Origin of the sequence: Saccharomonospora sp. NPDC046836, assembly GCF_040645195.1 — a bacterium.
Classification (GTDB): domain Bacteria; phylum Actinomycetota; class Actinomycetes; order Mycobacteriales; family Pseudonocardiaceae; genus Prauserella_A.
This window is the reverse complement of record NZ_JBEYXW010000024.1, coordinates 1-95,422: the sequence shown is the minus strand read 5'-3', so window position 1 is coordinate 95,422 and position 95,422 is coordinate 1. Positions and strand designations below refer to the sequence as shown.

Annotated in this window: 83 protein-coding genes, 2 tRNA genes, 2 pseudogenes and 1 riboswitch; of the genes and pseudogenes, 43 read left to right on the top strand and 44 right to left on the bottom strand. The window is 68.6% G+C overall.

From position 1 onward, the window contains the following. Positions 1-94: 94 nt before the first annotated feature. The 4 genes from ABZ863_RS24675 to ABZ863_RS24660 all read right to left on the bottom strand — a co-directional run bounded on the left by ABZ863_RS24675 (position 95) and on the right by ABZ863_RS24660 (position 3,274). On the bottom strand, positions 95-445 hold the full coding sequence (locus ABZ863_RS24675) for a DoxX family protein (protein WP_358539821.1): 351 nt from the start codon (positions 443-445) through the stop codon (positions 95-97). Positions 446-522: 77 nt separating this feature from the next. Further along, positions 523-1,245, bottom strand: a complete 723-nt coding sequence (locus ABZ863_RS24670) for a hypothetical protein (RefSeq protein ID WP_358539819.1) — start codon at positions 1,243-1,245, stop codon at positions 523-525. A 7-nt stretch (positions 1,246-1,252) separates the two neighbouring features. Next, positions 1,253-2,575 carry a polysaccharide deacetylase family protein gene (locus ABZ863_RS24665; RefSeq protein ID WP_358539816.1) on the bottom strand — a complete coding sequence of 441 codons (1,323 nt, stop codon included), beginning with the start codon at positions 2,573-2,575 and terminating at the stop codon, positions 1,253-1,255. Positions 2,576-2,602: 27 nt separating this feature from the next. After that, positions 2,603-3,274 carry a response regulator transcription factor gene (locus ABZ863_RS24660; protein ID WP_358539813.1) on the bottom strand — a complete coding sequence of 224 codons (672 nt, stop codon included), beginning with the start codon at positions 3,272-3,274 and terminating at the stop codon, positions 2,603-2,605. A gap of 303 nt (positions 3,275-3,577) precedes the next feature. Between ABZ863_RS24660 and ABZ863_RS24655 the strand changes: the two genes are divergently transcribed. From ABZ863_RS24655 to ABZ863_RS24625, 7 genes are all read left to right on the top strand, one after another. After that, positions 3,578-4,069, top strand: a complete 492-nt coding sequence (locus tag ABZ863_RS24655) for a response regulator (protein ID WP_358539810.1) — start codon at positions 3,578-3,580, stop codon at positions 4,067-4,069. 19 nt (positions 4,070-4,088) lie between these two features. Then, on the top strand, positions 4,089-5,456 hold the full coding sequence (locus ABZ863_RS24650; RefSeq protein ID WP_358539808.1) for a nucleotide sugar dehydrogenase: 1,368 nt from the start codon (positions 4,089-4,091) through the stop codon (positions 5,454-5,456). 38 nt (positions 5,457-5,494) lie between these two features. After that, a complete protein-coding gene (locus tag ABZ863_RS24645) occupies positions 5,495-6,466 on the top strand; it encodes an NAD-dependent epimerase/dehydratase family protein (protein WP_358539805.1) in 972 nt (323 codons plus the stop codon). Between the two features lies 1 nt (position 6,467). After that, entirely contained in the window at positions 6,468-7,550 is a 1,083-nt protein-coding gene (locus ABZ863_RS24640; protein WP_358539803.1) for a glycosyl hydrolase family 18 protein, read from the top strand. Next, entirely contained in the window at positions 7,547-8,860 is a 1,314-nt protein-coding gene (locus tag ABZ863_RS24635; RefSeq protein ID WP_358539800.1) for a glycosyltransferase family 2 protein, read from the top strand. The genes ABZ863_RS24640 and ABZ863_RS24635 overlap by 4 nt, the downstream gene beginning before the upstream one ends. Positions 8,861-8,922: 62 nt before the next feature. Beyond that, the gene (locus tag ABZ863_RS24630) at positions 8,923-9,741 is read left to right on the top strand and encodes an NAD(P)H-binding protein (RefSeq protein WP_358539797.1); all 819 of its coding nucleotides are present in this window, start codon (positions 8,923-8,925) and stop codon (positions 9,739-9,741) included. A gap of 56 nt (positions 9,742-9,797) precedes the next feature. Next, on the top strand, positions 9,798-10,781 hold the full coding sequence (locus ABZ863_RS24625; RefSeq protein WP_358539794.1) for a M14 family zinc carboxypeptidase: 984 nt from the start codon (positions 9,798-9,800) through the stop codon (positions 10,779-10,781). A gap of 28 nt (positions 10,782-10,809) precedes the next feature. On the opposite strand, the gene ABZ863_RS24620 is transcribed toward ABZ863_RS24625, so the two are convergent. Genes ABZ863_RS24620 through ABZ863_RS24610 form a run of 3 tightly spaced genes read right to left on the bottom strand, consistent with a single transcriptional unit; the run spans position 10,810 to position 15,554 of the window. Beyond that, positions 10,810-12,651, bottom strand: a complete 1,842-nt coding sequence (locus tag ABZ863_RS24620; RefSeq protein WP_358539791.1) for a serine/threonine-protein kinase — start codon at positions 12,649-12,651, stop codon at positions 10,810-10,812. Further along, positions 12,648-14,513, bottom strand: coding sequence for a serine/threonine-protein kinase (locus ABZ863_RS24615; protein WP_358539788.1), 1,866 nt, complete (start codon positions 14,511-14,513; stop codon positions 12,648-12,650). Before ABZ863_RS24615 ends, ABZ863_RS24620 begins: the two co-directional genes overlap by 4 nt. Before the next feature lie 12 nt (positions 14,514-14,525). After that, positions 14,526-15,554 (bottom strand): tryptophan--tRNA ligase, encoded by a 1,029-nt coding sequence (locus ABZ863_RS24610; protein WP_358539785.1) that lies wholly within the window; start codon positions 15,552-15,554, stop codon positions 14,526-14,528. A 49-nt stretch (positions 15,555-15,603) separates the two neighbouring features. Between ABZ863_RS24610 and ABZ863_RS24605 the strand changes: the two genes are divergently transcribed. Next, on the top strand, positions 15,604-17,037 hold the full coding sequence (locus ABZ863_RS24605) for an aminotransferase class V-fold PLP-dependent enzyme (protein ID WP_358539836.1): 1,434 nt from the start codon (positions 15,604-15,606) through the stop codon (positions 17,035-17,037). On the opposite strand, the gene ABZ863_RS24600 is transcribed toward ABZ863_RS24605, so the two are convergent. The 3 genes from ABZ863_RS24600 to ABZ863_RS24590 all read right to left on the bottom strand — a co-directional run bounded on the left by ABZ863_RS24600 (position 17,025) and on the right by ABZ863_RS24590 (position 20,336). Beyond that, a complete protein-coding gene (locus ABZ863_RS24600) occupies positions 17,025-17,588 on the bottom strand; it encodes a TetR/AcrR family transcriptional regulator (RefSeq protein WP_358539782.1) in 564 nt (187 codons plus the stop codon). The genes ABZ863_RS24605 and ABZ863_RS24600 overlap by 13 nt on opposite strands. Next, complete coding sequence (locus tag ABZ863_RS24595; protein WP_358539779.1) at positions 17,561-18,373, bottom strand: SGNH/GDSL hydrolase family protein; 813 nt, start codon at positions 18,371-18,373, stop codon at positions 17,561-17,563. Before ABZ863_RS24595 ends, ABZ863_RS24600 begins: the two co-directional genes overlap by 28 nt. A gap of 85 nt (positions 18,374-18,458) precedes the next feature. Then, positions 18,459-20,336, bottom strand: coding sequence for a propionyl-CoA synthetase (locus ABZ863_RS24590; RefSeq protein WP_358539776.1), 1,878 nt, complete (start codon positions 20,334-20,336; stop codon positions 18,459-18,461). Positions 20,337-20,495: 159 nt separating this feature from the next. On the opposite strand from ABZ863_RS24590, the gene ABZ863_RS24585 reads away from it, so the two are divergent. Both ABZ863_RS24585 and ABZ863_RS24580 read left to right on the top strand, forming a co-directional pair. Continuing rightward, positions 20,496-22,214 (top strand): serine/threonine-protein kinase, encoded by a 1,719-nt coding sequence (locus ABZ863_RS24585; protein ID WP_358539773.1) that lies wholly within the window; start codon positions 20,496-20,498, stop codon positions 22,212-22,214. A gap of 268 nt (positions 22,215-22,482) precedes the next feature. Then, the gene (locus tag ABZ863_RS24580; protein WP_358539770.1) at positions 22,483-23,748 is read left to right on the top strand and encodes an IS110 family transposase; all 1,266 of its coding nucleotides are present in this window, start codon (positions 22,483-22,485) and stop codon (positions 23,746-23,748) included. A 229-nt stretch (positions 23,749-23,977) separates the two neighbouring features. Here ABZ863_RS24580 and ABZ863_RS24575 read toward each other — a convergent pair whose 3' ends face one another. Next, positions 23,978-25,549 carry a phospholipid carrier-dependent glycosyltransferase gene (locus ABZ863_RS24575; RefSeq protein ID WP_358539768.1) on the bottom strand — a complete coding sequence of 524 codons (1,572 nt, stop codon included), beginning with the start codon at positions 25,547-25,549 and terminating at the stop codon, positions 23,978-23,980. A gap of 63 nt (positions 25,550-25,612) precedes the next feature. Between ABZ863_RS24575 and rsmI the strand changes: the two genes are divergently transcribed. Further along, positions 25,613-26,446 (top strand): 16S rRNA (cytidine(1402)-2'-O)-methyltransferase, encoded by an 834-nt coding sequence (gene rsmI / locus ABZ863_RS24570; RefSeq protein WP_358539765.1) that lies wholly within the window; start codon positions 25,613-25,615, stop codon positions 26,444-26,446. Here the strand turns inward: rsmI and ABZ863_RS24565 are convergent. Continuing rightward, positions 26,443-27,732, bottom strand: coding sequence for an aminodeoxychorismate synthase component I (locus tag ABZ863_RS24565; protein WP_358539762.1), 1,290 nt, complete (start codon positions 27,730-27,732; stop codon positions 26,443-26,445). The two genes, rsmI and ABZ863_RS24565, sit on opposite strands and share 4 nt — an antisense overlap. Before the next feature lie 33 nt (positions 27,733-27,765). On the opposite strand from ABZ863_RS24565, the gene ABZ863_RS24560 reads away from it, so the two are divergent. Then, complete coding sequence (locus ABZ863_RS24560; RefSeq protein ID WP_358539759.1) at positions 27,766-28,773, top strand: DUF4185 domain-containing protein; 1,008 nt, start codon at positions 27,766-27,768, stop codon at positions 28,771-28,773. Here ABZ863_RS24560 and ABZ863_RS24555 read toward each other — a convergent pair. The 5 genes and pseudogenes from ABZ863_RS24555 to ABZ863_RS24535 form a co-directional block, all read right to left on the bottom strand. Further along, complete coding sequence (locus ABZ863_RS24555) at positions 28,748-29,329, bottom strand: GH25 family lysozyme (RefSeq protein WP_358539756.1); 582 nt, start codon at positions 29,327-29,329, stop codon at positions 28,748-28,750. The two genes, ABZ863_RS24560 and ABZ863_RS24555, sit on opposite strands and share 26 nt — an antisense overlap. A 100-nt stretch (positions 29,330-29,429) precedes the next feature. Then, positions 29,430-29,846, bottom strand: a pseudogene (locus tag ABZ863_RS24550) (ABC transporter permease); the annotation flags it as partial. Between the two features lie 242 nt (positions 29,847-30,088). Then, positions 30,089-30,244, bottom strand: coding sequence for a hypothetical protein (locus ABZ863_RS24545; RefSeq protein WP_358539753.1), 156 nt, complete (start codon positions 30,242-30,244; stop codon positions 30,089-30,091). Further along, the gene (locus ABZ863_RS24540; protein WP_358539751.1) at positions 30,241-31,443 is read right to left on the bottom strand and encodes a hypothetical protein; all 1,203 of its coding nucleotides are present in this window, start codon (positions 31,441-31,443) and stop codon (positions 30,241-30,243) included. Before ABZ863_RS24540 ends, ABZ863_RS24545 begins: the two co-directional genes overlap by 4 nt. Before the next feature lie 215 nt (positions 31,444-31,658). Beyond that, a pseudogene (locus tag ABZ863_RS24535) lies at positions 31,659-31,796 on the bottom strand (PadR family transcriptional regulator); the annotation flags it as partial. 60 nt (positions 31,797-31,856) lie between these two features. On the opposite strand from ABZ863_RS24535, the gene metG reads away from it, so the two are divergent. The 8 genes from metG (at position 31,857) to ABZ863_RS24495 (ending at position 43,284) form a co-directional block, all read left to right on the top strand. Continuing rightward, the gene (metG, locus tag ABZ863_RS24530; protein ID WP_358539748.1) at positions 31,857-33,650 is read left to right on the top strand and encodes a methionine--tRNA ligase; all 1,794 of its coding nucleotides are present in this window, start codon (positions 31,857-31,859) and stop codon (positions 33,648-33,650) included. Then, on the top strand, positions 33,640-34,467 hold the full coding sequence (locus ABZ863_RS24525; protein WP_358539745.1) for a TatD family hydrolase: 828 nt from the start codon (positions 33,640-33,642) through the stop codon (positions 34,465-34,467). Before metG ends, ABZ863_RS24525 begins: the two co-directional genes overlap by 11 nt. Before the next feature lie 323 nt (positions 34,468-34,790). Beyond that, complete coding sequence (locus ABZ863_RS24520; protein ID WP_358539834.1) at positions 34,791-36,179, top strand: transglycosylase family protein; 1,389 nt, start codon at positions 34,791-34,793, stop codon at positions 36,177-36,179. A 209-nt stretch (positions 36,180-36,388) separates the two neighbouring features. Beyond that, positions 36,389-37,237 carry a 16S rRNA (adenine(1518)-N(6)/adenine(1519)-N(6))-dimethyltransferase RsmA gene (gene rsmA, locus ABZ863_RS24515; protein ID WP_358539742.1) on the top strand — a complete coding sequence of 283 codons (849 nt, stop codon included), beginning with the start codon at positions 36,389-36,391 and terminating at the stop codon, positions 37,235-37,237. A gap of 52 nt (positions 37,238-37,289) precedes the next feature. Next, positions 37,290-37,379: riboswitch (SAM riboswitch) on the top strand. A gap of 187 nt (positions 37,380-37,566) precedes the next feature. Beyond that, a complete protein-coding gene (locus ABZ863_RS24510; protein WP_358539739.1) occupies positions 37,567-38,577 on the top strand; it encodes an ATP-binding cassette domain-containing protein in 1,011 nt (336 codons plus the stop codon). 218 nt (positions 38,578-38,795) lie between these two features. Next, complete coding sequence (locus ABZ863_RS24505; protein WP_358539736.1) at positions 38,796-39,764, top strand: 4-(cytidine 5'-diphospho)-2-C-methyl-D-erythritol kinase; 969 nt, start codon at positions 38,796-38,798, stop codon at positions 39,762-39,764. Positions 39,765-39,791: 27 nt separating this feature from the next. Then, positions 39,792-41,570, top strand: coding sequence for an ABC-F family ATP-binding cassette domain-containing protein (locus tag ABZ863_RS24500; RefSeq protein ID WP_358539733.1), 1,779 nt, complete (start codon positions 39,792-39,794; stop codon positions 41,568-41,570). 28 nt (positions 41,571-41,598) lie between these two features. Further along, positions 41,599-43,284 carry a fatty acyl-AMP ligase gene (locus tag ABZ863_RS24495; protein WP_358539730.1) on the top strand — a complete coding sequence of 562 codons (1,686 nt, stop codon included), beginning with the start codon at positions 41,599-41,601 and terminating at the stop codon, positions 43,282-43,284. Between the two features lie 19 nt (positions 43,285-43,303). Here ABZ863_RS24495 and ABZ863_RS24490 read toward each other — a convergent pair whose 3' ends face one another. The 5 genes from ABZ863_RS24490 to ABZ863_RS24470 form a co-directional block, all read right to left on the bottom strand. Next, positions 43,304-43,654, bottom strand: a complete 351-nt coding sequence (locus tag ABZ863_RS24490; RefSeq protein WP_358539727.1) for a DivIVA domain-containing protein — start codon at positions 43,652-43,654, stop codon at positions 43,304-43,306. Next, positions 43,655-43,981 (bottom strand): DivIVA domain-containing protein, encoded by a 327-nt coding sequence (locus ABZ863_RS24485; RefSeq protein WP_358539724.1) that lies wholly within the window; start codon positions 43,979-43,981, stop codon positions 43,655-43,657. A 155-nt stretch (positions 43,982-44,136) separates the two neighbouring features. After that, positions 44,137-44,730, bottom strand: a complete 594-nt coding sequence (pth, locus tag ABZ863_RS24480) for an aminoacyl-tRNA hydrolase (RefSeq protein ID WP_358539722.1) — start codon at positions 44,728-44,730, stop codon at positions 44,137-44,139. A 9-nt stretch (positions 44,731-44,739) separates the two neighbouring features. Further along, positions 44,740-45,378, bottom strand: coding sequence for a 50S ribosomal protein L25/general stress protein Ctc (locus ABZ863_RS24475; protein WP_358539719.1), 639 nt, complete (start codon positions 45,376-45,378; stop codon positions 44,740-44,742). A 315-nt stretch (positions 45,379-45,693) separates the two neighbouring features. Then, positions 45,694-46,149, bottom strand: coding sequence for a DoxX family protein (locus ABZ863_RS24470; RefSeq protein WP_358539717.1), 456 nt, complete (start codon positions 46,147-46,149; stop codon positions 45,694-45,696). A gap of 151 nt (positions 46,150-46,300) precedes the next feature. Between ABZ863_RS24470 and ABZ863_RS24465 the strand changes: the two genes are divergently transcribed. After that, positions 46,301-47,179, top strand: a complete 879-nt coding sequence (locus ABZ863_RS24465) for a sigma-70 family RNA polymerase sigma factor (protein WP_358539714.1) — start codon at positions 46,301-46,303, stop codon at positions 47,177-47,179. Between the two features lie 257 nt (positions 47,180-47,436). On the opposite strand, the gene ABZ863_RS24460 is transcribed toward ABZ863_RS24465, so the two are convergent. The 4 genes from ABZ863_RS24460 to ABZ863_RS24445 form a co-directional block, all read right to left on the bottom strand. Further along, positions 47,437-48,417 (bottom strand): ribose-phosphate diphosphokinase, encoded by a 981-nt coding sequence (locus ABZ863_RS24460; RefSeq protein ID WP_358539712.1) that lies wholly within the window; start codon positions 48,415-48,417, stop codon positions 47,437-47,439. Continuing rightward, the gene (gene glmU / locus ABZ863_RS24455; RefSeq protein ID WP_358539833.1) at positions 48,414-49,886 is read right to left on the bottom strand and encodes a bifunctional UDP-N-acetylglucosamine diphosphorylase/glucosamine-1-phosphate N-acetyltransferase GlmU; all 1,473 of its coding nucleotides are present in this window, start codon (positions 49,884-49,886) and stop codon (positions 48,414-48,416) included. Before glmU ends, ABZ863_RS24460 begins: the two co-directional genes overlap by 4 nt. A gap of 42 nt (positions 49,887-49,928) precedes the next feature. Beyond that, positions 49,929-51,626: a GGDEF domain-containing protein gene (locus ABZ863_RS24450; protein WP_358539832.1), complete on the bottom strand. Its 1,698-nt coding sequence runs from the start codon at positions 51,624-51,626 to the stop codon at positions 49,929-49,931. Positions 51,627-51,714: 88 nt separating this feature from the next. After that, a tRNA-Gln gene (locus ABZ863_RS24445) sits at positions 51,715-51,786 on the bottom strand. Between the two features lie 162 nt (positions 51,787-51,948). Between ABZ863_RS24445 and ABZ863_RS24440 the strand changes: the two genes are divergently transcribed. Continuing rightward, on the top strand, positions 51,949-52,905 hold the full coding sequence (locus tag ABZ863_RS24440) for an acyl-CoA desaturase (protein ID WP_358539709.1): 957 nt from the start codon (positions 51,949-51,951) through the stop codon (positions 52,903-52,905). Between the two features lie 107 nt (positions 52,906-53,012). Continuing rightward, on the top strand, positions 53,013-53,612 hold the full coding sequence (locus ABZ863_RS24435; protein WP_358539707.1) for a TetR/AcrR family transcriptional regulator: 600 nt from the start codon (positions 53,013-53,015) through the stop codon (positions 53,610-53,612). Positions 53,613-53,625: 13 nt separating this feature from the next. On the opposite strand, the gene ABZ863_RS24430 is transcribed toward ABZ863_RS24435, so the two are convergent. Beyond that, complete coding sequence (locus ABZ863_RS24430) at positions 53,626-54,825, bottom strand: PQQ-dependent sugar dehydrogenase (RefSeq protein ID WP_358539705.1); 1,200 nt, start codon at positions 54,823-54,825, stop codon at positions 53,626-53,628. Positions 54,826-54,963: 138 nt separating this feature from the next. Here ABZ863_RS24430 and mfd point away from each other — a divergent pair, with 138 nt between their 5' ends. Then, positions 54,964-58,518, top strand: a complete 3,555-nt coding sequence (mfd, locus tag ABZ863_RS24425) for a transcription-repair coupling factor (protein ID WP_358539830.1) — start codon at positions 54,964-54,966, stop codon at positions 58,516-58,518. 1 nt (position 58,519) lies between these two features. On the opposite strand, the gene ABZ863_RS24420 is transcribed toward mfd, so the two are convergent. Beyond that, on the bottom strand, positions 58,520-58,759 hold the full coding sequence (locus tag ABZ863_RS24420) for a hypothetical protein (protein WP_358539702.1): 240 nt from the start codon (positions 58,757-58,759) through the stop codon (positions 58,520-58,522). A 145-nt stretch (positions 58,760-58,904) separates the two neighbouring features. Between ABZ863_RS24420 and ABZ863_RS24415 the strand changes: the two genes are divergently transcribed. From ABZ863_RS24415 to ABZ863_RS24405, 3 genes are all read left to right on the top strand, one after another. Continuing rightward, positions 58,905-59,861, top strand: coding sequence for a SurA N-terminal domain-containing protein (locus ABZ863_RS24415; RefSeq protein ID WP_358539699.1), 957 nt, complete (start codon positions 58,905-58,907; stop codon positions 59,859-59,861). Beyond that, on the top strand, positions 59,858-60,823 hold the full coding sequence (locus ABZ863_RS24410; protein ID WP_358539697.1) for a MazG family protein: 966 nt from the start codon (positions 59,858-59,860) through the stop codon (positions 60,821-60,823). Before ABZ863_RS24415 ends, ABZ863_RS24410 begins: the two co-directional genes overlap by 4 nt. Positions 60,824-60,886: 63 nt before the next feature. Continuing rightward, on the top strand, positions 60,887-61,627 hold the full coding sequence (locus ABZ863_RS24405) for a murein transglycosylase (protein ID WP_358539828.1): 741 nt from the start codon (positions 60,887-60,889) through the stop codon (positions 61,625-61,627). A 19-nt stretch (positions 61,628-61,646) separates the two neighbouring features. Here ABZ863_RS24405 and ABZ863_RS24400 read toward each other — a convergent pair whose 3' ends face one another. After that, the gene (locus ABZ863_RS24400; RefSeq protein WP_358539695.1) at positions 61,647-62,051 is read right to left on the bottom strand and encodes a tetratricopeptide repeat protein; all 405 of its coding nucleotides are present in this window, start codon (positions 62,049-62,051) and stop codon (positions 61,647-61,649) included. Between the two features lie 1,166 nt (positions 62,052-63,217). Here ABZ863_RS24400 and ABZ863_RS24395 point away from each other — a divergent pair. From ABZ863_RS24395 to ABZ863_RS24370, 6 genes are all read left to right on the top strand, one after another. Beyond that, positions 63,218-63,676, top strand: coding sequence for a VOC family protein (locus ABZ863_RS24395; RefSeq protein ID WP_358539825.1), 459 nt, complete (start codon positions 63,218-63,220; stop codon positions 63,674-63,676). Positions 63,677-63,781: 105 nt separating this feature from the next. Beyond that, positions 63,782-65,068 carry a phosphopyruvate hydratase gene (gene eno, locus ABZ863_RS24390; protein ID WP_358539692.1) on the top strand — a complete coding sequence of 429 codons (1,287 nt, stop codon included), beginning with the start codon at positions 63,782-63,784 and terminating at the stop codon, positions 65,066-65,068. Between the two features lie 7 nt (positions 65,069-65,075). Further along, a complete protein-coding gene (locus tag ABZ863_RS24385) occupies positions 65,076-65,603 on the top strand; it encodes a septum formation initiator family protein (protein ID WP_358539690.1) in 528 nt (175 codons plus the stop codon). Beyond that, the gene (locus ABZ863_RS24380) at positions 65,596-66,099 is read left to right on the top strand and encodes a DUF501 domain-containing protein (protein ID WP_358539688.1); all 504 of its coding nucleotides are present in this window, start codon (positions 65,596-65,598) and stop codon (positions 66,097-66,099) included. Before ABZ863_RS24385 ends, ABZ863_RS24380 begins: the two co-directional genes overlap by 8 nt. A 129-nt stretch (positions 66,100-66,228) precedes the next feature. After that, on the top strand, positions 66,229-67,458 hold the full coding sequence (locus ABZ863_RS24375; protein ID WP_358539686.1) for a lytic murein transglycosylase: 1,230 nt from the start codon (positions 66,229-66,231) through the stop codon (positions 67,456-67,458). A gap of 10 nt (positions 67,459-67,468) precedes the next feature. Next, positions 67,469-68,422, top strand: coding sequence for a Ppx/GppA phosphatase family protein (locus ABZ863_RS24370; RefSeq protein ID WP_358539683.1), 954 nt, complete (start codon positions 67,469-67,471; stop codon positions 68,420-68,422). A 9-nt stretch (positions 68,423-68,431) separates the two neighbouring features. Here the strand turns inward: ABZ863_RS24370 and ABZ863_RS24365 are convergent, their stop codons facing one another. Together ABZ863_RS24365 and ABZ863_RS24360 are read right to left on the bottom strand one after the other, a co-directional pair. Next, the gene (locus ABZ863_RS24365; RefSeq protein WP_358539680.1) at positions 68,432-70,078 is read right to left on the bottom strand and encodes a LuxR C-terminal-related transcriptional regulator; all 1,647 of its coding nucleotides are present in this window, start codon (positions 70,076-70,078) and stop codon (positions 68,432-68,434) included. Positions 70,079-70,241: 163 nt separating this feature from the next. Continuing rightward, complete coding sequence (locus ABZ863_RS24360; protein ID WP_358539678.1) at positions 70,242-70,478, bottom strand: hypothetical protein; 237 nt, start codon at positions 70,476-70,478, stop codon at positions 70,242-70,244. Between the two features lie 717 nt (positions 70,479-71,195). Between ABZ863_RS24360 and ABZ863_RS24355 the strand changes: the two genes are divergently transcribed. Next, positions 71,196-71,684 carry an NUDIX hydrolase gene (locus ABZ863_RS24355; RefSeq protein WP_358539675.1) on the top strand — a complete coding sequence of 163 codons (489 nt, stop codon included), beginning with the start codon at positions 71,196-71,198 and terminating at the stop codon, positions 71,682-71,684. Between the two features lie 34 nt (positions 71,685-71,718). Further along, positions 71,719-72,057: a helix-turn-helix transcriptional regulator gene (locus ABZ863_RS24350; protein ID WP_358539672.1), complete on the top strand. Its 339-nt coding sequence runs from the start codon at positions 71,719-71,721 to the stop codon at positions 72,055-72,057. On the opposite strand, the gene ABZ863_RS24345 is transcribed toward ABZ863_RS24350, so the two are convergent. Continuing rightward, a complete protein-coding gene (locus ABZ863_RS24345; protein WP_358539670.1) occupies positions 72,032-73,528 on the bottom strand; it encodes a peptidase S10 in 1,497 nt (498 codons plus the stop codon). The genes ABZ863_RS24350 and ABZ863_RS24345 overlap by 26 nt on opposite strands. Positions 73,529-73,559: 31 nt before the next feature. On the opposite strand from ABZ863_RS24345, the gene ABZ863_RS24340 reads away from it, so the two are divergent. The 3 genes from ABZ863_RS24340 (at position 73,560) to ABZ863_RS24330 (ending at position 75,799) form a co-directional block, all read left to right on the top strand. Beyond that, positions 73,560-74,267, top strand: coding sequence for a uracil-DNA glycosylase (locus tag ABZ863_RS24340; RefSeq protein WP_358539667.1), 708 nt, complete (start codon positions 73,560-73,562; stop codon positions 74,265-74,267). Between the two features lie 109 nt (positions 74,268-74,376). Then, positions 74,377-75,699, top strand: coding sequence for an NAD(P)/FAD-dependent oxidoreductase (locus ABZ863_RS24335; protein ID WP_358539665.1), 1,323 nt, complete (start codon positions 74,377-74,379; stop codon positions 75,697-75,699). A gap of 26 nt (positions 75,700-75,725) precedes the next feature. Next, positions 75,726-75,799: transfer RNA gene (locus ABZ863_RS24330), tRNA-Leu, on the top strand. Between the two features lie 387 nt (positions 75,800-76,186). On the opposite strand, the gene ABZ863_RS24325 is transcribed toward ABZ863_RS24330, so the two are convergent. Beyond that, entirely contained in the window at positions 76,187-76,717 is a 531-nt protein-coding gene (locus ABZ863_RS24325; RefSeq protein WP_358539663.1) for a DUF6119 family protein, read from the bottom strand. Between the two features lie 16 nt (positions 76,718-76,733). Further along, positions 76,734-77,771, bottom strand: a complete 1,038-nt coding sequence (locus ABZ863_RS24320) for a DUF6119 family protein (RefSeq protein ID WP_358539823.1) — start codon at positions 77,769-77,771, stop codon at positions 76,734-76,736. On the opposite strand from ABZ863_RS24320, the gene ABZ863_RS24315 reads away from it, so the two are divergent. After that, positions 77,763-77,969 carry a hypothetical protein gene (locus ABZ863_RS24315; RefSeq protein WP_358539838.1) on the top strand — a complete coding sequence of 69 codons (207 nt, stop codon included), beginning with the start codon at positions 77,763-77,765 and terminating at the stop codon, positions 77,967-77,969. The two genes, ABZ863_RS24320 and ABZ863_RS24315, sit on opposite strands and share 9 nt — an antisense overlap. Before the next feature lie 361 nt (positions 77,970-78,330). Here ABZ863_RS24315 and ABZ863_RS24310 read toward each other — a convergent pair whose 3' ends face one another. From ABZ863_RS24310 to ABZ863_RS24300, 3 genes are all read right to left on the bottom strand, one after another. Further along, positions 78,331-78,750 (bottom strand): PIN domain-containing protein, encoded by a 420-nt coding sequence (locus ABZ863_RS24310; protein ID WP_358539660.1) that lies wholly within the window; start codon positions 78,748-78,750, stop codon positions 78,331-78,333. 6 nt (positions 78,751-78,756) lie between these two features. Continuing rightward, positions 78,757-78,963 (bottom strand): hypothetical protein, encoded by a 207-nt coding sequence (locus ABZ863_RS24305; protein ID WP_358539657.1) that lies wholly within the window; start codon positions 78,961-78,963, stop codon positions 78,757-78,759. A 458-nt stretch (positions 78,964-79,421) separates the two neighbouring features. Further along, a complete protein-coding gene (locus ABZ863_RS24300; protein WP_358539654.1) occupies positions 79,422-79,985 on the bottom strand; it encodes a dihydrofolate reductase family protein in 564 nt (187 codons plus the stop codon). 311 nt (positions 79,986-80,296) lie between these two features. On the opposite strand from ABZ863_RS24300, the gene ABZ863_RS24295 reads away from it, so the two are divergent. After that, the gene (locus tag ABZ863_RS24295; protein ID WP_358539651.1) at positions 80,297-81,838 is read left to right on the top strand and encodes a serine/threonine-protein kinase; all 1,542 of its coding nucleotides are present in this window, start codon (positions 80,297-80,299) and stop codon (positions 81,836-81,838) included. A gap of 401 nt (positions 81,839-82,239) precedes the next feature. Here ABZ863_RS24295 and ABZ863_RS24290 read toward each other — a convergent pair whose 3' ends face one another. From ABZ863_RS24290 to ABZ863_RS24280, 3 genes are all read right to left on the bottom strand, one after another. Continuing rightward, the gene (locus tag ABZ863_RS24290; protein ID WP_358539648.1) at positions 82,240-84,552 is read right to left on the bottom strand and encodes a LuxR C-terminal-related transcriptional regulator; all 2,313 of its coding nucleotides are present in this window, start codon (positions 84,550-84,552) and stop codon (positions 82,240-82,242) included. 198 nt (positions 84,553-84,750) lie between these two features. Next, entirely contained in the window at positions 84,751-85,704 is a 954-nt protein-coding gene (locus tag ABZ863_RS24285; protein ID WP_358539646.1) for a LysR family transcriptional regulator, read from the bottom strand. A 40-nt stretch (positions 85,705-85,744) separates the two neighbouring features. Then, positions 85,745-86,128: an STAS domain-containing protein gene (locus ABZ863_RS24280; RefSeq protein WP_358539643.1), complete on the bottom strand. Its 384-nt coding sequence runs from the start codon at positions 86,126-86,128 to the stop codon at positions 85,745-85,747. A gap of 237 nt (positions 86,129-86,365) precedes the next feature. Here ABZ863_RS24280 and ABZ863_RS24275 point away from each other — a divergent pair, with 237 nt between their 5' ends. Both ABZ863_RS24275 and ABZ863_RS24270 read left to right on the top strand, forming a co-directional pair. Next, on the top strand, positions 86,366-87,736 hold the full coding sequence (locus ABZ863_RS24275) for a PP2C family protein-serine/threonine phosphatase (protein ID WP_358539640.1): 1,371 nt from the start codon (positions 86,366-86,368) through the stop codon (positions 87,734-87,736). Between the two features lie 70 nt (positions 87,737-87,806). After that, on the top strand, positions 87,807-88,808 hold the full coding sequence (locus tag ABZ863_RS24270; RefSeq protein ID WP_358539637.1) for an ABC transporter substrate-binding protein: 1,002 nt from the start codon (positions 87,807-87,809) through the stop codon (positions 88,806-88,808). Positions 88,809-88,840: 32 nt separating this feature from the next. Here the strand turns inward: ABZ863_RS24270 and ABZ863_RS24265 are convergent, their stop codons facing one another. The 4 genes from ABZ863_RS24265 to ABZ863_RS24250 form a co-directional block, all read right to left on the bottom strand. Next, a complete protein-coding gene (locus tag ABZ863_RS24265; RefSeq protein WP_358539636.1) occupies positions 88,841-89,863 on the bottom strand; it encodes a cell division protein DivIVA in 1,023 nt (340 codons plus the stop codon). Positions 89,864-89,991: 128 nt separating this feature from the next. Then, positions 89,992-91,986 carry an SDR family oxidoreductase gene (locus ABZ863_RS24260; RefSeq protein WP_358539634.1) on the bottom strand — a complete coding sequence of 665 codons (1,995 nt, stop codon included), beginning with the start codon at positions 91,984-91,986 and terminating at the stop codon, positions 89,992-89,994. Positions 91,987-92,070: 84 nt separating this feature from the next. Further along, positions 92,071-92,823: a class F sortase gene (locus ABZ863_RS24255; protein ID WP_358539631.1), complete on the bottom strand. Its 753-nt coding sequence runs from the start codon at positions 92,821-92,823 to the stop codon at positions 92,071-92,073. After that, positions 92,823-94,229, bottom strand: coding sequence for a hypothetical protein (locus ABZ863_RS24250; RefSeq protein WP_358539628.1), 1,407 nt, complete (start codon positions 94,227-94,229; stop codon positions 92,823-92,825). The genes ABZ863_RS24255 and ABZ863_RS24250 overlap by 1 nt, the downstream gene beginning before the upstream one ends. 267 nt (positions 94,230-94,496) lie before the next feature. On the opposite strand from ABZ863_RS24250, the gene ABZ863_RS24245 reads away from it, so the two are divergent. Continuing rightward, positions 94,497-95,315, top strand: coding sequence for a Bax inhibitor-1/YccA family protein (locus ABZ863_RS24245; RefSeq protein WP_358539626.1), 819 nt, complete (start codon positions 94,497-94,499; stop codon positions 95,313-95,315). Positions 95,316-95,422 lie beyond the last annotated feature (107 nt).

Sequence of the window (95,422 nt, the reverse complement as noted above, 5' to 3'; positions counted from 1 at the left end):
GGAGCCATGACGGAGTCATGGTGACCGACGACAACGCGGCGAGGCGCCATCTGGGCACCGCGCAGCCGGTACGCGATGGTTCTCAGACGCGCTCTCAGGTCGCCAGCACGAACACCAGCGTGCCGGTGCAGAGCGCGAGCATGCCGGTGCAGCCGAGGAACAGGTTGCGGCCCAGGTCGCGTGCGCGCACGTGGGACAACCCGGCGAGCACGAAGTAGCTGACCAGTGCGGCGCAGGTCAGGACGGCCAACGGCCGATACCAGATACCGATGAACAGCCCGGCGGCGGCCGCGAACTTGATCGGCGAGAGCAGTTTCCAGTACTGGCGCGGCAACGCGACGTCTTCGAGGCACTGGCGAATGAACGGGAGCGGCTTGAGGCACATCACGCCGTCGCCGAGCTGGATGAAGGCCAGCAGCGCGAGCGGCCACCAGGGTTCGATCATGAAACGGCTTCCTCTCCGAACGACGGTATTGCTCGCAGGAGGGACGAGGTAGCCACCTCAGTCGTGACAGCCGCGCCTCACGGTTGCGTCACCTGCCGGGTGGTGACGATGCGCGTCCACGGGCCCGGCGGGACCTCATCGTCGTCGACGAACTGCCAGTCGACGAGATCGCGTTGCCCGTTCAGCTCGGTGAAACCGAGGCAGCCGTTGAGGGCGGGGGAGACATCCATGCCCGCGTTGTTGTACCTGCGGTTGGCCGGGCGTGCGGTGCCGAAGACGTACTCGTGGTCGTAGTACTCCCCGGGCCCCGCGTCCTGGATCTGCCCGTAGCAGGTGCGGTTGCCCCGCGTGATGCGCACCCACCGGTTCTTCAGGTAGCTCACGCTGCGGTCACCGCTGTACGCGCGGTAGCGGGGCTCTCCTGCCCACGGCACGATCCGGTCCCGGTCGGCGAATCCACGCGGGTCGTTGACGTCGTCGTAGGGCAGGTCGAGGTAGAACGGGTTCTCGCGCGGGGTCATCGCGGTCGGGAAGTAGTCGTTGTCCGGCCGGCGCGGTTCGGTCTGACAGGTGCCGTCGACGATGATGCCGTCGCAGCCGCCGTAGTTCTCCAGCCAGGAACTGTCGTAGGCGGACAGGACCTGGCTCCCGTCCGGGGCATCCGGATCGAACACCTCGCCCACCCAGAACGTCGTCGCGACGATGTCGCGGTGAACGGGATAGCGACCCGGATCGGGGCTGTCACACGTCACGATCAATGCGAGGAGCAGCACCACGACCAGCCAGCGGTGGAGCCGCACCGTCCGCTCAGCTCCCGGAGGTGGACGGGGCGAAACTGTAGTCGTCAGTGGTCACGCTGCCGTTGCTGATCAGTGACAGTCCGAAGCTGATCCCGGTGGTGCCCGCCGGTGCCGGTGGTGTGGTCCAGGTGGCCTCCGTCCAGGTGTCGGCCGATGCGAACCAGGGGCTGGACGTCCAGTACGCCCAGGTGCCTGCGGCGTTGCGGTAGTAGAGGGCGAACTGGGTGGTGCCGTCGGACTTGTACCAGGTGCCGAGGTTGTACGCGACGCCAGGCGACGCGCTGGGAGCGCAGCTGCCGAGGTCCATTGTGGGCAGGAGCTTGGCGTCGCCGTCGACGTAGCCGGTGATGTCCACGCGCTGTGAGTACGAGCCGGTGCGGGCATCCGTGCTGCGGGTGAACGTGGCGGTGTTGGTGCCCCAGCCCCCGCGCGTCCAGCAGTCGGGCACGTCGGTCCCGCCGGTCGAGGACTCCAGCGAAGTGTTGCCCAGCACCGTGTCGCTCGGCACGGGTTCGCGCACGACGGGCTGCACGGCACCGCCGAAGGCCTCGTCGATGGTTCGCACCACTGTGCCCTGCCCCTCGCGCTCGCTGAGCCAGGCCAGGAAGGCGTCGAAGGTGGCCGGGCTGATCGTCAGCGAGTCACACCCGTCGCACACGTGGTGGAAGGTGAAGGGCACCACGCCACCGCCGTTCTGTTCTGCTGTCACGACCACGTCCTGCATTTCCTGCAGCGTCCAGGTGTCGTCGATCATGTCGACGGCCTTGAGCCAGTAGGGATTGTCCGGCGGAACCGACTCCGATGTCCAGCAACCCGCGCAGCCGTGGGCGGAGGCGATGTCGCCGAGCCCCCGTGCCGTGTTGTAGCCGCAGGCCCGCGCGGCGTCCTCCACGGCACTGTTCGCCGAGGCGTACGGGTAGGCCAGCGAGGTGACCTCGTAGCCCCAGTCTGTGAGCGTCGCGCGGTCGTTGCAGATCTGGCGTTTGGCCTCGGCGGCAGGCACCGTGGCGAGATCGGGGTGGTTGACGGTGTGCCCGCCGATCTCGTGCCCCTGCGCGGCAATGGTCTCGATGTCCGCCCTCGTGACGTAGTTCTGCGTGTCGACGACCCCACTGATCAGGTAGAACGTGCCTTTGAACCCGTACTTGGCCATGATCGGCAACGCGTTCATCTGGCTGGCGTTTCCGTCGTCGAAGGTGAGGCTGACGATCGTCGTCGGGGCGCTCTGGGCGGAGGCGACGCCGACCGCGCTCGGCGCGACGAACGCGAGTGTGGCCGCGGCGAGCACGACGATTCTTCGCCACCGGCGGTGCACGTGCTTCGTGATCATGAGCTGTGTCCTTCTTCTCGGGGGCGGTTAGCCACAGGACCGTTCGTCGGGCGCCAGGTACTCGGGTGATTCGACCAATGCGTACTTGACCGCCAGTGCGGCGGCTTCGAGGCGGGAATGGACACCGAGCTTGGACAGCACGGACTGGATGTGGGTGCGCACGGTCGTGACCGACACGCACAGCGTCAGTGCGATGGCCTCGGTCCGCTGCCCGTCGACGAGCAGGGTGAGGCACTGGCGCTCGCGTTCGGTGAGCCGCGCGGCACGCAGGTGCACGTGCCGGTCCCGCTCACGTGCCTGCGCCTGCGTCGGGTGGTGTGGCAGGTCGATGATCACCTCGCCGCCCAGCACCTTGTCGATGGCCGCGACCAGCGTGGTGTAGCCCCTGCTCGTGTGGATGTACCCGTCCACACCGGAGGCGAGAGCCGTGACCAGGTGCTGCCGGCCGGCATCCGAGGTCAGCATGATCACTTTGGTCCGCTCACTCGCGGCCCGCAACGCTCGCAGGCTCTCCTGCGGCGAATCGCCGCACAGCGACCGGTCGACAATGCACACGTCCGGTGCGTATGCACGCACCGAATCCCGGATTCGCGACAGATCGTTGCCGATACCGACGACCTGCACTCCACCCTGCTGCAACGCGACGCTCAGTGCCTCGACGAGCAGGACCTGCCCGTCGCCGAGGACGACCGTCGTCATAGGACCACGTCCTTGGCCCCGTGCGTTGGGAAATCCGCAACTACTAATAGTGCAACGGACGCATTCAACATTGACCTTGCGCTATACACGGAACTTTTCCCCCTCGAATGCGTCTGATGGAGCAGCAGTGTCGGGATCAAGAACACGCGTTGTCCGGTTTATCCGATAGCGCCGTGCGAGCGTTACATGCCTTCCGAAGGGCATGGCGCACTGGGGCATTACTTCATCTGCAGGAGCGAGATTCGTTCGTTCACACGAGGTCAGTCGCGGGGCTTTCATGTTGACTGTTTCGCTGTGGAGGCAATGAAGATCTTCTTGATCGACGACAATCAGGTCCTCGTCGACGCGCTGTGCCTCGCACTGTCCCGGCTGGCCAATATCACTGTTGTCGGAAGCGCGAAGCCAGGCGACAGCGGGATCGAGTACCTGTTGCGGGCTGGTGATCCGGACATCGTCACCGTCGATGTCGGAGCGGTGGCGGATGAGTTGATGCCTTTCGCCGCAACGGTTGTCGGCGCCGCACCGCGGGCGAAGCTGATGGCATTGACCGGTCGGCAGGATCGCGAGCTGGCCGTGCGTGCCGCGACCGCGGGTTTCGACGGATGGGTCAGCAAGACGAGCCTGATGGAGACCTTCACTACGGCCATGTTCGCTGTTCGTCACGATGGCGCTTGGTTTCCGCCCGCGCAGGTGACAGCCATTATCCAACAATTTCGCGCGAACGCGAAAACAAGCATCGATGGCTCGGCTCATGGTTTCGACAAGAACGGAATTCCATGCCGGGCGTATTCCTGACGGAGGAAGGCAGGGTGGCATGACCACGACTGGGGACGACATCTCCGCGGCCGAGCTGATCGCGGCCGTCGGCCATGGCCTGGCAACGCTCGAGCCGCGCGGCGACCGGCTGAGACCCGCAGCCGAGCCGGCGATCTCGTCGGTCGCGATCGTCGGCATGGGCTATGTCGGTTTGCCGACCGCGCTCGGCCTGCACGCGGCCGGGCTCGACGTGCTCGGCATCGACCACAATCCGGGCCGACTGGCCACGATCAGTGCGCGCGCGGCCGATCTGACCGAACAGGATCATCAGCTGCTCGGTCAAGCGCTGTGCGACGCGCGGTTCCGGCTCACGACCGAGGTCGCGGACGCTGCGAAAGCGGACACGGTGATCGTCTGTGTGCCGACGCCGCTGGATGCCCATCTCACCCCGGATCTGGCGCCGCTGCGTGCCGCCTGCGCGGCACTGGTCGAACACGTGCGGCCCGGCCAGACACTGATCCTCACCTCGACCAGTTTCGTCGGGACGACCGAGGAGCTGCTGGTACAACCGTTGCGGGAGCGGGGTTTCGAGCTGGGCTCCGATGTGTTCGTTGCCTTCAGCCCGGAACGGATCGACCCCGGCAACGCAGAGCACACCCAGGCCGCGACGCCGCGGGTCGTCGGTGGCGTCACCGACGCCTGTGCGGAGCGCGCCGAGCGCGTGCTGGGGCAGCTCACCCCGATGCTGCACCGGGTGAGTTCCGCGGAGGTGGCCGAGTTGACGAAGCTGTACGAGAACTCCTTCCGCGCCGTGAACATCGCGCTGGCCAACGAGTTCGCCGAGATCTGCGGCACCCTGCGCCTCGACCCGATGGAGGTCACCCGCGCGGCCGCGACCAAGCCGTACGGGTTCATGCCGTTCTACCCAGGGCCCGGCGTGGGCGGGCACTGCATCCCGTGCGATCCGCATTACCTGCTGTGGCAGCTGCGCCGGGAACGTGGTGCGGCGCCGTTGATCAGCGAGGCCATGGAGCTCATCGCGCACCGGCCGCAGCGAGTGGTCGAGCGGGCCATCGAGGTACTCGCCGGTGCGGGCCGCGGCATTCCGAACGCGCGGATCCTGGTGGTGGGTGTGGCCTACAAGCCGGGAGTGCAGGACCTGCGGGAGTCCTCCGCGCTGGAAATCATCGACGGTCTCCTCAAGCGGGGCGCGCAGGTCGACTACCACGACCCACTCGTCGGCACGGTCCGGTTGCCGGGTGATCGCGCGCTGACGTCGGTATCGCACCCGATTGGCGAGGACTTCGACCTCTGCATCGTCCACACCGTCCATCCAGGACACGACTACGACTGGGTGTCCGGCTGCGCGCTGGTGCTCGACGCCACCTACCGGTTCGACAGCGCGCCGGGCCGCGTCTTCGTGTGACCCGTTTCCCGTTTCCCTATTGAAAGGCGACACAACGCATGCGTTACTTGGTCACCGGCGGCGCCGGGTTCATCGGCTCGCATCTCACCGACCACCTACTCGCGCAGGGGCACGAGGTGGTCGCGCTGGACGACCTGTCCACCGGCACGCTGGACAACCTCGCCGGCGCCACAGGCGATTCCCGGTTCCAGCTGAGGACCGGGTCGGTGTGCGATGCTGCGGCCGTGCGCGCCGCGATGCGCGGCGTCGACGGTGTCTTCCATCTCGCTGCCGCGGTCGGCGTGTTCACGATCCTCGAACGGGCGCTGGACAGTCTGCGCACCAACCTGCACGGCACCGAGACGGTGCTGGAAGCCGCGCGGGAGGCCGGGACACCCGTGCTCGTGGCATCGACCAGCGAGGTATACGGCAAGAACACCGCCCTGGGCCTGACCGAGGGCGCCGACCGGATCATCGGCTCACCGTTGACGCTGCGGTGGTCCTATGCCGAAGCCAAGGCCCTCGACGAGACGCTGGCCTACCTCTACCACCGGGAACTCGGTGTGCCCACGGTCGTCGTGCGGCCGTTCAACACGGTCGGGCCACGCCAGACCGGGCGCTACGGCATGGTCCTGCCGCGCTTCGTCGACCAGGCCCTGTCCGGGCAGCCGCTCACCGTGTTCGGCACCGGGGAGCAGGTCCGCTGCTTCTGCCATGTCGCCGATGTGGTTCCTGCGCTGGTGTCGCTGCTGGGCGATGCGGGCTGCCACGGCCAGGTGTACAACCTCGGCAGCTCCGAGCAGACCACCATCGGCCAGCTGGCCAAGCGGGTGCTCGCGGCCACCGGATCGGCCAGCGAGATCGTCACGGTGCCCTACACCGATGCCTACCCGGATGGTTACGAGGACATGCAACGGCGGGTACCGGACTGCGGACTCGCCGAGCAGCGGGTGGGGTTCGCCGCGCGGCACGGGCTCGACGAGATCATCGAATCGGTCATCGCCGACCGGCGAGCGCGCGTCACCACGTGACATGACGGCTGTCCGTTCGCGCAGTGGCATCACGCTGGTGCTGGTCTGCGAGCTCCTCGCGATCGCCGTGCTGGCACAGCCGGCAGCCGCGCGCAGGCAGGCCGGCACGATCATCGCGCTGCCGTACTGGTACCTCAACGGCGGCACGGATGCCGTGCTGGCCCGGCCTGGCCTGGTCTCCACCACGTCACCCTGGTTGTACGGGCTGGACTCCGACGGCAACGTGGTCCGGCAGCGCGGGGCACGGGGCACCAATGTGGACACTCAGCTCGATCGGTTGCGGTCCACGGGGGTCCTGCTCGTGCCGACGCTCGCGAACGTGGTCGACGGCCGGTGGCGGCCCGATCTCGTCGCGAGGTTGCTGCACGATCCGGATGCCCGTCGAAGGCACGCGCGCGAGATCGCCGAGCTCGTCCGTGCGCGGGCCTACGCAGGGATCGACATCGACTACGAGGAGCTGCGCGGCGCCGACCGGGACGTGTTCACGGCATTTCTGCGGGAGCTCAAGGAATATCTGCGAGCGGACGGTAAGACGCTGTCGGTCGAGGTGTTCGCCAAGACCACGGATGCAGGCTACGACGAACGCAACCGCGCACAGGACTACGCGGCGATCGGGGCGGTCGCCGACCAGGTGCGGGTCATGGCCTACGACTTCCACTGGCCGGGCTCCGCCGCCGGTCCGATCGCCCCGCTGCCGTGGGTGCGTGACGTACTCGGCTACGTCACCACGCAGGTGCCGGCGGCCAAGGTCGTGCTCGGGATACCGGGCTACGGCTACGACTGGCGCCGTGGGCGCGGCCACCCGCTCAGTTGGGCGCAGGCCTTCGAGCGCTCGCAGGAGGCGGGGGTACGCGTCGAGTGGGACTCCTCGACCGAGTCGCCGCACTTCCGCTACCAGGACAAGGACGGCACCTGGCACGACGTGTGGTTCGAGAACGCCTACAGCGCAGCCACCAAGTTCGACCTTGCGCGTGAGTTCGGAGTCGGCGGGATATCGCTGTGGCTCTACGGACCGCAGGACGATCTGTTGTGGACAAAGCTGTCCACGCACTGGCTTGGACCGAAGACCGGGAGCGGAAGATGATACCGACCTGGCTCCTGATCCTGTTCATCTGCGGGATCAACTTCACCGTCTGGGGCACGATCGGCGTCCTGCGCCTGCTGGAGCGGCGGGTGGCGCCCATGGCAGCGGCGCAGGCACCGTCGTCAGGGGCGCCCGCCGGTGTGCGCACTGGCGAGGTGGCCGTGCTGATGGCCGCCCACAACGAGGAAGTCGTGATCAGCGAGTCACTCGCGGCGTTGGGGGAACTGGTCGATCCGGAGGCGGTGTACGTGGTCTCCGACGGATCGACCGACCGCACCGTGGAACTGGCAGACGCGGCCGGTGTGAACGTCACCGAGACACCGGCGAACGTCGGCAAGGCGGGCGCGCTGGAGTGGGGCATCCGCCACTTCGAGCTGGCCCAGCGGTACCAGGCCGTGTTGCTGCTGGACGCCGATACCCGGCTGGACCCCGGCTACCTGGCGGCGGCGCTGCCGCTGTTCGATGATCCGGAGGTGGTCGCGGTGGCCGGGTGCGCGGTCACGGACTGGCGCTCGTCGTCCTCGGGTTTCCTCGCCAGGGTGCTCACCGCCCATCGCGGGCGCGTCTACGCGCTGATGCAGCGGCTGGTCAAGTTCGGGCAGGCGTGGCGGCGGACCAATGCGGTGCAGATCGTGCCGGGGTTCGCCAGCCTGTACCGGGCCAGCGTCCTGCCGAAGCTCGAGATCAACCCGCCGGGCCTGGTCATCGAGGACTTCAACATGACCTTCGAGGTGTACCGGCGGCGGCTGGGCAAGGTCGGCTTCACGCTCGCGGCGCGGGCGGTGACCCAGGACCCGGACCGGTTCCGCGACTACGTCCGGCAGGTCAAGCGGTGGACGCTCGGCTTCTGGCAGAGCGTGCGACGGCACCGGCCGCGCGCGGATCTGTTCAGCATCGCGCTCGGTGCGTTCATCGTCGAACTGATCATCGCCGGCCTGGTGCTGGTGCTGCTGCCGGTGGTGCTGGTGCTGCTGGTCCTCGCCGAGGTGACGGCCGCCGTGTTCACCTGGCCGGTCATCGGCGACGCGACACAGGTCGTGGAGCGCTACGTTTCGCTGAACTCGCTGCTGCTGGGTGTGCTGCTCCCGGATGTCGTGCTCACCGCGCTCGTCGCGGCAGTGGAACGGCGTCCGGGATACCTGCTGTGGGCGCCGCTGTACCTGCCGCTGCGCGTCATCGACGCCGCGATCGCCCTCTACACGCTGCCGCTGGCGCTGTTCCGGAAATCGGACGGCCGCTGGACGAGTCCCACCCGCCGTGAATACATCGAGACTCCGGAATCGGCCCACTCAGGACGGTTACTGGCCTGAATTGCCGCGATCCTCAAAGGGAACGGTTGTACCGATCTTCAGCTGAGGAGAGCACAAAAACCATGCGCGTTCTCGTAACCGGCGCCACCGGCACTGTCGGCCGCCCGCTCGTCAACCAGCTCGCGTCAGCGGGGGTCAGCGTTCGCGCGCTCACCAGGAACCCGGTGAAGGCCTCGTTACCTGATGGCGTCGAGGTCGTCGGCGGCGACCTCACCGACCTGTCGTCGCTGCGGGGGGCGCTCGACGGAGTCGATGCCGTGCACCTGATCACCTTCGACGGCGAGGCAGGCGAGGTGCTGCCGACCGGCAGGGAGATCGTCGAGTTGTGCGTGCACGCGGGAGTCACCAGGGCGAGCGTCCTCGCCGGCTGGGATCGCAGCGCACTGGAGGATGCGCTGGATTCGAGCACGCTGAGCTGGACGCGGATCGCTCCGAAGGAGTTCATGGCCAACGCACTGGAATGGGCGCCCCTGGTCCGGGAGGAAGGCATTGTCCGCACCATGGCGAGCTGGCCGAGTGCCGTCGTTCACGAGGCCGACATCGCCGCGGTCGCGGCGGTGGCACTGACCCAGGACGGGCACGGCGGCAGGACCTACCTGCTCACCGGTCCCGAGGCGCTCACCGCCGCGCAACGGACCAAGCTGATCGGCGAGGCCATCGGCAGGCACGTCGAGTTCGTCGAGCTGACCGAGGAGCAGGAACGGGAACGCCTGCGTTCCTACGGCTACAGCGAGGACTACGTCGAGTTCGGTATCCAGCTCGCGGCGCACCCGCCGGAGGGCGCGGCAGTGGTGCTGCCGACCATCGAGCAGGTGACCGGCCACGCGGCGCGCACCTTCGCGCAATGGGCAACGGACCATGCGCCTGCCTTCCGGTCGTAGGTTCGCGACTAACGGATCTTGTGAGACGGCACGACGCGACGCCAGACTGCCTAGTCATGGCAAAACCAACGCGTTTCGCATTGTTGTCAGCCTTCGTCGCCATACTCACCGTGTTCGGGCTCGTCACACCTGCCACCGCCACGCGCGGCAAGGCGCTCGATCCCCGGCCGAGCAACGCTGAACTGACCCGCGAGCTCCTCGCGCTCGAGCGGATCAGCCGGGGCGCCGTCGAGGTGTCCGCGATCGGCAAGTCCAACCAGGGCAGGCCGGTGTGGAGCGCACGTGTCGGAAACGGACCGCTGCGCATTCTGTACATCACCCAACAGCACGGCAACGAGCCGCTCGGCACCCCGGCCGCGCTGGAGTTCCTGCGGCAGACCGGTGTCGGCAAGAGCAGCTACAACCGCTGGCTGCGCTCGCGGGTCACGGTGGACATCGTGGTACGGGCCAACCCCGATGGCCACGAGCAGAACTGGCGGTACAACTACGATCCCGAGGCGGACCCGGAGTTCGGCCAGGCAGGCCGGGGTTACGACATCAACCGCTACCACGATCCGGCGGTCGCACCCGAGGACAACCCCGCGACCGAGGCGGGGCTGATCCAGCGGCACTACGCGGCGTTCCAGCCGCACATCGTGGTCGACTACCACATGCAGGGCCGCTACGTCGATGACGAGGGCCGCGAGATCAGCGCATCGCTGATGTGGCCGACTCATGCGGATGTCGCGCCCGGCGATGTCGCGCTGGCCAAGCAGATCTCCGTGGTGGCGCAGGAGTCCATGACCGCGGATGGAGCCAACGTGTCGCAGTACCCCGGCGGTGACTACCAGGGCATCGCCCGCAACGGCTACGGCCTGCTCGGCAGCGGCAGCGTGCTCATCGAGCTGAGCAACATGGGTGCCGAGCACGAGCAGGCACAGATCCGCTCGGCGCTGCGGTCGATGGACGCGATCGCCCGCAGCGCGGCCGACGGCTCGCTGGGGACGATCGACCCGGCGAAGGCCGACGCCATCCCGCCGCGCGGTGCGCCGCTGCCGTAGGGCGAAGCGCGGTGAGGGTCACTGACCCTCACCGCGCCAGGTGCTCGACCACCGCGGTGGCGAAGTCCTGTGCCCTCCGGCAGACCTCGCCGCCTTCGGCTCCCGAGTAGAGGAGCCGGATGTTCTCCGTCCGGTCGCCGTCGACCTGGCGGTGCGTCCAGTTGACCGAGCAGGCATCGGCACCCATTTCCCTGACGTAGCCGTCCACGTCGCCGAGCCTCGCTGGTTCGTAGCCGTCGTCGGGCAAGGCTCCGAAACTCTGCTCCACGGTCAGCGTCAGAGTTCCGCCTGCCGTCCACTCGCACTGGTGCAGACGGAGCAACGTGACATCGGTGACCGGACCGAGTATGGCCCGCGCGGTTGCATCGTCCACAAAGGAACAAGGATCTGCCGATATCGCGCTGTTGCCGGGAACCTCACGCTCGCCCGCCCCCGCGCGCAGACGCTCGACAGCGCTGTTCAGTCCACTCTGTACTCGGTCGCATGCCTGTGCTGACGCCCGGTGATCCTCCACAGTGACCGCCAGCTGGGACTCGCCGGGCAGCTGCACGCTCGCCTCACAGCCACCGGTCACGTTCGACGTCAGCACGGGCTGCCCGGCGACCTCGGTTCCGGATCGCCGCACGCTTCCCGTCGTGACGGGCTCGCCCAGGAGCATGGTGAGCTCCTCGCCGTCCGCCGTCTGGTAGGTGCACCGGTTCAGGTACAGCGGGGTGTCCTCCGCGGTCAGCACACCGAGGCCCGGCACCCGGGCTCCCGCGAGGACGGTGCACGGATCGGTGCGGCGCAACCGGTCCACGCTCAGCGCCTCCGCCACCGGCAGTTCCTGAACCCGCGGTGCGGGTGGTTGCGGGGGTGGCGGCTCATCCGTACCCAGGTTGACCGCGATGAACGCGGCCGTGGCGACGACGGCCACCGCGCTGACGCCTGCGGCGATCCTCGCCCACCGGCGCCGCCGTGGCGGTGACGGGGCAGGTGGCGGCACCGGCCAGGCCAGTGCGGTACGGACCTGGGCTTCCTGCGCGGTGATCAGCTGGTGGACGGTGGGTGGCCAGGGTTGTGGGGTGGGGGTGATCGGGCCGATGAGGTCGAGTAGTTGTTGTGGACTTGGCCGGGCGGCGGGGTTTTTGGCCAGGCAGGGTTCGGCGATCGCGCGGATCTCCGGTGGTACGGCACTGAGGTCGGGCTCGACATGCACGACGTTGTAGAGCGTCTGCGCCGCGGTCGTACCTGTGAACGGTCCCTGCCCGGTCGCGGCCATGAGGAGCACCGCGCCGAGCGAGAACACGTCGCTGGCCGGGGTGAGCAGCGCACTGGCGGCTTGTTCGGGCGACATGAACGCAGGCGACCCGATCACGGCTCCGGTGCCGGTGAGGTCGGAGCCCTCCGCCGCCCTGGCGATGCCGAAGTCGATCACCCGTGGACCGTCGGCGGCCAGCAGGACGTTGCTGGGTTTGAGGTCGCGGTGGATGAGCCCGGCGCGGTGGATGTCCCCCAACGCCACGGCCAGCCCGGCGGCGAGGAAGCGCAGTGCCGGCACCGGCAGGGGGCCCGTCGCGTCGACGGCTTCGCGCAGCGAAGGCCCCGCAACGTACACCGAGGCCAGCCAGGGCGACTCGGCGTGCGGATCGGCATCCATCACCGCGGCGGTGTAGGCGCCCGATACGCGGCGGGAGGCCGCGACCTCGTGCGCGAAGCGCTGCCGGAACGCCGGGTCGTGTGCGAAACCGGGGTGGATCTGCTTGACGGCCGCCAGCCGTCCGTCCGGCGCGGCGGCCAGCAGCACCCTGCCCATGCCACCCTCGCCGAGTGTGGCGAGCGGGCGGTAGCGCCCGGCCTGCGCCCAGTCGCCTGGCTGCAACGGTTTCACGGCTGTGGCAACCTCGGCAGGATCGTCGTGGCGAAGTCCTCCGCCCGCCGGCACACCTCGGCAACGGGCAGGCCCGTGCCGGTCGCGCGGTAGTGGACGCGGACCACCTCGGTGAACGTCTCCTCGGCAGGAAGGTGTGCCCAGCTCAGCACGCAGCCGGGGCTGCCGGCGTCGGGGTACTCCTGCCGGTAGGCCGTGCGGCCGCCGAGCTCGACGGGTACCTCGGCGATCCCGCCGCTGCCCGGAGCGACGGCGCGTTCGAGGCTGACGGTCAGCCTGCCGCTGACGTCCCACTCGCAGGCGTGCAGCCCGTCCGGGCGGACCTCGGTGACCATGTCGAAGGTCCCGGCGACCTCCGCCTCGTCCGCCAGCGCGCACGCGTCGGCGGTGGCCAGCGTGCCGCGCGGACCGTCGTGGTCGGCCGCCTGCCCGGCTCGCAGGGTACGAACCGCCTCGCCGAGTGTGGTGCGGGCGGTGCCGCAGGGGTCCGGATCGACGACGTTGCCTGCGCCGGGGTCGACGCGGAGGCTGACGCCCCCGTTCGGTTGGTCCGGGATGAGCACGGTCGCCTCGCACACGCCGGGCGCGCTGGACTCCTCGACGATGAGCGGCAGGTTCTCCAGCTCCCCGGACGCGGCCTCGGCGCCGACGTTGCCGCCGATCGTCAGTTCGAGCCACTGCCTGCTCGGCGTTTCATAGGTGCAGCTGAAGAAGTGCACGTCGATCGCCGGCTCGCGGTCACCACCCAGCACCCGGCACGGGTCGATCGCACGAAGCGTCTGCGGGCTCAACGGACCCGTCGGCGCGGTGCTGGTCGGTGTAGTGGTGGGTGCAGTCGTTGATGCCGGTAGCGCGGTCCCCGCCTGCGGGTCGGTCAGGCCGGCCAGCGCACCCGCGAGCACGGCACCACCGGCGACCGCCGACACCGCCAGGGCGACGAGCGCGATGCGCAAGCGGTTGCGGCCGCGCTCGGCCGGTTCGTCGAGCGCGGCCTGCGCCGCGGCCTCCCGCGTGGTGATCAGCTGGTGGACGGTGGGTGGCCAGGGTTGTGGGGTGGGGGTGATCGGGCCGATGAGGTCGAGCAGCTGTTGTGGGGTCGGCCTGGCAGCGGGTTCTTTGGCAAGGCACGCTTCGGCGAGTCCGCGGATCTCGGGCGGTAGGCCGCCGAGGTCCGGTTGGGCGTGCACGACGTTGTAGAGCGTGTGTGGCGTGGAGGTACCGGTGAACGGGCTCGTTCCGGTCGCGGCCATGACCAGCAGCGCGCCGAGGGAGAACACGTCGCTGGCCGGTGTGAGTGCATGGCCTTCGGCCTGTTCCGGTGACATGAAGGCGGGGGAGCCGATGATCGAGCCGCTGCGGGTCAGCTCCGAATCGCTTTCCAGCGCGCGGGCGATGCCGAAATCGATCACGCGTGGGCCGTCGGCGGCGAGCAGGACGTTGCTGGGTTTGAGGTCGCGGTGGACGAGCCCGGCGCGGTGGATGTCGGCCAGTGCCACGGCCAGCCCCGCGGCCAGGCTGCGCAGTGCCGGTACCGGCAGGGGGCCTGTGGCGTCGACGGCTTCGCGCAGGGAAGGTCCCGCCACGTACAGCGAGGCCAGCCACGGCGTAGCCGCATCGGGATCGGCGTCCATCACCGCGGCCGTGTAGGCGCCCGACACCCGCCGCGACGTCTCCACCTCGCGGCGGAACCTGTCCCGGAAACCCTGGTCGTGCGCGAAACCGGGATGGATCTGTTTGACCGCGGCCAGCCGCCCGTCCGGCGAGGCCGCGAGCAGCACCCGGCCCATTCCGCCTGCGCCGAGTACGGCGAGCAGCCGGTACCGCCCGGCCTGCCGCGGCTCGCCAGGGTTCAGCGGCTGCACGTCGGCTGGGGGCTAGCGGGCGATGCCGATGGCCTGACGCACGGAGGCCAGCACATGGCGCGCCTGCTCGCGGGCCTTCTCGGCGCCTTCGGCCAAGAGGGCGTCCAGTTCGCTGTCCGGTGCCATGAGCGCGTCGTACCTCGCGCGCATCGGTGCCAGTTCGGTGTTGAGTACCTCGAACAGCACGTTCTTCAGCTCGCCCCAGCCCATGCCGCCCGCTTCGAGACGCTTGCGGGTGTCGGCGACCACGTCGGCCGCCGACGGCGGAGCGAACTGCTCCAGGATCTGGAACACCGCGGAGCTGTCCGGGTCCTTCGGCGCCTCGACCGGTGTGCTGTCGGTCGGGATGCGCCGCACCAGCTTCTTGAGCTGGTTCTCCGGTAGGAACAGCGGAATCGTGTTGTCGTAGGACTTGCTCATCTTCCGGCCGTCGAGCCCGGGCAGCGTCTGCCCGGTGCCGGCCTCCGGAATGATCGCCTGCGGGATCTTGAACGAGTACGACTTGCCGTACAGGTGGTTGAAGCTGCCCGCGATGTCGGCGGCGTACTCGACGTGCTGCACCTGGTCCTTGCCGACCGGCACGACATCGGACTCCATGATCAGGATGTCGACCGCCATCAGGATCGGGTAGTTGTACAGGCCCATGTTGACCCCGGCGTCGGGGTCCTCACCGCTTTCGATGTTGCGGTCCCGCGCGGCCTTGTAGGCATGCGCCCGGTTCATCAGCCCCTTGCCCGTGACACAGGAGAGCACCCAGCTGAGCTCGAAGATCTCCGGAATGTCGGACTGCACATAGAGAGTCGTCCGTTCGGGGTCGAGTCCCGCGGCCAGCCAGGTCGCCGCCACCGAGCGCGTGTAGTGCCGGAGGAGTTCTGGATCGCGCACCGTGGTGAGCGCGTGGTAGTCGGCGATGAAGTACACCGACTCGTACCGCTCAGCCAGCTGCAGCGCCGGCCGGATCGCCCCGATCAGGTTGCCGAGATGCGGCTCTCCGGTCGGCTTGATGCCGGTCAAGGAGACCTTGGCTACGGGCTGTGACATGGCCCCCATCCTACTGACCAAGGGATACGCTCCCGGGATGGGCGGGCACATGAGCGCGGAGGAGTTCCGCAAGCACGGCAGGCAGGTCGTGGACTGGATTGCCGACTACCTCGCCACTCTCGAATCGCGGCCGGTGCGCTCTCCCGTGCGGCCTGGTGAGGTCAGGGACGCGCTGCCCGCGCATCCGCCGGAGCACGGTGAACCATTCGAGAACGTGCTCGCCGACCTCGACCGGGTTCTGCTGCCCGGTATCACACACTGGCAGCACCCGAGCTTCTTCGCCTACTTCCCGGCCAACGCCAGCGGCCCGGCCATCCTCGGCGACCTGCTCTCCTCGGGGCTGGGGGCGCAGGGCATGGTCTGGGCGACCAGCCCGGCGTGCACCGAGCTGGAGTCGCTCGTCGTGGACTGGCTTGCCGAACTGCTCGGCCTGCCCGAGCGATTCCGCACCGATTCGGTCGGCGGCGGGGTCATCCAGGACACGGCGTCGAGTGCGAGCCTGGTCGCGCTACTGGCGGCGCTGCGCCACGCCGGTGGTGACCCGGCACGGCGGTGCACGGTGTACGTGTCGGCGGAGACCCATTCATCGCTGGAGAAAGCGGCGCGCATTGCCGGCCTCGGTACGCACCAGGTGCGAGCGGTCGGCGTCGATTCGCGCACGCTCGCAATGGATCCGGTGGAGCTGGCCGACCTCATGGCTGCCGATGTCGAGGCCGGTGCCGTGCCGGCAATGGTGTGCGCGACGATCGGCACCACCTCGACCACGGCGATCGATCCGGTCGCACGGATCGGTGAGGTGTGCCGCGCGTACGGTGTCTGGTTGCATGTGGACGCCGCGTACGCGGGCGTGTCGGCGATCTGCCCCGAGCTGCGCTGGATCAACGACGGTGTCGCCGAGTACGCCGACTCCTACGTCACCAACCCGCACAAGTGGCTACTCACGAACTTCGACTGTTCCGTTCTGTGGCTCGCCGATCGCACGCCGCTGATCGAGGCGCTGTCGATCCTGCCCGAGTACCTGCGAAACGCGGCGTCGGCATCGGGAGAGGTGATCGACTACCGGGACTGGCAGATCCCGCTCGGCCGCCGGTTCCGTGCGCTCAAGCTGTGGTCGGTGATCCGCTGGTACGGCGCAGAGGGGCTGCGGGAACACATCCGCAAAGATGTCGCGCTCGCCGGCGAGTTCGCTGGTCTTGCCGCTGCCGACCGGCGGTTCGAGGTGCGTGCTGACCATCCGTTCGGGCTGGTGTGCTTCCGTCCTGTGTGGCCGGATCTGTCCACTGAGGACGCAAATACGGCGACACTGGCGCTGCTCGAACGGCTCAACGCCTCCGGCGCGCTGTATCTCAGTCACACCAAGGTGGGCGAGAACGTGTTGCTGCGCATGGCCATCGGCGCACCGGGCACGGAACGGCGCCACGTCCACGATGCGTGGGAAGCGATCCGTGCCGAGGTCGACGTAGCAACGACTCACCCGAGGTAGGTCTGCAGCGTCACGTCGAGCGCGGCGTCCACCTCGTCGCTGCGCAGGGCCTTGCCGAGTCCGCCACGCAGCCACAGTTCGGCGAGCCCGTGCAGGGCGGCCCACAGCGATGCGGCGAGCACACGCGGGTCGGCTCCCGTCCGCCAGCCTGCGGCTTGCGCGTCGCCGATGAGCCGGCTGAAGTGGTCGAGGAGCGCGCTGTTGGTGCCGGACAGTTCCGGCGAGTCGGCGTCGATGAGGTCGTGCCGGAACATCAGCTCGAACATCGCCGGGTTGCCGAGCGCGAAGTCCATGTAGGAGCGGCAGGTCCCGAGCAGGCGTTCGTGCGGGGTCACGGCCGGCACCTCCTCGCTCTGCCTGCGCAGCTCGGCGAAGCCGGCGGTGGCGACCGCGGACAGCAGGTCGCTACGGCCGGTGAAATGCCGCAGCGGCGCGCCGTGCGAGACGCCGGCTTCGCGGGCGATCCGCCGCAGCGTCACGGCTTCCACACCCTCGTCGGCGAGCAGCGCCGTCGCGCTGGCGATCAGACGTTGCCTGGGATCGGTGACCACGCTTCTCGCTCGTCGCTGAGCACCGGCAGCAGGTCCGGGCGTTTGGGCAGGAAGCCGTCTCCAGCGGAACGGCCGGTGAGGACGTTCATGACCCGCGTGCGGGCGGAGGGAAGCACCGCGTTCCACATCCACTGCGCGTGCGCGAGCAGGCCGGGGTCGACGGGCTCACCAGGCAGCGGCGCGAGCCAGCTCAGGTCGAACGGCACGTCGAGCGTTCGCAGCATGTGTGCGGCGACCCGGCGGTGGCCGAGCTCGCCGAGGTGCAGCCGGTCGGGCCCGAAGTAGCGCAGGTCCTGCGCGGCCTCGTCGGGCCACAGGTCGACCAGCACGGCGCCGAAAGTGCTTGCCGCGTCGCGGATCGCGTCATTGAGTGCCTCGATCCGCGCACGCATCCGCCGGGCGACGGGCATGCGGCTCGAGACGTCGCTCAGCGTGAACAGCACGACGGTCGGCGCAGTGTCGGCGAGCAGGCGCGCGGCGGCCCTGACCCGGCGCGTCACCACCTCGGAGCTGAACGACCTGGTCATCATCAGATCGTTGCCACCGCCGAAGAGCGCCACGATGTCCGGGCGCAGGTCGATCGCCATGGGGATCTGCTCGACGACGATCTGGTCGAGCCGTCGCCCGCGCACACCGAGGTTGGCGTAGCGGAATTCCGGTTCGTCCTGTGCGAACCGGGTAGCGACCAGGTCGGCCCAGCCTCGGTAGTGCTGGCGGCCCGGGTAGGGGTCGTCGATGCCTTCGGTGCAGCTGTCACCGAGCGCGACGAAGCGTTGGTAGCTCATTCAACTCTCCGACACCTGCTGTTCAACTCGGAGACACTGTTCTATCAAACGGCAGTAGACGGTGTCTACATCGAGAACCGCGGGGCTATTCAGGCCGCAGAACGGGGCGTAGCGCGGTGAGCACGTTCGGGTCCTCGATCGTCGAGGGCACCGGCTCCTCCCGCCCGTCGGCGATGCCGCGCATGGTCTTGCGCAGGATCTTTCCCGAGCGGGTCTTGGGTAGCGCTTCCACGACGGAGACATCGCGGAACGCCGCGACCGGACCGATCTCGGCGCGCACTGCCGCCACCAGTTCGGCGCGCAGCTGTTCCGGTTCGATGTCCACACCGGACTTCAGCACGACGAGCCCGCGCGGTAGTTGCCCCTTGACCGTGTCGTGTACGCCGATGACGGCGCATTCGGCGACGGCGGGATGTGCGGCGAGTACCGCTTCCATCGAGCCGGTGGACAGCCGGTGCCCGGCGACGTTGATGACGTCGTCGGTGCGGCCCATGACGAACAGGTACCCGTCCTCGTCCACGTAGCCGCCGTCGCCGGTGAGGTAGTAGCCCTCGTAGCGGGAGAGGTAGGCATCGATGTAACGCTGGTCGTCGCCCCACAGCGTCGGCAGCGCACCGGGCGGCAGCGGCAGCCTTATTGCGATGGCACCCTCCTGCCCGGCGGGCAGCTCCTCACCGGACTGCCCGAGGATGCGCACGTCCCAGCCGGGCACGGGCTTGGTCGGCGAGCCGGGCTTGATGGGCAGGAGCTCGATGCCGCGCGGGTTGGCCGCGATCGGCCAGCCGGTCTCGGTCTGCCACCAGTGATCGACCACGGGGACGTCCAGTTTGTCGTGCGCCCAGTGGTAGGTCTCGGGATCGAGCCGTTCGCCTGCCAGGAACAGGGTGCTGAACTTCGCCAGCCCGTACTGGGCGATCTCCCGGCCATGCGGGTCGACGCGCTTGATGGCCCGCAGCGCCGTCGGTGCCGTGAACAGCGCCTTCGCGCCGTGCTCGTCGATGACCCGCCAGAACGCGCCCGCGTCCGGCGTGCCGACCGGTTTGCCCTCGTAGAGGATCGTCGTCGCGCCGATCAGCAGCGGCGCGTACACGATGTAGGAGTGCCCGACGACCCAGCCGACGTCGGAGGCGGTCCACCACACGTCGCCGGGCTGGATGTCGTAGACGGCCCGCATCGACCAGGCCAGCGCCACCGCGTGGCCGCCGGTGTCGCGGACGATGCCCTTGGGCTTACCGGTGGTGCCCGAGGTGTAGAGGATGTAGAGCGGATCGGTCGCGGTGACCGGTACCGGCTCGGCGGGTACGGCACCGGTGACGAGCTCGTTCCAGTCGATGTCGCGCTCGCCCAGTTCGGCGCGGGCCGCCTCACGCTGCAGCACGACGACGTGGCTCGGCTGGTGTTCGGTGGCCTGCAGGGCCTGCTCGATGATCGGCTTGTACTCGACGATCCTGGTCGGCTCGATTCCGCACGAGGCGGCCACGATGACCTTGGGCTTGGCGTCCTCGATGCGTGCCGCGAGCTCCTTCGGGGCGAACCCGCCGAAGACCACCGAGTGCACGGCACCGATGCGGGCGCAGCCGAGCATGGCGATCACCGCCTCGGGCACCATCGGCAGGTAGACGATCACCCGGTCGCCGTGGCCGACGCCCAGCGAACGGAGCGCACCCGCGAAGCGGGCGACCTCGTCGCGTAGTTCGGAGTAGCTGTAGGTGCGCTGTGCCCCGGTGACGGGGGAGTCCCAGATCAGCGCCGGTTGCTCGCCCCTGCCCTGCTCGACGTGCCGGTCGAGCGCGTTGTAGGCGGTGTTGAGCTCGCCGTCCGGAAACCAGCGGTACAGCGGTGCGTTCGCGGCGTCGAGTGCCCTGGTGGGTTTGCGGGTCCAGTCGATGGCGTCGGCGGCGTCGAGCCAGAACCGCTCGGGGTCGTCAAGGCTGCGTCGGTACGTCTCGGCATACGCGCCCATTGTGCTGCCTCCTCGTCATCGAGTCCCTGCTCTGCGACGGTAGAACGCTCGAGGGGGAGGGCACCAGGCGAACCTGGCCGCCACCGTGTGCGTCCCCTACTGGGAGCACCAGACATACTCTGGTGCGGATGACGTGCGGACGCGACGAAGGAGCGAGGGGTGGAATCGATCGCTAGCGCGTTGCTTTCGCTAGCGCACAGGCTGTTCCAACCGGGTTTCTGCCCGGGGGACTGGGTGTGGGCGACGAGCATGGCCGGGGCGTTGATCGCGCTGTTCCCGGTGGCGGGCGCAGTGCTCGTCGCGATCGTGCGCAAGTTCACAGGCAACCGCTACCACGGGCCGGCACTGATCACGATCGGCTTGGTGGGCGTACTGTGCGTGTTCCTCCTGCCGTGGCTGCTGTTCAGCGGCGTTTCCAGCGTGTTCCGGCAGGTATTCGCGGGTGGCAGCGGGGGCCTGTCCGGCGGGGAGCTGGCCACGCTCGGCAGGGAGTACTGCTTCGTCGGCGTGCAGAGCACCTACCTCGGCGGCGGGCAGAACATGTACGAGACGCTGTTCTACCCGTCGGACAACGTGCTCGCCTACGGCTACTACCTGGGTGCCCTCGTCGGTCTGCCGATCCTCGCGCTGCTGGCCGTCATGTTGCTCGGCAGGGTGGCACTGCGCCGCGGGCCGAAGTGGCCCGGCCGGTTCCTGTGGGTTCCGTTCGTGGCGTTCGTTCTGCTGAGCGCGGGTGTCGGCGCCAACGCGGCAGTGCACCTGTGGCTCGGCTTCCTCCCGGCGGCGGTGCTCGGGATCATCCCGGTCGCGATCGTCGGGCCGCCCAGCTGGTCGGTGATCCAGAACTCCGACCGGCCGCCGCAGCGCCCCCAGCAGCAACCGCAGCAGCCGCCGCCGTACGTCCCGCCTGCGCAGGAGCCGAAGCCGGTGCCGCCACCGGCCAAGCAGTACCCGCCGACGTCGGTGGCGCCCGCGCAGGAGGCCGCGGGGGCGCTGGCAGCTGCGCCCGGCCCCATTCCGGCGCCGCCGGGCTCGAGCGAGGCCGGCAGTGGCCGGTTCCGCCGCATCCGCAGGCTCGGTCACGGGGGTTTCGGCACCGTGTGGGAGGCCCAGGACACTCAGCTCGGCCGCACGGTCGCGCTCAAGATCGCGCACGCGCCGGACCAGGACACCGAGGAGCGCATGCAGCGCGAGGCCAGGGCGCTCGCGATGCTGAACCACCCGAACTGCGTTCGGGTCTACGACCTGGTGGAGGAGCACGACGGGCTCGCGCTGGTGATGGAGTACCTGCACGGCCAGTCGCTCGCCGACGCCGTGGACGGCAGCGGTCCCCTCGACGACGTCTCCGCGGGCAGGCTGTGGGCGACGTTGGCCGGCGCCCTGTCGGCAGCGCATGACCGGGGTGTGCTGCACCGCGACATGAAGCCGTCCAACGTCATCGTGGACCCCGAGGGCCTGCCGCACCTGATCGACTTCGGCATCGCCAGGAGCAAGGGCGACTCGAAGCTGACCGCGACCGGCATGATGATCGGCACGCCGGACTACGTGGCGCCGGAGACGGCCGCCGGTGCGCAGGCGAGCCCGGCATCGGATGCCTGGCAGCTCGCCGCGACCGTCAGCTTCGCGCTGTCCGGCTACCCGCCACGCGGTACCCGCGAGACGCCGATGGCGGCGCTCATGGCCGCTGCGCGGGCGGAGCCGCCGAGCAAGCTGCCTCGGCAGAGCGTGCACGCTCGGTTGCTGCAGGCGGCACTGGACCCGCAGCCGCGGAACCGTCCGACGCTGAACGCCGTCCACCGCGAGGTCGAGGGCTGGCTCGCCCGCGTCGGCACCTCGTCGGACGGCCCGGTGACGAGGGTTGTGCCCCGCGTGCAGTGACGCTCCCCAAGGCCACCTTGGTTGCGTTCAATGCAACCAAGTCGTCTTTGGCTGTGTGCCGTCCGTGCGGGGGTGAAAATTGGGGTGTGGTCGCCTTGTTGACGTCGTGCACCCTTGGTGCGGTCGAGGCCGTAACCAAGTCTGATCGTTGGGAGCCGTCAGAGGGGTCCTGCGGTGTTGCTTCGAGCACGTGAATCCGGTTCGGTTTCGTTGCCCTGGCTCTCCTGGGCGGCCATCCCGTTGTTGATCATCGTGGAAGGAGGGTGCGGTGGATGTGGTGGATGAGCCGAGCTTGCTGTTTGAGCGGGTCGTGGCGTTAGACATCGGTAAGGCGTCGTTGATGGCGTGTGTGCGGGTGCCGCATCCGGACAGGCCTGGGGCGCGGTTGCAGGAAGTCCGGGAGTATCTGACGCTGACGCCCGCGTTGGTGGAACTGGCCGATTGGCTGCGCTGCGCGCGGGTGCAGGTGGTGGGGATGGAGGCCACCAGCGATTACTGGAAGCCGGTGTACTACCTGCTGGAAGCCGAGGGATTCACGTGTTGGCTGCTCAATGCCAAGCACGTCAAGCACGCGCCGGGACGGGCCAAGACCGACCGGCTGGATGCGATGTGGCTGGCCAAGGTGGTCGAGCGGGGCATGTGCTCGCCGAGCCTGGTGCACCCCCCACCGGTGCGACACCTGCGGGATATGACCCGCTACCGGCGCAGCCTGGTCCGTGACCAGACGCGGGAAAAGCAGCGGTTGGAGAAGGTGCTGGAGGACGCGCAGATCAAGCTGTCCAGCGTGGTCAGCGACATCCTCGGGGTCTCCGGCCGGGACATGCTCGACGCGCTGATCGCCGGAGTCCGCGATCCCCGCGTGCTGGCGGAGAAGGCCCGCGGCCGGATGCGCCCCAAGATTGATGTGTTGGTCGAGGCGTTGACCGGCTATTTCGATGATCACCACGCCTTCCTCGCCCGCCGCATGCTGGACCGCATCGACACCCTGGCCGCCGATATCACCGTCCTCGACCAGCGGATCGAGGCGATGATCGCCCCTTTCGCCCGTCAGGTGATGCAACTGGATGAGCTTCCCGCGACCAACACGATCGCCGCCCGAGAACTGATCGCTGAGATCGGGGTCGACATAGGCCGCTTCCCCACCGCCGCGCACCTGGTGTCCTGGGCGAAGTTCGCCCCGATCGACCACACCTCCGCCGGCAAGGGCAAGGCCGGCACCACCGGCAAAGGCAACCCCTGGCTGGCCGCCACCCTCGGCGAGATCGTGACCGGCCTGTCCCGCACACACACCTTCCTGGGCGAACGCTACCGCCGCATCGCCAAACGCCGCGGCACCAAACGCGCCATAGTGGCCGTGGGCAACTCCGTGCTGACCATCATCTGGCACCTACTATCCGATCCCGACGCCCGCTACCACGATCTCGGCGAAGGCTTCTACGCCAGCCGGATCAACACCACACGCCGCCAACGTCACCTACTCCACCAACTCGAGACACTCACCGGGCGGAAAGTCACACTACAACCCGCCGCCTAACAAACACCCCACCCAACCAAGCAGGCCACGGCAGCCCACCGGGCCACCGTGACCTACCCACCCACCACCACATTTTCGAATCAGGTGGCCTTGGGGGAGCTAACCAACGTCACGACGCTGTTCCGAACTGTGCTCGTACGGGCAGGCCGATGTCGAGCAACACCGCCTTGGCCTGCCCGCGGCGCTCGCCATCGCAGGGATGGCCCTGGACGGGGGAAACACACCGGTCTCAACGCCAGGACGGTAGCCAGAGCTCGGCCTGCCACCGGGCGTTCGTGATCGGGTCGCCGTTGAGGATCGGCCACAGCCAGACGAAGTTCGCCACCACCAGACCCACGTACAGGGCCACCAAAAGTAACCCGGTGCCGCGTCGTTCGAAGCCCTGTCTCGCCGTGCCGAGCAGCTGGCCCAGCGCGAGGGTGAGACCGAGAACCAGGAACGGTGCCATGGGGGTGGCGTAGAAGTAGTACATCTGCCGGTCGAGGTTGAGGAACCACGGCAGCAGGCCGGCCAGGTAGCCGATCAGCACGGCGGCGTAGCGCCAGTCCGCGCGGAACAACCAGCGCCACAGGCCCCAGCCCAGCATCGGCAGCGCCAGCCACCACAGCGCAGGTGTGCCGATGAGCATGGTCGCCCGCACACACTCGGTCTCCCCGCAGCCGGTCGCCGCGGCGCCCGACTCGTAGTAGTAGAGCATCGGCCGCAGGCCCATCGGCCAGGTCCACGGCTTGGACTCCCACGGATGCGGGTTCCCGGAGGGGGTGGCCAGGCCCTCGTGGAAGGAGAGCACGTTGAACGTGTAGGTCAGGAGTGAACGCAGCGCCTCGGGAACGAAGCCGTAGGCGCCGCCCGCGATGTCGTGGGTCTCCACGTAGTGCCGGTCGGTGGCGGTCTCGCTGGCGAACCAGGCCCACCACGTACTGATGTAGACGAGTACCGACACCACGCCGATGCCCCACAGTGCCGGCGCGAGATCCCGGCGCAGCACACCCAGCCACGGCCGGGGCACACCGGCGGCCTTGCGCGCGGCCACGTCGAACGCCACGCACAACAGCCCGAACGCCACCACCCAGTACAGGCCGTTCCACTTCACGCCCGTGGCCAGCCCAAGGAAGATCCCGGTACCGAAACGCCACCAGCGGAAGCCGAGCCGGGGACCGTACGGCGACTCGCCGACCCAGCCCTCGCGCACCGCGACCGCGAGCCGCTGCCGCACCTGATCGCGATCCACCAGCAAACAGCCGAACGCGGCGAGCACGAAGAGCGCGCTGAAAATGTCCAGCATCCCCATCCGCGACTGCAGATGCAGGACACCGTCGCAGATCACCAGAATGCCGGCGATCCCGCCGAGCAGCGTCGAGCGCGTCAGCCGCCGCGCGATGCGGATCGTCAGCAGCACGATCAGCGCGCCGGCGAGCGCGGCGCTGAACCGCCAGCCCCAGCCGTTGTACCCGAACAGCCACTCGCCGACCGCCATGAGCTGCTTGGCCAGCGGCGGGTGCACCACCAGCTCGTAGCCGTAGTTGTCCTCGGCGCCGCCGTTGCGCAGCATCTGCCACGCCTGCGGTACGTAGTGCTTCTCGTCGAAGACCGGGGTGCCCTTGTCGGTGGGGGATCCGAGGTTCTGGAAGCGCACGAGTGCGCCGATGGCGGTGAGCACGATCGTGACGACGAGCGCGCGCATCCGGTCACCAGGCATGGGAGTACCCAGCAGGGTCGCCTCGCGATCGCTCGGTGGCCGCCGCGCCCGCCCCGTTCCGGGGCCCACGCCGCCCAGCGTGCGGGTGAGGAGTGCGGTCACGAGGCCCGATCCTACGACCGTCTCGGTCACCCCGCCGTCGCGCCACCCGGCTAGCCTCGGGGCGTGCCTCTTGTACTGGCCGGGACCCCACTCGGCGACTCCCGTGACGCCTCGCCGCGCCTGGTGCAGGCCCTCGCCGACGCCGAGGTCATCGCCGCCGAGGACACCCGGCGGCTGCGTTCGCTGGCCGCCGCGCTCGGTGTCGCCCCGCGTGGCCGGGTCGTCAGCTTCTACGAGGACGTCGAGACCGCGCGGCTGCCGAAGCTGCTCGACGCGTTGCGGGCGGGGCAGACCGTGCTGCTGGTGACGGATGCGGGCATGCCCAGCGTGTCCGATCCCGGGTATCGCCTGGTCGCGGCGTGCGCGGCGGAGGAGCTGCCGGTGACGTGCGTGCCCGGCCCGTCCGCGGTGACGACGGCGCTCGCGCTGTCCGGCCTCGCCCCCGACCGGTTCTGCTTCGAGGGCTTCGTGCCGCGCAAGACCGGTGAGCGAGGGCGCTGGCTCGCGGCGCTGGTCACCGAGCCGCGGACCACCGTGTTCTTCGAGTCGCCGCACCGGCTGGCCGCGACGCTCGCCGAGGCCGCGGAGGTGCTCGGCGACCAGCGCCGGGCCGCTGTGTGCCGCGAGCTGACCAAGACCTACGAGGAGGTGCGCCGCGGCACGCTCGCCGAGCTGGCGGCGTGGGCTGCCGACGGGGTGCGTGGTGAGATCACCGTTGTGCTCGCCGGGGCGGCACCCGTGCAGGCGAGCGTTGCCGACCTGGTGGCCGAGGTGACCAGGCGGGTCGGTGCTGGGGAACGGCTGAAGGCCGCGGCCGCCGAGGTGGCGGTAGCCGCCGGGGTGTCGAAGAAGGAGCTCTACGACGCGGTGCTCGCCGCCCGCGACACGACCGGCTAGCTCGGCGGCGAGGCGAGGAGCTGCTCCAGGGGCGCGACCTTGTGCAGGCATTCCTCCCACTCGGCTGCCGGGTCGGAGTCGGCGGTGATACCGCCGCCGACACCCACCGCCACGCTGCCGCGGTGGATCTCGAACGTGCGGATCGCGACGTTCAGCTCCAGCCCGGCAACGGGGGAGGCCAGCCCGATCGCCCCCGTGTAGACGCCGCGTGGTGTGTGTTCCAGGTCGGCGATCTCGGTGAGCGCGCGGATCTTGGGAGCGCCGGTGACCGAACCCGGCGGGAACGCCGCGCGCAACAGGTCGGCATCGTCGCAGTGGTCCGCGAGCACACCCTCGACCGTCGAGTCGAGGTGCCAGACTCCTGGCGCGGCACGCACGGCGAGCAGTTCGGGCACACGCACGCTGCCGATCTCGCACACACGGCCGAGATCGTTGCGGACGAGATCGGTGATCATGACGTTCTCGGCGACGTCCTTCACCGATTCCCGCAGCAGCCGGGCCTGGTGGTCGTCGCGGGCGCCGCGACGCGGGCGGGTGCCCTTGATCGGGGTCGACTGCACTCGCCTGCCGGAGCGGGCCAGGAACAGCTCCGGTGACATCGACACGACCGCGCCCCATGACCCCGCGAGGTAGGCACCGCGCGCAGGCCGCAAGCGGCGTGTCCCCTCGGCGAACAACGCGGGCGCATCCCCCGCGAAACGTCCCGTGAAGCGCGTGCAGATGTTGGCTTGGAAGAGCTCGCCCGCCTCGATGGCGTGCACACATGCCTTGACGGCCGCGTGGTGCTCGGCGGGCAGCGGCCGGTCGAGTGTGCTGCGCTGCCAGGTGGGGCGGGGCGGCTCCCGCGTCAGCAGGTCACCGAGCTCCGCCGCCAGCGCGACCGGGTCCGGCTCACCATCGGGCACGAGCGCCTCGAACCACCACCGCCCGTCCCGATCCAGCCGCAGTACGTGATCGGCCCACCCCCAGACAGCCGGGGGCAACGGCGTGTGGCGCCCGGACGGATCGGTGAGGTCATAGGACAGGTAACCGAACCAGCCACCGCCGACGGCCCCCGCCGGGGCGTCCCGGACCGTGGGCTGCCCGGCCGGCACGGCGAACGCCGCCTCGGCGCCGTGGACCGGGGCGGGCTCGACGCTGGGCGCCAGCACGGCCCGTGAGCCGAACCAGTCACCGGACAGCGCGGCGGGCCCCGGCGTGCCGAGGGTGCGGGCGCGCTGCTCGAGGAGCAGGAGTGCCTGCTCAGCGGTGATGTCCGCCCGCAACGCCGTCCGTGTCACGCGCATGCCGACATTGTCGCTGCCGTTACCGTCGAGCCGATGATTCGGGTGCGTGAGACGACACGGATTGGCCAGGTGACCGGCGCGGGCTCGGCCAACAGGACCGACGAGCGGTTCGGCATCGTGGCCACCGATCTCGGGATCCTCTGGGACGGCGACGACGGCAGGGTGTTCGTACTGTTCGGCGACACCTACGGCGAGGGCTGGGGCGGGCACGGCGCGGGGCCGGGTACCGCGGACTGGCGCCGCAACGCGCTCGCCTACTCCACCGCCCGCGAGCTCGGCTCCGGACTCACCCTCGACGGCGTGGTGGAGCGACCCGGCGGCGGTGCGGGTCAGGTCATCCCGTCCGGTCGTGGCCGCGAGGTGACGGTGATTCCCAACGGCGGCATCGCCGTCGAGGGCAGGCAGTACGTGCACTACATGTCGGTGCGGTCCTGGGGGACGCCAGGGACCTGGCGCACCAGCTACGCGGGCATCGCCGTGTCGGCGGACGGCGGGCGTACATGGCGCAAGCCGCGCTCGGCGCGCTGGCCCAACCGCTGGCGTGGGGACAGCCGTTTCCAGATCGGCGCGTTCGCGCGCTCCGGTGAGCACGTCTACCTGTTCGGCACCACCAACGGCAGGCGGGACGACGCCTACCTCGCGCGCGTGCTGCCGTCCTCGCTTCTCGACACCGGCGCCTACGAGTACTTCGACGGCACCGGTTGGACGCGCCGCGAGCGCTCGGCCACGCCGGTGTTCGCAGGCCCCGTCGGTGAGATGTCGGTCGGCTACAACGTCCATTTCGGATGCTGGCTGATGATGCACCTCGACGAGAGCAGGCAGGGGATCGTGTTGCGCAGCGCGCCCGAGCTCACCGGGCCGTGGACCCACGGCGAGGTCGTGGTGTCCGGAAAGGAGTATCCGGCGGTGTACGGCGGTTTCCTGCACCCGTGGTCGCTGATGGGTCCAGACCTCTACTACCTGGTCTCGCAGTGGGGTCCGTACAACGTCTTTCTCACCCGCAGCAGGCTGACCACTACAGCAGCACATCCGCCAGCGTGAACGGGTAGACGAGCGCGTCGACGCCGGCCCCGTGCTGGTGCAGCCCCAGCCTGGTGTGGAACCAGCCCGGCCTGCCGGGAATGCCGTTGTGCCGCACCAGCCACAACACCACCTCGCGGTCGGCCCACTTGTCCGGCCGGAACCGGTGCAGCCAGTCCTCGTAGGGCGCGTAGACGAGTACCCGCCGGATACCGGCGGCCTGCCGCACCGCCTTGATCCACGACCTGATGAACCGGTCATCCACGCCGTCCGCGCCGACGTCCAGTGCGGGTGCCAGCGCACCGGGGGCGAAGGCGCCGAGCGGCATGCCCGTGCGCACCACGTGCCGCGCCTGCTCCTGCACGGCGCCAGGGCGGGCGTAGTGCCGGATACCGGCGCTGATTCCCGCCGCGAGGGCGTCCCGCAGCTGGCGGGCTGCCGCGTCGTCGGTCCAGTTGAGACTCTCGGTGATGGTGATCGAGGCGAAGGAGAACGCATGCTCCTTGACCGCGGGCCAGTCGTCGACGGTCTCGTGCAGAGATAGATCGATCCCGTGCTCGGCGCTCTGCTCCGTCACTACCGCCCCCATTGACCTCGACATATGCGGTGAGGGCCACCCTACGTGCGTTGTCCGCCGGTCGGGTGGCCCTCACTGTACGGGCGTGTCTCGCCCTGCCTCAGGCGTTCTCCCGCCGGAACGTGCGGGCGCCCCAGAACACGGCGAGCGCGCACATCACCATGAGTACCACGCAGCCGGTGAACAGCGCGTCCATCGTGATGTCACCGCGGAAGCTGGCTCGTTCCGCATCCACGATGTGCGTGAACGGGTTGATGCGCGAGATCGTGTAGAGCCAGTCCGGCGCGAGGCCCGTCGTGATCGGCGGCAGGATCCCGGAGAGCAGCAGTAGTGGCATCAGCACGGCGTTGAGCAGCGCGGGGAATGCCTGCTCGTTCTTGATCGTCAGCGCGAGCGCGTACGAGGCCGACGCCAGCGTGATCGAGGTGAGGCCGACGATCAGCAGGCTCAGCACGATTCCGCTGAGTGGCGCGTTCAGATCGAACACGAGGAACGCCAGCACCACAGACGGCAGGACCGCAAATCTGCTCCGAGCGTGCAGCTGCGCCGTACTTATCCGACCGGGTCACTGGCGCCCCGGTCTGCGACGTCGCGGCCGCGTTGTCGGTGCTCGGCCGCAGACAGGCCGACGCCAGCTGAGCCGCTCGCAGCGGCCAACGGAGTAGCGGCCGCGTTCGGTACGACAAAAAAAGACCCGGCCCCGCAGTAGCTGCGAGAACCGGGTGGTATACGCCCATCATACATGGACGCCGCGGGCTTTTACCAACCGTCCGGCTTGCAGCACGGCCCGACTGGTTCGGGCAGTTGGTGGTCGTAGAAGTCGTAGGGGCGGAGTTTGCGCCACCAGTGCCGGCCGGCGCCCGTGTCCGGTGATCCGCGCAGGTCGTGGGCGGTGGGGTTGGTGCTCGGGTTCACCGTGGCCACGGGGACGTGTTCGCGGGCGTGCCGGAGCGGGAAGTGCAGATCCGAGTCGTTCGACAGCACCATCGCCGCGTCGACGCGTCCGGAGAGCACTCGATGAGCAGGTGGCTGGCCACGTTGACGTCGGAGCCTTTCTCCTCGAACGTGCTCACCGTGACCAGCAGCTCCTGGTGTCCTTGCGGGCCGGTGATCTCCTCGGCGGGCAGCCACGAGGGCATCTGTGCCGCGCCGGGCGAGCCCACACGCCGCACCGGGCGGCCATTGCGGGCCTTCGCCACCAGCACACCGGTCTTGGTGCGCGGCGCGTATTTGCCGTTGACCACTTCGAGCTGCGGGGTGTGCTGGTGCAGGGCCTCGACATAGACCTGCTGGTCCTGCCGTGAGGTGGAATCGCCCTCGCGGTCGCGCGGGGCAGTGCAGTAGACCAGCCGTTCCAGGGTGGCCCCGGGCCACACACGGGGGTTGATCAGCGACATCGCCAGGCCCGCGAGGTCGAGCCAGCGCCATCCCGCGGTGCCTCGGCCGCAATGCGAGCGGGCATCGTAGTAGACGTTGAACGCGTCCACGTAGACGCCCACCCGCATCGGCTTCACGTCGTCCTCGGCCACCGTGGCACCGTAGCGATCAGAGCCTCGCCAGTCAGTAGCACCCAGTCGTTCCTGCAGCCACCGAACTTCATTGAGAATCGGCTGCTCGGCGTTGGATTCCCGGGTTTGGGCGGCGGTGTGGTCGCCGCTGCCCAGGGCAAGGTGGAGATGGGCGCGGCCGATGTCTCGGTCGAGGTGGGCCTGGCTGTAGTAGCTGATCCAGTCGGGCTCGTCCCCGTCTGCGCGGGTGAAGGCGTTTTGAGCGCGGTTGGTGGCGGTGAGGCAGTCGGCTTCGCGGTGCGGGCTGGCGAGGCCGAGAGCGCGGGCGTGGCGGGTGTGTGTGACGGCCTTGGCGACGGGGGTGAGCCGCTCGGCGAGGACGAGGGCGTTCTCGGGCGTCGTCGGGGCGGTTTTGTGCACAGCGAGGTTGGCCAGCTCGGAGAGCGCCTTGGCGCGCCATGCCAGCTCCCAAAGGAGGACGCGGAGCCCGTGGTGCTGTACGGAACCTTGAACAGCACCACGGCCAGTCTCCTCAACGCGATCGGCCACGGCGTAGATCCTGCGGAAGTGGTCACGAGGCTGGTCGACCGGGTTGTTCACCACCACCCGTTCTCGTGGGAACGGAGAGGCTGGAACAGGACTGCGCATGGTCATGCGCGTGAAACACGTAGTAACCAGGAAATGTCAGGCGGACATGGCCGACCTGCGGGTTCGTTAGCCGCTGAGCTGTCGGTCAGGGTTGGCTCCGAGCGCCGCGTTCGCCCGGGCTTGCAGCCGGTCCGCTGTTGAGCACCTTGCCCAGCAGCAGTGCCACGCGGCTGTGCGTGATGAATCGAACCGGGCTGGACCCGGGCCCAGCGGTTGGCCGACCACGACAACAGCTCCTGTCGCACCTGGTAGCCGTGCGCGCTGCCATACATGCGCACGACCCCGAGCACCAGCAACCGGGTCGCGGACAAGGCCCTCCTTAACCTTCCCAGCTAACAATGCACGAGACGCCATCCGTAGGCTAAACAGGCATGAGCACCCCTGTGTTGACAGCGGTGGCCTGGCCCTACGCCAACGGTCCCCGCCACATCGGCCACGTCTCCGGTTTCGGCGTCCCGTCGGATGTGTTCTCGCGCTACCAGCGAATGGCCGGCAACCGGGTGCTCATGGTCTCGGGGACCGACGAACACGGCACGCCGATCCTGGTACAGGCCGACAAGGAGGGGCTGACCCCGCAGGAGACCGCCGACAAGTACACCCGCCAGATCGGCGAGGACCTGCGCGGCCTCGGGCTCACCTACGACCTGTTCACCCGCACCAGCACCGGCAACCACGCCGAGGTCACCCAGCAGATCTTCCTCGCCCTGTACCGCAACGGCTACGTGGTACCCAAGACCACGACCGGCGCCGTCAGCCCGTCCACCGGGCGGACGCTGCCCGACCGCTACATCGAGGGCACCTGCCCGATCTGCGGTTACGACGGCGCGCGCGGCGACCAGTGCGACAACTGCGGCAACCAGCTCGATGCCGCAGAGCTGATCAACCCGCGCTCGCGGGTCAACGGTGAGACGCCGAAGTTCGTCGAGACCGAGCACCTGTTCCTCGACCTGCCCGCGTTCACCGAGACGCTCGGCAAGTGGCTGTCCACGAAGACCGACTGGCGGCCCAACGTCGTCAACTTCACCAGGAACCTGCTCGACGACATGCGGCCCCGGCCCATCACCCGTGACCTCGACTGGGGCGTGAAGATCCCGCTGGACGGCTGGCGGGACCAGCCGATGAAGCGGTTCTACGTCTGGTTCGACGCGGTCATCGGGTACTTCTCGGCCAGCGTCGAATGGGCCCGCCGCAGCGGCAACCCGGACGCCTGGCAGGAGTGGTGGAACAACCCCGACGCCCGTGGTTACTACTTCATGGGCAAGGACAACATCACCTTCCACGCTCAGATCTGGCCTGCCCTGCTGCTCGGCCACAACGGCGCGGGCGACAAGGGCGGCGAGGTCGGGCCGTACGGGAGGCTGAACCTGCCGGACGAGATCGTCTCCAGCGAGTTCCTCACCATGAGCGGCTCCAAGTTCTCCACCTCGCGCGGCACCGTGATCTACGTCAACGACTTCCTCCGCGAGTTCGGCCCCGACACGCTGCGCTACTTCATCGCGGTCGCCGGTCCCGAGACACAGGACACCGACTTCACCTGGGAGGAGTTCGTCCGCCGCACCAACTTCGAACTCGCCAACGAGTGGGGCAACCTGGTCAACAGGTCGATCTCGATGGCGCACAAGAACAACGGCGCCATCCCGGCCCCGGCCCGGCCCGCGCAGGCCGACGAGGAGCTGAAGGCGCTGTCGCGCAAGGCATTCGAGACCGTCGGTGCGCACCTGCAGCGGTCCCGGTTCAAGCAGGCCGCAGGCGAGGCCATGCGCGTGGTCTCGGCCGCGAACCGCTACCTGTCCGACCAGGAGCCCTGGAAGCTCAAGGACGACACCGAGCGGCGTGACGCCGTGCTGCACACGGCGCTGCAGGTGGTGTCGGATGCCAACACGCTGCTGACCCCGTTCCTGCCGCATTCGGCGCAGAAGGTGCACGAGGCACTCGGCGGCAGCGGGATCTGGGCGGCGCAGCCCGAGCTGCAGGAGGTCGAGGACCTCGACATCCCCGGCCGCACCAACCCGATCCTGACCGGCGACTACACCACCGAGCAGGCGCGCTGGGAATCCGTGCCGATCGAGGTGGGCCGCCCGCTGGCCAAGCCGACCCCGCTGTTCGCCAAGCTCGACCCCAAGCTCGGTGAGACAGGCCCAGAATGGGCCCCCATTGAGCCGTGAACATCCGCCGGTGCCGGACCCGCTTCCGGCACCGGCGATCGACTCGCACACGCACCTGGACGCCTGCGGCGCCGTGACGGCAGCCGACGTCGCCGAGCTGCTCGACCGGGCCGAGTCGGCCGGCATCGCGCGTGTGGTGACCGTCGCCGACGACCTCGCCGCCGCACGCTGGGCCGCGCAGGCTTCCACATGGGACGATCGCGTGTACGCCGCGGTCGCTGTGCATCCCACGCGCACCAAGGACTTCGGCGATACGGAGAAGTCCGAAGTGGAGCAGCTCGCCCGCGGGGAGCGGGTGGTAGCGATCGGCGAGACCGGCCTGGACTACTACTGGGACTACTCACCGGCAGAGGCGCAGCAGGCCGCGTTCCGCTGGCACATCGACCTCGCGAAGCGGCTCGGCAAACCGCTGATGATCCACGACCGCGAGGCCCATGAGGACGTGCTGCGGATCCTGGACGAGGAGGGCGCGCCGGAGACCGTGGTGTTCCACTGCTTCTCCGGGGACGGCGAACTGGCACGCCACTGCGCCGACGCTGGGTACGTGCTGTCCTTCGCGGGCACCGTCACCTTCCGCAAGGCGACGGGCCTGCACGACGCCGCGCGGCTGGTCCCGGCGGATCAGTACCTCGTGGAGACCGATGCGCCGTTCCTCACCCCGCATCCGTTCCGCGGCAGGCCGAACGAGCCCTACTGCGCCGCGTACACGGTGCGCGGGCTCGCCGAGCTTCGCGGGGAGTCCGTCGAGGACGTGGCGAACGCTGTCCGTACCACTGCGGAACGGGTGTTTCGACTGCAGCCTGTTACTTCGAGTTGAACGGACTGCGACATTCGTGCGAGCCCATCCGTCGACTGGTGTAGTGACAAAGGTCACGACGCTCCGGGGTGTGTTTGCGCAACCCCGCAGCCTTCGTTACTGTCCCGTGACCGTACCGGATGGTGGTTCGCATCGAGTCGCCAACTGGTTGGCCCACAGTCACGTCGGTGTACGTCGGGGAGCGCCTCACAGGGCGCTAGGGACGGCGCTGACTGGGGGAGTCCTGGCCTTACGCGAAAGGGATCGACCCTGTGACTGGTAGCTACGGGCGCACTGACGCGGACCTCGACGCCGCGCCGAGACCCGGCGGCGCCTCGACGGCCCTGCTCGACCGGTCGGCCGGCCTCGGAGGGGTCGAGTTCTCCGACGACCCCCGCGTCACCCGTCACGACGTCCTCATGGCGCTCGGTCCCGATGCCGACAACCTGATGTCCGAGGCGGACGTCGACGTCGACGAGCTCATCAGGCTGATCAACGCCGAGACCACGATGCTCCCGCCGATCGTCGTTCCCGACGAGGCCAGTGCGGACCGTGTCGGCAAGACCGCGCAGGTGCTCGCGGAGCCCGAGGACGGGCTCGCCACCGCGGTCAAGACCTGGAAGAAGCGCTTCCTCAAGGGCGCCGTCCTCGCGGTGATGATCACGCTCACCGGCGGCGGTGCCGCGGCGCTCGCGATGAATAAGAGCGTCACCCTCGACGTCGACGGCGAGCGCCAGACGGTCCGCAGCTTCGGCGGCACCGTCGGCGAGGTGCTGCAGGATGCCGGCGTCACGGTCGGCGCGCACGACTCGCTCTCCCCCTCGCCGCAGGCCGCCGTCGGCGACGGTGGCGTCATCAAGCTCGAGCGTGGGCGCCTGCTCACCATGGTGGTCGACGGTGTGGAGCGCGAGGCGTGGGTCCGCGCCACGACGGTCGATGAGGCACTGGGCCAGCTCGGCCTCGCGGACCTGAACACGCAGGGCACCTGGTTCTCCACACCGGTCGCCAGTGAGGTGCCGCTCGACGGCATGACCCTGGAGATCAAGACCCTCAAGAACATCACCCTCTTCGACGGCGGCGGCGACCCGCGCGAGGTGTCCACGAACGCCCTGTCCGCGCAGGAACTGCTCACGGAGCTCGGGCTGAGCCTCGGCCCGGACGACGAGGTCGCCGGCGGCCTCGAGTTCAAGCTTCTCGACGGTGCCGAGGTCCACATCAGCCGCACCGGCGTCTCGGTGGTCAACGAGACCGAGGTGATCGAGCCCGAGGTCGAGACCGTCGAGGACCCTGAGCTGGAGCAGGGCACGGAGATCGTCGACAACGAGGGCACGCCCGGCGAGATGATCGTCACCTACCGGGTGACGAAGAAGAACGACCAGGAAGTTGCTCGCGAAGAGCTGTCGAGCAAGATCGTCAAAGAGGCCGAAGCAAAGATCGTGCGCGTGGGCACGAAGCAGCCCCCGCAGCCGGTGGTCACCAACGGCGGCACGTGGGACTCGCTGGCGCAGTGCGAGTCGGGCGGCAACTGGGCCATCAACACGGGCAACGGCTACTACGGTGGTCTGCAGTTCAACAAGAGCACCTGGGACGCCTACGGCGGCAGCCAGTACGCGTCCTACCCGAACGACGCGACCCGCGAGCAGCAGATCGCGATCGCCACGAAGGTCCGTGACGACCGCGGCGGCTACGGCGCGTGGCCGGCCTGCTCCTCCAAGCTCGGCCTGCCGCGCTGAGGCATTGCGGGGGCGACCCCCGCAGCCCCACGGTGCGGGCTCCTCGCCTTGGCGGGCGTGGTTCCGTCGAGCCTGACCAGCAGGTCGTCTGTAGTTGTTCCCCAAGGCCACCTTGGTTGCATTCAATGCAACCAAGGTGGCCTTGGGTGCTGAAAGGTCGCTTCGCTGCTGCTGGGGATGCGCTCGTGGGGGGCGTCTAAGGTGATCCGGTGACGGATACACCGGGCTTGCTCGGGCCCGCCGAGATCCGCGGGCTGGCTGCTGAACTCGACGTGCGGCCGACCAAGAAGCTCGGCCAGAACTTCGTGCACGATGCCAACACCGTGCGCCGCATCGTCGACCTCGCCGGAGTCGGAGCCGGTGACGTGGTGCTGGAGGTCGGCCCCGGCCTCGGGTCGCTGACGCTCGGCCTGCTCGGCACGGGTGCACGCGTGGTGGCCGTCGAGATCGATCCGGTGCTCGCCGGCCGCCTGCCGGAGACCGTGCGTGCACATGCCCCCGCGTCCGTCGAAGCGCTGACCGTTCTCGGAGCCGATGCGTTGCGGCTGCGGGCGAACCAGCTTCCCGAACCGCCGACCGCGCTCGTGGCGAACCTGCCCTACAACGTGGCCGTGCCCGTGGTCCTGCACCTGCTGGCCGAGCTGCCGTCACTGTGCCACGTCCTCGTCATGGTCCAGACCGAGGTCGCCGACCGGATGGCCGCGGGCCCCGGCAGCCGGGTCTACGGCGTCCCGAGCGTGAAGCTCGCGTGGTACGGCAGCGCGCGCAAGGTCGCGGCGGTACCGCGGGCAGTGTTCTGGCCGGTACCGAATGTCGACTCCTCACTCGTGGCGTTCGAGCGGGGTGAACCGCGTGGCGGTGCAGACCGCGCGGCGGTCTTCGCTGCCGTCGACGCCGCGTTCTCCCAGCGCCGCAAGACACTGCGGGCGGCACTGGCGGCGTGGGCGGGTTCCGCGGAGCGGGCCGGCGAACTGCTGGTCGCGGCGGGCATCGACCCGCGCACGCGCGGCGAGCAGCTCACGGTGGACGATTTCGCCCGACTTGCGGCACTAGTGTGATCTCGCTCCGCAGGCTTGCGCAGCGGTAGCCGGTTCGGGTGTACTTTGAGGGCATCCATCCCGAGCGACTGAGAGACCTGGCTCGCCGACGTCGCAGCAACCACCCGCCGAGGGCAGGTGCTAACGCCAGGACCGATGGAGGACTCGTGTACCGCTCGCGAATGCTCACCAGGCGCCGCGTCGTCGATCAAGGTCGTCGCACGGTCAGTGCGTGTCGTAGCTCCAACGCCATCGCCTGACCCAATCCGCTTCCTTCCTCTTCGCCTTTCTCCAGCGACCGTCCCAGACTTGGCGGCCGTCGCTGTGAGCTGAGCTGCCTTGGAGCTTTCGTGATCACCGTCGAAAATGTCAGCAAGTCATTTTCCAGTAGCGACACCGGTACGCCGGTCGTCGCGCTGCGCGATGTGAGCCTCGCGGTGCAGGCGGGCTCGCTGTACGGGGTCGTCGGCCCGGCCGGTTCCGGCAAGTCGACGCTCGCTCGCTGCGTGGCACTTCAGGAGCGGCCGGACCGCGGTGTCGTGCGGTTCGACGGCCTCAACACCGCCACCCTGGATGGCCGCAAGCTGCGCGACACCCGCCGCCAGCTCGCCGTGCTCGACCCGCGCCTGCAGCCGGAGCGGACGGTCGCCGGTAACGTCGCCGCGCCGCTGGAGCTGCTCGGTGTCGATGGCCCGCAGCGGCGCCAGCGCGTGGCATCCCTGCTCGACCTGATCGGCCTGTCCCGGCGCGCCGGACAGCTGCCCAACGAGCTGACCTCGGGCCAGCGGCGCCGGGTCGCCCTCGCGAGGGCACTCGTCGGGGGCCCTGCCGTGCTGCTCGCCGATGACCCGACGAACGGCGTGACCGCCGAGGAGTCCGGTTCGGTACTGGCAGTGCTGGACCGCGCACGCGCCGAGCTGGGCGCCACCGTGGTCGTCACGACGCCCGATGCCGGGGTGGCGCGGCGCGTCTGCGACGACGTCGCCCTCCTCGATCAGGGGCGGGTCGTGGAGAGCGGCAACGTGCTGGGGCTGCTCGGCAAGGCAGGCAGCCGGATCGCCAACGAGCTGCTGCCCTCGATCGAGACGTCGCGAGCGCAGGCAGCGCAGTACGACGTCGCCGTCGACGTGGTGCTGATCGGTTTCGCGGCCGTTGGTGCGCTGCTGCCCGAGGCGGCCGGCCGCTTCGACGTCGAGCTGGCCACCATCGGCGGCGGGCTCACCCGCGTCGGCGACACACCGGTGGCGCGGTTCCGGCTCGGTGTCCGCGGTCAGCGGGCCGATGCCGCGCTGGCCTGGATCGTCGAGCGCGGTGGCCACGTCACCCACACCCTCTACGGCCTCCGCAACGTCGCCGCCTGACTGAAGAGGCTGTTGGTCATCTGGGGAGCGGTGCGGGTGGCGGAACCCGCGGCGGTGCAGGTTGTGTAGGTGGCGAAAATGCGGCTACGCCGCTTGAGAAGCTGTCTGGCGTTGGATCAGTAGTCCGGCGCCGAGGCGTGCCCTGCCCGAGGTGGCGCTCGCTGTGGCGTTAGAGCTGGTCGCGCCGCCCGGCTGAGCACGCCAAGTACGCTTGACGCGTGCTAGCCGTCGTTCCCCCGCCCGTCACCGTGAAGGTGCCCAGCAAGATCAACCTGCACCTCTCGGTCGGCGAGGCACGCAAGGACGGCTACCACGAGCTGTCCACGATCTTCCAAGCGCTTTCACTCACCGACGAGGTCACCGTCGCCATTGCCGAGGAGTCCGGCGTCGAGGTCCACGGCGAGGGAGCCAAAACCGTGCCGACCGACGAGGGCAACCTCGCCTGGCGTGCCGTGCTCGCACTTGCGGCGCACGTCGGCCGTACTCCGGACACGGAGAAGGTCCGCGTGGTGCTGCGCAAGGGCATCCCGGTAGCGGGCGGAATGGCAGGCGGCAGTGCCGATGCGGCCGCCACGCTCGTCGGGCTCAGCTCACTGTGGAAGCTCGAGAGCGGACGTGACGAGCTCGCCCACATCGCAGCCACACTCGGCAGCGATGTTCCGTTCGCCCTCTACGGCGGCACAGCGCTGGGGACCGGTCGCGGCGAGGAGCTGGTGCCGGTGCTGTGCCGGCACACCTTCCACTGGGTGCTCGCGTTCGATGAGCGCGGCCTGTCGACGCCGCGGGTCTACACCGAGCTCGACCGGCTCCGCGCCGCGGGTGACCCGCCCCGTATCGGCTCGCATACCCCGGTGGTCGAGGCGCTGTCCTCCGGTGACCCGCGTCAGCTGGCGCTCCTGCTCGGCAACGACCTGCAGGCGGCGGCGGTCTCGCTGCGCCCTGGGCTGCGGCGCACCCTGCGCGCTGGGGTGAATGCCGGTGCGCTGGCGGGTACCGTGTCCGGCTCCGGCCCCACCTGCGCGTTCCTGTGCGAGGACGCCGAATCGGCGCTGAGGGTGGCGGCCGAGCTGGCCGGCGCCGGCGTGTGCCGTACGGTCCGGGTCGCGCACGGACCGGTACCGGGTGCGCGCGTCGTCGGCGGTGACGACGCGCCGCGGCGTCCGGTGCCGCCGCAAGTGCACGCATAACTCATCGTGGGAAGGGTTACCGAACGGATGGCCAACCTGGTCAATGTCGAGTCCGTCAGCAAGTCCTACGGCGAGCGCATGCTGCTCGACGACGTCTCGCTCGGCGTCGGTGAAGGCGATCGCATCGGCGTCGTCGGTCTCAACGGCGGTGGCAAGACCACGCTGCTGGAGGTCCTCGCGGGGCTGGGCGCGCCGGACTCGGGGCGGGTCAGCCGCGTTCGTGATCTGCGGCTGCGTGTGGTCACCCAGCGCACCACACTGCCCGAGGGCAGCATGGTGCGCGATGTCGTGCTCGCCGACTACGCAGCGGAGCACGAATGGGCGGCCGACGCCCGCGTTCGTTCCATTGTGGATGGTCTGGGCATCGCCGCGATCGGCCTGGCGACACCGACGGCGACCCTGTCCGGTGGCGAGCGTCGCCGTGTCGCACTCGCCGCCGCGCTCGTGGCCGAACTCGACCTCGTTGTGCTCGATGAGCCCACCAACCATCTCGACGTCGAAGGTGTCCGCTGGCTCGCCGAGCACCTGCTCGCGCGCAAGACCGCGCTGGTCGTCGTCACGCACGACCGGTGGTTCCTCGACACCGTGTGCGGCCGCACGTGGGAGGTGGTCGGCGGCAGGGTCGAGCAGTACGAGGGCGGTTACGCGGACTGGGTCTACGCCCGCGCCGAGCGGGCCCGGCTCGCCGCGACCGCCGAGGAGAAGCGGCGCAACCTCGCCCGCAAGGAACTGGCGTGGCTGCAGCGGGGCGCGCGGGCCCGCACCTCGAAGCCGCGCTACCGCGTCGAAGCCGCCGAGGCGCTGATCACGGACGTGCCCGAGCCCCGCGACGGCGTCGAACTGCTCGCCTTCGCCAAGCGCCGTCTCGGCAAGACCGTGCTGGAGCTCGAGGACGTCTCGCTGTCGGTGGGGGAGCGCACGCTGCTGGACCACCTGACGTGGCGGATCGGACCAGGGGACCGGATCGGGCTCGTCGGCGTCAACGGCTCCGGCAAGACGAGCCTGCTGCGCCTGCTGGCCGGCGATTCGCAGCCGGCGACGGGCAGGCGGATCGAAGGCAAGACGGTCCGCCTCGCGCATCTGCGGCAGGAGCTGGACGACCTGCCGGGGGACCTGCGGGTGCTGCAGGCCGTTGAGGAAGTCGCGGCTCGGGTCACGCTCGGCAAGTACGAGCTGAGCGCGTCGCAGCTCGCCGAACGGCTCGGCTTCCCGCCCGCGCGGCAGTGGACACCCGTGGCCGATCTCTCCGGCGGCGAGCGGCGCCGCCTGCAGCTGGTGCGGCTGTTGATGGCGGAGCCGAACGTGCTGCTGCTCGACGAGCCGACCAACGACCTCGACATCGACACCCTGCAGCAGCTGGAGGACCTGCTCGACTCGTGGCCGGGCACGCTGGTGGTCGTCTCGCACGACCGCTACCTGGTTGAGCGGGTGTGCGATGCGGTGCTCGCCCTCTTCGGCGACGGCACGATCACTCACCTGCCCGGCGGCATCGACGAGTACCTCCAACGCCGAGCCGTGCAGCTGGACAGCTCGGCTCCCGGCGACAGGCGCCAGGAGCCGGACTCGCCGAACGGGCAGCCGAAGGTCACCGCGGCGCAGTGGCGGGCGGCGGCGAAGGAACTGGCCAAACTGGAGCGCAGGCTCGACACCCTGCACGAGCGGGAGGCCGTGCTGCACGATGCGCTCGCCGCGGCGGCGACCGACCCGGACCGGCTGATGGAACTCAATGCCGAGCTGAAGGCGCTGCTCGTCGAGAAGGACGACGTGGAGGCCAAATGGCTCGAGATCTCCGAGACCGTCGAATGAGCTGGACGGGCACAGCTAAGGTCTGCTCATGAGTCGGTTCGTGGAGACGATGGTCGCCACCGCGAACGCGGGTGGTCGGCAGCGCGGCATGGTCACTGGGGAGCCCCGTGAACCCGTCCGCAGAACGTGGTCCGAGGTGCATGAGCGTGCGCGGCGAGTGGCGGGTGGGCTCGTGGCAGCCGGGCTGGAACCGGGCAGCGCCGTCGCCGTGCTCGCGGCCGCACCCGACCTGATCGCGCCGACCGTGCAGGGCACCTGGCTCGCCGGGGGCAGCGTCACGATGCTGCATCAGCCGACGCTGCGCACCGATCTCGGTCAGTGGGCCGGTGACACCCTCACGGTGCTCGACATGATCGGCTCCAGGCTGGTGCTGCTTGGTGAGCCGTTCGACCAGCTCGCCCCGGTGCTCACCGAGCACGGCATCGACTACCGCACGATCGACGACCTCCTCGGCGCGGAGCCGCTCGGCGAGGCCGTGCCGGTCAGCGAGGAAGCCCTCGCGCTGCTGCAGCTCACCAGTGGCTCGACCGCCGATCCCAAGGCCGTGCGGATCACTCACGGCAACCTGTACTCCAACATCAAGGCCATGGTCGATCGCGCCGAGCTCGACTTCGAGCGCGATGTCATGGTCTCGTGGCTGCCCACCTTTCACGACATGGGCATGGTCGGCTTCCTGACGCTGCCCATGACGTTCGGCGTCGAGCTCGTCAAGATCACCCCGGTCGAGTTCCTCAGTGGCCCGCTCGTCTGGCCTGAGCTCATCAGCCGCTATCAGGGCACGGTCACGGCCGCACCCAACTTCGCCTACGCCATTGTCGGCAGGCGCCTGGCTCGTATCGAGGACGACGGCGCCTACGACCTGTCCACTCTGCGCATCGCGCTCAACGGCGCCGAGCCGATCGACGCCACGGCGGTGCGGACCTTCAGCGACGCCGGTGCCCGGTTCAAGATGCCTGCCGAATGCGTCTTCCCCGCCTACGGGCTGGCCGAGGCCACCCTCGCCGTGTCGTTCGCGCCGCTGTTCACCGGGCTCACCGTGGACGTCATCGAAGCGCGGCCGCTGGAGGGTGACAACCGTGCCGTGCCGGTGCCGGAGGGCGATCCGCGCCGCGGCACCGATGCCGTGCGTGGCTTCGCGGTGCTCGGCAAGCCGCTGGACGGTCTCGAAGCGCAGATCGTGGACGAGCACGGCACTGTACTCGGTGAGCGACAGGTCGGCGAGATCCGCCTGCGCGGCGAAGCCGTCTCGCCGGGCTACCTCACCATGAACGGCCCCGCTGCCACCCAGGACGCAGGCGGCTGGTTCGCCACCGGCGACCTCGGCTACCTCGTCGACGGCGGCCAGATCGTCATCTGCGGGCGCAGTAAGGACGTCATCATCCTCGGGGGCCGCAACGTCTACCCGACCGACATCGAACGTGCCGCCACGGCGGTGGCGGGTGTGCGCGCCGGCAATGCGGTCGCGGTCCGCATCGACGCCGGCACCCGGCGGGAGCGGTTCGCCGTGGTGCTGGAGTCCAAACTGGCCGGTGACGCCGAGGAGGAACGCCGGCTGGCCAAGGAAGTTGCCGCACGGGTGCGTGACGCCGTCGATGCGCGCCCGTACGCGGTGGTCGTGCTGCCGGCGGGCAGTCTGCCGAAGACGCCGTCCGGCAAGGTGAAGCGCGCCGCGACGGCTGTCCAGTTCCGCGAGCAGATCGACGCCGGCGCCTGACAACGGCAACCGGGGCCGGTCAGCGAACTGACCGGCCCCGGCGCCACAACGGTTTGCGTGCGTGGCTGTGCTCCAGCGCGGGGGCGACGTAGGGGCCGCTCAGCACGGCGCCCGCCTTCGCGGCCAGTGTGCTCTCGACAGCGCGCAGGAAGGTGTCGACAGCCGCCTGGTCGTAGCCACCGCGCTTGCCCAGCGGCGTGAGGTTGAAGGCGACGTTGTGCACCTCGGCCGCGCTCACGTCGTCCTCCCCGTCCAGAGTCGCGGCGATCCGGTCGAGGAAGGCGTCCACCTGCGCCTCGTTGTAGCCGCGCGTCCCGAACGGCGCATCCGGGAAGCGGATGTCGTGCACGTCCTCGGGCGTTACAGCCATTTAGCGATCCTGGGCGTGCTCGATGACAGGGGAGGACTCCCGGGCTGCCGGCACGCGGTGTGGCTGCACGCCGCTGCGGCTGACCAGCGTTTCCTCGACCTGGTCGAGGAAGTCGTCGACCTGACGCTCGTCGTAACCACGCTTGCCGATCTGCGGGCGCCCGAACTGGACGTGGTGCACCTCGGCGGCGGTCAGGTCGTCTTCGTTGGAGAGGGTCTTCGCGATCCGCTGCACGAAGTCGTCGACCTCGTGCTTGGCGTAGCCTCGGCGGCCAATAGGAGCATTGCTGAAAGCGATCGTGCGTACGTCTTCAGCCGTGAACGACATGGGGCCTCTCCTGGGTTCGGCTCGTTCGGCACTCATCCCGTATTCCGTCCTAGCCGCTGGCAGGGACTCCGGGAAGGCTCGGAGAGGGTCGTCGACTCGAACAGGGGCGTTGGAAAACGCCATCGAGTGAGGGATTGATCACGCAGAGCTAGGCGTCAGCTGGCGTGGAAGATGTTCTGTGCCGCGGTCAGGCCGTGGGAGATCAGTTCCTCGACGGCGTCCGCGCACCGGTCGAGGTTCAGCGCCAGTTCGCGGCGCTCGACGGTGGCGAAGTCCTTGAGGACGAAGTCCGCGGGATCCATCCGACCGGGCGGGCGGCCGACGCCGAACCGGACCCGGTAGTAGTCCTTGGTGCCCAACGACTTCGTGATGGAGCGCAGTCCATTGTGGCCGTTGTCGCCGCCGCCGAGCTTGAGCCGGAGTGCCCCGTAGGGGATGTCCAGTTCGTCGTGCACGACGACGATGCCGCTCGGGGGGATCTTGTAGAACCGTGCGGTACCGGCGACCGGGCCGCCGGAGAGGTTCATGAACGAGCGCGGCTTGGCGAGCACGACCTTGCGCCCGCCGAGGTGCCCTTCGAGTACTTCGGCGCCACCTTTGTGCGCCTTGAACTTCCCGCCGATGCGTCCGGCGAGCTCGTCGAGAACGAGGAACCCGACGTTGTGCCGGTTGCCCGCGTAGCGGGGCCCCGGATTGCCGAGGCCGACGAGCAACACCAGCTCGCCGGCACCCGGCAGATCGTGCTCCACGGGAGGTGCCTACTCGCCCTCGCCGGCCGACTGGTCCTGAACCACACCGGCGCCCTCGGTGTCGACACCGGCCTCCATGGCTGCCTCGGACGGCGCCTCATTGACGGCCACCACCATGGCGTCGGCGTCGGTCACGAGGGTCGCGCCGCTGGGCAGCGCGATCTGCGAGGCGAGGATCTGGGTGCCTGCCGCGACGTCCTCGACCGAGACCTCGAACTGGTCCGGGATGTGCAGCGCCTCGACCTCGACCTGGATGGTGTCCAGATCCTGGTGCACCAGGGTGCCGGGGGCGGCGTCGCCGGTCAGCACGACCGGCACGTCGACCGTGACCTTCTCGCCACGGCGCACCACGAGCAGGTCGACGTGCTCGATGTAGTTCCTGAGCGGGTGGAAGGTCACCGTCTTGGTCAGCGCCAGCTCGGTGCCCTTCTCCGAGCCGTTGGCGCCGGCGACGTCCAGCGTCAGCACGGCGTTCTGGCCGTTGTCGCGGATCACGCGGGCGAACTCGAGGGCCGGCAGTGCCAGGTGCCGCGGGTCGACGCCGTGGCCGTACAGCACCGCAGGGATCTTGCCGGAACGACGGGTGCGGCGGGCCGCGCCCTTGCCGAACTCGGTGCGTGGTTCGACCGTCAGACGTACCTCGGACACGGGGATGCACTCCTTGCGGTGGGGTCTGCTGTGTTGCTGGCGGCTGTCCGGCGGCGAGTTCCAGGCGTGCACGAACACGGGTGGCTACTCAAGCCGCCGCGTCGATCACGTCGGGTCCGGGTGTTGCAAGTCCAGCCCGCCTCGCCGAGACAACCCGCACAGTCTAGTCCAGCCGCCAGCGCCCCTCTGACGGGGCCGTCACTGGCCGCGCAGCGCCCCCACCACGGGTGCGAACGTCTCCATGGCCGACTCAGCAACGCCGTGGACGCCACCTCCGGGCGGGTTCGCCCCGTCACGCTTAATCGATGGCGCCAATCAAGGGGTGCTGTGCTCAACGCCTCGTGCGCTTGCCGGCGCGGCGCGGTTGTCCCGCTGCGGGTGTATGAGGTCTTTCCAGTCGGCTGGCCAGTTCGCCAGGGCGACCATGGTCATGATCACCAGGTGGATGGGTGCCGAGACCTCTTCGTACAGGGCCGCGTCATCGATGAGGTGCGTGGTGACCGCGGCGGTGAGGAGGAAGACCAGACCCGCGGCACCGATGAATCTGAACCGTTTGTGTGGGATGACCAGCAAGATCGCGCAGATCAGCTCGATGGCGCCTGCGACGAACCTGAACCAGGCGGGAAAGCCCCAATCGACGAATTTCACCGAGTACGCAGGACCAAAGAACGTCGGGCCCGGCCAGAACTTGGTGGCGAAGCCGACGAAGAACTCTGCGGCCAGGACCCAGTAGAAGGCCATGCGCAGCCATGGCGGGATGCGTGCGGACATGATGCTTCCTCCGATGGAGAACGGGTGCGCTCAAGCCGCGCTGAACGACACCACGGTGCCGCCACCTGGCGTGGTCGTCCTGCTGCTCGTCACACCCGCGACGTTTCGCGAGTCATAGACAATGACTTGCTGCGACAGAGGAATGTGACCGATGAGCGAACACGCTTTTCTGACCGATCGGTTCGAGGAGCACCGCGGGCATCTGCGGGCGGTGGCCTACCAGATCCTTGGCTCGGCGGCCGAGGCCGACGATGCCGTCCAGGAAGCCTGGCTCAGGCTCAACCGGTCCTACACCAGCGAGGTGGAGAACCTGCGCGGGTGGCTCACCACCGTCGTCGCCCGCGTGGCGCTGACCATGCTGCGCTCACGCACCGCGCGGAGCGAAGATCCCTTGGACGTGCCCGTGCTGCAGCTGGCTCACAGCAGCGACGACACAGGTGGCGACCCCGAGCACCAGGCGATCTTGTCCGACTCGGTCGGCCTTGCACTGCTGGTGGTGCTGGACACGTTGGCTCCCAACGAGCGCCTGGCCTTCGTGCTGCACGACGTGTTCGCTGTGCCGTTCGAGGAGATCGCTCCCATCGTCGACCGGACGCCGGCTGCGGCCAGAAAGCTCGCCAGCCGAGCCCGGCGCCGCATCCAGAGAGCGGCACCGTCCCCCGGCACCGACCTGGCCCGACAGCGGGAGATCGTGCGTGCGTTTCTCGCTGCTTCGCGGCGCGGTGACTTCAACGCGTTGCTCGAGATACTGCACCCGGACGCCGTGCTCCGCGCCGACCGTGCCGCCACGGTGATGGGCGCAACCGGGCTGGTCCATGGCGCCTCGGCGGTCGCCGACACTCTCTCCGGCCGCGCCCTCCACGCACGTCTGGCACTGATCGACGGGGTCCCCGGCGCGTTGTGGACTCAGGCCGGCCGACCACGCGTGGCCTTCGCCTTCACGACCTCCACAGGCAAAATCACCGAGATCAATCTGATTGCGAATTCCCAGCACCTCCACACGCTCGATCTAGTGGTGCTCAACGACTGACACACCTCGAGCACACACAGATCCCGCATGCGGAAGGCCGGTGCCGACGACCGTTTGGCTGACTGCGCGGTCGCGGTTCAGCTGGTCGTGGGTAGGTAACGCGGGCGTCCACCAGGCGGACCCGGGCCACTCGCGGCATGGCCGGCGGACGTGCGCGGCCGTGTCAGCGCGACCTTCGGGGTACAGCGCCCAGACGCGGCGAAGGCCACCATCGCAGGGATGGTGGCCTTCGCCGCACCGGGCAGTGGCTACGTGATCTACGCGCTGCCGTCGAAGAGGCTCGTGACGGAGCCGTCCTCGAAGACCTCCTGGATCGCGCGGGCGAGCAGCGGCGCGATCGACAGCACCGTCAGCCCCGGGAACCGCTTCTCCTCCGGAATCGGCAGCGTGTTGGTGATGATCACCTCGCGCGCCTTGCAGTTGGCGAGTCGTTCCGTGGCCGGGTCGGAGAGGATGCCGTGGGTCGAGGCGATCACGACGTCGGAGGCGCCCTCGGCGAGCAGCGCGTCGGCGGCCTTGGTGATCGTGCCGCCCGTGTCGATCATGTCGTCGATCAGCACGCACAGCCGCCCGCGTACTTCGCCGACGACGCGGTTGGCGACCGCCTGGTTGGGCTTGTCGGGGTCGCGGGTCTTGTGGATGAACGCGATCGGCCGGTCGCCGAGCTGCTGCGCCCACTTCTCGGCGAGCCGCACCCGGCCGGAGTCGGGAGAGACCACCGTCATGTCGGCGCCGCCGTAGGTCTCCCTGATGTGGTCGGCGAGCACGGTCTGCGCGAGCAGGTGGTCGACCGGGCCGTCGAAGAAGCCCTGGATCTGCGCGGTGTGCAGGTCGACCGTCATGATCCGGTCGGCTCCCGCGGTCTTGAACAGGTCGGCGATCAGCCGCGCCGAGATCGGTTCGCGTCCCTTGTGCTTCTTGTCCTGGCGAGAGTACGGGTAGAACGGCATGATCACGGTGATGCGCTTGGCGCTGGCGCGCTTGAGCGCGTCCACCATGATCAGCTGTTCCATGATCCACTCGTTGATGGGCGGCGGGTAGCTCTGGATGAGGAACGCGTCCGAACCACGCACCGACTCCTGGAACCGCACGTAGATCTCGCCGTTGGCGAAGGAGTGCACGGTTTGCGGGGTGATCGTCACATTGAGGTGCTTGGCCACCTCTTCCGCGAGTTCGACATGTGACCGGCCGGAGAAGAGCATCAGGTTCTTCTTCGGCGTGCCGGACTTCGGGCTCATTCTTGCGACTCCCCGTCGGTATCGGTTTCCTGCAGTGCGGCGAGTGCCCTTTCCGCTGCCTCCGCCGCTGGGGTGCCCGGCCTGCGCCGCGGCACCCAGCCTTCGATGTTCCGTTGTGGTGCCCCCGATACCGCGAGCGCACCCGGCGGTACGTCCTGACGGATCACCGTGCCGGCGCCACTGTACGCGCCGTCCCCCACGGTGACGGGCGCCACGAACATGGTGTCCGAGCCCGTACGTACGTACGAGCCGATGCTGGTGTGGTGCTTGGTCACACCGTCGTAGTTGACGAACACGCTGGACGCGCCGATGTTGCTGTACTCCCCAATCGTCGCATCCCCGACGTAGGTCAGGTGCGGCACCTTCGTTCCGGTGCCGATGTCGGCGTTCTTGGTCTCCACGAACGTGCCGATCTTGCCCTTGACGCCGAGCCGGGTGCCTGGCCGCAGATAGGCGAAGGGGCCCACCTGCGCGTCCTCGCCGATGACCGAGTCGCTGCCGTGCGTTCGCGCGACGTTCGCGCGGGCGCCGACCGTCACGTTCGTCAGCGTCGAGTCGGGCCCGATCCGCGCGCCTTCGCCAACGGCCGTCTCACCGTGCAGCTGCACGCCCGGTGCGATGACCACGTCGCGGCCAAGGGTCACCCCGGCGTCCACCCAGGTCGAGGCGGGGTCGATCACGGTCACGCCGGCCAGCTGCCAGCGCTGCACGATCCGCCGGTTCAGCTCGGCCGCCAGCTTGGACAGCTGCACGCGGTCGTTGATGCCCTCGGTGAGCCACGGATCGTCCACGACGAGGGCGCCCACGGTCCTGCCGTCGGCTCGCGCGCTGCCGAGCACGTCGGTCAGGTACAGCTCGCCCTGCGCGTTGTCGGTGGACAGCCTGGCGAGCCCGTCGGCGAGCACATCCGCGTCGAAGGCATAGACACCGGAGTTGATCTCCGTGATGGCGAGCTGCTCGTCGGTCGCGTCCTTGTGTTCCACGATGCCGGTGAGCGCGCCGGAGGCGTCGCGCACGATGCGGCCGTAGCCTTCCGGGTTCTCGGCCACCGCGGTCAGGACCGTCACCGCGTTGGCGCGGCGCGTGTGCTCGGCGAGCAGTGTCGACAGCGTCTCGGTGTCTAGCAACGGCACGTCGCCGTAGGTCACCAGTACCGTGCCCGAAAGGCCGGGCGGCAGCGCGTCCAGTGCGCAGGAGACAGCGTGCCCGGTGCCGTCCTGGGTTTCCTGTACGGCGGTCGTCACGGGCCTGCCGAGCGCGCCGCCGAGCGCGCTCAGGCGTTCGGTCACCGCGTCGCGGCCGTGGCCGACGACGACGACGAGCTGGTCGGGGTCGAGCCCGGCAGCCGCGCGGACGGCGTGCTCGACGAGTGGCCTGCCGGCGATGGGATGCAGCACTTTCGGAATGTCCGAGCGCATGCGGGTGCCCTCACCTGCGGCGAGGATCACGGTGCTCAGCGAACCGGTCACGGTCGTCCTCACAATCACCAGGGTCTGTACCGGGCCACGATCCTACGTGGGCTCGGCCTCATCCAACGTTGGGTCGGTTCCGGGCGCGTCGGCCGTTTCACCACCCGGCTGAGGGGACGCGGCGATCCGGTTGCCACCGCGCCGTTTTGCTTGGTACATGGCCGCATCGGCACGAGAGAGGACCTCTTCGGCGCGCTCCTGCGGGCGCAGCGAAACCAGTCCCACCGACAACGTCACACCGTGCGAGAGATGGTGCGGCAGCGACGCCACCGCCTTGACGGAACGGTTCAGCGCCTGTGTCGCGGCCGACTGCGGGGCGCCGGGCAGCAGCACGATGAACTCGTCGCCGCCGTATCGGGCCACGACGTCGTCACCGCGAAGCGCGTCGCGCAGCGTGCTGGCGACGACCCGGAGCACATCGTCACCCTCGGCATGCGAGTGCTGGTCGTTGACGTCCTTGAAGCCGTCAAGGTCGACGAGGGCGACCGCCAGCGGTTGCGCCTGCGTCGAGGCCGCGAGCGTACGCAGGCGCTCGTCGAGCGCCCGCCGGTTGGGCAGGCCGGTGAGGGGGTCCTGCAACGCCTGCTGGGTGATCGCCCCGTGCTCGGCGGAGAGCCGCTCGTGCTCCCGGCGGGTGTTCAGCGTCGCGATCTGGGACTCCCGCAAAGACCACAGTTCGGCCTCCACCGCGGCCGCGTAGTCGGCGATCAGGCTGGTCGGTTTGTTCTCCGGCTCCACCGACTCGCTCGCGTTGCCCTCCTCGCCAAGCCGCGCGAGCTCGCGCACGAGGTTGAGGCGCATCGACGGCTGCGAGTTGTCCTCGGCCTGCGTGTGCCGGACCTCCTTGAGGGCCCGGAGCGCCTCGTCGTGGTGGCCATCGCGTTCCAGGCACCGGGACAGCGCGATCGTCACGATGATGTTCTCATGCGGGTAACCCTCCGTGCCGTGTAACCGCTGTAACCGGTCGATGTGCGCGGAGCTCGGCGCGGCCAGCGCCAGCGACGCGGCGAGCACGCCGACCTGGTCGACCGCGGGAACCCCGGCTTCGCGGGGGAACAGCGACTCGGCGAACGGTGCCTCGACGGCGATCGCCATCGACGCGGCGGTGCGGAACTTCTCGCCTGCCTCGTCGTACCGGCCCACCCGTTCCAGCCGTAGCCCCCAGCCCAGCAGCATCTTGACCCGGTTCATCAGCTGCAGGGTGATCTCGTGCGGGCCTGCGCTGTCGCGGATGGCCTGGTGGGCGCGCGCGATGACCTCTTCCGCGGCCTCGTAGACGCCGAGCTGGTTGAGCACGATCCAGCAGTCGTTGAGCGCGGAGGACAGCAGCCGGTCCCACGCCCGCCTGCCCAGCTGCGGGTCCCGGCTGGGCGCGTCGTCGAGGATCGCGAGTGCCCTGGCGGTTTCGGTGAGCGCGGCATCCTCCTGCCCGGCCAGCACGAGCCGCCTGCCGCGCAGCGCATGCGCGTCTGCCCTGAGCAGTGCGAGACCGTGCCGTTTGGTGTGCGCGAGCATCTCGTCGAGTAGCGACTCGGCTTCCTCGGCAAGGCCACGTGTGACGAGCCTGGCGAGCGCGGCCGCACGGAGCATCTGGGCGATGAGCAGTGGTTCGCCGCGACGCTGGGTCTCTTCCAGAAGCTCGTCGAGGGTGCGGGTGACCCGGAGCTGCTCAGGGCGCTCGGTGCGCTGCACGGCGGCGATGAGTTCACGCGCGCGTCCCAGTAACCAGGCGTCGGACATGTCCCCTAACGCCGGGCGACGGGCCTCATCCGCGTCCGGGTCCTCGTGCAGCCGCCTCACACCCCCTTGGGCCAGCCAAAGCCACCTGCTCCGCCGCCAGGGCTCGAACCTGGACTGTCAGAACCAAAATCTGAAGTGCTGCCAATTACACTACGGCGGATCGCGCCTGGTCAGGATAGCCAGTGGCAAACCGGGCGCTTCCGAAGGGGCCGGGACTGCTCGTTCGGCCCTCGCCGGGGCTCGCAACCTCCTGTACCGTAACTTACGGCAACGTAGGTAAGGTGACCCTTGCTAGGTCCGTTCGTGGAAAGAAGTGACGCGCATGACGGCAACCCTGGACGAAGGTCCCCCCGCACCAGCCAATAATGGCCCCAAGCCGATCCTCGAAGGAACGCGCACGCGCGGCGTCCAGTTCTCGGTGTACTTCGGCGTGATCGCTCCGCTGGCCGCGCTGATCGCCGCCGTCCCCTTCGCCTGGGGGTGGGGACTGACCTGGGTCGACGTGGCGTTGTTCGTGGCCTTCTACGCGATCTCCGGTCTCGGTGTGACGGTGTCCTACCACCGGTACTTCACCCACGGCTCGTTCAAGGCCAAGCCGTGGCTTCGCGTCGCAATGGCGATCGCAGGCAGTCTCGCCGTGCAGGGGCCGGTGATCACCTGGGTCGCCGACCATCGCAGACATCACGCGTTCTCCGACCGTGAGGGCGACCCGCACTCGCCGTGGCTGTTCGGCACCTCGCCGCTGGCCATCTCCAAGGGCTTCTGGCACGCGCACATGGGCTGGCTCTTCGAACGGGACAAGACCAACATCCACCGGTTCGCGCCCGACCTGGTCAGGGACAAGGCGATCAAGAAGGTCGACGAGCTGTTCTGGCTGTGGACCCTGCTCTCGCTCACGCTGCCCGCGCTGCTCGGCGGACTGCTCACGTGGTCGCTGTGGGGCGCGGTGACCGCCTTCTTCTGGGCGGGGCTGGTCCGCGTGTGCGTGCTGCACCACGTGACCTGGTCGGTCAACTCGATCTGCCACATGATCGGCGAGCGGCCGTTCACCGCGCGGGACCGTTCCGCCAACTTCTGGCCGCTGGCGATCCTGTCGTTCGGTGAGTCCTGGCACAACCTGCACCACGCCGACCCGACCTCGGCCCGGCACGGTGTCCAGCGCGGCCAGATCGACATCTCGGCGCGGGTCATCTGGTTGTTCGAGAAGCTGGGCTGGGCCTACAGCGTGCGCTGGCCGACGCCGACCCGGCTGGCCAAGCTGTCCGCTGCGGGAAAGTAAGCCCGTTCTGGCCCTGCCGGTAGTCTGCCCAGGTGGCGGCTAGACGGCGAGCGAAGCGGGACGCAGCCACCGGGGCGCGGCCGAGTGCCCCGGTGGTGAGGGTGCGGATGACGGGAACCGAGCGTCGGCAGCAGTTGCTCAACGTCGCACGCGAGCTCTTCGCGCAAAAGGGCTTCGATGGCACCTCCGTCGAGGAGATCGCGCACCGTGCGAATGTCTCCAAACCGGTGGTCTACGAGCACTTCGGCGGTAAGGAAGGCATCTACGCCGTCGTCGTGGACCGCGAGACGCAGCTGCTGCTCGACCGGATGGTGTCCACTTTGCACGGTGGGCATCCACGCGCGATGCTCGAGCAGGCGGCCGTGGCGCTGCTCAGCTACGTCGAGGAGTCCCAGGACGGCTTCCGCATCCTCGTCCGGGACTCACCGGTCGCCAGCTCGACCGGTACTTTCTCCACGCTCCTCAACGACATCGCCAGCCAGGTCGAGCACATCCTCGGCCAGGAGTTCTCCGCGCGCGGTTATGACGACAAGCTCGCGGCGCTCTACGCGCAGGCCCTCGTCGGCATGGTGGCACTGACGGGGCAGTGGTGGCTCGACGCACGCAAACCCAAACGCGACGAGGTAGCTGCCCATCTGGTCAACCTCGCCTGGAACGGTTTGTCCCATTTGGAACACAAACCCAAACTCCGCCTCACCGACCACTGAGGCTCCGCCGTGGTTAGACGGGCGTGATGCGGAGGAGTTTGTCGTTGGTGCCGTTGGAGGTGGTGACGTACAGTGCGCCGTCCGGCCCGGTGCGGACGCCGCGCAGCCTGCCGTAGGCGTTGTTGAGCTGGGTCGGCAACGACAGTTCCGTCACGTCGGTTCCCGCCTCGTTGAGCGCGAACAGCAGCATCTTCTGCCCGCGCAGGGCCACCACGGCGAGCCTGCCGTCGAGACTGCCCCACTGCCGCCCCGACAGGAAGGCGGCACCGGACGGCGCTTCGGTCGACGTCTGACCGGAAGTCCACAGTGGACTCATTGCGTTCGGGAACCGTTGGAGATCGGTCATCGGGACGTTCTCGTCGTAGAAGTTCACCGTGCCACCCTGCGAGGGGTCCCAGCCGTAGTTGGCGCCCGGCTCGATCCGGTTCATCTCGTCGAAACCGACGGGCCCGTGCTCGGTCGTGAACACCTGCCCTGACCCCGGCCGCACGGCGACGCCCTGCACGTTGCGGTGTCCGTAGGTGTAGACGCGCCGCTCGTTGGGGTCCGGCGATGAGGCGAACGGGTTGTCCGGCAGACCCTCGCCGGTCGCCAGGTCGATCCGCAGCACCTTGCCGCCGAGGCTGCGCCGGTCCTGCGGGATGTGCGGATCGCCAGCGGTGTCGCCCGTTCCCACGAGCAACGCGCCGTCCGCGGCGATCGTCGGCCTGCACCCGGAATGCCGCCCGCTGGGGTTGATCGGCAGGCCGGTGAGCAGATCCCGCACCTTGGTGGCGCTGGAATCGTCATCCGCGAGCCGCCAGGTGACCAGCCGGACATCCACGGCCTGGCCGTTCTCCTGGTGCGTCTGGCAGGTCGTGAACTCCCGGGACTGCGCGAAGTCCGGATGCAGCACCAGCCCCATCAGCCCGCCCTCGCCACGCACGTACACGTCGGAGGTGTCGGCTCGCACGGCGGTGACGGTGCCGCCATCGATGATCTTGAACCGCCCTGGACGTTCGGTCAGCAGTATCCGGCCGTCGGGCAGGAAACCCAGATCCCAGCCATGTTCGAGGCCGTGGGCGACCTCGTCGATGCGCAGCGCCGCTCCCGTCGTAGGCGCGCCCGTGGTCGGGGTAGTCCTGCCGTCCGGTACCGCCGCACCACTGGTACAGGCGCCTGCGACACCGGCGAGCAGGACAAGAGCGGCAATGGTGAGCTTGCGCACGCGCATTGGCATAGTCTGCCCTTCCCGGGTTGTGTCGCCGTTTGCGGCCGCCGCTGCGTACCCTGGACGACGAGCGCCCCTGCACCGTCTCGTCCCAGGCAGGGGTCTGTCCTCATGTGAGGGGAACTCGTGGCTGAAGCGTTGTTGTCCGGACTGCTGCCCGCGGTACTGCCCGACCCCGCGCTTCGCGGGGTCGTCGACCGTGCGGGGGCACCGCTGCTCGATCTGAACGGTGCCCCGGCGACCCGCCAACTGGTGATCGCGGCGCTCGCCGCCGAGCAGGGCGCGGGACGTCCCGTGCTGGCCGTGACCGCCACGGGCCGGGAGACCGAAGAGCTGACCGTGGCGCTGAGCAGCCTCCTCGGCCCGGACGTCGTCACCGACTTCCCGTCGTGGGAGACGCTGCCGCACGAGCGGCTCTCCCCGCGGGCGGACACGGTCGGCAAGCGCCTCGAGGTGCTGCACCGGCTCGCGCAGCCGGGGCACGGGGGCCTGCGCGTCGTGGTGGCCACTGTGCGCAGCCTCATCCAGCCGATGGCGCCGGGCCTCGGCACGCTCTCGCCCATCGAGCTGAAGGTCGGGCAGGAGAGCGAGTTCGAGGGTGTGCTCGACCGGCTCGTCGAGCTCGCCTACACGCGCGTCGACATGGTGGAGAAGCGCGGCGAGTTCGCCGTCCGCGGCGGCATCCTCGACCTCTTCGGACCCACCGCCGAGCACCCCCGCCGCATCGAGTTCTGGGGCGACGAGGTCAGTGAGATCCGTGCGTTCTCGGTGTCGGACCAGCGTTCCCTGCCAGGGGAGATCACCGAGGTGAGTGCGGCGCCGTGCCGGGAGTTGCTGCTCACCGGGGACGTCAAGGCCCGTGCCGCGAAGCTCGCCGAGGTGCACGCCGCCGACGCGCACCTGGCGGAGATGCTCACCAAGCTGGCCGACGGCATCCCGTGTGAGGGCATGGAGGCGCTGATCCCGGTCCTCTGCGAGGGCGATCTGCAGCTGCTCACCGACGCGATGCCCGATGGCACCCATGTCGTGCTCACCGATCCGGAGAAGATCCGCGCCCGCGCTGCCGACCTGGTGCGCACCGGGCAGGAGTTCCTCGAAGCGTCGTGGATGAGTGCCGCTGGTGGAGGGCAGGCGCCGATCGATCTCGGTGCGTCGGCCTATCGCGCTCTTGCCGAGATCCGCTCGCATGCCGGCGAGACCGACCGCGCGTGGTGGACGTTGTCGCAGCTGACCGCAGAGGACGACGTCTACCACGTCGGCATCGAGGCGGCGCCGTCCTACCGTGGCGAGCTGGAGCGCGCGAGCACGGACCTGCGTGCCCACACCGCGGCCGGCGGTGCCGCCGTCGTGGTCGTCGCCGGTGCAGGCACGGCCAAGCGCGCGGTCGAGCAGTTGTCCGCGGCCGACGTGCCCGCGACGCTGGCCGACGGCCTCACCGAGCCGCCGCGACCCGGCGTGGTCACGGTGACCTGCGGCGGGCTCAGCGAGGGTTTCGTCGCGCCCGAGCGCGCGCTCGTCGTGCTCAGCGAGGCCGACCTCACCGGGCGTGGCGCGACGACGGGGCGTTCCGCGCGTGATCTGAACACCAAGATGCCGTCGCGGCGGCGCAACGCCGTCGATCCGATCGCTCTCAAGGCCGGTGACTATGTCGTGCACGACCAGCACGGCATCGGCCGTTTCGTCGAGATGGTGCAGCGCACGGTCGGTGGGGCCACTCGCGAGTACCTGGTGCTGGAGTACGCCTCGTCCAAGCGTGGCCACCCCGGTGACCGGTTGTACGTGCCGACGGACCAGCTCGACGAGGTCTCCCGTTACGTCGGCGGCGAGCTGCCGACGCTGAACAAGCTCGGCGGTTCCGACTGGAAGAACACCAAGGCCAAGGCACGCAAGGCGGTCAAGGAGATCGCCGCGGAGCTCGTCCAGCTCTACGCCGCGAGGCAGGCCGCGCCGGGGCACGCGTTCGGGACGGACACCCCGTGGCAGCGGGAACTGGAGGACGCGTTCCCGTTCGTGGAGACCACCGACCAGCTGGCCGCGATCGACGAGGTCAAGGTCGACATGGAGCGCGGGGTGCCGATGGACCGCGTCATCTGCGGCGATGTCGGGTACGGCAAGACCGAGATCGCCGTGCGGGCCGCCTTCAAGGCGGTGCAGGACGGCAAGCAGGTCGTGGTGCTCGTGCCGACGACGCTGCTCGCGCAGCAGCACCTCAACACGTTCAGCGAGCGGATGCGTTCTTTCCCGGTGACGATCAAGGGCTTGTCCCGGTTCACCGAGCCGCACGAGTCGGAGAAGACGATCGCGAGACTCGCCGCCGGTGAGATCGACATCGTCATCGGCACGCACCGTCTACTGCAGACAGGTATCCGGTACAAGGATCTCGGCCTGGTGATCGTCGACGAGGAGCAGCGGTTCGGCGTCGAGCACAAGGAACACATCAAGGCGCTGCGCACACACGTCGACGTGCTCACGATGTCGGCGACCCCGATCCCGCGCACGCTGGAGATGAGCATGGCCGGGATCCGGGAGATGTCGACGATCCTCACGCCACCGGAGGACCGGCACCCGATCCTGACCTACGTCGGCGCCTACGACGACAAGCAGGTGGGCGCGGCGGTCCGCAGGGAGCTGCTGCGCGACGGCCAGGTCTTCTTCGTGCACAACCGTGTCTCCTCGATCGAGAAGGCAGCGCGGCGGCTGCGCGAACTGGTGCCCGAGGCACGCGTGGTGACCGCGCACGGGCAGATGAACGAGCACCGGCTGGAGCAGATCATCCAGGGCTTCTGGGAGCGTGAGTTCGACGTACTGGTCTCCACCACCATCGTCGAGACCGGGCTGGACATCTCCAACGCCAACACGCTGATCGTCGAGCGCGGTGACCTGCTCGGGCTGGCCCAGCTGCACCAGCTGCGCGGTCGGGTCGGGCGTGGCCGCGAGCGTGGGTACGCCTACTTCCTGTACCCGCCGGAGTCGCCGCTCACCGAGACGGCACACGACCGGCTCGCCACGATCGCGCAGAACACCGAGCTGGGCGCCGGGATGGCGGTCGCGATGAAGGACCTGGAGATCCGCGGCGCAGGCAACATCCTCGGCGCCGAGCAGTCCGGGCATATCGCGGGCGTCGGTTTCGACCTCTACGTGCGGCTGGTCGGCGAGGCGGTGGACGTGTTCCGCAAGCACGCGGGCGCGGCGCCGGCCGAGGAGGAGGAAGCGCCCGCGGAGGTGCGGGTGGACCTGCCGATCGACGCGCACATCCCGCACGACTACGTGCCGGGGGAGCGGCTGCGGCTGGAGGCGTACCGCAAGATCGCGGCGGCGCCGGACGGGGCGGGACTGACCGCGGTGTACGAGGAGCTCATCGACCGGTACGGCCAGCCGCCGGAGCCGGTCCGCAGGCTGCTCGCGGTGGCGGCGTTCCGGCAGTCGTGCCGTGATGCCGGGGTCACGGAGGTGACGACGCAGGGCAGCACGATCCGGTTCACACCACTGTTGCTGGCGGACTCGCAGCTGGTGCGGCTCAAGCGCCTGTACCCGAAGGCCGTGTACAAGGCCGTCACGCACACGGTGTCGGTGCCGAAACCGACAGAGGGGGCGGCCGGTGGCCGGATCGGTGCGCCGCCGCTGCGCGACGAGGCACTACTCGACTGGTGCCGGACCCTGTTGACCTCGCTCACCAGGCAGCCCGCTGCCGTCTGAGCTAGGCCCGGCTGCGCTTGAGGGGTTCGAGCGCGAGGACGACGGCGACGACGGCGCCGATCACGAGTAGCGGAGCCACGTACCCCATGGCTCCGGTCGGTGTGCCGAACACCCAGCGGAACAGTCCGCCGTGCTCGTCGCTGAAGAACCACCGCACCAATGGCACGAGCCCGAACATCACGCCGGCGATCGCGATCACCGTCTGGGCACCATCCACTACGCGTGCCCGCTTGTCCGCCATGGTGCGCCCCTTCCCCAGTTGCGCTGCGATCGCATTGTGCCCCAGAAGGTGGACAAGGCCGAGTGGCGAGCCACGTTGCGCTACAAGCTGGACCGGACACTGGGGCGGCCCCACAACCCGGATCGGATGTGAGAGGGTACGCACTGTGATCCGGATCATCCGCCGCCCCGTCACCTTGCTCAGCGCCCTGATCGCCGGTCTGGTCCTGGCCGGTTGTGGATCGGGGCCGAGCCAGGTCAGCTCCGCCGCGATCGTGGGGGATCACTCGATCCCACTGGACGACGTGCAGTCGGAGATCCAGTGGCTGCTCGACAACGTGCCCGAGGCCGCGCAGGCCCAGGAGCAGCGCAAGTTCGACCTGCAGTCGCGCGAGGTCGTGCGCAACCGGATCATCCACCAGCTCACCACCGTCGCCGCCGAACGGGAGGGCCTGCGCGCCGACCCGGCCGAGGTCGACGAGCTGATCGAAAGGAGCGGGGGAGCCGAGACGGTCGCGCGCCGCGTGGGTGTCGAGCCGAGCCGGGTCCGCGACATCGCGAGCGATCAGAGCCTGGTGCAGCAGCTGGCGCAGCGCTACCTCGACCGTCTGTCCGTGCGGATCGTGGGCACGACGATCGTCACCGAGTCACCCGGCGCGACCGCGAAGGAGCAGGCGCTCGAGCTGGGCAGGAAGATCGCGGCCGACCCGGCCAACGTGGAGCAGCTCGTCGAGAGCGGCGGCCACCAGCTGATCGACACCACCCTCTCGCTCGCGCAGACGTTGCAGAACCAGCCGGAGATCGCGGCGAGCGCCGTTTTCGGCGCAGCCGAGGGCAGCGTGCTGGTCATCCAGCCCAGCCAGGAACAGGCGGAGTGGCTGGTCGCGATCGTGCGTGACCGTACCGTGAGCCCCGCGACCGGCGATGCGGCCTCCGCGGCGAGCCAGGTGAGCCCGCAGTACCTCTACTACGCGGGAATGCGCCTGCTGCAGCCGATCGCCGACGAGCTCGGCGTTCGTGTCAACCCGCGCTACGGCGTGTGGGACGCGACCGCGCTGTCCCCGGCTGCCAGCCAGGAGGAGCTGACGGGCTACCAGCTGGACTCCCGTACCGTTCAGCCATGACCTCGCTCGCCTCGACGGTGGTGCTCGTGTCCCCGGTGCTGCCGGCGGTGCTTCCCGCTGCGGCGCTGACTGCGCTGCGGGGTGCCGAGCACGTGTTCGCGGCGCCGGGCCTACCGGAGGCGACCCGCGTCGCGCTCGCCGCGAAGCCTGCTCCGGACCCCGCCGAGCTCGCCGGGCAGCGCGGCGTCGTACTCGTCGCCGCGAGTACCGCCGACCCCGGTGCCGCCGCGTTGCTCGGTGCGGGCGCGACGGTGATCGAAGCCCCGGTGCCGCCGCTCGTGCGGGCCGCCGAGGTGATGGACAGGCTGCGGTCGCCAGGGGGCTGCCCATGGGATGCGGCACAGAGCCATGAGTCGCTGCGTCAGTACCTCATCGAGGAGACCTACGAACTGCTGGAGGCGATCGAGGACGGCGACCGGGCGGCATTGCGCGAGGAGCTCGGGGACGTGCTGCTGCAGGTCCTCTTCCACGCGCGGGTGGCGGCCGAGCACCAGACCGACGCCTTCGACATCGACGAGGTCGCCGACGATCTCGTCACCAAGCTGGTGGGCAGGCATCCGCACGTGTTCGCAGGTGGACGTGCCGTGCACACCGCCGAGCACCAGCAGGCGCGCTGGGAAGAGCTCAAACAGGCGGAGAAGCGCAGGGAGTCCCTTGTCGACGGCGTGGCGTTCGGCCAGCCCGCCATCGCGCTGGCCGGGAAGCTCGGGCACCGTACCGGGCGCGCGGGTGTGCCCTTCGACCTCTTTCCCGCCGGCGGCGACGAGGGCTCGCGGCTGTTCCGCATCGCGGCGGGCGCGCGCCGGGCCGGCGTCGACCCCGAGGGCGTGCTGCGGGCGGTCGCGAAGGACTTCGCCGAGCACGTCCGTGCTGCTGAACGCGCCGCAAGGGACGCGGGAATCGACCCCGTCACGCTCGACGCCGACGGGTGGCGCCGGTTCTGGCCGGTTCAATCCACGTAACCTGGTCGGGTGATCGACGCGCCGCGACCGTTTGTCGGCAGGCTCCTGCTCACCGCCCTGATCATGGCAACCGGGTTGACGCTGATCTTCACCGTCGGCGTCCACAAGCAGGGCGAGGACCGGCAGTCCGCACTGCAGATCCCGGAGCAGCGGCCCCGCTCGCACGACACCGTGCCGCGTGTCGCGCTCGCGGCGCCCATCGACCGGCCGAACGTGTCCGATCAGGCGGAGCTGGACGCGTGGTCCGAGCGGGTCGCCGCGGCCACCGACATACCCGCTCGCGTGGTCGCCGCCTACGGCCGGGCGGAGATGTGGCTACGCGGTGAGCAGCCGGACTGTCGGCTGTCCTGGGGCACCCTCGCCGGCATCGGCCGGGTGGAATCCCAGCACGGTACCCACGGTGGCGGCCGGATCGAGGCGGACGGCACACCGACGCGGCCGATCATCGGGGTCCCTCTGGACGGCTCACCCGGGGTCCGGGCGATCCGTGACACCGACGGCGGGCGGCTGGACGGCGACACGACGTGGGACCGCGCTGTCGGCCCAATGCAGTTCCTGCCAGGTACCTGGGAACGGTGGCGCGCCAGGGCCGTCCGGGACGGTGCCCCGCCCGATCCGCAGAACATCGATGACGCCGCGCTCGCCGCCGCGCGGTACCTGTGCGCCAACGGCGGCGACCTGGGTACGCCGCAGGGCTGGTGGGATGCGGTACTCACGTACAACCGCTCGGGCGACTACGCCCAGCGGGTCTTCAGCAGCGCCGATGCCTACGCCGCCGCAATGGTTACGGACGGTGGCCGCTAGCCCCAAGCTGGGGGAACATCTAGGTGTTACCGAGCGCCAGGCGTGCTGTGACCTCGCCGATGGCGTCCTGGTACTCCGGGACCGGGTTCATCGCCGAGGCCATCCGCAACTGTGCGAGCGCCTCGACCAGTCGGCCGAGGCGCTGCAGTGTTCTGCCAAGTACGAACCGGGCGTAGTGATCCGATGGGTCCAGCTCGACGACGCGGGTCAGCGCACGCTCGGCACGGTTGAGCTGGGCGGAATGGAAGTAGGCGCGGCCGGCGAGCAACTGCACACTCGGCTTGTTCGGTTCCGCGTCCAGCACCGGTTCCAGTGCCTTCAGCGCATCGAGCGGGCGCCGCCGCTGTACGAGCGCCTCTGCCTGACGGAAGGCCTCGAACCGCGCTTCGCCCGTGAGCTCCGGTGTTGGCTTCTCGTCGACCATGATTCTCTCGACGTTACCCCGGGGGCAGCGGGTTTCTCGACCCCTGCCAAGGTTGCGAATTGGTCTTGATCGCCGACTCGCGCTAACGCCGGCTATGGGTGCCTCCGATCATTGCCGAGATCGTCATCACTCGTATGGAGGCCTCGGTGGACCCCGACCTGTTCGACCATCCCGATCTACGCGACCCCGCGTGAAACAAGCGGGCCGAGCGCCGCGCGCGCCGCGAGGCACGGAAGGCCCGTCGCAGGCAGGTCCAGATCTGGGGCAGGCAACCGAAGAAGCGGTCGCGGCACCTGCGCACGCTCGGGCTGGTCGTGGTGGTGCTCGGCGTCGCGGCAGGCGGCATCTACGCCATCGGGCTAGCCAGGGACGACCAGCCTATCGGCACCTATGCGGACCGGCCGGTAGCCGATCCCGTCGATCTGAACCAGCCGTTTGCGAAGACGCCGGCACACGACTGGGCCGCCGGAGCAGCCGCCATCGTGCCGCCGAAGGCCACGCCGGTCGGCGATTTCAGCGCCGAGGAGGTGGCCGCGGCGTTCGCGGACGTCAAGAACCTCCTCGTCGCCTCGCGGCTCGACCCGCGCATGCTCGCCGGGGACGACGGGCCGTACCTGGCAATGCTCGCCGAGAACGAGCGCGAGTTCCGTCATGACGATTTCGCCGCCAAGGAGTGGCCGGTCACGATCGCGACCCGGCTCGCGCCCGGCTTCCGGCTGCTCGACGCCGAACCGCGGGTCCGGGGCGAGATGGTTGCCGAGGCGGAAGGCCCGGGAGAGCTGCGGATCCGGACGAACTACGTGTTCGCCTACGCCTTCGCCGTGGACGATCCCTCACGGGTGGAGACACCGCTCGATCTCGTCGCGATGGTCCGGGCAGACCTCTCCTACCTCTTGCTGGCGGGGATGGTTGGTACGCGGAGGATCTCGGCTATCGGATCGAGAACGGTGAGGTGTTCCTGTATTCGATGGCGTGCAGCTCCATGCACGACGGCCTGCTCGCGCCTGCCTACAGCGACCGGCGGTCCGACGGGGCGTACAGCGGCAAGCGCCCGCCCGAGTACTTCGACCACACCCTGCCGATCCCTGACGAGAACACCTGCGGCGAGCCGCCGGCAGCGGGGTGAGCGGGCCAGGCCGGGCCGTCGTGTGATGGACTCTCCCGCCATGAGCGACGAAGTCCCGAGCTATCTCGGCCTCGCGCCGTACCTGTACTACACCGACGCCACCGAGGCACTGGAGTGGTTGACGCGTGTGTTCGGCTTCGCCGAGAAGGTGCGTTACGTCGACGCGGCCGGGGAGGTCTTCCAGGCCACCGTGGTCGCGGGCGGCAGCGAGATCCAGCTGACGGGCGTCGGGGCCGACTACTGGGAGGCCAAGGGGGTCGACGGTCCGGTCGGCCAGCTCAACGTCGTCTATGTCGACGACGTGGACGCCCAGTTCGAGCGGGTGTGCGCGGCGGTCGACGATGCGGTCGAGGTGACCAGGCCGCAGGACCAGCCCTACGGTGCGCGCGTGTTCACCGTCCAGGACGTCGGCGGCAACAGCTGGGCGTTCTGGCAGTGGGTGTCCGACACCGTCGAGCTACCAGCGGGCTGGCAGGAAATCCGGCAGGACGGTCACTAGTTCTGTTGTTGGTCACTCTCCAGAAGCGCGCCTCCTACGGGTGATCATGGCCAGCGACTACGCTGGGTGCCGTCGTCTCTGGCACAACCGGGTGAGGAGCAAGGCGTGGCGGTTATCGAGCAGGTAGGCGCGCGCGAGATTCTGGACTCTCGCGGCAACCCGACCGTCGAGGTGGAGGTGGCCCTTGACGACGGCACGCTGGCGCGGGCCGCTGTCCCGTCGGGCGCGTCGACCGGCGAGCACGAGGCTGTGGAACTGCGTGATGGCGATGCCAACCGCTACGGCGGCAAGGGTGTTGAGCGCGCGGTCGCGGCCGTTCTCGACGAGATCGGGCCGGACCTGGTCGGCGTCGATGCGGTGGACCAGCGCATCGTCGACCAGAAGCTGCTGGATCTCGACGGCACGCCCGACAAGTCGCGGCTGGGTGCCAACGCCATCCTCGGTGTGTCGCTCGCCGTCGCGAAGGCCGCGGCCGACTCCGCCGAGCTGGAGCTCTTCCGCTACCTCGGCGGGCCCAACGCGCACGTGCTGCCCGTGCCGATGCTGAACATCCTGAACGGTGGCGCGCACGCCGACACCGACGTCGACATCCAGGAGTTCATGATCGCCCCGATCGGGGCCGAGTCGTTCCGTGAGGCGCTGCGGTGGGGCACGGAGGTGTACCACTCGCTGAAGGCGGTGCTCAAGGGCCGTGGCCTGTCCACGGGCCTCGGCGACGAGGGCGGGTTCGCGCCGAGCCTGCAGAACAACCGGGAAGCACTGGACATCATCCTCACCGCCATCGAGAAGGCCGGCTACCGGCCGGGTCGCGACATCGCGCTCGCGCTCGACGTGGCGGCCACCGAGTTCTTCGCCGACGGCGCCTACACGTTCGAAGGCACCAAGCGCAGTGCCGAGCAGCTCACCGCGTACTACACCGAGCTGGTCGACGCCTACCCGCTGGTGTCCATCGAGGACCCGCTGGCGGAGGACGACTGGGACGGCTGGGTGCGGCTGACCGCCGAGCTCGGTGAGCGCGTCCAGCTGGTCGGTGACGACCTGTTCGTCACCAATCCCGACAGGCTGGAGGAGGGCATCACCCGCCGCGCCGCGAACGCGCTGCTGGTGAAGGTCAACCAGATCGGCACGCTCTCCGAGACGCTGGACGCGGTCACGCTCGCCACGTCGTACGGCTACAAGTGCATGATGAGCCACCGCTCTGGCGAGACCGAGGACACCACCATCGCCGACCTCGCGGTCGCGACCGGTGCCGGCCAGATCAAGACCGGTGCCCCGGCGCGTAGCGAGCGGGTCGCCAAGTACAACCAGCTCCTGCGGATCGAGGAGACCCTCGGCGATGCCGCGCGGTACGCCGGCGACCTGGCCTTCCCGAGATTCTCCCCGGAGAGCTGATCTCCCGGTGGCCGAGCGGGGCAGAGCGCGCAGCAGGCGGGGCGGGGGGCGAGCGCAGAGCTCGTCCCCCCGCCGTCCGCAGCGCGCCCGCCGGGACGAGCGCAGGTCGCGGCTGCGTCGCGGGCTCACCGCGAAACGGGCGTCCGGCGCCGCGAAGGTGTTCGCGATGTCCACCACGCGCCGGGCAGCGCTCGTCGCCATCGTCGTCTGCGCGCTGGCGTTCACACTCGCTGTGCCGCTGCGCACCTACCTGTCCCAGCGGGCCGACGTCGCCGAGCAGGAGGCACGCCAGGCGCAGCTGGAGGACGAGGTTGCCCAGCTGGAGCAGCGCAAGGCCGAGCTCAGCGACCCAGCCCAGGTCGAGGCCGAAGCGCGGCGCAGGCTGCGGTACGTGATGCCAGGCGAGACGCCGTACATGGTTCAGCTGCCGGAGGACAAGGCCGCGGCCGAGCAGCCGGCGCAGGGCGAGCGGGCGCAGTCGGCGGGCGACACCTGGTACGACATGTTGTGGGAAAGCGTGAGCAAGGGTGAATAGCACCGATTTCGAACCCGTGACCGCAGCTGATCGGGAGATCATCGCCGCGCAGCTGGGCAGGGCCCCACGTGCGCTGCGGTCGGTCGCCGCCCGCTGCCCGAGCGGGCATCCCAGCGTTGTGCAGACCAGTCCACGACTGGAGGACGGCACGCCGTTCCCGACGCTGTACTACCTGACCTGCCCCACCCTCACCTCGCTCGTCGGCAAGCTGGAGGCGGCCGGGGTCATGCGCGAGATGACCGAGCGGCTGACAACCGATACGGACCTGGCCGCGGCCTACCAGGCCGCGCACGAGTCGTACCTGGCGCAGCGTGACGCGATCGAACCGCTCGGCCATCAGGTGACCGCGGGCGGCATGCCGGGCAGGGTCAAGTGCCTGCACGTCCATCTGGCCCACACCTTGGCGTGTGGTCCTGGTGTGAACCCGTTCGGCGACGAGACACTCGCGCTGCTGCGGGCCGAAGGCTGGCCATCCGGGGAATGCGCAACCCGTTAGTGCAAGTGGAGCAATCCGGCTGGGAAATTGCCGGGTTGGGGTGAATCCGAAGGTGCCTTCCGGCAGTCTGTGCGACGTGGGCGGCAGCCACATCCGAGTAGCACGCACAGGAGGGGGCCAGGCGTGGGCATGACCCGGAGATCCGGTGTCGTCCGCCGGTTCGGCTTACGGCATAAGGTCTGCGTGGCCACGCTGGGTGGCACGCTCGCGATGTTGCCGGTCGCGGCCGTCAGCGATACGGCCTCGAACTGGGGGAACCCCACCGCGGCAGAGTTCCCCGGCCATCTCGCGCCGGACGGCGGATACGCGCCGGGCCAGGGCTTCACGTCCGTCGACGGGAGCCTGCCCGAGCAGCCGAATCCCCAGAGCCTCGCCACCTACGACCTGCCCTCGACTGGCACGCACGGAATTCCCAGCACCGCGCTCGAGGCCTACCGCAAGGCCGCACGCATGGTCGGCGCGGAGTTCCCCGGCTGCAACATCGACTGGGCGCTGATCGCGAGCATCGGGCGTATCGAGTCCAACCACGCTCGCGGTGGGTATGTCGACGCCGACGGCAACACGCTGGAGCCGATCCTCGGGCCGGTGCTCAACGGTGTGGGGCCGGTCGCGGCGATCCGCGACACCGACGATGGCCGCTACGACGGCGACACGGAGTGGGACCGCGCGGTGGGGCCGACGCAGTTCATTCCTGGCACGTGGGCGCGCTATGGCTCCGACGGCAACGGCGACGGCGTGCGGGACCCGCACAACATCTACGACGCCACCGTCGCGAGCGCGCGCTACCTCTGCTCGGGCGGTCTGGACCTGGCGCAGGACGACCAGCTGCGCGCTGCGCTCTTCCGCTACAACAACTCCCAGAGCTACGTCGAAACCGTCATCCAGTGGGCCGAGGCCTACCGCGGAGGTGTGCGGCCTTCGCCGGACAGCAACGTTCCGCTGGGCGTGCCTCCGGTCGTGGCCGCGCAAGCGCCCGCCGCCGCAGCCCAGCCCGCCGCACCGAACACCACAGTGCCTCCGACGAGCCATCGGCCGAGCCCGACCCGGCCTTCCACGTCGCAGCCGGAGTCGCAGCAGCCCGGATCGCAGCTGCCGGGCGAGACCTCGCCCGGATCCCCGACCACCACCACATCGCCGTCGGACCCGGCCTCGCCGACGACGACGCTGCCCCCGGACAGCAACTCGCCCACAACGACAACACCGCCGACGACGACCACCACCGACCCGTCGTGCGAGACGGAGACCACGACTCCGACCACGACGGAGAGGTCGGCGGAGACGCTGGCGGACATGACGGCGTTGCCGGGCTGTACGACCACCCCGACGACGACGCCGGAGACGACGACAACGACCGGCTAGGGTGGCTGGCATGCCCCGTGTAGCCGCGATCGACTGTGGTACCAACTCCATCCGCCTGCTCGTCGCCGAGCTGACCCACCGCCACGATGGCACGGTCGACCTGCGCGACCTGCATCGCGAGATGCGCGTCGTGCGGCTCGGTGAGGGTGTGGACGCGACGGGCAGGCTGGCGCCGGCCGCGCTGGAGCGTACCCGCGAGGCACTCGCGGCGTACACGGTTGCGGCACGGCGCAAGGGGGTCGAGAAGGTGCGCATGGTCGCAACCTCCGCCACGCGTGATGCGACCAATCGCGACGAGTTCTTCACCATGACCCGCGAGGTGCTGGGTGTCGAGGCCGAGGTGATCACCGGCGCCGAGGAGGCAACGCTGTCCTTCACCGGCGCGGTCGGTGAGCAGGACCCCGACGACGGTCCGTTCCTCGTGGTCGACGTGGGCGGCGGTTCGACCGAGCTCGTACTGGGCACCTGGGACGGCCAGCATGCCGAGGTGCTCGCGGCGCGGTCGGTGGACATCGGCTGCGTCCGGATCACCGAGCGCACGCTGCGGTCCGATCCACCGACGCAGGACGAGATCGGCGCGGGCCGTCAGTTCGCGACGGAGGTGCTCGCCAGTGCCTTCGACGCCGTCGACGTGTCGAAGGCGCAGACCTGGATTGGTGTGGCAGGCACTGTGACCACGCTGTCCGCCGTGGCTCAGGGGTTTCCCGAGTACGACTCCGAACGCACGCACCTGTCCACGCTCTCGCGCGCCGACATCGACCGCATCGCGGGCGACCTGCTCGCGGCGGACCACGCGACCAGAGCGGCGAACCCGGTCATCCACCCGGGGCGGGTGGATGTCATCGGGGGTGGCGCGCTGATCGTGCAGACGCTCGCCGGCGAGATCGCGCGGCGTGGCGGCCCGCAGGAGCTCGTGGTCAGCGAGCACGACATCCTGGACGGCATCGCTCTTTCTCTTGCGTGACGCGACTTTCTACAGGATGCCGAGCTCGCTCGCGCGCATGATCGCCTCATCGCGGGTGGATGCGCCGAGTTTGCGGTAGATGCTCTGGATCTGCGTGCGCACCGTGTTGACGGAGACCACGAGGGTTCTGGCGATCTGTGTGGCCGTGTCACCGGTGGCGAGTTCGGCGAGTACAGCCCGCTCGCGGGTGGTGAGGTCGACCAGCTTGGCGTTGCTGGGAAAGACGTGTGGCGCGGCGGCCAGCCGTTCGGCGGCGAGGTCCGACAGCGGTACCGTGGCGATCCGGAACAGCTCGGCCCGGTCCGCGGGCGGCAGTGTGGTGAGTGAGAGCACCTCGTCGGGCGAGCGCAGGCGCATTGCCGAGTTCATCGCGCGTGCCGCTTCGGTGCCCTCGCCCATGTGAAGTGCCGCGGCTGCCTTGATGAGCAACAACTGGAGCAGATCCCGATGCGCGGTCGCCGAGTGGCTTTGAAAGCGGGCCGCCAGCGTGCGGGCGATCTCGTAGTCGCCGTTGAGCAGGCGTAGCCGCGCTGCCGGGACGGTGAGCCAATGTGCATCAGGCCCGGCTTCGCTGATCAGTTTGAGGGCGTGGTTGGGCTTGCCTGCGGCGATCAGCAGGTCCGCGAGAGCCCGGTGGAGCACTCGCAGGCCCATCCCCTGGGTGGTGTGCACACCGGCGTGGTTGAGCTGCACGAGTTGGAGAGTGTCGAGATACTCCACCGCGCGGCCCGCGTGCACGGCGTGCGCTGCCGCCAGCGCAGTGACGAAGGGCCAGACCTCGATGGACAAGCTGCCGTCGCCGGTGATCTCCAGTGCGGCCTGCACGCCCGCCTGGTCGTAGCGGTCGAGTGCCTGCCAGCCTTCGGCGATGGTGCCGCCGACGGTGAGGAGGAAGGCGACGCTGGGTGTCGAGGGTGGGTAGGAGCGCATCGTGTCCAGCCAGTGCTCGGTGGCGGTGTGGTGGCCGAGGTGAGCGAAGATCATGGCCAGGTTCGCGACGCCGTTGAGCCCGGCGAAGAAGACGGTGGGCTCGCTGCGGGCGAGTTCGTGGGCCTGCCGGTACTGTTCGGCCGCGCGACCGAAATCCGCCATCAGGGTTCGGGTCAGCCCGCGCTGGAAGGCGATCCAACCTGGCCGGGCCATCGGTTCGGCGGCGGGCCGTGGGTTCAGTTGCGCCATCCGTTCGCTGAGTCGTTGTCCATACCGCTCGGCGCCTTCGAGGTCGCCCCGCATACGTATGGTGATCAGGACAATCGTGCCGACCGCGGCGAGCGTGGCGGCGGAGGTCTCGGTGTCGGGGTCGAACGACGACGCGATCCATTCCCCGACGTCGGTCAGTCCGCGCAGGTAAGGGCGCCGTGTCTTCGAATCGGTATCTTTGCTGAGGTGGAAGGCCGAGATCCACGCGACGAGCAGCCGCGGCCGGGATTGCAGCACGTCAGACGGGATCTGCTCGAACACGGTGACGAGGTCGGGGCCGCAGAGGTCGGGCAGTGCGAGCCAGTAGCGGTCACAGAGTTGTTCCAGTGCATCCCAGTCGCGAGCGCCGGCGATCCGGTGCAGCTGCGCGGACAGCCCTTGGTTCGAGGACGACGTGCTGTCGGTCGGCGGGCCCTTTCCGTTGGGAAGCAACGCATCGTCCTCCGTTCCTGCCACCTTGCACCGCGATGTCCCGGTTCGGTGTGGTCGTGCAACGGAGACCACCGAAGGGTGATCTCGTGACGAGGTTTCCGTCACCTATTCCGGGATATGCCGTGTCGCGGTCGAGGTGGCGCGCAGGTCAGTCCATAAGGGACACTCGACCTGTGGCGGTCGGGAGCTACTTCTCGCGGGGTCCGAAACCCCAGTTTCGCAGTGCGGCGCTGATGAAGTCGGCGCCGATCTCCTGCGACTCGTCAGCAAGGCCGCGGACGCGCGCCGGCCGGTCGTCCGGCTGCTCCACTACGCGGCTACGCTCGGCATCAGGGTGTTTCCAGTGGCCACCGCAGCCGTTCGGACACGGCATCTCGATGGTGCGCAACTCGCGGCCGCCGGGTAGCGGCTGTTCCCAGGACATGGTGCCCGTGTCATGACAGAGCGAACACTGGTCACCTGTCGAGGACTTCTCCACTTCACCCACAGCGCGGACACGGGTCCTTTCGGTTGTCGTCGACATGAACCGAGGCACTTCGGACAGGTTTCCATCGATGGGCAGGTCATTGCAAGATCTCTGGCCGCCGAACAGAGCGAGGCCCCGGCATCGTCACGATGCCGGGGCCTCGGTGGAGCCATTGCCGCGCAGCTCTGCTATCGGTTCGAGCTGGCCGCGATGAACGTCGCCAGATACCGTCCACAACGGACAACTGTGTGGTCTCGCCGAGCGGGGCGAGCACACGTGCGCGGGCGGTGCTGTTCTGCTGTATGTACTCACGGGACAGGTTGATGTCGCTAGGGCCCATCACTTCGGTGAGCTGGAACATGGCCAGACCGCCCTCAGCAGCCTCGTCGCGATCCCGCGGCGCGGCGCGTACCCCGACTTCCCCGTGGTACCAACCGCCTCGGCCGCCTTCCGTAGGTGGAAGCTGAGGATTTCCCGGTTCTGCGGCGGATCTGCTGCTCGGTTGCTGACTTGCGGGCTCTCATTGTGTCCGAATAGCGGTCAGTCCTCGACGATGACGACGGTTCCTCGGCCGTTGCAGTCGCCGCAGGTGGCGATCACGTCGTTCATCGTCGCCACCGCGTGAGGTCTGCGAGTGAACTTCCTGCGGGTGGTTCGGCGGGTAGCCTCGGGCGCGTGGATCTCCTGCCGTTCGACGAGTATGTGCGCTCTCTGCACCGCAAGCGGATGTCTGCGGGCGTGCTGTTCCGGGATGGCGCCGGCCGGGTCCTGCTCGTGGAGCCGTCATACAAACCGCAGTGGGACATCCCCGGTGGCGCTGTGGACGCCGACGAATCCCCGTGGGTCACGGCTGTCCGGGAGGTGCGGGAGGAACTCGGCATCGAGCGTCCGCTCGCCCGGCTACTGGTGATTGACCACGTCCCGGCAGACGACCGGATGCCGGAGGGCATGGCGTTCGTGTTCGATGGCGGCCGCGTGACCGAGGAGGAAGTGCGGCAGCTGGCGCTGACAGATCCCGAGATCGTCTCCGTCGGGCTGTACGCGCTGGACGAGGCAAAGGGCAAGGTCAAGCCATCACTGGCGGCGCGTCTGGCAGTCGCCGTGGACGCTGCCGCACGTGGCGAACTCGTTCTGTCCGAAAACGGCGAACGCATAGCGAGGTAGGCTGCTCACGCTGCGTACGCCACGGGGAGGCGACATGGCGGCCAGCAGCCCGCTGTCAGAGAACCTGGCCCGGTTCCGCAAGGCCCGCGACCTGTCCCAGGAACAGCTCGCCGAGGCCGCCACGGTCGGGGTGGACACCGTCGCGCGCATCGAACAGGGCAAGCGCACCACCTGCCGCCCGGCCACGTTGGCCCGGTTGGCGTCCGCGCTGGAGAACAATCGTGGCGGTGACGGCCGCGAGCCTCACACAGCCGGGGTCGGCCGACGTGGGACATGGGTACCTCCGGGTGTTAGCCCCTTCGGTCCCACGTTTGTCCCATGCCCGCGTCGGCTTAGATCATCTTCTGCTATCGGTTCGAGCTGGCCGCGATGAACGTCGCCAGGTCCTTGCCCTGCTGGATGCGGGACGGTTCGTGCACGTACATCATGTGCCCCGCCGGGTAGTAGGCCAGCTCCACGTTGGCCCGCAGGGCATCCGGGATCTGCAGCCGCGCTATCACATGCTCAGCTGCGTAGTACGGCGTGGCGCCGTCGTAGTGTCCCAGTGCCACATGCACCTTCAGGTGCGGATTTGCCCGCATGGCCGCGCTCAGACCGTCCACAGCGGACACCTGTCGGCCCTCGAAGTCCGAAAAGGACCATGCGCGGTTGACGTCGAGTGACAGGATCTCGTACGGCAGGTCGTTGGAGTACCCGAGCTCGGCGCGCACGTAGTGGTTGAAGCCAGCGGAATACGCGCCGATGATGCGCGAGATGGACGCGTCGTCGCTCATGTGTTCCCGCCCGCCATCCGGCTCCCAGGTGGTGAACCGGCCGTCCATCCGTCCCGTCGTGAGTCCCTGGTCCCGCAGCAGCTCGGTGAAGAACCGAACGTGCTCAATCCGCAGGTTCACGCGATCCACATAGGACTCAGGGAGGCCGGTGAGCGTGGCGAGGCGGCGCACCAGGTCGGCCCGCTCGGTCTCGGAGAGCCGCGCGCCGCGTTGCAGCGCCCACGGCAGGTCGCGGGAGGCGAACTCCTCGGCCTCGGCGAGCACCTCGGCCAGTGGCCGGTCGCCGTGTTTACCGTGATAGTGGGCGATCGCGGCGTAGGTCGGCACGTACAGCGAGTACGGTACGTCGTTGCCCTCGCTGAACGAGATCGTGCCCATTTCCAGCACCGAGGAGATCAGCAGCAGGCCGTTGAGGTAGAGGCCGTGGCGCTCCTGAAGGTGCGTCGCGAGTGCCGCTGCCCGCAGGGTGCCGTACGACTCGCCGGCCACGAACTTCGGTGACAGCCACCGCTCATTGCGGGATATCCACAGCCGGATCACCTCGCCGACGGATTCCACGTCGGGCGTGAAGCCGTGGTAATCCTTGGGTTTCTCGCCGTTGACGGCCCGCGAGTAGCCGGTCGACACCGGGTCGATGAACACCAGGTCGCTGTGGGTCAGCAGGGTTTCGGTGTTGTCGGCGAGCCGGTACGGCGGCGGCTCCGGATCGTTGACGTCGCCGGAGACGACACGGCGTGGGCCCAGCACACCCAGATGCAGCCAGATGCTGGAGGAACCGGGGCCGCCGTTGAATGCGAACGTCACGGGCCGGCTCGCCGGATCGGCGCCGTCGAGGGTGTAGGCGGTCACGAAGACTTCCGCCTTGGGCTTGTGGCCGTCGAACTTGCCGTCGGTGAGAGTTTCCTGGCGCAGTACGATCCGGCCGGTCTGGGCGGTGTAGGCGAGCTTGCGGCGCTTGATCGTGAGGGTGTGGCTGGTGGTCACCAGGTCGTCGGCGGGCTCGCTCACGTCGGTCTTGGCCTCCGGCCCGGTGTTCTCCAGGTCGTCGTCAGCAGTGGGCTTGTCGGGCATGCGACCAACCTAGATGACGCACAATATGGAGATGGTTACCGCGGCGACAACGCTGGCCGAGCTCGACCGGGCGGTGAGCGAGTGCCGCGCCTGCCCGAGGCTGGTCAGCTGGCGCGAGCAGGTCGCGCAGACGAAGCGCGCCTCGTTCGCCGGGGAGACGTACTGGGGCAGGCCGGTGCCCGGCTTCGGCCCGGCCGATGCCGCGCTTGCCGTCGTCGGCCTGGCGCCGGCGGCCCACGGAGGTAACCGCACCGGACGCATGTTCACCGGGGACCGTTCCGGGGACGTGCTGTTCCAGGCGCTCTACAACGTCGGGCTGGCCTCGCAGCCAACGTCGGTCCGGCGCGACGACGGCCTGACCTTGCGCGGCACCCGGATCACGGCGCCGGTCCACTGTGCGCCGCCTGCGAACAAGCCGACCCCTGCTGAGCGCGACCGGTGCAGTGTGTGGCTGGCCACAGAGCTCGAACTGCTCCGGCCGACCTTGCGTGCGGTGGTGGTGCTCGGGGCCTTCGGCTGGCAGGCGCTGCTGCCCGTCCTCGCCGCCGCCGGCTGGGTGGTGCCGCGGCCGAGGCCGCGCTTCGCGCACGGAGCCCACGTCGTGCTCGACGGCCCCACCGAGCTCCACCTGCTGGGGTGTTATCACGTATCGCAGCAGAACACCTTCACCGGGAGGCTGACACCGGCGATGCTGGAAGCCGTTCTCCGGGAGGCGAAGGACGTCGCCGGCCTCGGCTGAGACATCACGTTGAGGCCTCATCTGAATCGTTTGCGTAAACGTGGCGACGCTGGTCACAGCCAGGTGGGCCCGCGCGCGGGAGCCCCGTGGGGGGTGCGAGTATGGACGCATGGCAGTCAAGTCGGAACCGACGAGGATCCTGGTCCTCGGTGGCGGATACGTCGGCCTGTACACGGCTCTTGGGCTTCAGAAGAAGCTGCGCGCCAACGAGGCGTCCGTGACGGTCGTCGATCCTCAGCCGCACATGACCTACCAGCCGTTCCTCCCCGAGGCGGCTGCGGGGTCCATCGAGCCGCGGCACGTTGTCGTTCCGCTGCGCCGGGCGCTCCGGCGTTGCCATGTCCTGACCGCCCGCGTCACCAAGATCGAGCACGAGCGCAAGGCCGTGACGGTCGAGGCCGCCGACGGCCACATCGAGCAGCTCAACTACGACGTGCTCGTGGTGGCGCTCGGTTCTGTCGCCCGGCTGCTGCCGATCCCCGGCCTCGCCGAGGAGGGCATCGCCTTCAAGACCATCGGTGAGGCGATCTACCTCCGCAACCACGTGCTGACCAAGCTCGACGAGGCCGCCAGCACGCTGGACCCCGAGCTGCGCAAGCGTTTGCTGACCTTCACCGTCGTCGGTGGCGGGTTCGCTGGTATCGAGGCCCTCGCCGAGCTCGAGGACATGACCCGCTTCGCGACCCGCTACTACGAGAACATCGAGCCGGAGGACATTCGGTGGGTGCTCGTCGAGGCGGCAGGCCGCATCCTGCCCGAGGTGCGCGAGACCCTGGGCGTGTGGACGGTCGAGCAGCTGGAGAAGCGTGGCATCGAGGTGTTCCTCTCCACCGCTGCCAAGTCGTTCGAGAACGGCCACGTGGTGCTGTCCGACGGCACCGAGTTCGACAGCGAGACGATCATCTGGACGGCCGGTGTGAAGGCCAACCCGGTGCTGGCCAACTCGGACCTGCCGATCGACAAGCGGGGCCGGCTCGAGGCCACCGCGGGCCTGCAGGTCGTCGGCCAGCCCGACGCCTGGACCGCCGGTGACATCGCTGCTGTCCCTGACCTGTCCCGGACCGAGGACGACCCGACAGCCACGTGCCCGCCGAACGCCCAGCACGCGGTCCGGCAGGCGCGCCACCTGTCGAAGAACATCATCCGGGTGCTGCGCGGCGGTGCGCCGGTGGACTACTTCCACAAGAACGTCGGCTCGGTCGCCAGCCTGGGCCTGCACAAGGGCGTCGCGGACACCTTCAACATCAAGGTCAAGGGCTTCGTGGCGTGGCTGATGCACCGCGCCTACCACGTGAAGGCCATGCCGACGTTCAACCGCAAGGTCCGGATCATGCTGGACTGGCTGTTGGGCGGCCTGCTGCGCCGCGAGGTCGTCTCGCTCGGCCAGATCAACAACCCGAAGGAAGAGTTCGCCAGGGCTTCCAAGTCGTAACAGCTACGGGGGCATAAGCTGCACATGCCCCCGTAGCCCAATCGGCAGAGGCAGTCGACTTAAAATCGATCAAGTGCGGGTTCGAGTCCCGTCGGGGGCACGATGTGTGCTGGTCAGCGACTTGTGGGACTGGACATGAAGATCAAATGTCCCACATACGTCCAGAACGCCTACCAGCGACCCATCGACGCTTGATACACCAGCCGTCTCATCATTCCGAAGCAGACGGACCATGCCGTAGAGCATGTTTTGAGAGTTTCTTTACTTGTTCAAGGCGGCCGCTCGACCTCAGCCTCTCTCGCCCCGCCCGAACCTGCGCGGGGCGTGCGGCTGGCGCCGGTCGCGCGCATCGGCCGGAGCCGAGGCAGGCCGGGGAACAGGGCCGCGTTCCAAGAAGAAAGAACATGTCCGCGCCGGACGGGCAGGCTCCGGGATGACCACCAAGCGAGCGAGATTCGTTCGAGAAGATGCAAGCTGCCGCCAGGTACTACGAGGCTACGATCTCGTCAGACTCGTTGATCTGTGCAATTTCGAGCGTCAGTCCCACTCCGTTAATCTGCTGTGCGCACCTGCTGAGACTTACCTGGGAAAAGGTGAAAAGATCGTCCGGCGAGGCGCTCCTGCCAGCGAAAGCCAGAACTATTGCTTTAGGTCTGAAATTCTCCGGCAAGACCCGCTTTCCTGCACTTATTTCGTAAACTTTTTCTCGAAATTTTTCCTTTGCGTCCGGTTGTCGCGTCAGCGCCTCGGCGGAATTGGCAGCCTGATTGAAAAGGTGACTAGCTGCGACGGAGTCGTCTAGCCTCTTGACGTGAACGAGTCGGTCGTCAGGCGTCAAAAAGTCGCAGGATTCAAATCCTCGTGGATGCTGGACTGTTTTAATCATCCGTCGATCGAGCGATACGTACCCTTGGAGTTGCCCAACAACATCATCGTTGTAAATGGCCTCGTTCGCCCAGTCAACGTACTCGGCGCCGTTGGACTTACGCCTTTTATTCTGTTTGGGCCACTTTGGCAATTCGGTGTCGTACCGCTTAGAAAAAAATTCGTTCCAGCCTGCCCCCGAGCATTTCCAGATATGCGCCTCCTATGTTGTACCAACGGCCCCTATGGAAGACGTACGTTCCGCCTTCCATGTCGGTTTGGTACATCAGCCACTTGTCGCCGCTTATCTCCCGTGTGAGCGCCGAGCCATCCTCTGCCTGTCCCTGGATCTTCATCGAACGCAGCCGCTTGAACCTAAGATCCGGTTCGAGATCTTCGAGAGGCGAAACCAAGCAGTCGATCTCCAGTTCATAGTAGTACTGTGATTTACTCGATCCCGTTCCGACTACCTTGTACTGCGCGACCTCGCCAGGCTCTTCGTCGAACTCGGCTGGCCAGCAGAGCGCGAGGTTAGAACCGGTTGGACGTAGCTCCTTCGCGAGGAGCTTTTCCAGATCGGGGATTTTTCCGTTTCCAGGTCGAAGAGGTTGCGTGTTCTCGAGATGCCTTAGCTCATCCCTGGGATCGTCATTGTTCACGACCGCGTCGATTAGTTGGAGGTCTGCTAGAAGTTCGCTCGGCGATTTGGCTAGGGGAATGCCAAGGGCGTCAGCGCCACGAACCGTTATCTTTCGATTTGGGCCAACCACTTTTGCCGCGCCAACTTTTGTAATACTCGGTTTAATATCGCACGTCAGATCGACCGCTTCGATTCGGCCAACAAATCTGCTTACTATCTCACCTATTTCCTCAAGCCCGAAAGAATCTAATGGCGCACCGCCGATGACTGAAGTTCTCGCCGTTCTCGGGACGGTGTCGAGAGCATGAGAAGTTAGCGCCCGCACCTCTTCAGGATCGGATTTTCGTAAAGCAAGCCGCAAGCCAAAGCCGTCGTCAACATAGGTCGAATTTATGAGCAGATGCCCCATGCTCCATGACATACAGTAGCAGTGGTCATCCCCTTCTTCTGGGCGAATCAGTAGCAGGCCTGCAGAAGTTTGATTACTTACCGTAAATTGAACAGATGAAATTGATACTGCATGTTCTACCCATTTTGGTCTATCGTTTGGGATAGCGCCATGAACCAGCAGCCCCTTGCTGTCAGCTATTTCCGTTCTATTCGTTTCGAATTGGCCCGTTTCGAGGTACTTTTTTTTTGCACGCCGAGCGAGAGGTCGCAATTGGCCTTCAGGGCCAAGCGGTATAGCGAAACCTTGGCTGCCTTCGACGGCTGTCTCGGCATGGATGTGTCCCTTCTCGATGATCGCCTCGTGTACTTCGAGTAGGCATATGGACACGTTTCACGCCCAGGGGGCTCGTTATCGCGTTGGGACCTGTATGCAACTGCAGAGATACTGGTTGTTCGAACCATTGCGGAGCTGCGCTCGAAGGACGATCTCTAGATCACAGGTTCTCGATCGAGCCGCCCAGCGCTGGGAGCTGACGTTCGACCGCGCGACGGGGGAGACCAACATTCAGCCAACATGCGACCGGCAACGCACGGCGAGTGACGACAAGTGCCGAACACGTTCGCCCAGCTCAGGTGTGGAGTTGGGAACATCGTCTCGGGTCGCCGGACGCCCGGATAAGGTCAAGGGGTCGCAGGTTCAAATCCGCCTTACCGTGTCGCCCAGGCCCGGAAGGGGCTCAGGGAAGCAGTGTGAGGGCTTGCACGTGACGGGGGCGGACCACAGTGAAGTGGCGTCGGTCGAGTGTGGCCACTTCGGCGATGTTTAAGCGCTCCGCCAGGGCGATGACGGAGGCGTCACTGGTTCCTAGCGGCATGTCTGCGTAGCGTTCAACCAGCTCAGCCATGCGGTCGTAGTCGGCGGTCGCCAGCGGGACTACCTCGAAGTCCTCGTTGGCCAACGAGCGCAGGAAGTTCGCCTCGATCTGTGGGCCAGCCTTGACCGTCAGGAGGTAGCCGACCTCGGCGACGATCGGCGCGGGTAGCAGCATGCGGCGATTCGCCAGTCGGAGACCGGTAAATAGCTCGATGCACTGGTGGTGATCGGGATCTTTGTAGAGCGCAGCGGCAACGAGCGGCGCGGTGTCGCAGATGATCACGCGACGTTACCGGCCGAATCCTTCGCGAAGTAGTTCATCGGCCTGTTCGGCGATGCTGATGCCGTCGCCGGGTGAGCTGGCGAAGAAGGCGGGCGGCCACGGGCGCTCGCTGAGCGGTCGCAGGTGTGTACGCACGTCGGACAGCGCCTGCTGGACCTGCTCGTCCGGCAGTTCCTGGACCAGGCGCATCAGTTCGTCACGGTCGGCGCTCATGCCGACAGTGTACGGTGCAAAGGCTGGCTCGAGCGTGCGCTGACGGCCATGTCTCCTCCCAGGCAGCGGGCCAACCCAAAGATCAACCGCCCCACTTACGCCCCGCAATCGACGGTAGATGACCAGGGATTGCGGCGTACGACGCTCGTTTGCATTCGTATCCGTCCAGCTCATGGCGGGTGACGGACCACGACGACAAACATCGACATCATCAGATCGGAAATCGATCAAGTGCGGGTCGAGTCCCGTCGGGGGCACAAACGAGCAGGTCACTTGTGGGACTGGACATGAAGATCAAATGTCCCACTTGCGTCCGCAACGCCTACCAGCGACCCATCGACGCTTGATACACCAGCCGTCTCATCATTCCGAAGCAGACGGACCATGCCGCAGGACATGTGTTCAGAGTTTCGAGAGTGGGGCACCTGTGTGCTGCCGGTCGCGGTGGGGTGCGACGGCTAGCGCGCCACGCGGTGGCGGAGGTAGACGACTCTTGGGCTGAGGGCGCGGGTATCGACGAGTTCGAGATCCACCAGGCGCTCGCGCTGGGGAAAGAACGGAATGCCACCGCCAACCAGCACCGGGTAGACCCTGGCCTTGTACTCGTCGATCAGACCCAACTCGGCCGCCTCGGCGGCGAGAGTCGCGCCGCCGATCGCGATGTTGCTGTCCCCCGGCTCGGCTCGCAACCGCTCGATCTCCTCCGCAAGGCCGCCAGAGGCCAGACGGGCACTGCCCTGCACCGCTGACAGCGTGGTGGAAAACACCACCTTGGGGAGCGGCTTCCAGAGCGCGGCCCACTCGAGCTTTGAGTCGTCGAGCGATGGATCCTGGTCGGCGGTCTCCCAGTACAGCATCGTCTCGTACAGCCGTCGTCCCATCAGGTAGACGCCAACCTCTCGTATCTCGTCGATGTGTGAGCGAAACACCTCCTCGTCGGGCGCCGTCCAGTCGAAGCCGCCGTCCGGCCCCACGATGTAGCCGTCAAGTGAGACGCTCATCGAATAGGTCACGCTGCGCATCAGAGTCCTCCTCGGTAACGGGATCGACCGTACGACCGCCGGACGCCGCAGAACTCATCGTGGCTCGCGGGATTTCCTGGGCTGGCCACTGCGGCCGAGCAGCGGTACTTCGGCAGCTCGACCTCTCCGGCGACTTCGGATGCTTCTGAACAAGTAGCCGCCAGCCTCCGACTCAGTATGGCTACCCACCGTTACCGACTAGTTGCGTTTTTCCCTGTGATGATGGGAACGGCTCCCACTACGCCAACTGTCGGTACCCGTCCACTCCCGATTACATAACCTGTTCGGGTGATCCGTCAGGAGCGTGTCCAGTGAGCCGGGTCGGCGATCTTCTTGCAGACCGTTACCGGCTGCGACGGAAGCTCGGTAGTGGCTCGCTGGGTGTGGTGTGGAAGGCCATCGATCAGCGACTACAGCGGCCGGTCGCAATCAAGCAGCTGTCGTCGCAGTCCGACCTCGACCCGGCAGCGGCCGAGGAAGCCACGCAGCGCGTAATGGACGATGGCCGCAATGCCGCGCAGCTGCAACACCCCAATGCCGTCTCCGTCTACGACGTCGAGCTCGACAACGGCGTGCCGTTGCTGGTGATGGAGTACTTCCCGGCCCGCAGCCTCGCCGCGGTCCTCGAGGACGGCCCGCTGACACCGGACAAGGCCGCCGAGGTGGGGGAGCAGGTCGCCGGGGCGCTGGCCGCAGCCCACGAGGCAGGCATCGTGCACGGGGACGTCAAACCCGCCAACATCCTGATCGCCGACGACGGCACCGTGAAGATCGGCGACTTCGGCATCGCCACCGCCGCCGGCGACACGGGCAGCGGTACGCCTGGCTACCTCTCGCCGGAGGTCGCGAGCGGGCGGCAGCCAGCGCCCAGCTCCGATGTGTTCTCTCTCGGCGCGACGTTGTATGCCGCCGTGGAGGGCACGCCGCCACTTGGGAACAACGCGGAGCCCCGCCATGCCGGTGAACTCACTCCGGTGCTCATGGCCATGCTCGCCGAGGACGCGACCATCCGGCCCACCGCCCTGCAGGTCCACCATGCCGCGCAGGCGGTCGTTGCCCAACAGCCGGCGCTCGTCGCCGCGGGTGCGGCGACCGAGGTGCTGCCCCGCGTCAATGATGCGGGCACGGTGCCGGTGCGACCCGTGGCCGGGTCGGGTGCTACCCAGTTCGACATGCGCCACGCGCCCGCACCGGCGGACGCGTCCGGTCCGCTCCGTTCGCGGCGCTGGATCTACGTAGCCGGCGCGGTGCTGCTCGCGGCGCTGGTGGGGTTGCTGCTGACACAGCTGACAGACTCGGCCGAACCCAGTGCACCCCCGACAGCCGAGACCCCCGGCAATGGCAACAGCAGCGGGCCGCTCAGCGCCGCTCAGCTGGAGCAGGTCGTGTCGGAGTACTACGGCCTCCTGCCGGGCGAACCCGATCGCGCCTGGGAGCGCCTCGGCCCGGCGTTGCAGGAACAGGGTGCCTTCCGGTTCCGCGGCAACTGGGCAGGTGTTGGGAATCTGACCGTGCTGACGGCACCACGGGTCACCGGCGACAACACCGTGCAGGTGGAGATCGAGCTAGCGCTGCGCGACGGTATGACCGTCGTTGAGCTGCACGAGTTCGGGATCATCAACGCCAACGGCTCGGCGCTCATCAACAGCGACACGGTGCTCAGGCGCGACCGGCGATCGCCTCCGCCGCCGACGACAACGGCGCCCACGGAGGCCGGGGAGCCTACGGCAACCGATGGCGACGCCACGACGGCCGAGCAGCCCACCACCGAGGTAGAGAACCCAAGACGCGGCCACCGGGGACACGACCGCGATGACCACCCCGGCAAAGGTCCGGGGGACGAGCAAGACTGACGTGGAGGAGCGCGGTGAACCGGCAGGGCGGGCGGGGTCTGGGCCGGCCGGCTCACCGCGCTCGGGGCCGCACGATGCTGTCCGGGGTAACAACGGCACCGCACAGCTGGTTCCGGGGGGCTAGCTAAGCCGCGCGGGAAACCTTGCGGTAGGCATCGCGCTCGCCACGGCCGGCCCACGGGGCTGCGCCGCAGTGCGGATGCCAGGTTCCGACATGCACCCACTGGCGTCCCCAGTTGTGGGACATCAGGATCGTCGGCCGGTGGCAGTGGGGGCACGGCTGAGGGTGTGAGTCGATGGGCACGTTGTCCTCCTTCCACACCGGGTTTGATTTCGCTGGCAAGTCTGCCGCGAAGACCGGTACGGAGGACACGGGAAAGTTACGGAGAAACATACGGAGATTAATGTTGCGCCCACCAGGTGCCCACCTGGTTTCTGGAGTTGAAGCCCAGCTTCTCCAGGATGTGCTCGACGTGCGTCTCCACCGTACGCCTGCCGATGACGAGTGTCGCGGCGATGTCCGTGTTCGTCATCCCCTGCGCCACCAGGTCGGCGATCTGCCACTCCCGCCGGGTCAAGCCGCCCGGGTACCTCCGCCGTGCGGGCCCAGCCGCTGACGTGCCCCGACGCTTGCCGTGCAGAGCGTAGTCGATGGCGTCGTCCACGCCGAAGGTGGCAGCTTCGGCATAAGCGGTGTCGAAGCCCTCGGGGCCGAGCGCCTCGCGGGCAGCCGCGGCACAGTCCTCCGCGATCGTCCGATATGGACTCATTTCCCTGACCAGAATGCCGCTGAGCCGCCAGACCGCGTCTGACGCACCCAGTAGGCGGGCGGCGCGTTCGTAGTCGCCGTCGGCTGTGGCACACCACGTCAACGCTTCGAGCAGAAAGGCCTGCAGGCTGCGCTCGGGTAGTCGGAGTTCGACGGCGTCCTTGAGCAGTGCGGTCGCCTCCGTATTACGGCCGGCCCGCCAGTGATGGATGGCGACCGCCCACAGGGCATAGGCACGGGACCACTGGGCATCGTGCCGTTCGGTCAGCGCGAGCGCTTCGGCGGCGACATCGGCACCCCGTGGGTCCTCGAGAAAGAAGTACACGGCGGCCAGAACGATCAGTGTGTCGAACACGAGCAGCGCGTCGCCGGTTGCGCGGTACCCGGTCAGCGCCTGTTCCAGGTACATGGCGCCGGCCCGCAGGTCTCCGCTGTGGAAGGCCGCCGTGCCACAGCATTCGGCATACCCGGCGCGGAGTTCGTCGTCGTCCAGATGGTCTGCGATTTCCTGCAGCTCGGCCAGCATCGGGCGCACGGCATCGAACTCGCCGACGTGAACTCCCACGTATGACGCCCAGTACAGGCCCCGGGCACGCACCATCGTGTGGCCATCGGTCGCGTCAAGGCCGCGCCGCAGATAGCGGTAACCCTCGGCCAGGAAGCCGCCGCAGTACCAGAAGTTCCACAGCGACGCGGCGATGTTCAGCGCGTCGATCTCGTGCCCCGGCGTCGACAGGCAGTACTCCAGCACCGCCCGCAGGTTGACGTGCTCGCGACGCAGCCTGCTGAACCAGTCCAGCTGCCGGGGCCCGAACCCGTCCTCGCGGTAGCTGCGGGACAGCTCGACGTAGAAGCGGACCTGGCGTGCCCGTACCGCATCCTCGTCGCCAGTGCCGGCCAGCTTGGCGCCGACGTAGTCGCGAACGATCTCCAGCATCCGGTACCACGCCTGCCGCCCGAACGTGCCGTCCTGCCTGTTCAGGACCGACTTGTCGACAAGCCCGGTCACCACGTCCAGCACGGTGCCGTCGTCGGTGTCCTTGTTTGCGAACACGTGCTCGGCCGCGTCGAGATCGAACCCGCCGGAAAACACCGAAAGCTGCATACCGGCCTGCTGCTCGGCAGGTGAGCAGAGATCGAAGCTCCAGCCGATCGTGGCCTCCAGCGTGCGCTGCCGGGGGAGCACTGTGCGCCGGCCCGAGGTGAGCAGCCCCAGCCGGTCTTCGAGCCGGTGCAGCAACTGCTGCACGGTGAGCACGCGCAATCGGACGGCCGCGAGCTCGATGGCGAGCGGGATGCCCTCCAGGCGCCGGCAGATCGCGATCACGTCGTCGCGGTTCTCCGGCGTCACCTCGAAGCCGGGGACGACCGCGGCGGCCCGTTCGGCGAACAATGCCATCGCCTCGAAGGAGCTGTTCTGCCCATCCTGGTCCTGCGGCAGGGTCAGTGGTTCCAGGTGGAGGATGTGCTCGCCAGGCACCCGCAGTGCGTGCCTGCTGGTGGCGATCGCGCGTACCCCGTTGGTCGCGGCGAGCAGCTTTGCGATGACCACGGCGCTGGCGTCGACGAGATGTTCGCAGTTGTCCAGTACGAGGAGTAGATCCTTGCCCTCGAGGTACTCCGTGAGAGCGGTGGTGGGATCGGCGGCCGCGCGCAGGCCGAGCGTGGTCGCCACGGTACTGGGCAGCAGGTCCGGGTCGCGCAGGTCCGCCAGTTCCACCACCCACACGCCATCGGGGAAGGCCCTGCGCAGGTCGGTGGCCAGTCGCAGGGCCAGTCGAGTCTTGCCGAGACCGCCCGTTCCGGTCAGGGTGAGCAGCCTGCTCGTGGACAGGATCCGCTTGGCCTCGCTCAGCTCATGGCGACGGCCGACAAAGCTGGTGAGCTCTGCCGGTAGGTTTCCGACGCTGCGGCGCTGGGGATTGCGGCGCTGGGAGCCGCGCATGGCCGCAAGTCTATGCCCGGCATGCCGTCGGCGAAGAGTTCCGGTTTCCGTCGACCGCGGCTGCCCTTCGGCCCGCTGACGGGCGGCAGCCGCACCCCCAGTTGAGCGACTGCCGACCCGAGACTCAGCGGCGGGTTGAGTCTGCCGGAGCTGGTTGGTGTCATCAATAAGTGTTTGCTAATGGAACGATTAGTGTCACTAATGACTCGGTGCTGCCTGCACTGTTCCGGCCGCCGTGCGGGCAAATGCGCGAATCGTCGCATTTTCCAGGGTGGCGGCCCACACCGGTACGAGCGCCATCGGGGGCATGTCTCGGATGGGAATGACCGAGAGCCCGCTGAACGGAATGTGATCGAGCAGCGTCGTGATGGTGCAGTGGAGGCCGTTGCCCCTTGCGACGAGCGTCAGCACCGCGTTGGCGGTCACTTCGTCCTGGTGCGTCATTCTCATGATGTCGTCGGCGGTGTGCGTCAGCGTGTGGCCGGTCGGCGTCGTGCTCGGCGTCCACAGCTCGCGTTGGTGCGCCGGCGCGGCGGTGGACGGGTTGATCAGCACGTAGTCCACGAGGTCGTCCAGCACGATGGACGAGTGTCTGGTCAACGGGTGGTCGCTCGGCACGAGGACCGCGCGGGGCACGTACGCGAGCACAGGGCCGACGACGAGGCGCGATGTCTTCATCGCGCTGCCGTCTCCGCCGGGCGACCAGCACAGCGCGATGTCGGTGTCGCCGGCCAGCAGCGCCGGCTCCGGATCGAGGCTGCGCCGCAACTGCAGGGTGTGCAGGTACACGCGGCACTCCGGATGGCGCTGCTCGAAAGCGTTCACGATGCCGGTCACCGCGTCGCTGCCCATGCTCGGCAGGTAGCCGACGCGTAGCTGGCTGGTGATGTTGCGGGCGGTGGCTCTGCACTCCCGCAGGGCGCGGTGCAGCTCGTCGTAGCCGCGCCGCGCGCCGATCCGGAACTGCTCGCCGAGTGGGGTCAGCCGCACCTGACGGTTCGTGCGTTCGAAGAGCGCACCGCCGATCTCCTTCTCCAGTGCGCGGATCGTCTGACTGACCCGGCCCTGGGTGATGCGCAGCCGGACCGCGGCACGTCCGAAGTGCAGTTCCTCTGCCAGTGTCAGGAATACCTCGACCTCGCGGAGCTCCATTACGCACTCATATCAGATCGCGTGGATTGCACGCTTTGTCCTACTGGGCATCGGGCTCCTCGTCGCGAGAGGTCGCGCGCTGGATATCGAACAGTGGCAGCAGGCCGGCGATCTGCAGGACTCGATGCGCGAACCGGTCGACGTTGACGAGTCTCACCGTGCCACCACGCTGCGTCACAGTCGCATGCGCCCGTATGAGCGCGCTGATGCATGCCGAATCGAAGAACGACAACCGTGCGAAGTCGATGACGAGGCTGCCGGCACCGGCGGAGAACAAGGCGTCCAGCGCGGCGTCCAGCTGTGGTGCGACACCGTGGTCGATCTCGCCGTTCAGCGCGATGTGGCCTTCCGCGTCACTCACGAGTTCCGCATGGACCACAGGCGGGCGCGCCGCAGACCCAGTTTGCTCCTCGCCTGCTGCCATCGTGCGATGTCTCCTGCTGCCGCGTGTTCCGGGGCCGCCGGGTTCTGTACCTGCCCTGGCTGCTGTGATCCTCAGTTTGCCAGGGGCAAGCAACATCGTCGCCTGCTTGTACCAGGTGGGTGCGCGGCAGGAGACTTTGGTATCGGTTCCGGGCATAGTGGGAGGAGGCAGCGGCGGGGCACAACGATGCCGGCGTCGCGATGGGTGTGTGCTCGTGGTGGCCGGAGGTGACACCTCATGAGCCTTGAGCCGCGGCTGACGAACCAGCTCAGGGACGACATCGAGCGCATCCTCGGTGGTCGGGACCTCTCCGCCGGCGCGTGGGAGGCGATCACGACAGAACTCGATGCCATCGAGCCGGGTAGCGCACTGGGTGACGTGCTGGACGCGCTGACCAAGGTGATCAGCGAACAGGCCGGTGAGCTGCGCTGGCACCGGTCGGAGCTCGAACAGACCAACGCGGGGCTGCTCGCCCTGCACGCCGAGATCGACCGGCAGCGGCGGCGCACCGCCTTCCTCGACGATGTCAGCCGGGCCTCGGCGACCTCGCTGGACAGCGGCGAGATGCTCGATCACGTCGCCGCGCTGGTGCGTGGCAACGGGCTCGCGGACCGGACAACAGTGTGGACGGCAGGCGACGACGCTCTCGCCTGCCCGGCCGACCCCCAGCGCAAACCCGACAGTGCGACGCTGGAAGCGTTCGCCGTCCGCAAGGTGGTGCGGCGCGACGGAAACCGGATCAGCGTGCCGCTGACCGCGGGCCCGCATGTGCTCGGCGTGTTCGATCTCGAGCGTGCGACTGCCGAGTTCACCGGCGAGGACGTGACGCTGGCCAGGGCCGTCGCCAACCGCGCGGCCGTCGGCCTGCGCAACGCGAACGAGTACGAGCGCGAGCACGAGCTGGCTGAGCGGCTGCAGCGGGCGATGCTGCCGTCGCTGGTCTCGCATGAGGGGCTCGACATCGTCGCGCGGTACCGGTCGGCGACCCGCGGCGTGCACGTGGGCGGTGACTGGTACGACGCGTTCACCCGGCCCGACGGAACCGTGGTGCTCACGGTCGGCGACGTCACGGGGCATGGGCTCGACGCCGCGGTGGTGATGGGGAAGCTCCAGAACGCGCTGCGCGCGTACGCGCTGGAGGGCCACGGCCCGGCGGCGTCGCTGCGGCTCGTGCACGGCATGCTGCGGGACAGTACGCGATCGCTGTACGCAACCGCTGTCGTCGCAGAGGTCGAGCTGGAAACGGGGATCATGCGCTGGGCGAGCGCGGGTCACCCGCCGCCGCTCGTGCAGGACCACACCGGTGCGGTGACCTACCTCGATGTCGCGCACGGGCCCATGCTCGGCATCAACATGGCCTTCGTCATCCCTGAGCACGAGCGCGAGCTGCCGCCCGGTTCGTCGCTGGTGCTCTACACCGACGGGCTCATCGAGCGCCGCTCCAGCGACATCGACGCCGGGATGGAGCGGCTCGCCGATGCGTTCACGTCCTGCCCGGCGGTGGACCTCGAGGCCAGGACCGAGCACGTCCTGCGGACCATGCTGGGTGGCACCGACCACGACGACGACGTCTGCCTGCTGCTGTGCCGGTGGGCGCCGCCGGGTTGACGGGACGGCTCGCTGTCGGGCTGATCACCACCGCTTCCGGTTGCACTTAGGTATGGCTAAGCTAATTTTCATGGTTTCGACATTGTCTCGGCGAACGCTGCTCGGCGGCGCCGTCGCCCTCGGTGCCACGGGCCTGCTCGCCGCCTGCGGGCGTGGCGGTTCCCCCACATCCGCGCAGCCGGGTTCGGGCGCATGGACGTTCACCGACGACACCGGCGCCACGGTGACCCTCGACGCCAGGCCCACCAGGATCGCCGGGCTCAACGACGCGATCGCCTCCTTGTGGAACTACGGTGTGACGCCGGTGGCGTCCTTCGGCTTCACCGGGCTGGCCGACGACGTGAACTTCCGCGGCAAGGACCTCACGCGGGTCACGGAGGTCGGTACCACCTATGGCGAGATCGACATCGAGGCGCTGGTCGCCCAGCAGCCCGAACTGATCGTGACGCATGCCTATCCGAAGGACTCGTCGGGAACACTCGACCCGCAGAAGCCGCTCTACGGCTTCGCCGATCTCAAGCAACAGCAGACCGTCGCCGGCATCGCGCCCATCGTGACCATCGCGATGTCCGGCTCCGCCGCCGACGTCGTGGAGCGCACCGTCGAGTTCGCCCAGTCGATCGGTGTCTCGCAGGAGGCGCTCGAACAGCCGCGCCGGGACTACGACGCCGCGCGCGAGCGGCTCCGGGCGGCCACGGCATCCGGGCTGAGCGTCATGGCGGTGGCCGCGTATCCAGGTGAGGGCGTCTACATCGCCAAGGCACCTGACGACCCGGCGCTGCTCAGCTACACCGAGCTCGGTCTGAACTACCCGGACCCCGGCGGTTCCGACTACTACTGGCAGCAGGTCAGCTGGGAGAACATTCTGGACCACCGCACCGATGTCGTGCTCTATTCGTTGCGCGCGATGAGCGGTGCGGACATGCAGCAGCAGCCCACCTTCGCCCAACTGCCCGCCGCCGAAGCCGGCCAGGTGTTCCCGTGGGAGTTCAGCGCGATGGACTATGTCGCGCAGGCGCGCACCATCAACAATCTCGCCGAGCACCTGGAAGGCTCACGCAAGGTCACCTGACGGCCACCAGTCACCGCTGTGGCACTGGTGGCCTACGGTGTCGGCTTGCCCGAATAGGCCTTCCGCTTGGCGCTCGGGCTGGGCCGGGGCTTGTCGTCGGCGGTGGCGGCTTCCACGGGTGCCAGTTCGGCGAGCTCGGCGTCCTCGCCCTCGACGGGGACGAGTGCCGAGTCGCTCTGCCTGAGTACCTCGTCGGCCTCGCGGAGCCGGGCGCGCGCCTCTTCCCGGATGCGGGTGAGCCGCTCCACCACGGAGTTGGCCTCGGTGGTGCGCCGGGTCGCCTCGCTGGTGGCGGTGTCCACCAGGTGCTTCGCCTTGCCACTCGCCTCGCCGACGAGCTGTTTCGCCTTGCCGCTCGCCTCGTCCACCAGGCGCTTGGCCTCGCTGGTGGCTTCCGCGATCCGCCGCTCGGCCGCGTTCTTGCTGGCCGTCTTCTGGTCGGCGATGTGCTTGTCGAGCGAGTTGCGCTCGGCCGTCATCTTCGCATCGAACTCGCGCTCGGTGGTGCGCCGCTTCTGCTCGGCCTCCGCGTCGAGCCGTTCCCGCCGCCGTACCGCCTCGGAGGTCATCTTCGTCACCTCGGCCTTGGTGGCGGCCAGCGCGTCCTCGTGCTCGCGCTGCAGCGCGTCCGCATGCCCGTCGAGCGTCTCCAGCAGCTTCATGTACCGCTGGTGCAGCTTGTTGGACACATCGCTGCTCTCCACCCAGTTCTTCTCGGCGGCCTCCTGCGCGCGGGTGACGATCTCATCGGCCTGCGTGTGAGCAAGCTGGATCGTGCGCTGCATGCGCTCGTCCAGGTCCTCCATGCGTTCCGGGGGCTTCTTCAGCTCTTCGACCCGACGCACCAGCTTGCTGATCTCCAGCCGAGCGTTCTCCAGCTCGCGGGACATCGTGCTCGCCTGCGCCATCGCGGAGTCGCGGTCGGCGAGGACCCGCCGCAACTGCGCTTCGAGATGGTCGACGTACTGCAGCACCTGGTTGCGTTCGAACCCGTGCCACGCCTGTGCGAAGTCCCGCCGGAGCGGCAGCAGGCGGTTGTCGTGCTCGGAAGCCATGCACCGACCGTACCCGCGCACGAGGTGTTGCCGGTGTCAGGCAGGCATACAAGCTTTGTGGTGTCCGTCCACCTCAGATTTTCCGGTGCGGGTGCCCGCGCCGGTTACCCACCGTCGATTCCGCATGATCACCAATGGAATCCCCGCGTCAGCTTGACCAGTCGCGCGGCTGCGCGGGACAGGTTCCGCTCACCCTTTCCGAGGTTCAACCTGCCGGTTCCGCCCGCGGCGGTGGAATCGGGGAACACCCGGTAGCCCTCATAGGCGATGGTGTTCACCAGTTGCGGTGCGACGGCGTACGCGGCCTGAATCAAGTAGCCCTCGGGGGACCCCATGTGCGTCGGCCGGTTTTTCAACGCGCGCACCACCATGTCGGCCGCCTGCTCGGGTGACTTCGTCGGGAACGCGTCGTAAATCTTGGTCGGCCGGATCATCGGGGTCCGTACCAGTGGCATGTGGATCGTGGTGAAGGTGATCCCGTCGCCGTGCGTCTCGGTCGCCGCGATCTTGCTGAAGTAGTCCAGCGCCGCCTTGGACGCCACGTAGGCGGAGAAGCGCGGCGCGATGCCCTGTACGCCGATCGAGGAGACGTTGACGATGTGCCCGAACTTGCGCTCGGTCATGTCCGGCAACAGCGCGAGGATGAGCCGCACCGCGCCGAAGTAGTTGATGGCCATGGCGCGCTCGTAGTCGTGGAACCGGTCGTAGGACAGCCGGACGGAACGGCGGATCGAGCGGCCTGCGTTGTTCACGAGCATGTCCACGTGCCCGTGGTCGGCGAGCATGGCGTCGACGGTCTTGCGCACCGACTCCTCATCGGTCAGGTCGGCCGGGTAGACCGACGCGTGCCCACCCGCGGCGACGATCTCGTCGCGTACCTCCTCCAGCTCGTGCCTGCGCCGCGCCACCAGCAGCGGGATGCCGCCTTCCGCCGCCACCCGCAGTGCCGTGGCCCTGCCGATGCCGGAGGACGCACCCGTGATCACGACGTGCCTACCGTCGAGCTCACCGCGCGGGCCGTGCCTGCGGGCACGCAACGGGTCCAGGTGCTCGCGCCAGTACCGCCACAGCGCGGGCGCGTAGCGCTCCAACGGCGGCACGTCGACGCCGGATCCGGCGAGTACCCTGCGGGTCGCGGACGAGGCGAACACCGCGGGGAACGTCAGGGTCTCCAGCAGGACCGGCGGAATGCCCAGCCGGGCCAGCACTGCATCGCGGACGAGCGTCACGCCGGGCACGTGCTCGCTGAGCTTGGCGAGGTTGACGATGCCGCTGGAGACCCGGTCTCCGAGCTGGAGGTTGATCGTGGGCGCGCCGGCCGCCTTCGCGAACGCGTTGTACACCGCGGCCACCGGCTGGGGTTGCGGATTGACGAGGTGGAACGCGCGCCCGTCGAGCCCGTCCCTGGTGACCAGTTCGAGCAGGGCCTTGGCGACGTAGTCGACCGGAACGATGTTGGTGTCGCCGATGTTCGGGCCCGCCATTGGCAGGTTGGGCAGCGACGTGAGCCGGCTGATCGCGCTGAACAGGTAGTACGGCCCGTCGATCTTGTCCATCTTGCCGGTCTCGGAGTGCCCCACCACGATCGCGGGCCGGTACACCCGCCACGGCACGTCGGTCTGTTCCCGCACCAACCGCTCGGCCTCGAACTTGGTGCGGTGGTAGGGCGTGACGAGCCGCTGGCCGACGTCGAACATCTCCTCGGCGAACACCCCCGCGTGGTCACCGGCGACCGCGACCGAGGAGACGTGGTGCAGACATCCGGCGCGCAGGTCCCGCGCGAGGTCGATGACGTGCTGGGTGCCGCCGACGTTGGCCTTGATGCTGGTTTCGTCGTCGGCCGTGAGGTCGTAGAGGGCGGCCAGGTGCACGATGTGGTCGACGTGGCCGCTCAGCTCCTCGCGGGTGCCGGCGTGGATGCCGAGCTCGTCGGCGGCGAGGTCGGCCACGACCAGCGAGACCTTCTCCGGATGCGGCCACTGCCGGACGAGACCGGCCAGCCGCTCCTGCGAGCGTTGTCGTACCAGCAGGATCACCCGATCGGTGTCGGCGTTGCCGAGGAGCAACCGGGTGAAGTGGCGCCCGATCAGCCCGGTCGCGCCGGTCACCAGATACGTCGCCATGGCCTGCCCCTTTCGCCGCGCTGCGCATTCGCGAACATCCTGTCAGTGCGCGGTAGTGGACGCGCAAGCTGCCGGGTGGCGTACTCAGGCGGGCTCGGCGATGACGACTCTGTTGTCGGCGTATCCGGTGTTGCCGCCGAGCCAGCGCCCGCCGCAGGTGACCAGCACGATGCGATGCCTGCCGCCCTGGCTGAACAGGTCCGCGGCGCGGGCTGGCAGCTCGTCCTTGTGCACTGTCACGATCTGGGTCACCCGATAGGTCCACACCGTGCCGCCGTCATCGGAGACCGTGACGGCCTCGTCGATTCCGATGTCCCACAGCTCGGCGAACGGGCCCGTTCGGCCGTTCCAGTTGACGTGACCGGCGAACAGGCTCGCACCGCTGGGAGCGTCCAGCCCCGCACCCCACCAGGTGGCCTCGTCGACGTTGTCCGGCACGGGAAGCACCGCGTCAGGTCCCACCTCGCGGCGGACCAGCGTCGCCGTCCCGCCGTCGGGCAGCCGGATGGTGCCTGGCCGTTGACCACTGGCCACCGGTTCGTCTCGTGCCGGTGGTGCGGGCGCCTGTGTCGTGGTCGGCTTGGCGGCAGGGGCGGCGGTGGTCGTGGCCGGCGTGGGCTCCGTGGCCGGTACCGGTTCTGGCTCCGGTGATGGTGGTGGTGGTGGTTCCTGCTGTGCGGTCTGTTGCGGTGCGGCGACCGGTTGCGGGCTGCCCGCCACCGCTACCGTCCGCGGCACCAGGATGGCGCCGACCACCGCCAGCTCCACCGCGAGCACAGTGCTCGCTCCGAGCAGGTACGCCTTGAGCAACCTGCGCCGGCCCCGCTTCGAGTACATCATCGACTGCCGTTGAGCCGCTTTCTGGCGATCAGGCCCGCGAGCGTGGCCACGGCGACCGCGAGTACGCCCATTCCGGCGAGCGCGCCGCCCGGTGTGCTGGTCGTGGTGGCACTCTGCGCGATGGTCGACGGCTGCTCGCCTGCCGGAATGGTGCGGGGCACCGGGTTGGGCACGTTGGCGATCTCGAGGACGACCGTCTCGCCGGGCTGCACCACCCCACATGCCGACGGCGGGTCGTCCGGGTCGAAGGCGGCGTCGTAGCCGCTCGGCGGGCTCACCTCGATGACGCAGATCTCCTGCGGGGTACGCAGGTTCTCGATGGTCACGGTGCCTGCCTCGCCCTCGGTGGTCACGACGGCGGGCTTGCCGTCCTCGCCGACGAGCGGCTCATCGTCCTGGCCGAGCGCGGGTGAGGTCTTGTCCTTCGCGGTCACCCGCAGCGGGACGCCTGCGATGCCTTTGTCGGTGGCGGCGTCGACCTTGCCGACCTGCACCGTGCCGGGCGGTGTCCTCGCTGCTCCGGTGGCGTCGGCCACGAGTTCCTGCTCACCGCCGGTGGAGACCACGCGCTGCGTGTCGGCGGTGACCGGGTCCTGGACATAGGGACGGTCGGCAGGCGCGGAGAGCGTCGCGGTGAGCTTCGGGCTCTCGCCGGTGGGCACGAGCTGCACTGCCGCAGTGCCGTCCTCGCCGGTGGTCACGGTGGTCGCACCGTCGAGCTCGGCGTCGGCGAGCGCCAGTGACACGGGAACCTCGGGCACGCCCTTGCCCGCCGCGTTGGTCACGGTGACCGTCCAGTCACCGGGAGCGCCGATGGTCTGCTCGTCCTCCGGTGCGGTGACAGTGGCGGTCCACGGTCCGCGGTTGGCCTCCGCGTCGGCACGCAGCCGGTCCACCGCCTGCTGTGCGCCTGCCGGCAGCTTGCCCAGCTGCAGGTCCACGTCGTAGCCGATCTCGGTGAACGGCTTGGCCGGGTCGAGGTCGGCAGGGGTGCGCGGTGCCGCGGTCCAGGAGTGCAGCAGGTGGGCCAGTGCGGCCGCCTCGTCGGCGCTCTTCGTGTCGCCGTAGCGCAGCAGCAGGTAGGAGATGTTGGCGGCGATGTCGTCGGACAGTTCGGTGCCCCACTTGGTGAGCAGCTCGTCGCCAGGACTGTAGGTCTCGCCGCTGTCCGGTGCCTTGAGTGCGAACGACACGCAGAACACCTGCTTGCCGCCCACCAGGTAGGAGCCGACCCAGTCGTAAGCGCGGTCGCGATCTCCCCAGGACTGGCCGGGCGTCGTGCGGTGACCGATGCCCTCCTGGACAGCCGCCGATGCGCTCGGCGTGATCACTACCAGCGACAACGCGGTGAGCAACCCCGCCGTCAGCAGGCGCAAAAAGATAGCCGGGCGTGTCCTTTGCACCCTTGTTCTCTCCTTGATCGATGGAACCCCGCCACGCGTTCGGGCAAGATCCGGACACGCCAGGTGAGAATGGCCTGAAACGGGTGACCAGGGCAATCGGCCAGGCGGTGGACGTCGGCGGACGGTAAATAGCGCCAAACCTTTACGGTGGGTGCGCAGCCACGTGGGCTGGATGTGAGTAAAGTCGACTTTACTGACCGACGGGAACCGGCCGGCATGAGCGGTCGTTCTACCGTGTGCAAGTGCCAGGAGATCCAGGAGGATCAGGTGCGAACCTCAAGCAATCCCGCGTTCCGTAACCTGCCGAGGGGGACCACGGCCTACGGGCCGTACACCGGCTTCAACGAGCCGCAGGGTGGCGTACCGGGCTACGGCGCGCCGCAGGCCCCCACGGGCGCCGCCGACCGCCCGATGACCGTCGACGACGTGGTGATGAAGACCGGCGCGAGCCTGGGCGTGACCCTGCTCGTCGGCGTGATCACGGCGATCTGGGCGCAGTCGCAGGTCGAGGCGAACGCGATGGGCGCCATCACCGGCGCGATGATCGGCGGCATGCTGGTCGGCCTGGTGCTGGCCCTGATCATCAGCTTCAGGCAGATGGCCAGCGCGCCGATGACGCTCGCCTACTCCGCCGCCGAGGGTGTCTTCCTCGGCGCGATCACGGGCGTGTTCGAAATGTTCTTCCCGGGAATCGCGCTGCAGGCGATCCTGGGCACCGCGGCCGTGTTCGTCGTGATGCTGGTCGTCTACAAGACCGGCGCCGTCAAGGTGACGCCGAAGCTCACGAAGTGGATCATCGGCGCGCTGGGTGGCGTGCTGGTGCTCATGCTCGCCAACCTGGTTCTCGGGCTCTTCGGCGTGAACATGGGCCTGCGAGACGGCGGCGGGCTCGCCATCGTCTTCAGCATCGTCTGCATCGGTATCGCGGCGTTCAGCTTCCTGCTGGACTTCGACATGGCAGACCGCGCCATCCGTGAGGGCGTGCCCGCGAAGTTCGCCTGGTACGTGGCCTTCGGCCTGATGGTCACGCTGGTGTGGCTCTACCTCGAGATCCTGCGCCTGCTGTCGTACCTGCAGAGCGACTGACCAGATCCCACTCCTGGACGAGGGGCGCCCCGGCCGATACCTGCAAGAGCAGCAACTCGACCAGCCGATGCCGGACTACCTGCAGCGAGCCCAGCGGAGCGCCGAAC

Bases quoted from the DNA above. Each gene is read 5' to 3' on its own strand.
- ABZ863_RS24675 (WP_358539821.1), bottom strand. From the start codon at position 445: ATGATCGAACCCTGGTGGCCGCTCGCGCTGCTGGCCTTCATCCAGCTC.
- ABZ863_RS24665 (WP_358539816.1), bottom strand. From the start codon at position 2,575: ATGATCACGAAGCACGTGCACCGCCGGTGGCGAAGAATCGTCGTGCTC.
- ABZ863_RS24660 (WP_358539813.1), bottom strand. From the start codon at position 3,274: ATGACGACGGTCGTCCTCGGCGACGGGCAGGTCCTGCTCGTCGAGGCA.
- ABZ863_RS24655 (WP_358539810.1), top strand. From the start codon at position 3,578: ATGAAGATCTTCTTGATCGACGACAATCAGGTCCTCGTCGACGCGCTG.
- ABZ863_RS24650 (WP_358539808.1), top strand. From the start codon at position 4,089: ATGACCACGACTGGGGACGACATCTCCGCGGCCGAGCTGATCGCGGCC.
- ABZ863_RS24645 (WP_358539805.1), top strand. From the start codon at position 5,495: ATGCGTTACTTGGTCACCGGCGGCGCCGGGTTCATCGGCTCGCATCTC.
- ABZ863_RS24640 (WP_358539803.1), top strand. From the start codon at position 6,468: ATGACGGCTGTCCGTTCGCGCAGTGGCATCACGCTGGTGCTGGTCTGC.
- ABZ863_RS24635 (WP_358539800.1), top strand. From the start codon at position 7,547: ATGATACCGACCTGGCTCCTGATCCTGTTCATCTGCGGGATCAACTTC.
- ABZ863_RS24630 (WP_358539797.1), top strand. From the start codon at position 8,923: ATGCGCGTTCTCGTAACCGGCGCCACCGGCACTGTCGGCCGCCCGCTC.
- ABZ863_RS24625 (WP_358539794.1), top strand. From the start codon at position 9,798: ATGGCAAAACCAACGCGTTTCGCATTGTTGTCAGCCTTCGTCGCCATA.
- ABZ863_RS24610 (WP_358539785.1), bottom strand. From the start codon at position 15,554: ATGTCACAGCCCGTAGCCAAGGTCTCCTTGACCGGCATCAAGCCGACC.
- ABZ863_RS24605 (WP_358539836.1), top strand. From the start codon at position 15,604: ATGAGCGCGGAGGAGTTCCGCAAGCACGGCAGGCAGGTCGTGGACTGG.
- ABZ863_RS24595 (WP_358539779.1), bottom strand. From the start codon at position 18,373: ATGAGCTACCAACGCTTCGTCGCGCTCGGTGACAGCTGCACCGAAGGC.
- ABZ863_RS24590 (WP_358539776.1), bottom strand. From the start codon at position 20,336: ATGGGCGCGTATGCCGAGACGTACCGACGCAGCCTTGACGACCCCGAG.
- ABZ863_RS24565 (WP_358539762.1), bottom strand. From the start codon at position 27,732: ATGCGCGTGACACGGACGGCGTTGCGGGCGGACATCACCGCTGAGCAG.
- ABZ863_RS24560 (WP_358539759.1), top strand. From the start codon at position 27,766: ATGATTCGGGTGCGTGAGACGACACGGATTGGCCAGGTGACCGGCGCG.
- metG (WP_358539748.1), top strand. From the start codon at position 31,857: ATGAGCACCCCTGTGTTGACAGCGGTGGCCTGGCCCTACGCCAACGGT.
- ABZ863_RS24500 (WP_358539733.1), top strand. From the start codon at position 39,792: ATGGCCAACCTGGTCAATGTCGAGTCCGTCAGCAAGTCCTACGGCGAG.
- ABZ863_RS24495 (WP_358539730.1), top strand. From the start codon at position 41,599: ATGAGTCGGTTCGTGGAGACGATGGTCGCCACCGCGAACGCGGGTGGT.
- ABZ863_RS24490 (WP_358539727.1), bottom strand. From the start codon at position 43,654: ATGGCTGTAACGCCCGAGGACGTGCACGACATCCGCTTCCCGGATGCG.
- ABZ863_RS24485 (WP_358539724.1), bottom strand. From the start codon at position 43,981: ATGTCGTTCACGGCTGAAGACGTACGCACGATCGCTTTCAGCAATGCT.
- ABZ863_RS24470 (WP_358539717.1), bottom strand. From the start codon at position 46,149: ATGTCCGCACGCATCCCGCCATGGCTGCGCATGGCCTTCTACTGGGTC.
- ABZ863_RS24465 (WP_358539714.1), top strand. From the start codon at position 46,301: ATGAGCGAACACGCTTTTCTGACCGATCGGTTCGAGGAGCACCGCGGG.
- ABZ863_RS24460 (WP_358539712.1), bottom strand. From the start codon at position 48,417: ATGAGCCCGAAGTCCGGCACGCCGAAGAAGAACCTGATGCTCTTCTCC.
- ABZ863_RS24450 (WP_358539832.1), bottom strand. From the start codon at position 51,626: ATGTCCGACGCCTGGTTACTGGGACGCGCGCGTGAACTCATCGCCGCC.
- ABZ863_RS24440 (WP_358539709.1), top strand. From the start codon at position 51,949: ATGACGGCAACCCTGGACGAAGGTCCCCCCGCACCAGCCAATAATGGC.
- ABZ863_RS24435 (WP_358539707.1), top strand. From the start codon at position 53,013: ATGACGGGAACCGAGCGTCGGCAGCAGTTGCTCAACGTCGCACGCGAG.
- ABZ863_RS24430 (WP_358539705.1), bottom strand. From the start codon at position 54,825: ATGCGCGTGCGCAAGCTCACCATTGCCGCTCTTGTCCTGCTCGCCGGT.
- ABZ863_RS24420 (WP_358539702.1), bottom strand. From the start codon at position 58,759: ATGGCGGACAAGCGGGCACGCGTAGTGGATGGTGCCCAGACGGTGATC.
- ABZ863_RS24410 (WP_358539697.1), top strand. From the start codon at position 59,858: ATGACCTCGCTCGCCTCGACGGTGGTGCTCGTGTCCCCGGTGCTGCCG.
- ABZ863_RS24405 (WP_358539828.1), top strand. From the start codon at position 60,887: ATGGCAACCGGGTTGACGCTGATCTTCACCGTCGGCGTCCACAAGCAG.
- ABZ863_RS24400 (WP_358539695.1), bottom strand. From the start codon at position 62,051: ATGGTCGACGAGAAGCCAACACCGGAGCTCACGGGCGAAGCGCGGTTC.
- ABZ863_RS24395 (WP_358539825.1), top strand. From the start codon at position 63,218: ATGAGCGACGAAGTCCCGAGCTATCTCGGCCTCGCGCCGTACCTGTAC.
- ABZ863_RS24375 (WP_358539686.1), top strand. From the start codon at position 66,229: ATGACCCGGAGATCCGGTGTCGTCCGCCGGTTCGGCTTACGGCATAAG.
- ABZ863_RS24370 (WP_358539683.1), top strand. From the start codon at position 67,469: ATGCCCCGTGTAGCCGCGATCGACTGTGGTACCAACTCCATCCGCCTG.
- ABZ863_RS24360 (WP_358539678.1), bottom strand. From the start codon at position 70,478: ATGTCCTGGGAACAGCCGCTACCCGGCGGCCGCGAGTTGCGCACCATC.
- ABZ863_RS24350 (WP_358539672.1), top strand. From the start codon at position 71,719: ATGGCGGCCAGCAGCCCGCTGTCAGAGAACCTGGCCCGGTTCCGCAAG.
- ABZ863_RS24345 (WP_358539670.1), bottom strand. From the start codon at position 73,528: ATGCCCGACAAGCCCACTGCTGACGACGACCTGGAGAACACCGGGCCG.
- ABZ863_RS24340 (WP_358539667.1), top strand. From the start codon at position 73,560: ATGGTTACCGCGGCGACAACGCTGGCCGAGCTCGACCGGGCGGTGAGC.
- ABZ863_RS24335 (WP_358539665.1), top strand. From the start codon at position 74,377: ATGGCAGTCAAGTCGGAACCGACGAGGATCCTGGTCCTCGGTGGCGGA.
- ABZ863_RS24315 (WP_358539838.1), top strand. From the start codon at position 77,763: ATGAACCAGCAGCCCCTTGCTGTCAGCTATTTCCGTTCTATTCGTTTC.
- ABZ863_RS24305 (WP_358539657.1), bottom strand. From the start codon at position 78,963: ATGAGCGCCGACCGTGACGAACTGATGCGCCTGGTCCAGGAACTGCCG.
- ABZ863_RS24300 (WP_358539654.1), bottom strand. From the start codon at position 79,985: ATGCGCAGCGTGACCTATTCGATGAGCGTCTCACTTGACGGCTACATC.
- ABZ863_RS24290 (WP_358539648.1), bottom strand. From the start codon at position 84,552: ATGCGCGGCTCCCAGCGCCGCAATCCCCAGCGCCGCAGCGTCGGAAAC.
- ABZ863_RS24285 (WP_358539646.1), bottom strand. From the start codon at position 85,704: ATGGAGCTCCGCGAGGTCGAGGTATTCCTGACACTGGCAGAGGAACTG.
- ABZ863_RS24280 (WP_358539643.1), bottom strand. From the start codon at position 86,128: ATGGCAGCAGGCGAGGAGCAAACTGGGTCTGCGGCGCGCCCGCCTGTG.
- ABZ863_RS24275 (WP_358539640.1), top strand. From the start codon at position 86,366: ATGAGCCTTGAGCCGCGGCTGACGAACCAGCTCAGGGACGACATCGAG.
- ABZ863_RS24270 (WP_358539637.1), top strand. From the start codon at position 87,807: ATGGTTTCGACATTGTCTCGGCGAACGCTGCTCGGCGGCGCCGTCGCC.
- ABZ863_RS24265 (WP_358539636.1), bottom strand. From the start codon at position 89,863: ATGGCTTCCGAGCACGACAACCGCCTGCTGCCGCTCCGGCGGGACTTC.
- ABZ863_RS24260 (WP_358539634.1), bottom strand. From the start codon at position 91,986: ATGGCGACGTATCTGGTGACCGGCGCGACCGGGCTGATCGGGCGCCAC.
- ABZ863_RS24255 (WP_358539631.1), bottom strand. From the start codon at position 92,823: ATGTACTCGAAGCGGGGCCGGCGCAGGTTGCTCAAGGCGTACCTGCTC.